Annotated in this window: 105 protein-coding genes and 2 rRNA genes (1 of these 107 cut by a window edge); 51 read left to right on the top strand and 56 right to left on the bottom strand. The window is 75.0% G+C overall.

Annotated elements, in window-relative coordinates; translation table 11 throughout:
* Together DQ241_RS18425 and rrf are read left to right on the top strand one after the other, a co-directional pair.
* Positions 1 to 244, top strand: a 23S ribosomal RNA gene (locus DQ241_RS18425); the annotation flags it as partial.
* 103 nt (positions 245 to 347) lie between these two features.
* A 5S ribosomal RNA gene (gene rrf / locus DQ241_RS18430) occupies positions 348 to 464 on the top strand.
* A gap of 273 nt (positions 465 to 737) precedes the next feature.
* Here the strand turns inward: rrf and DQ241_RS18435 are convergent.
* The 3 genes from DQ241_RS18435 to DQ241_RS18445 are packed head-to-tail and all read right to left on the bottom strand — an operon-like array spanning position 738 to position 2,700.
* Complete coding sequence (locus tag DQ241_RS18435; RefSeq protein WP_113831679.1) at positions 738 to 1,430, bottom strand: hypothetical protein; 693 nt, start codon at positions 1,428 to 1,430, stop codon at positions 738 to 740.
* On the bottom strand, positions 1,427 to 2,341 hold the full coding sequence (locus tag DQ241_RS18440) for an ATP-binding cassette domain-containing protein (protein WP_113831680.1): 915 nt from the start codon (positions 2,339 to 2,341) through the stop codon (positions 1,427 to 1,429). Before DQ241_RS18440 ends, DQ241_RS18435 begins: the two co-directional genes overlap by 4 nt.
* A complete protein-coding gene (locus DQ241_RS18445; RefSeq protein WP_113831681.1) occupies positions 2,338 to 2,700 on the bottom strand; it encodes a GntR family transcriptional regulator in 363 nt (120 codons plus the stop codon). The genes DQ241_RS18440 and DQ241_RS18445 overlap by 4 nt, the downstream gene beginning before the upstream one ends.
* A gap of 136 nt (positions 2,701 to 2,836) precedes the next feature.
* On the opposite strand from DQ241_RS18445, the gene DQ241_RS18450 reads away from it, so the two are divergent.
* The gene (locus tag DQ241_RS18450; protein ID WP_113831682.1) at positions 2,837 to 3,169 is read left to right on the top strand and encodes a DUF4333 domain-containing protein; all 333 of its coding nucleotides are present in this window, start codon (positions 2,837 to 2,839) and stop codon (positions 3,167 to 3,169) included.
* Positions 3,170 to 3,172: 3 nt separating this feature from the next.
* Here the strand turns inward: DQ241_RS18450 and egtE are convergent, their stop codons facing one another.
* Genes egtE through DQ241_RS18475 form a run of 5 tightly spaced genes read right to left on the bottom strand, consistent with a single transcriptional unit; the run spans position 3,173 to position 7,139 of the window.
* A complete protein-coding gene (gene egtE / locus DQ241_RS18455; protein WP_370444388.1) occupies positions 3,173 to 4,318 on the bottom strand; it encodes an ergothioneine biosynthesis PLP-dependent enzyme EgtE in 1,146 nt (381 codons plus the stop codon).
* A complete protein-coding gene (locus DQ241_RS18460) occupies positions 4,294 to 5,046 on the bottom strand; it encodes an anti-sigma factor (protein WP_113831683.1) in 753 nt (250 codons plus the stop codon). The genes egtE and DQ241_RS18460 overlap by 25 nt, the downstream gene beginning before the upstream one ends.
* Complete coding sequence (locus tag DQ241_RS18465; RefSeq protein ID WP_233492551.1) at positions 5,027 to 5,623, bottom strand: RNA polymerase sigma factor; 597 nt, start codon at positions 5,621 to 5,623, stop codon at positions 5,027 to 5,029. Before DQ241_RS18465 ends, DQ241_RS18460 begins: the two co-directional genes overlap by 20 nt.
* Positions 5,624 to 5,670: 47 nt before the next feature.
* Positions 5,671 to 6,306, bottom strand: a complete 636-nt coding sequence (locus DQ241_RS18470) for a class F sortase (RefSeq protein ID WP_113831685.1) — start codon at positions 6,304 to 6,306, stop codon at positions 5,671 to 5,673.
* Positions 6,307 to 6,320: 14 nt separating this feature from the next.
* Positions 6,321 to 7,139, bottom strand: coding sequence for a DUF4397 domain-containing protein (locus DQ241_RS18475; RefSeq protein ID WP_199584733.1), 819 nt, complete (start codon positions 7,137 to 7,139; stop codon positions 6,321 to 6,323).
* Between the two features lie 118 nt (positions 7,140 to 7,257).
* On the opposite strand from DQ241_RS18475, the gene DQ241_RS18480 reads away from it, so the two are divergent.
* Positions 7,258 to 7,725, top strand: a complete 468-nt coding sequence (locus tag DQ241_RS18480; RefSeq protein ID WP_113831686.1) for a DUF309 domain-containing protein — start codon at positions 7,258 to 7,260, stop codon at positions 7,723 to 7,725.
* A 40-nt stretch (positions 7,726 to 7,765) separates the two neighbouring features.
* A complete protein-coding gene (locus DQ241_RS18485; protein ID WP_158545974.1) occupies positions 7,766 to 8,206 on the top strand; it encodes an SRPBCC domain-containing protein in 441 nt (146 codons plus the stop codon).
* Between the two features lies 1 nt (position 8,207).
* On the opposite strand, the gene DQ241_RS18490 is transcribed toward DQ241_RS18485, so the two are convergent.
* Complete coding sequence (locus tag DQ241_RS18490) at positions 8,208 to 9,572, bottom strand: deoxyribodipyrimidine photo-lyase (RefSeq protein WP_113831688.1); 1,365 nt, start codon at positions 9,570 to 9,572, stop codon at positions 8,208 to 8,210.
* A gap of 136 nt (positions 9,573 to 9,708) precedes the next feature.
* Between DQ241_RS18490 and DQ241_RS18495 the strand changes: the two genes are divergently transcribed.
* Positions 9,709 to 10,563: an Fpg/Nei family DNA glycosylase gene (locus DQ241_RS18495; protein ID WP_113831689.1), complete on the top strand. Its 855-nt coding sequence runs from the start codon at positions 9,709 to 9,711 to the stop codon at positions 10,561 to 10,563.
* 9 nt (positions 10,564 to 10,572) lie between these two features.
* On the opposite strand, the gene DQ241_RS21320 is transcribed toward DQ241_RS18495, so the two are convergent.
* From DQ241_RS21320 to DQ241_RS18525, 6 genes are all read right to left on the bottom strand, one after another.
* Positions 10,573 to 12,129 carry a GAF domain-containing protein gene (locus DQ241_RS21320; protein ID WP_304555270.1) on the bottom strand — a complete coding sequence of 519 codons (1,557 nt, stop codon included), beginning with the start codon at positions 12,127 to 12,129 and terminating at the stop codon, positions 10,573 to 10,575.
* 159 nt (positions 12,130 to 12,288) lie between these two features.
* A complete protein-coding gene (locus DQ241_RS18505) occupies positions 12,289 to 13,500 on the bottom strand; it encodes an MBL fold metallo-hydrolase (protein WP_113831690.1) in 1,212 nt (403 codons plus the stop codon).
* 66 nt (positions 13,501 to 13,566) lie between these two features.
* The gene (locus DQ241_RS18510; RefSeq protein WP_113831691.1) at positions 13,567 to 16,035 is read right to left on the bottom strand and encodes an ABC transporter permease; all 2,469 of its coding nucleotides are present in this window, start codon (positions 16,033 to 16,035) and stop codon (positions 13,567 to 13,569) included.
* Between the two features lie 6 nt (positions 16,036 to 16,041).
* The gene (locus tag DQ241_RS18515; protein ID WP_113831794.1) at positions 16,042 to 16,800 is read right to left on the bottom strand and encodes an ABC transporter ATP-binding protein; all 759 of its coding nucleotides are present in this window, start codon (positions 16,798 to 16,800) and stop codon (positions 16,042 to 16,044) included.
* Positions 16,801 to 17,021: 221 nt separating this feature from the next.
* A complete protein-coding gene (locus tag DQ241_RS18520; protein ID WP_113831692.1) occupies positions 17,022 to 17,720 on the bottom strand; it encodes a response regulator transcription factor in 699 nt (232 codons plus the stop codon).
* On the bottom strand, positions 17,717 to 18,898 hold the full coding sequence (locus tag DQ241_RS18525) for a sensor histidine kinase (protein ID WP_113831693.1): 1,182 nt from the start codon (positions 18,896 to 18,898) through the stop codon (positions 17,717 to 17,719). The genes DQ241_RS18520 and DQ241_RS18525 overlap by 4 nt, the downstream gene beginning before the upstream one ends.
* A gap of 89 nt (positions 18,899 to 18,987) precedes the next feature.
* Between DQ241_RS18525 and DQ241_RS20695 the strand changes: the two genes are divergently transcribed.
* Positions 18,988 to 19,128, top strand: coding sequence for a hypothetical protein (locus DQ241_RS20695; protein ID WP_158545975.1), 141 nt, complete (start codon positions 18,988 to 18,990; stop codon positions 19,126 to 19,128).
* Positions 19,129 to 19,132: 4 nt separating this feature from the next.
* Here DQ241_RS20695 and DQ241_RS18530 read toward each other — a convergent pair whose 3' ends face one another.
* On the bottom strand, positions 19,133 to 20,443 hold the full coding sequence (locus tag DQ241_RS18530) for a Rieske 2Fe-2S domain-containing protein (protein ID WP_113831694.1): 1,311 nt from the start codon (positions 20,441 to 20,443) through the stop codon (positions 19,133 to 19,135).
* Positions 20,444 to 20,645: 202 nt separating this feature from the next.
* Here DQ241_RS18530 and DQ241_RS18535 point away from each other — a divergent pair, with 202 nt between their 5' ends.
* From DQ241_RS18535 to DQ241_RS18560, 6 genes are all read left to right on the top strand, one after another.
* Entirely contained in the window at positions 20,646 to 21,770 is a 1,125-nt protein-coding gene (locus tag DQ241_RS18535) for a sensor histidine kinase (RefSeq protein WP_113831695.1), read from the top strand.
* Positions 21,767 to 22,507 carry a LytTR family DNA-binding domain-containing protein gene (locus DQ241_RS18540; RefSeq protein ID WP_113831696.1) on the top strand — a complete coding sequence of 247 codons (741 nt, stop codon included), beginning with the start codon at positions 21,767 to 21,769 and terminating at the stop codon, positions 22,505 to 22,507. The genes DQ241_RS18535 and DQ241_RS18540 overlap by 4 nt, the downstream gene beginning before the upstream one ends.
* A gap of 3 nt (positions 22,508 to 22,510) precedes the next feature.
* Positions 22,511 to 22,885, top strand: a complete 375-nt coding sequence (locus DQ241_RS18545) for a hypothetical protein (RefSeq protein ID WP_113831697.1) — start codon at positions 22,511 to 22,513, stop codon at positions 22,883 to 22,885.
* 13 nt (positions 22,886 to 22,898) lie between these two features.
* On the top strand, positions 22,899 to 24,428 hold the full coding sequence (locus DQ241_RS18550) for a cation acetate symporter (protein WP_113831698.1): 1,530 nt from the start codon (positions 22,899 to 22,901) through the stop codon (positions 24,426 to 24,428).
* Positions 24,429 to 24,595: 167 nt separating this feature from the next.
* Positions 24,596 to 24,985, top strand: coding sequence for a DUF485 domain-containing protein (locus DQ241_RS18555; protein WP_113831699.1), 390 nt, complete (start codon positions 24,596 to 24,598; stop codon positions 24,983 to 24,985).
* Positions 24,978 to 26,618: a cation acetate symporter gene (locus DQ241_RS18560; protein WP_113831700.1), complete on the top strand. Its 1,641-nt coding sequence runs from the start codon at positions 24,978 to 24,980 to the stop codon at positions 26,616 to 26,618. The genes DQ241_RS18555 and DQ241_RS18560 overlap by 8 nt, the downstream gene beginning before the upstream one ends.
* A 225-nt stretch (positions 26,619 to 26,843) precedes the next feature.
* On the opposite strand, the gene DQ241_RS18565 is transcribed toward DQ241_RS18560, so the two are convergent.
* The 3 genes from DQ241_RS18565 to DQ241_RS18575 all read right to left on the bottom strand — a co-directional run bounded on the left by DQ241_RS18565 (position 26,844) and on the right by DQ241_RS18575 (position 28,853).
* On the bottom strand, positions 26,844 to 27,119 hold the full coding sequence (locus DQ241_RS18565; RefSeq protein WP_233492552.1) for a hypothetical protein: 276 nt from the start codon (positions 27,117 to 27,119) through the stop codon (positions 26,844 to 26,846).
* Positions 27,120 to 27,226: 107 nt separating this feature from the next.
* Positions 27,227 to 28,087, bottom strand: coding sequence for a manganese catalase family protein (locus tag DQ241_RS18570; RefSeq protein WP_113831701.1), 861 nt, complete (start codon positions 28,085 to 28,087; stop codon positions 27,227 to 27,229).
* Positions 28,088 to 28,190: 103 nt separating this feature from the next.
* Complete coding sequence (locus DQ241_RS18575; protein ID WP_113831702.1) at positions 28,191 to 28,853, bottom strand: sensor histidine kinase KdpD; 663 nt, start codon at positions 28,851 to 28,853, stop codon at positions 28,191 to 28,193.
* Positions 28,854 to 28,979: 126 nt separating this feature from the next.
* On the opposite strand from DQ241_RS18575, the gene DQ241_RS18580 reads away from it, so the two are divergent.
* The 3 genes from DQ241_RS18580 (at position 28,980) to DQ241_RS18590 (ending at position 32,134) form a co-directional block, all read left to right on the top strand.
* On the top strand, positions 28,980 to 29,693 hold the full coding sequence (locus DQ241_RS18580) for a response regulator transcription factor (RefSeq protein ID WP_233492553.1): 714 nt from the start codon (positions 28,980 to 28,982) through the stop codon (positions 29,691 to 29,693).
* 102 nt (positions 29,694 to 29,795) lie between these two features.
* A complete protein-coding gene (locus tag DQ241_RS18585; RefSeq protein ID WP_113831704.1) occupies positions 29,796 to 30,896 on the top strand; it encodes a saccharopine dehydrogenase NADP-binding domain-containing protein in 1,101 nt (366 codons plus the stop codon).
* On the top strand, positions 30,893 to 32,134 hold the full coding sequence (locus tag DQ241_RS18590) for a glutamate mutase L (RefSeq protein ID WP_113831705.1): 1,242 nt from the start codon (positions 30,893 to 30,895) through the stop codon (positions 32,132 to 32,134). Before DQ241_RS18585 ends, DQ241_RS18590 begins: the two co-directional genes overlap by 4 nt.
* Here DQ241_RS18590 and DQ241_RS18595 read toward each other — a convergent pair.
* Both DQ241_RS18595 and DQ241_RS18600 read right to left on the bottom strand, forming a co-directional pair.
* The gene (locus DQ241_RS18595) at positions 32,118 to 33,605 is read right to left on the bottom strand and encodes a PH domain-containing protein (protein WP_113831706.1); all 1,488 of its coding nucleotides are present in this window, start codon (positions 33,603 to 33,605) and stop codon (positions 32,118 to 32,120) included. The genes DQ241_RS18590 and DQ241_RS18595 overlap by 17 nt on opposite strands.
* Complete coding sequence (locus tag DQ241_RS18600) at positions 33,602 to 34,111, bottom strand: PH domain-containing protein (RefSeq protein ID WP_113831707.1); 510 nt, start codon at positions 34,109 to 34,111, stop codon at positions 33,602 to 33,604. The genes DQ241_RS18595 and DQ241_RS18600 overlap by 4 nt, the downstream gene beginning before the upstream one ends.
* Positions 34,112 to 34,170: 59 nt before the next feature.
* Here DQ241_RS18600 and DQ241_RS18605 point away from each other — a divergent pair, with 59 nt between their 5' ends.
* Positions 34,171 to 34,500 carry a rhodanese-like domain-containing protein gene (locus tag DQ241_RS18605; protein ID WP_233492554.1) on the top strand — a complete coding sequence of 110 codons (330 nt, stop codon included), beginning with the start codon at positions 34,171 to 34,173 and terminating at the stop codon, positions 34,498 to 34,500.
* 62 nt (positions 34,501 to 34,562) lie between these two features.
* On the opposite strand, the gene DQ241_RS18610 is transcribed toward DQ241_RS18605, so the two are convergent.
* Both DQ241_RS18610 and DQ241_RS18615 read right to left on the bottom strand, forming a co-directional pair.
* On the bottom strand, positions 34,563 to 36,179 hold the full coding sequence (locus tag DQ241_RS18610; protein WP_113831709.1) for a long-chain fatty acid--CoA ligase: 1,617 nt from the start codon (positions 36,177 to 36,179) through the stop codon (positions 34,563 to 34,565).
* Positions 36,180 to 36,221: 42 nt separating this feature from the next.
* The gene (locus DQ241_RS18615) at positions 36,222 to 37,433 is read right to left on the bottom strand and encodes a cytochrome P450 (protein ID WP_113831710.1); all 1,212 of its coding nucleotides are present in this window, start codon (positions 37,431 to 37,433) and stop codon (positions 36,222 to 36,224) included.
* Positions 37,434 to 37,472: 39 nt separating this feature from the next.
* On the opposite strand from DQ241_RS18615, the gene DQ241_RS18620 reads away from it, so the two are divergent.
* Both DQ241_RS18620 and DQ241_RS18625 read left to right on the top strand, forming a co-directional pair.
* Positions 37,473 to 38,405, top strand: a complete 933-nt coding sequence (locus tag DQ241_RS18620) for a DUF5926 family protein (RefSeq protein ID WP_113831711.1) — start codon at positions 37,473 to 37,475, stop codon at positions 38,403 to 38,405.
* 13 nt (positions 38,406 to 38,418) lie between these two features.
* Complete coding sequence (locus DQ241_RS18625) at positions 38,419 to 39,147, top strand: 3-keto-5-aminohexanoate cleavage protein (protein ID WP_113831712.1); 729 nt, start codon at positions 38,419 to 38,421, stop codon at positions 39,145 to 39,147.
* A gap of 56 nt (positions 39,148 to 39,203) precedes the next feature.
* Here the strand turns inward: DQ241_RS18625 and DQ241_RS18630 are convergent, their stop codons facing one another.
* The 3 genes from DQ241_RS18630 to DQ241_RS18640 are packed head-to-tail and all read right to left on the bottom strand — an operon-like array spanning position 39,204 to position 43,350.
* Entirely contained in the window at positions 39,204 to 40,646 is a 1,443-nt protein-coding gene (locus DQ241_RS18630) for a M20/M25/M40 family metallo-hydrolase (protein WP_199584735.1), read from the bottom strand.
* Complete coding sequence (locus DQ241_RS18635; RefSeq protein ID WP_113831713.1) at positions 40,643 to 42,127, bottom strand: MFS transporter; 1,485 nt, start codon at positions 42,125 to 42,127, stop codon at positions 40,643 to 40,645. Before DQ241_RS18635 ends, DQ241_RS18630 begins: the two co-directional genes overlap by 4 nt.
* A complete protein-coding gene (locus tag DQ241_RS18640) occupies positions 42,124 to 43,350 on the bottom strand; it encodes an arginine deiminase (RefSeq protein ID WP_113831714.1) in 1,227 nt (408 codons plus the stop codon). The genes DQ241_RS18635 and DQ241_RS18640 overlap by 4 nt, the downstream gene beginning before the upstream one ends.
* Positions 43,351 to 43,464: 114 nt before the next feature.
* Here DQ241_RS18640 and DQ241_RS18645 point away from each other — a divergent pair, with 114 nt between their 5' ends.
* Complete coding sequence (locus tag DQ241_RS18645; RefSeq protein WP_113831715.1) at positions 43,465 to 44,235, top strand: glucose 1-dehydrogenase; 771 nt, start codon at positions 43,465 to 43,467, stop codon at positions 44,233 to 44,235.
* A 75-nt stretch (positions 44,236 to 44,310) separates the two neighbouring features.
* Here the strand turns inward: DQ241_RS18645 and DQ241_RS18650 are convergent, their stop codons facing one another.
* On the bottom strand, positions 44,311 to 47,637 hold the full coding sequence (locus tag DQ241_RS18650) for a BTAD domain-containing putative transcriptional regulator (protein ID WP_158545976.1): 3,327 nt from the start codon (positions 47,635 to 47,637) through the stop codon (positions 44,311 to 44,313).
* A 189-nt stretch (positions 47,638 to 47,826) separates the two neighbouring features.
* Here DQ241_RS18650 and DQ241_RS18655 point away from each other — a divergent pair, with 189 nt between their 5' ends.
* Complete coding sequence (locus tag DQ241_RS18655) at positions 47,827 to 49,272, top strand: FAD-binding oxidoreductase (RefSeq protein WP_113831797.1); 1,446 nt, start codon at positions 47,827 to 47,829, stop codon at positions 49,270 to 49,272.
* A 54-nt stretch (positions 49,273 to 49,326) separates the two neighbouring features.
* Here the strand turns inward: DQ241_RS18655 and DQ241_RS18660 are convergent, their stop codons facing one another.
* Positions 49,327 to 50,997: an FAD-binding oxidoreductase gene (locus DQ241_RS18660; protein ID WP_113831717.1), complete on the bottom strand. Its 1,671-nt coding sequence runs from the start codon at positions 50,995 to 50,997 to the stop codon at positions 49,327 to 49,329.
* A 26-nt stretch (positions 50,998 to 51,023) separates the two neighbouring features.
* Between DQ241_RS18660 and DQ241_RS18665 the strand changes: the two genes are divergently transcribed.
* Complete coding sequence (locus DQ241_RS18665) at positions 51,024 to 52,544, top strand: glycerol-3-phosphate dehydrogenase/oxidase (RefSeq protein WP_233492555.1); 1,521 nt, start codon at positions 51,024 to 51,026, stop codon at positions 52,542 to 52,544.
* A 66-nt stretch (positions 52,545 to 52,610) separates the two neighbouring features.
* A complete protein-coding gene (locus tag DQ241_RS18670; protein WP_113831718.1) occupies positions 52,611 to 53,405 on the top strand; it encodes a methyltransferase domain-containing protein in 795 nt (264 codons plus the stop codon).
* Between the two features lie 87 nt (positions 53,406 to 53,492).
* Here the strand turns inward: DQ241_RS18670 and DQ241_RS18675 are convergent, their stop codons facing one another.
* Together DQ241_RS18675 and DQ241_RS20700 are read right to left on the bottom strand one after the other, a co-directional pair.
* Entirely contained in the window at positions 53,493 to 54,245 is a 753-nt protein-coding gene (locus DQ241_RS18675; RefSeq protein WP_113831719.1) for a MerR family transcriptional regulator, read from the bottom strand.
* A gap of 53 nt (positions 54,246 to 54,298) precedes the next feature.
* A complete protein-coding gene (locus DQ241_RS20700) occupies positions 54,299 to 54,688 on the bottom strand; it encodes a hypothetical protein (RefSeq protein ID WP_158545977.1) in 390 nt (129 codons plus the stop codon).
* 68 nt (positions 54,689 to 54,756) lie between these two features.
* Between DQ241_RS20700 and DQ241_RS18685 the strand changes: the two genes are divergently transcribed.
* Positions 54,757 to 55,314: a TetR/AcrR family transcriptional regulator gene (locus DQ241_RS18685; RefSeq protein WP_113831721.1), complete on the top strand. Its 558-nt coding sequence runs from the start codon at positions 54,757 to 54,759 to the stop codon at positions 55,312 to 55,314.
* A gap of 43 nt (positions 55,315 to 55,357) precedes the next feature.
* On the top strand, positions 55,358 to 56,026 hold the full coding sequence (locus DQ241_RS18690; protein WP_113831722.1) for a methyltransferase domain-containing protein: 669 nt from the start codon (positions 55,358 to 55,360) through the stop codon (positions 56,024 to 56,026).
* Position 56,027: 1 nt separating this feature from the next.
* Here the strand turns inward: DQ241_RS18690 and DQ241_RS18695 are convergent, their stop codons facing one another.
* The 3 genes from DQ241_RS18695 to DQ241_RS18705 form a co-directional block, all read right to left on the bottom strand.
* Complete coding sequence (locus DQ241_RS18695; RefSeq protein WP_113831723.1) at positions 56,028 to 56,474, bottom strand: YdeI/OmpD-associated family protein; 447 nt, start codon at positions 56,472 to 56,474, stop codon at positions 56,028 to 56,030.
* Between the two features lie 9 nt (positions 56,475 to 56,483).
* Positions 56,484 to 57,938: a sensor domain-containing diguanylate cyclase gene (locus DQ241_RS18700; RefSeq protein WP_113831724.1), complete on the bottom strand. Its 1,455-nt coding sequence runs from the start codon at positions 57,936 to 57,938 to the stop codon at positions 56,484 to 56,486.
* A 118-nt stretch (positions 57,939 to 58,056) separates the two neighbouring features.
* Entirely contained in the window at positions 58,057 to 58,653 is a 597-nt protein-coding gene (locus DQ241_RS18705; protein WP_113831725.1) for a TMEM165/GDT1 family protein, read from the bottom strand.
* A 314-nt stretch (positions 58,654 to 58,967) separates the two neighbouring features.
* Here DQ241_RS18705 and DQ241_RS18710 point away from each other — a divergent pair, with 314 nt between their 5' ends.
* On the top strand, positions 58,968 to 60,065 hold the full coding sequence (locus tag DQ241_RS18710) for an MFS transporter (RefSeq protein ID WP_113831726.1): 1,098 nt from the start codon (positions 58,968 to 58,970) through the stop codon (positions 60,063 to 60,065).
* Here DQ241_RS18710 and DQ241_RS18715 read toward each other — a convergent pair.
* On the bottom strand, positions 60,050 to 60,676 hold the full coding sequence (locus DQ241_RS18715; RefSeq protein ID WP_199584736.1) for a YitT family protein: 627 nt from the start codon (positions 60,674 to 60,676) through the stop codon (positions 60,050 to 60,052). The genes DQ241_RS18710 and DQ241_RS18715 overlap by 16 nt on opposite strands.
* Before the next feature lie 58 nt (positions 60,677 to 60,734).
* Between DQ241_RS18715 and DQ241_RS18720 the strand changes: the two genes are divergently transcribed.
* Complete coding sequence (locus tag DQ241_RS18720; RefSeq protein WP_199584739.1) at positions 60,735 to 62,174, top strand: PLP-dependent aminotransferase family protein; 1,440 nt, start codon at positions 60,735 to 60,737, stop codon at positions 62,172 to 62,174.
* Here DQ241_RS18720 and DQ241_RS18725 read toward each other — a convergent pair.
* Positions 62,157 to 63,020 carry an AraC family transcriptional regulator gene (locus tag DQ241_RS18725; protein ID WP_113831727.1) on the bottom strand — a complete coding sequence of 288 codons (864 nt, stop codon included), beginning with the start codon at positions 63,018 to 63,020 and terminating at the stop codon, positions 62,157 to 62,159. The genes DQ241_RS18720 and DQ241_RS18725 overlap by 18 nt on opposite strands.
* Positions 63,021 to 63,046: 26 nt before the next feature.
* On the opposite strand from DQ241_RS18725, the gene DQ241_RS18730 reads away from it, so the two are divergent.
* On the top strand, positions 63,047 to 63,520 hold the full coding sequence (locus DQ241_RS18730) for a glyoxalase/bleomycin resistance/extradiol dioxygenase family protein (RefSeq protein WP_113831728.1): 474 nt from the start codon (positions 63,047 to 63,049) through the stop codon (positions 63,518 to 63,520).
* On the opposite strand, the gene larC is transcribed toward DQ241_RS18730, so the two are convergent.
* From larC to DQ241_RS18745, 3 genes are all read right to left on the bottom strand, one after another.
* A complete protein-coding gene (gene larC / locus DQ241_RS18735) occupies positions 63,465 to 64,694 on the bottom strand; it encodes a nickel pincer cofactor biosynthesis protein LarC (RefSeq protein WP_113831729.1) in 1,230 nt (409 codons plus the stop codon). The genes DQ241_RS18730 and larC overlap by 56 nt on opposite strands.
* A gap of 73 nt (positions 64,695 to 64,767) precedes the next feature.
* Positions 64,768 to 67,446: a diguanylate cyclase domain-containing protein gene (locus DQ241_RS18740; RefSeq protein WP_233492556.1), complete on the bottom strand. Its 2,679-nt coding sequence runs from the start codon at positions 67,444 to 67,446 to the stop codon at positions 64,768 to 64,770.
* Between the two features lie 128 nt (positions 67,447 to 67,574).
* Complete coding sequence (locus DQ241_RS18745) at positions 67,575 to 69,242, bottom strand: diguanylate cyclase (RefSeq protein ID WP_233492557.1); 1,668 nt, start codon at positions 69,240 to 69,242, stop codon at positions 67,575 to 67,577.
* Positions 69,243 to 69,351: 109 nt separating this feature from the next.
* On the opposite strand from DQ241_RS18745, the gene pheA reads away from it, so the two are divergent.
* On the top strand, positions 69,352 to 70,299 hold the full coding sequence (gene pheA, locus DQ241_RS18750) for a prephenate dehydratase (RefSeq protein ID WP_113831731.1): 948 nt from the start codon (positions 69,352 to 69,354) through the stop codon (positions 70,297 to 70,299).
* Positions 70,300 to 70,371: 72 nt separating this feature from the next.
* Here pheA and DQ241_RS18755 read toward each other — a convergent pair whose 3' ends face one another.
* On the bottom strand, positions 70,372 to 71,256 hold the full coding sequence (locus DQ241_RS18755) for a ketopantoate reductase family protein (RefSeq protein ID WP_113831732.1): 885 nt from the start codon (positions 71,254 to 71,256) through the stop codon (positions 70,372 to 70,374).
* Between the two features lie 9 nt (positions 71,257 to 71,265).
* The gene (locus DQ241_RS18760; RefSeq protein ID WP_113831733.1) at positions 71,266 to 73,389 is read right to left on the bottom strand and encodes an MMPL family transporter; all 2,124 of its coding nucleotides are present in this window, start codon (positions 73,387 to 73,389) and stop codon (positions 71,266 to 71,268) included.
* 80 nt (positions 73,390 to 73,469) lie between these two features.
* On the opposite strand from DQ241_RS18760, the gene DQ241_RS18765 reads away from it, so the two are divergent.
* Complete coding sequence (locus DQ241_RS18765) at positions 73,470 to 73,940, top strand: MarR family winged helix-turn-helix transcriptional regulator (protein WP_233492559.1); 471 nt, start codon at positions 73,470 to 73,472, stop codon at positions 73,938 to 73,940.
* A gap of 16 nt (positions 73,941 to 73,956) precedes the next feature.
* On the opposite strand, the gene DQ241_RS18770 is transcribed toward DQ241_RS18765, so the two are convergent.
* From DQ241_RS18770 to DQ241_RS18780, 3 genes are read right to left on the bottom strand one after another with little or no spacing between them, the layout of a single operon-like run.
* Positions 73,957 to 74,292 (bottom strand): co-chaperone GroES, encoded by a 336-nt coding sequence (locus DQ241_RS18770; protein WP_233492560.1) that lies wholly within the window; start codon positions 74,290 to 74,292, stop codon positions 73,957 to 73,959.
* 55 nt (positions 74,293 to 74,347) lie between these two features.
* Entirely contained in the window at positions 74,348 to 74,695 is a 348-nt protein-coding gene (locus DQ241_RS18775) for a metallopeptidase family protein (protein ID WP_113831735.1), read from the bottom strand.
* Positions 74,692 to 76,119 (bottom strand): GuaB1 family IMP dehydrogenase-related protein, encoded by a 1,428-nt coding sequence (locus DQ241_RS18780; RefSeq protein WP_113831736.1) that lies wholly within the window; start codon positions 76,117 to 76,119, stop codon positions 74,692 to 74,694. The genes DQ241_RS18775 and DQ241_RS18780 overlap by 4 nt, the downstream gene beginning before the upstream one ends.
* A gap of 137 nt (positions 76,120 to 76,256) precedes the next feature.
* On the opposite strand from DQ241_RS18780, the gene serS reads away from it, so the two are divergent.
* From serS to DQ241_RS18800, 4 genes are all read left to right on the top strand, one after another.
* A complete protein-coding gene (gene serS / locus DQ241_RS18785; protein WP_113831802.1) occupies positions 76,257 to 77,561 on the top strand; it encodes a serine--tRNA ligase in 1,305 nt (434 codons plus the stop codon).
* On the top strand, positions 77,558 to 78,469 hold the full coding sequence (locus DQ241_RS18790) for an HAD family hydrolase (protein ID WP_113831737.1): 912 nt from the start codon (positions 77,558 to 77,560) through the stop codon (positions 78,467 to 78,469). The genes serS and DQ241_RS18790 overlap by 4 nt, the downstream gene beginning before the upstream one ends.
* Positions 78,462 to 79,265 (top strand): HAD family hydrolase, encoded by an 804-nt coding sequence (locus DQ241_RS18795; protein ID WP_113831738.1) that lies wholly within the window; start codon positions 78,462 to 78,464, stop codon positions 79,263 to 79,265. The genes DQ241_RS18790 and DQ241_RS18795 overlap by 8 nt, the downstream gene beginning before the upstream one ends.
* A 103-nt stretch (positions 79,266 to 79,368) precedes the next feature.
* Positions 79,369 to 81,012: a methyl-accepting chemotaxis protein gene (locus DQ241_RS18800; RefSeq protein WP_113831739.1), complete on the top strand. Its 1,644-nt coding sequence runs from the start codon at positions 79,369 to 79,371 to the stop codon at positions 81,010 to 81,012.
* Positions 81,013 to 81,070: 58 nt separating this feature from the next.
* Here DQ241_RS18800 and DQ241_RS18805 read toward each other — a convergent pair whose 3' ends face one another.
* On the bottom strand, positions 81,071 to 81,622 hold the full coding sequence (locus DQ241_RS18805) for a bacterial proteasome activator family protein (protein ID WP_113831740.1): 552 nt from the start codon (positions 81,620 to 81,622) through the stop codon (positions 81,071 to 81,073).
* A gap of 89 nt (positions 81,623 to 81,711) precedes the next feature.
* Here DQ241_RS18805 and DQ241_RS18810 point away from each other — a divergent pair, with 89 nt between their 5' ends.
* On the top strand, positions 81,712 to 82,947 hold the full coding sequence (locus DQ241_RS18810) for a cysteine desulfurase-like protein (protein ID WP_113831741.1): 1,236 nt from the start codon (positions 81,712 to 81,714) through the stop codon (positions 82,945 to 82,947).
* A 1-nt stretch (position 82,948) separates the two neighbouring features.
* On the opposite strand, the gene DQ241_RS18815 is transcribed toward DQ241_RS18810, so the two are convergent.
* Both DQ241_RS18815 and DQ241_RS18820 read right to left on the bottom strand, forming a co-directional pair.
* Entirely contained in the window at positions 82,949 to 83,935 is a 987-nt protein-coding gene (locus tag DQ241_RS18815) for an NAD(P)H-quinone oxidoreductase (protein WP_113831742.1), read from the bottom strand.
* Positions 83,936 to 83,944: 9 nt separating this feature from the next.
* A complete protein-coding gene (locus DQ241_RS18820) occupies positions 83,945 to 84,655 on the bottom strand; it encodes an NAD(P)-dependent oxidoreductase (RefSeq protein ID WP_113831743.1) in 711 nt (236 codons plus the stop codon).
* Positions 84,656 to 84,801: 146 nt separating this feature from the next.
* Between DQ241_RS18820 and DQ241_RS18825 the strand changes: the two genes are divergently transcribed.
* Positions 84,802 to 85,749, top strand: coding sequence for an AraC family transcriptional regulator (locus DQ241_RS18825; RefSeq protein ID WP_233492561.1), 948 nt, complete (start codon positions 84,802 to 84,804; stop codon positions 85,747 to 85,749).
* A gap of 60 nt (positions 85,750 to 85,809) precedes the next feature.
* Here DQ241_RS18825 and DQ241_RS18830 read toward each other — a convergent pair whose 3' ends face one another.
* The 4 genes from DQ241_RS18830 to folP all read right to left on the bottom strand — a co-directional run bounded on the left by DQ241_RS18830 (position 85,810) and on the right by folP (position 89,520).
* On the bottom strand, positions 85,810 to 87,408 hold the full coding sequence (locus tag DQ241_RS18830; protein ID WP_113831745.1) for a 4-coumarate--CoA ligase family protein: 1,599 nt from the start codon (positions 87,406 to 87,408) through the stop codon (positions 85,810 to 85,812).
* An 83-nt stretch (positions 87,409 to 87,491) separates the two neighbouring features.
* Positions 87,492 to 87,917 carry a PaaI family thioesterase gene (locus tag DQ241_RS18835; RefSeq protein WP_113831746.1) on the bottom strand — a complete coding sequence of 142 codons (426 nt, stop codon included), beginning with the start codon at positions 87,915 to 87,917 and terminating at the stop codon, positions 87,492 to 87,494.
* 121 nt (positions 87,918 to 88,038) lie between these two features.
* Positions 88,039 to 88,422 carry a VOC family protein gene (locus DQ241_RS18840; RefSeq protein ID WP_113831747.1) on the bottom strand — a complete coding sequence of 128 codons (384 nt, stop codon included), beginning with the start codon at positions 88,420 to 88,422 and terminating at the stop codon, positions 88,039 to 88,041.
* A 237-nt stretch (positions 88,423 to 88,659) separates the two neighbouring features.
* Positions 88,660 to 89,520: a dihydropteroate synthase gene (folP, locus tag DQ241_RS18845; RefSeq protein ID WP_113831748.1), complete on the bottom strand. Its 861-nt coding sequence runs from the start codon at positions 89,518 to 89,520 to the stop codon at positions 88,660 to 88,662.
* 71 nt (positions 89,521 to 89,591) lie between these two features.
* On the opposite strand from folP, the gene DQ241_RS18850 reads away from it, so the two are divergent.
* Positions 89,592 to 90,053 (top strand): MaoC family dehydratase, encoded by a 462-nt coding sequence (locus DQ241_RS18850; RefSeq protein ID WP_113831803.1) that lies wholly within the window; start codon positions 89,592 to 89,594, stop codon positions 90,051 to 90,053.
* Positions 90,054 to 90,136: 83 nt separating this feature from the next.
* Here DQ241_RS18850 and DQ241_RS18855 read toward each other — a convergent pair whose 3' ends face one another.
* A complete protein-coding gene (locus tag DQ241_RS18855) occupies positions 90,137 to 90,424 on the bottom strand; it encodes an HU family DNA-binding protein (RefSeq protein WP_113831749.1) in 288 nt (95 codons plus the stop codon).
* A 212-nt stretch (positions 90,425 to 90,636) separates the two neighbouring features.
* Between DQ241_RS18855 and DQ241_RS18860 the strand changes: the two genes are divergently transcribed.
* The gene (locus DQ241_RS18860) at positions 90,637 to 91,560 is read left to right on the top strand and encodes an aldo/keto reductase (protein ID WP_113831750.1); all 924 of its coding nucleotides are present in this window, start codon (positions 90,637 to 90,639) and stop codon (positions 91,558 to 91,560) included.
* 42 nt (positions 91,561 to 91,602) lie between these two features.
* On the opposite strand, the gene DQ241_RS18865 is transcribed toward DQ241_RS18860, so the two are convergent.
* The 3 genes from DQ241_RS18865 to DQ241_RS18875 form a co-directional block, all read right to left on the bottom strand.
* Positions 91,603 to 91,776 (bottom strand): DUF1059 domain-containing protein, encoded by a 174-nt coding sequence (locus DQ241_RS18865; RefSeq protein ID WP_113831751.1) that lies wholly within the window; start codon positions 91,774 to 91,776, stop codon positions 91,603 to 91,605.
* Positions 91,777 to 91,790: 14 nt separating this feature from the next.
* Positions 91,791 to 91,970, bottom strand: a complete 180-nt coding sequence (locus DQ241_RS18870; RefSeq protein WP_113831752.1) for a DUF1059 domain-containing protein — start codon at positions 91,968 to 91,970, stop codon at positions 91,791 to 91,793.
* 64 nt (positions 91,971 to 92,034) lie between these two features.
* The gene (locus DQ241_RS18875; protein ID WP_113831753.1) at positions 92,035 to 93,138 is read right to left on the bottom strand and encodes an EAL domain-containing protein; all 1,104 of its coding nucleotides are present in this window, start codon (positions 93,136 to 93,138) and stop codon (positions 92,035 to 92,037) included.
* Positions 93,139 to 93,303: 165 nt separating this feature from the next.
* On the opposite strand from DQ241_RS18875, the gene DQ241_RS18880 reads away from it, so the two are divergent.
* The gene (locus DQ241_RS18880) at positions 93,304 to 96,051 is read left to right on the top strand and encodes a SpoIIE family protein phosphatase (protein WP_113831754.1); all 2,748 of its coding nucleotides are present in this window, start codon (positions 93,304 to 93,306) and stop codon (positions 96,049 to 96,051) included.
* A 76-nt stretch (positions 96,052 to 96,127) separates the two neighbouring features.
* On the opposite strand, the gene DQ241_RS18885 is transcribed toward DQ241_RS18880, so the two are convergent.
* Both DQ241_RS18885 and DQ241_RS18890 read right to left on the bottom strand, forming a co-directional pair.
* Complete coding sequence (locus DQ241_RS18885) at positions 96,128 to 98,167, bottom strand: acyl-CoA dehydrogenase (protein ID WP_113831755.1); 2,040 nt, start codon at positions 98,165 to 98,167, stop codon at positions 96,128 to 96,130.
* Positions 98,164 to 98,880: a TetR family transcriptional regulator gene (locus tag DQ241_RS18890; RefSeq protein WP_199584741.1), complete on the bottom strand. Its 717-nt coding sequence runs from the start codon at positions 98,878 to 98,880 to the stop codon at positions 98,164 to 98,166. Before DQ241_RS18890 ends, DQ241_RS18885 begins: the two co-directional genes overlap by 4 nt.
* 60 nt (positions 98,881 to 98,940) lie before the next feature.
* Here DQ241_RS18890 and DQ241_RS18895 point away from each other — a divergent pair, with 60 nt between their 5' ends.
* The 12 genes from DQ241_RS18895 to DQ241_RS18950 form a co-directional block, all read left to right on the top strand.
* Positions 98,941 to 100,227, top strand: coding sequence for an acetyl-CoA C-acetyltransferase (locus tag DQ241_RS18895; protein WP_113831756.1), 1,287 nt, complete (start codon positions 98,941 to 98,943; stop codon positions 100,225 to 100,227).
* 82 nt (positions 100,228 to 100,309) lie between these two features.
* Positions 100,310 to 101,665, top strand: coding sequence for a 3-oxoacyl-ACP reductase (locus tag DQ241_RS18900; protein WP_113831757.1), 1,356 nt, complete (start codon positions 100,310 to 100,312; stop codon positions 101,663 to 101,665).
* Positions 101,665 to 102,519: a MaoC/PaaZ C-terminal domain-containing protein gene (locus DQ241_RS18905; protein ID WP_113831758.1), complete on the top strand. Its 855-nt coding sequence runs from the start codon at positions 101,665 to 101,667 to the stop codon at positions 102,517 to 102,519. The genes DQ241_RS18900 and DQ241_RS18905 overlap by 1 nt, the downstream gene beginning before the upstream one ends.
* Before the next feature lie 52 nt (positions 102,520 to 102,571).
* A complete protein-coding gene (locus DQ241_RS18910) occupies positions 102,572 to 103,786 on the top strand; it encodes an acyl-CoA dehydrogenase family protein (protein ID WP_113831759.1) in 1,215 nt (404 codons plus the stop codon).
* Positions 103,787 to 103,937: 151 nt separating this feature from the next.
* Positions 103,938 to 105,467, top strand: a complete 1,530-nt coding sequence (locus tag DQ241_RS18915) for an ABC transporter substrate-binding protein (protein ID WP_113831760.1) — start codon at positions 103,938 to 103,940, stop codon at positions 105,465 to 105,467.
* Positions 105,464 to 106,405, top strand: coding sequence for an ABC transporter permease (locus tag DQ241_RS18920; protein WP_113831805.1), 942 nt, complete (start codon positions 105,464 to 105,466; stop codon positions 106,403 to 106,405). The genes DQ241_RS18915 and DQ241_RS18920 overlap by 4 nt, the downstream gene beginning before the upstream one ends.
* 76 nt (positions 106,406 to 106,481) lie before the next feature.
* On the top strand, positions 106,482 to 107,423 hold the full coding sequence (locus DQ241_RS18925) for an ABC transporter permease (protein ID WP_199584743.1): 942 nt from the start codon (positions 106,482 to 106,484) through the stop codon (positions 107,421 to 107,423).
* On the top strand, positions 107,420 to 108,463 hold the full coding sequence (locus DQ241_RS18930; protein ID WP_113831761.1) for an ABC transporter ATP-binding protein: 1,044 nt from the start codon (positions 107,420 to 107,422) through the stop codon (positions 108,461 to 108,463). The genes DQ241_RS18925 and DQ241_RS18930 overlap by 4 nt, the downstream gene beginning before the upstream one ends.
* Positions 108,460 to 109,494, top strand: coding sequence for an ABC transporter ATP-binding protein (locus tag DQ241_RS18935; protein ID WP_113831762.1), 1,035 nt, complete (start codon positions 108,460 to 108,462; stop codon positions 109,492 to 109,494). Before DQ241_RS18930 ends, DQ241_RS18935 begins: the two co-directional genes overlap by 4 nt.
* 323 nt (positions 109,495 to 109,817) lie before the next feature.
* Complete coding sequence (locus DQ241_RS18940; protein WP_113831763.1) at positions 109,818 to 111,071, top strand: ABC transporter substrate-binding protein; 1,254 nt, start codon at positions 109,818 to 109,820, stop codon at positions 111,069 to 111,071.
* A 30-nt stretch (positions 111,072 to 111,101) separates the two neighbouring features.
* Entirely contained in the window at positions 111,102 to 111,986 is an 885-nt protein-coding gene (locus DQ241_RS18945; protein ID WP_113831764.1) for a branched-chain amino acid ABC transporter permease, read from the top strand.
* A 1-nt stretch (position 111,987) separates the two neighbouring features.
* On the top strand, positions 111,988 to 113,344 hold the 5' portion of the coding sequence (locus DQ241_RS18950) for an ATP-binding cassette domain-containing protein (protein ID WP_113831765.1). It continues 449 nt past the right edge of the window; 1,357 of the gene's 1,806 nt are visible here — the first part of the coding sequence; its start codon is at positions 111,988 to 111,990; its stop codon lies beyond the right edge, outside the window.

The following is a 113,344-nucleotide window of genomic DNA, read 5'->3' on the forward strand; positions in this document are numbered from 1 at the left end:
CGAGAGGACCGGGACGGACGAACCTCTGGTGTGCCAGTTGTACCGCCAGGTGCACTGCTGGTTAGCTACGTTCGGCAGGGATAACCGCTGAAAGCATCTAAGCGGGAAGCTCGCTTCAAGATGAGGTGTCTCACCGGGTCAACCGGGTAAGGCCCCCGCCCAGACCAGCGGGTTGATAGGCCGGAAGTGGAAGCACCGCAAGGTGTGGAGCTGACCGGTACTAACAGGCCGAGGGCTTGACCACACACACCCACATCACGGGTTCCTGCTGCAGGTCACTACGAAGATTTCGCGTCCACTGTGCGGTTCTGAACGCACGAACCGGCCCGGTTCGAAGTTCACAGAGTTACGGCGGCCATGGCGAGAGGGAAACGCCCGGTCACATTCCGAACCCGGAAGCTAAGCCTCTCAGCGCCGATGGTACTGCCCTGGAGACGGGGTGGGAGAGTAGGACGCCGCCGGACAACCATTCACACGCAGGGCCCCAGCCACCAGGCTGGGGCCCTGCGTGCATTCCCCCCCACGACCGGCCCAGCATCAGCTTTCGGTACCGAAAGCCGGGCCGGCTCCGGCCCACCCGTACCCAGAGCCGACCAGGACTCCGGCTTTCGGTACCGAAAGCTCCGGCCGGCTTCCGGCTTCCGGCTTCCGGCTTTCGGTACCGAAAGCTCGGTGGGGCGTCCGGGGACGACGGAGCCCCGTTCCGTCGTGACGGAACGGGGCTCGCTGTCGGGACCTCAGGGGACGACGCGGCGGATCCCCGGGTATGCCGCGAGCGCCGCAGCGACCGCCAGGACGAGGGGCAGCCCGATGGTCAGCGTGGCGGCGGACTGGTCGCCGAACCACTCGGCCACGCTCCCCCACGCCTCCAGCCAGGTGATCAGGATGGCCAGGCCGCCGAACAGCACCAGCGAGCCGATGATCAGGCCCCAGGTGCCGGCCTGCCCCCATCGCTGGTGGACGACGCCCATGCCGATCCCGACGAACATGAAGGCGAGCATGGGTGCCCCCGACGCGAACACCTGCAGCAGCGGGTTGTCGACGTCGAAGATGCCCGGCGCCCAGTAGCGCAGGCCGGCCCCCCAGCCGTCGGTCGCGTTCTCGATGCTCACCAGCGCCGAGAGGACGATGCCGTAGCCCAGCGCCTGCACGGCCGCCACCAGCGCGGTCCCCAGGTAGAAGGTCCGCCGGCTGAGGCTCACGCCCATCGCGAACGGGAGCAGCTGGGTCACCGCCTGGACGAAGACCACCAGCACCGTGATGTACAGGGCCAGCACACCGCCGCTGAAGCCCTCCTCCTCCCCCGCCGGCGTGAGGTGGAAGATCGCCACGTTGATCGCGAAGCTGATCGACACGACGAGCCAGGGGATCCCGAGGATCACCACCGGGTTCACCAGGTGCAGCCGTGCGGCCTGCAGGACGCGGGTCATCGCGAGACCTCCTCGAGGTCGGTCGGCGCGGCGGCGGCCGCCGCGGTGGTGTGCAGGCTCATCGCGACGACGAGCTGCTGGAGGTTGGTCGGCTCCCAGGAGAGGCCGGCGGCCGCGGCGTCGTCGCCGTCCGCGCCGCTCCGCAGCCGGACGACGGCGCGGCTGTGCCCGCCCAGGGTCTCGGTGTGCAGGAGCTCGTGACGGGCGGCGAAGGCGGAGACCTTCCCCGTCGGCCCGGTCACGGTCAGCGCCGACCCGCGCAGCGACTCGGCGTCGGCGTCCAGGAGCACCCGCCCGCGGTCGATGAGCAGCACCCGCTCGAGCAGCGGGGCGATCTCCTCGATGAGGTGCGTGGACAGGACGATCGCCCGCGGGTGCTCGGCGTAGTCGGCCAGCAGCCGGTCGTAGAACAGCTGCCGGGCGACGGCGTCCAGGCCGAGGTAGGGCTCGTCGAAGAGGGTCAGCGGCGCCCGGGAGGCCAGGCCGATGATGATGCCGACGGCGGAGTTCATGCCGCGCGACAGCTTCTTGACCGAGCGCTTAGCGGGGAGGTCGAAGTCGCGCAGCAGCGCGGCGGCGAGATCGGCGTCCCAGTTCTCGAAGACGGTCGCGGCGTAGCCCAGCGCGTCCTTCACCCGGAAGTGGTCCGGGTACTTCTGCCCCTCCTTGATGAAGCAGATCCGGCGCAGGACGTCGTCGTTCTCGGACGGACGGGCGGCGAACACCTCGATCCGGCCGCTGGTGGGCACCCGGTGGCCGGTGACGAGCTGCATCAGCGTCGTCTTGCCGGCGCCGTTGCGGCCCAGCAGACCGGTGATCGCGTCCTGCTCGAAGGCTGTCGAGACGCGGTCGAGGGCGGTGTGGTCGGAGAAGCGCATCGTGACGTCGGTGACGGTGGCGACGGCGCTCATCGCGGGTCCTCCCAGTGGTCGATCATGGCGGTGAGCTCGCGGGGGGAGATGCCGAGCTTCTGGGCCTCGGTCATCAGGGGGCGGACGTACTGGTCGGCGAACTCGCTGCGCCGGCGCTTCAGCAGCTGTTCGCGGGCGCCGGTGGCGACGAACATCCCGACTCCTCGTCTCTTGTAGAGGACCCCGTCCGCGACCAGCTGGTTGAGCCCCTTGGCGGCGGTGGCGGGGTTGATGCGGTGGAAGGCGGCCAGCTCGTTGGACGAGGGGGCCTGGCTCTCCTCGGCGAGGGAGCCGGCGACGATCGCGTTCTCGATCTCACCCGCGACCTGGCGGAAGATCGGCCCGGCGTCCTCGTTCACGCCGGTCCGCTCCCCGCGGGCACTCGGTCCCTGGGTTCATTACTCATGTAATGAACCATAGGACTACGTCGGCGCGGGGCGCAAGCTCCTGCGCGGTTAGGGTCGTCCGGCACCGTCCACCGCCAGAGGAGCACCCATGCGCCGCCGTCTCCGCCTGCGCGTCCTCGTCGCCTCGTCCGCGGCCCTGCCCGCCGTCCTGCTCGCCGGGTGCGCCTCCGGGGCGCTGTCGTCGGCCGAGGTGGCGTCGTCCGCCGAGGACGCCCTCGAGTCCGAGGTCGGCGTCCGGCCGGACGTGCGCTGCGAGGAAGGACTGGAGCGGGAGGAGGGCGCCTCCACCCGGTGCACGCTCACCGCCGAGGACGACGACGTGGAGTACGGCGTCACGGTGACCGTCACGGACACGGGGGAGGGGGCCCGCCTGCAGGTGGAGGTGGACGACGGGCCGATCGCCGACGGCTCCGAGGGCTGACGCTCAGAGAGCGGCGGCGAGCGCCTCGAGGTCCTCGACCGAGGCGTCCAGGTGCGGCGAGACGCGCAGCACCGGGCCGGTCATCTCCCCCGGCGCCCGCTCGGGGCCGATCGCGCTGGTCACGATGCCGTGCTCGGTGAGCAGCCGGCTGCGGGTGGCGACGACGTCCGCGCCGGCCGGCGGGCGCAGCGTGGTCGTCGCGGTCGGCTCGTCCGCCGGTTCCACCACCGTCCAGCCGGAGACGCCGTCGAGCAGAGCGCGCGTGGTCCGGCCCAGGGCCGCCAGCCGCTCCCGCACCCGGTCGGGACCGGCCGCGAGGTGGTCGCCGACCGACACGATCAACCCGATCCGGCCGGCGACGTGCGCCTCGCCGGACTCGAACGCCCGCATCGGTGGCACGCCCTCGGGCTCGGGCAGCACGGGGACCAGCTGGGCGGCGATCGCCGGCCGGGCCACGAGCAGCCCCACCCCGCGCGGTCCGGCCAGCCACTTGCGCGAGGTGCCGTAGACGACGTCGGCGCCGAGGTCGCAGTCGACGTGGCCCAGGGACTGCGCGGCGTCGAGCACCAGCGGCACCCCGGCGTCGCGGCACAGGGCGGCCACCTCGGCCGCGGGCTGGAGCACGCCCCGGTGGCTGGGCACGTGGGTGAGGTGGACGAACCGCGGGGGATCGGCGGCCAGCTGCCGGCCGAACGCGTCGACGTCGACCCGGCCGACGCCGTCCACCGGCATCGGCTCCGGGCGCAGCCCGTGCGCCCGCAGCTGGGCGATGTTCGGCGCGTACTCCCCCGGCAGGCAGGCCACGCGGGCGCCGACCGGCAGCCGCCAGCCGGACAGCAGCGCGACGAACGCCGCCTGCGCCGACTCGAGGAAGGCGACATCGGCCGCGGCCATGCCCACCAGGCCGCCGAGCACCGAGCGGCCCTGCTGGAGCAGGTCCTCGGCGGCCGCCTCGGCCACGTAGCCGCCGAGCTCCGCCTCGTGCCGGGCGTGGTGCGCCGCCGCCTCGAGGGCGCGGTTGCTCTGCCGGCTGGTCGCCGCGCTGTCGAGGTGCCGTCCAGCGGGGCGGGGGCGGGCCCTGCGCCAGGCGGCGCCGAGGTCCTCGTGCGGAAGTGCTGCGGTGCTCAGGTCTCCAGCTCCCCGCGGCAGACCGAGACCCCCGAGTGCTCGGGGTTGCCGTCCAGCGGCTCGACCGAGACGTCGACGAGCGGGAAGCGGCCCAGCTCGAGCCCGTCGGGGAGCTCGTAGGTGTTGCTGCCGGCCTGCGCGATGCCCAGCGGCACCATGCCGACGACGTCGCGGTCGATCAGCCACAGCTCGTAGTACGCGTCGTCGAGCTGCGGGGCGTCGAGCTCGAGCTGCACCACCCGGGAGCCGTCGTCCCGCCGCACGATCTCCGCGCGGCCGGAGGCGTCGTTGCCCGCCAGCGGGTCGAGCGCGATCGCGGTGACCTGCTCGCCGCCGTCGTCCTCCCGCTGGACGATCGCGACCGCGCCGGCGCCGATCACCGCTCCGACGGCGACGGCAGCGGCGGCGGCCAGCCACCCGCGGCGGCGGGAGCGGAACGGCAGCACCGTGCCGACCTCGGGCTCCGCGGGCGGGGGGACCGACGGCGCGGCGGCGGCCGGGGCGGCGTCCTGGTGCGGGACGGCGCTGACGCCGGTGGCCGCGGCGATCGCGTCCCACACCCGCGGCGGGGGCGGGACGGCGGCGCCGGGCGCGGCCAGCTGGGGAACGGCGAGGGCCTCGACCCCCCGCCGCAGGGATGCGACCTCGGCGCGGCAGGCGGCGCACTCCTCCAGGTGCGCGGCGTCGGCGTCCGGCAGGGGCTCGCGCAGCGCCGCGAGCGCGAGCTGCTCAGGCGTGCAGTGCTGCACCGTCCACCTCCAACCGGGTCCGCAGGCGCTCCAGTGTGCGCCGGATGTGGCTCTTGACCGTGCCCAGCGGCAGGCCGGTGCGTTCGGCGATCTGCGCGTGGGTGAGGTCCTCGAAGAACGCGAGCTCGATGATGCCGCGCTGCGGCTGGCCGAGGTGGTCCAGCTCGTCGAGCAGCAGCACCCGGTCGGTGGCGGCGGTGTCGACGCCGGCCGTCACCGGGCCGCCGGGCCGCGCCTGCGCCTCGGTGAGCGCGGCCTCGGCCTCGCGCCGCTGCTTGTCGCGGCGGGCCCAGGCGTCGGCGATCTTGTGCCGGCAGATGCCCACCAGCCAGGCGGGCAGCGGCGACTCGTCGGGGCGGAAGCGCGCCCGGCCGGTCCAGGCGGCGACGAACACCTGCTGGGTGACGTCCTCGGCGTCCGGGCCCGGGCCGAACGCGCGCACGGCCATCCCGTGCACCTGGCCGGCCCAGCGCTCGTACGCCCAGGCCAGCGCCTGCTCCTCGCCCGCGGCGAAGCGACGGCCGACCTCGGCGTCGTCCGGGTCGACGGCGCTGCGCGACGTCGGCACGGGATCCACGCGCACGACGCTACCGATCACCGGCCGCCGCAGGGCCACCGCCCCGCTCACGGGATCGGCTCCGCCACGACCACGACGTTGTCGCGGTAGCTGCGCAGCTCGGGCTGGAACGGGCCCCCGCAGGTGACCAGGGTGAGCCGGGGAGCGCCCTCGCGGGCGAAGATCCGGTCCACCGGGAGCACCTGCTTGGTGATGACCTCGCGGGAGACCACCCGCCAGCGCGTCACCGTGCCGGCGGCCTCGGTGACCACGACCTCGGCGCCGACCTCGGCGTCCGCGATCGGGGCCAGCGCGCCCAGCCCCTGCTCGGCGTCGTCGACGTGACCGGCCAGGACCGCCGAGCCGGCCGCCCCGGGGGTGGGGCCGAACCGGTACCAGCCGACGCGGGAGACATCCTCCGGGAGCTCCATCTGCCCGTCGGCGGCGACCCCGACGGCGTCGACGGGCGCGTCGATGCCGAGGGCCGGCACGGCGATCCGGGCCGGTGCCGGGGCGGGCTCGGCCGTCGGGGGGAGGGCCGAGCGGGTGGGGACGGGCGCCGCCCCGGCCGTCGGCGACGGCTCGGGGAGGGCCCGCTCCACGGGGACGCCCACCGCCGCCTCCGGCCGGGTGAGCACCCAGGCGGTCGGCGCGCCCACGGCCAGGGCGAGGCCCAGCACGGCGGAGGCGGCGGCGGTGCGCATCGGTGTCGCCCTGGTCAGCCGCGGGTGCGGGCCAGGCGGAGGGCGCCGGCACCCGCGACGGCCAGGCCGGCCACCGAGAGGGCCGCCACGACCGGCAGCGAGCTGTCGTCGTCGACCAGACCGGCCGAGCCGCCGGGGACACCCGACGGCGTCGAGTGCATGCCGCTGATGGTCTGGACGGCGAGCTGGTAGCCGGCGTCCCCGTTGCCCCAGGCGTAGACGATGGTCGAGGCGCCCTCGGCCAGGGTCAGGTCGGCCGGGCCGATCGCCACGGTGTCGGTGCCGGCGAGGACGACGTCGGCGCTGATCGTGCCGGCGGGCACGGTGAGCGTCGCCTCGTCGGGGTTCGTCAGGCCCTCGACGACCGGGGTGCCACCGGCGCGCACGTCCACGGCGGGGGCCGCTGCGGTGTGGCGGACGGTGACGCGGGCCTGGCCGGCGGGGACGGCCGAGGTGTCGTTGACGAACGGCGTCAGGACCGGGGAGCCGTCCTCCGTCAGGTGCGCGACCACGGTGGCGTTGGCCCCGGCCGGGACGGCGACGCCGTTCGCCGAGAGCAGCGGCGTGCCGGAGCCGTCGGCGGCGTCGGCCGGGAAGAGGGCCAGGTCGTAGGAGCCGGCGGGCAGCTCGAGCGGATCGGTGAGGGTGCCCGGCTGGAAGTCGTCGATCAGCCGCTCGCCGTTGGCGTAGACGTCCACCGGGGTGGCCGGGATGCCGTGCAGGACCGAGACCATGGCCGTGTCGGCCGCGGCCGCGGGGGTGGCGACGAGGACCAGACCGCCGACGACGGCGGCAGCGCCGGCGGCGCCGCCCAGGGTGCGCAGAGTGCTCACGGGGTGTTCCTTCCGAAGAGGAGTGGTGCCTGTCACCCCTTCTTCCGGGCGCCTCGGCGATCCGGATGCAGTTGAGAGCTGGACTTCCTGCGGTCACCCGGTCGTGGAGGATGGCGGCATGACTCCGCGCGACCGGGACGCCGAGGGCCGGGCCCGCAACGCGCGGCCGCGGGACGCGCTGGGCCGCCCCCTGCCGCACGACGCCGTGGGGGAGCCGAGGGCGCCGGAGGGGATCGTCCGCGAGCCGCTGGTCGCGCTGGCCGAGGCGCAGTCCCTGCTCGACGCCGGCCGCCCGTTCCACGCCCACGAGGTCCTCGAGGACGCCTGGAAGACCGCCGTCCCGGAGGAGCGGCAGCTGTGGCGCGGGCTGGCCCAGCTGGCCGTCGGCCTGACCCACGCGGCACGGGGCAACGCCCGCGGTGCGGCCACGCTGCTCGAGCGCGGCGCGGGCAACGTCGCCCCGTACGCGACGGCGCCGCCGCACGGCGTCGACGTCCCGGGGCTGACGGCGTGGGCCCGCGGGCTGGCGGCCGACGCCGCGGCCGGTCGCGGCCTCCGGCTCGATCCTCCGTCGCTGCGCGGCTGAGCACCTGGCACATCTCCCGGCACTGCAGGAGACTGCGCGGGTGCGGAGCTTCGAGGCCTCCACCCGCATCGACGCCGCCCCCGGCGCCGTGTGGGCCGCGCTGGTCGACGTCGGCGGCTGGCGCGACTGGGCGTCGGGTGTGGACCGGGTCGACGGCACCGTCGCGCTCGGCGAGCGGCTGACCATCTACGCGACGATGATCCGCAACCGTCCCTTCCCGGTCACCGTCACCGAGATCCGGCCGGCCGAGAGCATGCGCTGGCGCGGTGGGCTGCCGCTCGGGCTGGCCGTGATCGAGCGGGTCTACCGGCTGGACCCGCAGGACGACGGCGGCACGGTGCTGACCGTCCGGGAGGACCACACGGGCCCGCTCGCCCCGCTCTGGGACCGGACGACACCGGACCTCAACCCCTCGTTCCGGCAGTTCTGCGCCGGCATCAAGGCGCTCACCGAGGGGCGGCCGTCCCGCCGGCGCGGCTGACTCAGCGGCCGCGGACCCGCGCGTAGCGGTCGAGGGACACCTGGCGCTCGTGCGCGTGGTCCACGACCGGCTGCGGGTAGCCGGTGGGGATGCCGCCGGGCGCCGTCCACGGCTCGTGCACGTGCTCCGGGGCCAGGCCGCGCAGCTCCGGCACCCAGCGCTTCACGTAGGCCCCGTCGGGGTCGAACTTCCTGCCCTGCGTGACCGGGTTGAAGATCCGGTAGTAGGGGCTGGCGTCGGTGCCGGTGCCGGCGACCCACTGCCAGCCGTGGTTGTTGCTGGCCAGGTCACCGTCGACCAGGTGCCGCATGAAGTACCGGGCGCCCAGCGTCCACTCCTGGTGCAGGTCCTTGACCAGGAACGAGGCGACGATCATCCGCACCCGGTTGTGCACGTACGCCTCGCCGAGCAGCTGCCGCATGCCGGCGTCGACGATCGGGAAGCCGGTGCGCCCGGTCTCCCAGGCGCGGACCAGCTCCTCGGCGTGCGGGCCGTCGTCGTAACCCATGGTCTGCAGCTCCGGCTTCAGGTACTCGCGGGCCGACTCCGGGCGGTGCCACAGCACGTCGGCGTAGAACTCCCGCCAGGCCAGCTCGTCGCCGTACCGGCGCACCGACTCGGACTGCTCGGCCGCGGCGAGGTCGGCCAGCAGGGTGCGCGGGTGGACGCAGCCGTACTTCAGGTAGGCCGACATCCGGCTGGTGCCGTCCGCGCCCGGGGTGTTGCGCCCGTCGGCGTAGCCGAGCAGGCGTTCGTCGCGGAACCGCGCCCAGGCGCTGAGGGCGGCCCGCTCACCGGCGGGCGGCAGGGCGACGCCGTCCAGGTCCGGGCCGGGCGGAGGCGCGTCCGAGGCGACGCCGGTGCGCCACCGGACCTCGGCGCGGGGTGCCGGGGCGCGCCAGCCGTGCTCGCGCCAGGCCCGCGCGAAGGGGGAGAACACCTGGAACGGCGTCCCGTCCCGCTTGGTGACCCGTCCGGGCGTCACCGCGTACGGCGAGCCGGTGCGCACCAGCGGGACGTCGCCGAGGGCGCTCTCGACGGCGTCGTCGCGGCGGCGGCCGTACGGGCCGGCGTCGGAGCTGACGTGCACCGACGTCGCGCCGGTCTCGCGGGCCAGCTGCGGGAGCACCCGCGCCGGGTCCCCGGACCGCAGCACGAGCGCGCCGTCGAGGTCCGCGTCGAGCGCGGCGAGGCAGTCGAGCAGGAAGCGCCGCCGTGGCTCGCCGGACGGTCGCCACAGCCGGTCGTCGAGCACGAAGACCGGGACGACGTCGCCGTCCGGTCCCGCTGCGTCGCGGGCGGCGAGCAGGGCCGGGTGGTCGCCCAGCCGCAGGTCCCGGCGGAACCAGAGCAGCGCGGTGGGCACCGACCGACCGTAAGCACCTCGTGGTGGGTCTGCCTGTCCAGCTTTCGGTACCGAAAGCTGGAGTCGCGCAGCTCTCGGTACCGAAAGCACTCGATCGGGGACGACGCCGACCGGCGCGGGCGTGGATCATGGGCGGGTGCCCGAGTTGCCCGAGGTGGAGGCCCTGGCCGCGTTCCTGCGCGCGAACGCCGTCGGTCACGTGCTGGCGCGGGCCGACCTGGCCGCGGTCCAGGCGATCAAGACCTTCGACCCGCCGCTGAGCGCGCTGGGCGGCCTGGAGATCACCGGCGCCGGCCGGCACGGGAAGTTCCTCGACCTCGACGTCTCCGGCCTGCACCTCGTCGTCCACCTGGCGCGGGCCGGCTGGCTGCACTGGCGGGAGAACCTGCCGACCGCCCCGCCCAAGCCGGGCAAGGGGCCGCTCGCGCTGCGCGTGCACCTCGACGACGGCAACGGCTTCGACCTCACCGAGCAGGGCACCCGCAAGGGCCTGGCGGTCTACGTCGTCCGCTCGCCGTCCGAGGTGCCCGGCATCGCCCGGCTGGGCCCCGACGCGCTCGAGGTGGACCGCGAGACCTTCGCCCGGCTGATGGCCGGGCGCTCGGGCCAGCTCAAGGGCGCGCTCACCGACCAGACGCTGATCTCGGGGATCGGCAACGCCTACTCCGACGAGATCCTGCACGCCGCGCGGCTGTCGCCGTTCAAGATGGCCGACAAGCTCAACGACGACGAACTGGTCCGTCTCCACGACGCGGTGCGCGCCACCCTCACCGACGCCCTGCAGCGCCAGGTGGGGCAGCGCGCGGCCACCATGAAGGGCGAGAAGCGCTCCGGCCTGCAGGTGCACGCGCGCACCGGGCTGCCCTGCCCGGTGTGCGGTGACACGGTGCGCGAGGTCAGCTTCGCCGACACCTCGCTGCAGTACTGCCCGACCTGCCAGACCGGCGGCAAGCCGCTGGCCGACCGCCGGATGAGCAAGCTGCTCCGCTGACCGGGGCCGCTAGGCGAGGATCGCCTTGGTCACCGCGGACTGCTCGGTGAGCACCCCGCCGATCACGGTCTGCGTCTCGTTGATCTGCTCGACGGCGGAGCTGATCGCCGCCAGGGCGGCCACCACGCGGTCGACCTGCTCCTGGATCGCCGACACCTTGGCGTCGACGTCGGTGGTCGCGCGGGCGGTCTCGGCGGCGAGCTCCTTGACCTCGTTGGCGACGACGGCGAAGCCGCGCCCGGCCTCCCCGGCCCGTGCCGCCTCGATCGTGGCGTTGAGGGCCAGCAGGTTGGTCTGGTCGGCGATGCCGCGGATGGTCTTGACCACCTTGCCGATGTCGGCGCTGGAATCGCCCAGCCCGGCGACCTGGTCGTTGGCCTCCGCGGTGAGCCGCTTGCCCTCGCCGGCGACGGTGGTCGCGGACAGCACGTTGCGCTCCACCTCGGTGATGGACTCCAGCAGCTCCCGGCCGGCCCGCTCCAGCTTCTGGGCGGCGGCGAACCGCTCCATGCCCTGGCCGAGCAGGAAGGCGGTGTTGCGCAGCGCGTCCTCCCGGCCGGGGGAGAGCTCGAGGGTCTCGGTGGCGAAGAAGTCCATCGTCCCGACCACCTCGCCGCCGACGACGATCGGCAGGCAGACGCCGGACTTCACGCCGGCGCGCTGGGCGGCGGGGGCGCGGACGCAGTCGGTCACCTGGGCCAGGTCCTCGACGAACACCAGGTCACGGGCCCGCCACGCGCGGCCGGCCAGCCCGACGCCCTCCTGGAAGGAGGCCTTCATCGTGACGTCGCGGAACTCCTGGCCGGCGTTGCCCGACTCGAGCACGAAGTGCAGGGCGCGGTCCTCGTCGCGCACCCGCCAGTAGGAGCCGTAGGCCCAGCCGAAGCCCTCCCGGATGGTGTCCAGGCAGCCGGCCATCGCCGCGTCGGGGGTGTCCGCGGCCGAGACGGCGCGCAGCACCCGGTTGACGGCCTCCATGTCCTGGGCAGCCTCGGCCTGCCGCTCGGCGCCGAGGATGCGCTCGATGGTCTGCGAGACGAGCCGGCCCACCGCCCGCAGCGTGTCCAGCCGCTCCGCCGACGGGTGCAGGGTCTCCGTGGCGAAGAAGTCCATGGTGCCGGTGACCTGACCGTCTTCGAGCAGCGGGAAGCAGAGGCCGCTGCGGACCCCGACCCGCCGGGCGGCGGGAGCCCGCACGCAGTCGGTCACCTGCGCGAGGTCCTCGACGAACACCAGGTCGCGGGCCCGCCACGCGCGGCCGGCCAGGCCGACGCCCTCGCGGAAGGAGGCCGCCAGGGTGACCCGGCGGAACTCCTCGCCGGCGTCACCCGATTCCTGGACGAAGTGCAGGGCGCGGTCGGACGGGTCCACGCGCCAGTAGGAGGCGTAGGCCCAGCCGAAGCGCTCGCGCACCAGGTCGAGGGCGCTCGCGATCGCCTCCTTCGACGTCCGGGCGCGCGAGAGCGCCTCGACGACGGCGGTCACCGCCGCCACGTTGGCGCGCGCCTCGGCGACGGCGTCGACACCGGCTCCGGTCGGCGGCTGTCGGCGTCCGAACATGCTCATCTGCTCTCCTCGTTCGCGGTCTGCAAGGTCTCCATCGGCTCGCTGACCTGCGCAGAAGAGCGAGAATGGCGTGACTACACCCGATCTGGTTGCGCGCCACGCAGTACGACCGGGCGAATCAACTTCAAACTCTAAGATTCGTGATCTGCGTCACGTGGATCACCGCGAGCGCAGGGACAGCAGCCGCGTCACCGCGCGCGCCACCGTGGACGCGCCCAGCCCGGCGGACGACGTCGGCTGCGGGGCATCGGCAGCCGAGCCGACCGCCGTCCACCAGTCGCGCAGCGGCGGCGGGGCGAGCGCGTCGACCCGCTCCCCCGGCTGCGGGACGACGACGTCGACCCCGCGCTGCCCGGCGGCCGCCAGGAGCCGCTCGACCGGCTCCGCCCAGCGGTGGAAGGCCAGGTTGAACGTGGCCCAGTGGATGGGCAGCAGCAGCCGGCCGCCGAGGTCGCCGTGGGCGCGCACCGCCTCCTCGGGGTCCATGTGGATGGCGTGCCAGGCGTCGTTGTAGGCGCCGATCGGCAGCAGCGTCAGGTCGAACCCGCCCAGCCGGGCGCCGATGCCGGCGAACGCGGGGTGATAGCCGGTGTCGCCGCCGAAGAACACCCGGTGTCTCGGGCCGGCGACCGCCCACGACGCCCACAGCGTGGTGTCCCGGTAGAAGTAGCGCCCCGAGAAGTGCCGCGCCTCGGTGCAGGTGAGCGTCAGGCCGCCGACGCGGTGCTCGCCGTCCCAGTCCAGCTCGACGATCCGCTCCTCGGGCACGCCCCACTTGCGCAGGTGCTCACCGATCCCGATCGGCACGACGAAGGGCGCCGCCTGCGCCGTCAACAGCAGCTCGACGGTGGGCAGGTCGAGGTGGTCGTAGTGGTCGTGCGAGATGAGGACGGCGTCGACCGGAGGCAGGTCCTCGAGCGGCATCGGCGGCTCGTGCAGCCGCGTCGGGCCGAACACAGGGGACGGGGAGACGCGGTGGCCCCAGACCGGGTCGACCAGCACCCGGTGCCCGTCGACCTCCAGCAGCGCGCTGGCGTGCCCGAACCAGGTGACGGCGAGGTCGCCGGCCTCGGCCGGGATCTCGGAGGCCGCCAGCGGGATCGGGCCGCCCGGGAGGCCGACGTGCCGCTCCTCGTGCCACTGGCGCAGCAGCCCGTCGCGGGTGTTGGCCGGGGCGATCGCGGGCGTGGGGAGCGTGTTGTGGAACTTGCCGTCGGCGAAGCGGGACGAACCGGTCACCACGGGGCGGAGCCGCCGGCGGTGGGCGCCGAGCGCCCTGGGCAGCCCCCAGGCGGCGGCGGTCACCCAGCCGACCGGTCCGGAGAGGATGGCGGCGGTGACGGCGGCACGGCGGAGGACGCGGGACGGCACGGCTCCAGCATCCCAGCCGGAGCCGTGCCGTCCGAGGTTTCCCGTGGAACGTCACACCGCGGTGGGTCAGGCGGCCGCGATCGCGGCCACCGGGGCGGTGCGGGCGGCCCGGCGGGCCGGGAGCACCGAGGCGAGCAGCCCGGCCAGGGTGGCGACGACGACGATCGCGGCGACCTGCAGCCACGGGACGTCGAGCACGATGTCGCCCACCTCGCCGAGGACCGAGGCCGCGCCGGCCAGGCCGTAGGCGCCACCCACGACGACGCCGAGCACCGAGGCCACGCCGGCCACCAGCACCGCCTCCCAGGCCAGCAGCCCCCGCAGCTGACCCCGCGTGAGGCCGAGAGCCCGGAGCAGGCCGTTCTCCTGCCGCCGTTCCACCACCGACAGCGCCAGGGTGTTGCCCACGCCGATCAGCGCGATGACCACCGCGACGGCGAGCAGCCCGGTGACGACGAGCAGCAGGATGTCGAGCACCTCGTTGATCTCGTCGCGCATCGTGACGATCCCGGTGACCCGGGCCGTCTCGTCGGCCTCCGCGACCACGTCGGTCACCCGGTCGACCGCCGCCACCTGGGCGTCGGGGTCGGCGTCGTCCAGCATCACCCACACCTCCGCCAGGCCGGGCTCCGGCGCCAGCGTCCGCAGGTCGGCCGCGTCGACCATCAGCGGCTGGTTCTCACCGGTCACCTGCGCCACCAGGTCCAGCGACCGGCCGTCGGCGGTCAACGGAAAGGGATCGCCGTCCCGCACGGAGTAGTACTCCGCGGCCCACTCGGGCACCACCACCTGGCCGGGGCCGGGCAGGAGCACCTTGTCGGTGGAGCGCATGGCCGCGCCCGCCGTGCCGGCGTCGACGCCGTGCACGTAGACCGGTTCACCGTCGGGACCGGTCACGTCGGCAGCGAGCACCGGTGCGGTGCGCACCACCTGGTCGACGTCGCCCAGTGTCGCGGGCAGCGACGCGGGCAGGTCGTCGGAGAAGCCCTGGACCACGACGTCGGTGGGGAACTCCGCGTCGAGCCCCGCGGTCGCCGTCGCCCGGGTGGACGCGGCACCGACGACGAACGCGCTGGTCAGGGTCACCCCGATGAGCAGCGCGGTGGCCGTGGCTGCCGTGCGCCGCGGGTTGCGGGTCGCGTTGCCTGCCGCCAGCCGGGCCGGGACGCCGCCGATCCGCGCGACCAGCCCGCCGGCGGCCGCGACCACCGGGGGGACGGCACGCTGGGCGAGCAGCACGATGCCGAGGAAGCTCAGCACCCCGCCGGGCAGCCCCACGTAGACCGACTGCACGACCACGCCGAGGACCAGGAGCGCGGTGCCCGGCACGGCCATCAGCAGACCCAGGACCAGCCGCAGCAGCCCCGGACGCGAGCGCAGCGGGGCCGGGTCGACCGGGCGCAGCGCCGCCAGCGGGGCGACGCGGGTGGCCGCCCGCGCCGGGGCCAGCGCGGCGAGCACGGTGACCAGCGTGCCGACGAGCAGCCCGGCCAGCACCGTGTAGGCCGGCACGGTGAGACCGGCCAGCGGGATCGCGGAGTCGCTGCCCACCAGCGTCGAGATGAGCCCGGCCAGCCCGATGCCGGCGGCGACGCCCACGGCCGAGGACACGAACCCGGTGGCCAGCGCCTCGCCGAGCACGCTGCGCCGCACCTGCTTCGCGGTCGCGCCGACGCAGCGCAGCAGGGCCAGCTCACGGGTGCGCTGGGCGAGCAGCACGGCGAAGGTGTTGGCGATGACCAGCCCCGCCACCACAACGGCGACGGTCCCGAACACCAGCAGCACGCTGGTCAGGGCGGTGGAGTCGCCCGTGAGCATCGCGGCCTCGTGCTCGGCCTGCTCGACGCCGCTGCGCACGACGACGTCCGGACCCGTCACCGCGGCGGCGACGTCGGCCAGCACCTGGGCGTCGGAGCTGCCCGGTGCGGCGGCGATCCGCAGCTCGTAGAGGTCGGTGGCACCCCAGTCGCGGACCTGCTGCTCGGTGACGAACGCCCGGCCGTAGAGCCCGGCCTCGGGGTCGCCCTCCAGCCGGACGATGCCGGTGACGGTGGCCTGCGCCTCCGTCACCTCGCCCTCGGCGTCGTAGGTGGAGATGGTGAGGACGTCGCCGACCTCGGCGCGGGCGCGCTCGCTGACGGCCAGCTCGCCGGTGCGCTCGGGCAGCCGGCCGTCCGAGAGCTGCTGCCAGCGCAGCTCCGGGGCGTCGGCGACGGTCTCGACGGCGAGGTACTGCGACCCCGTGCGGCCGGGGACGTCGGCCTGCACCGACGTCTCCCAGGCGGCGGCGACGGCGCCGACGGAGGGGAGCGACTCGACGGCGTCGACGTCGCCGGTCAGCGGTTCCCCGGACGAGGAGACGACGGCGGCGGTGTCGACGTACCGCGCGCCGACGGCGTTCAGGACGGTGCTGCGGGAGGTCTCGTTGAGCACGAGCGTGGCCACCACGAAGCCGACCGCGATGACCACGGCCAGGGTGGAGGCGATCAGCCGCGCGGCGTGCGTGCGCAGCTGGGCGAGCAGGACGGTGCGCATCTCGGCTCAGGCCCCCAGTCCGCGCAGCGCGTCGAGCACCGTCTCGGCGGTGGGGTCGGTCAGCTCGCCGGCCAGCCGGCCGTCGGCCAGCAGCACCACGCGGTCGGCGTAGGAGGCGGCGACCGGGTCGTGGGTGACCATGACGACGGTCTGGCCGGTCTCCTTGACGCTGGAGCGCAGCAGACCCAGCACCTCGGCGCCGGAGCGGCTGTCGAGGTTGCCGGTGGGCTCGTCGGCGAAGACGACGTCGGGGCGGGCGAGCAGGGCGCGGGCGATGGCCACGCGCTGCTGCTGGCCGCCGGAGAGCTCGTGCGGTCGGTGCTCGAGACGCTCGCGCAGCCCCAGGCGGGCGATGACGGCGTCGAACCACGCCGGGTCGGGCCGCTGACCGGCCAGCTGCATGGGCAGCACGATGTTCTCGCGGGCGTCGAGCACCGGCAGCAGGTTGAACGCCTGGAACACGAAACCGATCCGGCGGCGGCGCAAGGTGGTGAGCTGGTCATCGCGCAGCCGGGTCAGCTCGGTGTCGCCCAGCCACACCTCGCCGCCGCTGGCGGTGTCCAGGCCGGCCAGGCAGTGCATGAGCGTGGACTTGCCGGAGCCGGACGGCCCCATGATCGCGGTGAACTCGCCCGCGGCGAACGCGACGTCGACGCCGGCCAGGGCGTGCACCGCCGTCTCGCCGCTGCCGTAGGTCTTGCGCAGCCCGGCGGCGCGGACGGCGGCGGACGCGACGGGCGCCGGCGGCTCGCCGGGGACAGTCATGACGGGGACGGACACTTCGGACCTCCGGTGCAGGGATTCGGCAACGGTGATCACGCTCCCGCCCGGGGCCGTCCTCCCGCGTCGGAGCGGCGGGCGATCTTGCAGCGGCCGCCCCTGCCCCCGCGGTCTGACCCCGTCGTCCTCCCGCGGTCGTACGCGCCTCCAGCTTTCGGTACCGAAAGCTGGAGGTCTCGCGCAGCTTTCGGTACCGAAAGCTGGGATCAGGCGTCGCGGAGGAGGTCGGCGGGCTGGACCAGGCCGGTGCGGTAGGCGAGGACGACGGCCTGCACGCGGTCGCGCGAGCCGGTCTTGGCCAGCACCCGGCCGACGTGCGTCTTGACCGTCGCCTCGCTGACCACGAAGTGCTGCGCGATCTCGGTGTTCGACGCCCCGAGCGCCATCTGCACCAGCACCTCCCGCTCGCGCGGGGTGAGCTCGCCCAGGGCGGCGTCGTCGCCACCGCCGGCGGACGCAGGTGCCGCACCGCGGAGCATCGGCGCGACGTGCTGCAGCAGCCGCCGGGTCGACGACGCAGCGATGACCGAGTCGCCGGCGTGCACGGTGCGCACCGCGGACAGCATCTCCTCGGGCGGGGCGTCCTTGAGCAGGAAGCCGCTGGCCCCGGCGCCGATGGCCGCGACCACGTACTCGTCCAGGTCGAACGTGGTGAGGACGACGACCCGCGGCGGCTGCGGCAGCGCGGAGACCTGGCGGGTGGCCTCGATGCCGTCGGTGCCGGGCATGCGGATGTCCATGAGGACGACGTCGGCCGCGGTGGACCGCAGCAGCGCGACGGCCGACGCGCCGTCGCCCGCCTCGCCCACCACCGTCAGGTCCGGCTGGGAGTCGATGACCATGCGGAACCCGGCGCGGACCATCTGCTGGTCGTCCACCAGGACGACCCGGATCGGTGCGCTCATCGGGTGCGACCGTAGGGCAGCGCCGCGTGCACGCCGAACCCGCCGCCGTGCCGCGGGCCCGCCTCGAGCCGGCCGCCGTGCAGCTGCGCCCGCTCCCGCATGCCGCGCACGCCCTGCCCGTTGCCGTCGGAGGTGACCATGGCCGACGACGCGCCGCGGCCGTCGTCGAGGACCGACAGCTCCAACGCGTCGGGGCGCCACTGCAGCCGCACCCACGCCCGGGAGGCGGGGCCGGCGTGCTTGAGCACGTTGGTGAGCGACTCCTGCACGATCCGGTAGGCGGCCAGCTGCGGTCCGGCGGGCATCGGCTGCGGCGCGCCCTCGACGATCAGGTCGACGTCCAGGCCGCTGCTGCGGACGTCCTCGACCAGGGCCGGGATGGCGGCGACGTCCGGCTGCGGCGCGTACTCCTCGCCACCGCCGTCGCGGAGCACGCCCAGCAGCGAGCGCATGTCGGTGAGCGCCTGCCGGCCGGTCGCGGCGATCGCCTCCAGGGCGTCGGTGGCCGCGGCCGGATCGGCCTTGCCGGCGTACCGGCCGCCGTCGGCCTGCGCGATGACCACCGACAGCGAGTGGGCGACGACGTCGTGCAGCTCCCGGGCGATGCGCGCCCGCTCGGTGCTGGCGGCCAGCCGCATCTCCTGGTCCCGCTCCAGCTCCAGCAGCTGGGCACGCTCCTCCAGCGCCGCCACCTGCTGCAACCGGGCGCGGCGCAGGTTGCCCAGCGACCAGGCGGCGACGACGGAGACGCCGATCGCCAGCGTCGTCGGGGCGACCGACGAGGCGATCCCGTAGTTCCAGTAGGTCACCGCGGCCAGCAGGGCGCCGACCAGCCCGGCCCCGAGCCCGGCCTGCGCCGCCCAGCGCGGCGCGTAGGCGGCCAGCGCGTAGACCATGATCAGCGCGGCCACGTTGGCGGCCAGGAAGTCCCGGACCAGGAGCAGCTCGAGCAGCCCGGCCGCCACGACCACGGCCGCGGCGGGGATCGGCGCCCTCCGGCGCCAGGCGATCGGGACGACCAGGAGCGTGCCCACGACGAACGCGGACACCTCGTCCTGCCAGTAGCTCTCGGCCGGCAGGACGACCGCGAAGAACCAGACCGCGACGGCGAACGCCCCGTCGACGGCGAACGGTTGCCCGCCCAGCCGTGCGGCCGAGCGGTCGAGAGGGCGGTCCACGCCGTCGACCCTAGGCAGCGCGAACGCGGAAATCGTCGTCCCCAGGAGGGAACCGCGCGTCCTACCGGGGTCTGAGGTAGGACGGGGGCATGACCGGACCGGAACCGGACGACGAGGGCGGCGACCCGGCCTGCTGGCTGCGCCGGGTCTGCCCGGAGTGCGGGCGGATCGCCGACGAGGACCCGCCGACCCGCTGCGCGCAGTGCGGGGCGGAGCTGCCCGGGGAGTGACCGCTCAGGCGGCCAGCCGGCGTTCTCCCGCGGCGATGAAGTCGCACAGCGCCTGGCGCAGCGCCAGCCCCCGCGCGTCGGCCGGCACGTGCACCTCGTCGCGCCGGTCCAGCGGCAGGCCGGGGAGCGCCAGCGCCTCCTGCGCGGCGATGTCCTCCTCGAGCACCCGCTGCTGCAGCGCCACCTGGTCGGTCACCGTCCGCGGGTCCGGCAGCGTGCGCCCGGGTCCGGCGGCGAGCATCAGGCACACGTAGATGCGGGTGGAGTCGGCGTCCTCGGGCTGCAGCAGGTACAGCAGCGTCGTCGTCGCCCCCGAGTCGAGGAACTCCTGGCGCAGCCGCAGCTGGAACGGCGCGCGGTAGGAGTAGGTGGTCCGCCGCCGCTGGCGCAGCGGCCGGGCACCGCTGACGACGTCCGGGTCGGCCGGGTTGTCCACCTCCTGCTCCTGGACGCTGCGGAAGCCGCCGGGCTCGACGGTGATCTCCGCCGGGCCGACGGCGGGGCGGTCGGCGGCGCCGATGGTCGTGGTGTGCACGAACGCGCTGTGCGTCGCGTCGAGGAACGTGTCGGCCAGCGGCCCGGCCGGGCCGGGGGAGCGCAGCGGCGGCAGCCAGCCGGTCACGAACGCGGGGTCGGCCGCCTCCGGGACCTCCAGCGGGACGTCGCGGGGCTCGGCGGGCGCCAGCCAGATCATGCCCAGCCGCTCGCGGACGGCGTACGCCGGCGGATCGACCTCCAGCCCCGTGTCCGTGCGCCGGAGCATCCACGTCCGGCCGAGCAGCCGCACCTGCAGCCAGCCGCCTGGGCGCAGCTCCCGGCTCAGCGCCACCGGGTGCCAGGCGTGCTCCAGCGAGGGGTCGAGGTTGCCGAACACCGGGCCGCGGGACGCGTCGGCCGGGGCGGGCTCGGGCTGCGGGGTGCCCGACGGGCGCGGCGGGGACGGCGTCGTCGTCCGGTCCGGGGCGAGCCAGACCCAGCCGTGCCGCTCCTCCACCGCCCACGGGACGGCGAGGTCCGCGCGCGGCGGCGGCACGCCGTCGGCCCCCAGGGACGGGATGTCGGTGCAGCGGCCCTCGCCGTCGAACCGCCAGCCGTGGAACGGGCACTCCAGCCGGCCGTCCGCGACCCTGCCCTCGGCGAGCGGCGCCAGGCGGTGCGGGCAGCGGGCGGGGAACGCGCTCACCTCACCGCCGCGGCGCATCCGGACGACCACCCAGGACCTGCCGCCGGCGGCCACCGGTACCGGCGCCGTCCCGACGTCGGCGGTCCGCGCCACCGGGAACCAGCCCGTCGCCCCCCACCCGGTCGTGCCCATGCCCGTAGTGCAGCAGCCGGCGATTACCCACCGGTTACGGCCGTGGGGCGGCCCGGGCAACGTTGCCGCACCCCCATCGCGGGAACGACCGCCGTGGCGGGTGGTGTGCGCCCGCTCATCCGATCTACCGTGCGCTGGCCCACTGCCCGGCGACGCCGGGCGCGGACCGCGGGGAGGAGGCTGGGGCACCGCCCCGACCGCCATGCGGAATCCACTGCGCTGGCTGCGCCCCGGCCACCTGGGGACCGAGGCGGAGCACGCCACGTTCCGGACCCTCCACTCCGCCTCGCTCACCGCCCCGGAGCTGCGCCAGGGGTTGACCAGCGACTCCGCGGAGCGCGCGATCCGACACCTGCGGGACCTGCTCGGGCTGCCGGCCGTCGCGCTCACCGACACCGTGGCGACCCTGGCCTGGGACGGCCGGTTCGCCCACCACGAGCAGGACGCGGCGGCGCTGGCGGCCGCCGTCCTGGAGTCCGGGAACACGGTGGTCCGCCCGCGCGAGGACTTCGCCTGCTCGGACGCCGGCTGTGGGCTGCGCCAGGTCGTGGTCAGCCCCCTGGTGGTGGAGGACCGCGTCGTCGGCACCCTGCAGGCGTTCACCTCGTCGGCGTCGGCCGGGCTGGTGCGGGCCGTCGCCGAGGTCGCGCGCTGGGTGTCGGGCAACCTGGAGCTGGCCGAGCTGGACGCGTCGCGCACCCGGCTCATGGAGGCCGAGGTCCGGGCGCTGCGGGCGCAGATCAGCCCGCACTTCATCTACAACTCGCTGACCGCCATCGCCTCGTTCGTGCGCACCGACCCGGCGCGGGCCCGCGAGCTGCTGCTCGAGTTCGCCGACTTCACCCGGTACTCCTTCAGCCGGCACGGCGAGTACACGACGCTGGCCGAGGAGCTGCGCTCCATCGAGCGGTACCTGGTGCTGGAGAAGGCGCGGTTCGGCGACCGGCTGCAGGTGACGCTCCGGGTGGCGCAGGAGGTGCTGCCCGTCGCCGTCCCGTTCCTCTGCCTGCAGCCGCTCGTGGAGAACGCGGTGCGGCACGGGCTGGAGAGCAAGCCGGGCACCGGCACGGTGACGATCATCGCCGCCGACCAGGGCGGTGAGTGCCTGATCTCGGTCGAGGACGACGGCGTCGGCGAGGACCCGGCGAAGGTGCGGCGGGCGCTGGCCGGCGACGTCTCCGTGGACTCCGTCGGGCTCGGCAACGTCGACGCGCGGCTGCGGACCGCGTTCGGCGACGACTACGGCCTGGTGGTCGAGACGGCGCCCGGAGCGGGTACGAAGGTCGTCGTGCGGGTCCCGAAGTTCGCCCCGGGGGTGCGCCCATGACCGACCGGCTGACGATCCTGGTCGTCGACGACGAGCGCCCGGCGCTCGAGGAGCTGCGCTGGCTGCTCGAGCGGGACGAGCGGATCGAGACGGTGCTCACCTGCGACTCGGCCACCGAGGCGCTGCGGCTGCTCCAGGAGCGGGGCGTCGACGCGGTCTTCCTCGACATCCGGATGCCGGGGCTCAGCGGCGTGGACCTGGCGCGGGTGCTCTCCCGCTTCAAGGCACCGCCCCCGGTGGTGTTCGTGACCGCCCACGACGACTCCGCCGTCGACGCCTTCGACCTGGGGGCGGTCGACTACGTGCTCAAGCCGGTCCGCGACGAGCGGCTGGCCGAGGCGGTCCGCCGGGTCGTGGGCGCACGGGCGGGGAGCCCGGCGTCGGTGGGCGACGGGATCGCCGTCGAGCTGGGCGGGGTGACCCGGTTCGTGCCGCGCTCCAGCGTCGGCTACGTCGAGGCCCAGGGCGACTACGCCCGGCTGCACACCCCGTCGGGCAGCCACCTGGTGCGGGTGCCGCTGACCACCCTGGAGGAGGCCTGGAAGGACGCCGGCTTCGTGCGCATCCACCGGTCGCTGCTGGTGGCGCTCCAGCACGTGGAGGAGGTCCGGATGGACGCCGGCCGGTGCACGGTGGTCGTCGGCGGTACCCACCTGGGCGTGAGCCGCCGGCACACCCGGGAGCTGCGCGACCTCCTCGTCCGGCGCGCGCGGCCGGGCACGCCCGGCAGGAGCTGACCGGTGTCGGAGAGCACGCCCCGCCGGGAGCGCGTCACCAGCCCCCGCACCAGCGCCGCGCGGGCCCAGCGGGTGCCGGCCGCCCGCGAGATCGACGCGCAGACGCTGCTGGGCGAGGTGTACATGTCCTCGCTGCTGCGCTCCCAGCTGCGGCTGGCGCTGCTCGCGCTGGCGACGCTGGCGGTGCTCGTCGGCGGGATCCCGCTGCTGTTCTGGCTGTTCCCCGACCTCACCGACGTCGAGGTGCTGGCCGTGCCGCTCCCCTGGTTCCTGCTGGCGTTCGCCGTCTACCCGTTCCTGTTCGGGATCGGGTGGCTGTACGTCCGCGCGGCCGAGCGCAACGAGCGCGACTTCACCGACGTGCTGGACCGCTCGTGACCCCGGGCCACCGGTGACGGCCACCGGCTACAGCCTCCTCGGCGTCACGGCGGTCGTCGTCGCGACCCTGGCGGTCGGCGCGTACGGCTGGCGGTTCTCCCGCACCACCAGCGACTTCTTCGTCGCCTCCCGCACGGTGCGGCCGGGGCTCAACGCGTCGGCGATCGGCGGCGAGTACCTCTCGGCGGCGTCCTTCCTCGGCGTCGCCGGCCTGGTGCTCGCCTTCGGCACGGAGATGCTCTGGTACCCGGTCGGCTGGACGGCGGGCTACCTCGTGCTGCTGGTCTTCGTGGCCGCGCCGCTGCGCCGCTCGGGCGCCTACACGCTGCCGGACTTCGCCGAGAGCCGGCTGGAGTCGCGCGGGGTGCGCCGGCTCTCGGCCCTGCTGGTCGTGGCGATCGGCTGGCTGTACCTCATGCCGCAGTTCCAGGGCGCCGGCCTCGCGCTGGCCGCCCCGACCGGCACCGGCACCTGGCTGGGCGGGGTGCTGGTCGCGACCGTGGTGGTCGTCAACGTGCTCTTCGGCGGAATGCGCAGCATCACCTTCGTGCAGGCCTTCCAGTACTGGCTGAAGCTGACGGCGCTGCTGTTCCCGCTGCTGTTCATGGCCGCGATCTGGCTCCGCGACGGCGCGGTGTCCCCGGCCTCGGTCGCCGTCGGGTCCGGGAACGCGGCGGGGGACTCGTGGACCTCGCCGCTCGCCGGCACCGACCACGAGCTCTACACGACCTACGCGATCATCGTGGCCACGTTCCTCGGCACGATGGGCCTCCCGCACGTGGTGGTGCGCTTCTACACCAACCCCGACGGGGCCGCGGCCCGGCGCACGACGCTGCTCGTGCTGGCCCTGCTCGGCCTCTTCTACCTGCTGCCGCCGGTGTACGGCGGCCTCGGCCGGCTCTACGCCCCGGATCTCGTCGCCGCCGGACGGGCCGAGTCGGTGGTGCTCGAGCTGCCGGCGCGCATGGTCGACGGCACGCTGGGCGACCTGCTGTCGGCGCTGACCACGGCGGGCGCGTTCGCGGCGTTCCTCTCCACGTCCTCCGGGCTGACCGTCGCCGTGGCGGGGGTGATCAGCCAGGACGTGATGGGCCGGCGCTTCGGCGGGGTCCGCGCCTTCCAGGCCGGCGCCGTCGTCGCCGTCCTGGTGCCGCTCGGGCTCGCGCTGCTGACCGAGGGCGTGGGCGTCGCCCAGGCGGTGGGGCTCGCCTTCGCCTTCGCCGCCTCCACGTTCTGCCCGCTGCTGGTGCTGGGCATCTGGTGGCGCCGACTCACCGACGCCGGCGCCATCGCCGGGATGGTCGTCGGCGGGGGGTGCGCGGGCGGGGCGGTGCTGGCCACCCTGCTCGGCGTGGGACCGGGCGGCTGGCCGGGAGCGCTGCTCGCCCAGCCCGCGGCGTGGACGGTCCCGCTGGCCTTCCTCACCATGGTCGGGGTCTCGCTGGCCACGCCGCGCCGGGTGCCGCGGCACGCCGCCCGGACCATGGTCCGGCTGCACACGCCCGAGGCGGTGCAGCTCGACCGCGGCAACCCGCCGCGGTGAGCCGGCCGGCCCGACCGCTCGTCGCGCCGGACCTGCCGTACACCGAATCCCGATCGCCGCTCGGCGCAGCGTCCGCCCGACGTCCGCCGCACGAGGACGCTGCCTCCTACCGTGACAGGGCTCACAATCCCGCATGTGACAACGCTGTCCCCGACCAGGAGGTCGCATTGGCCGAGCCCACCGAACGGCGTCTGCTGACGCCCGAGGAGTACCTGCAGGCGCAGAACTCCCCCGAGTTCGTCGAGCTGAAGCGCCGGTTCCGGCGGTTCGCCTTCCCGATGACGGTGGCGTTCCTCGTCTGGTACCTGCTCTTCGTCCTGCTGTCGACCTACGCCCCCGACTTCATGTCCACCGACGTGTTCGGGAACGTCAACATCGGCCTGCTGTTCGGGCTGCTGCAGTTCGTGTCGACCTTCGCGATCACCCACCTCTACGTGGCGCACGCGAACAAGAACACCGACCCCATCGCCGACGAGATGCGCCACCGGCTGGAGGCGCACGAGTTCGCCCGCCCCGAGGCCGGCACCACGACCACCGAGGGGGCCACCCGTGCGTGACCTGATCGCGGCCGACAGCACGATCGGCGAGCCCGCCGTCAACATCTCCATCTTCGGCGCCTTCGTGCTGGTGACGCTGTTCATCACCTTCCGCGCCAGCCGCAACAACAAGAGCGCGGCCGACTACTACGCCGCCGGCCGCAACATCAGCGGGCAGCAGAACGGCCTGGCGATCGCCGGCGACTACCTGTCGGCCGCCTCGTTCCTGGGCATCGCCGGCGCCATCGCCGTCTACGGCTACGACGGCTTCCTGTACTCGATCGGCTTCCTGGTGGCGTGGCTGGTCGCGCTGCTCCTGGTCGCCGAGCTCATGCGCAACACCGCCCGCTTCACCATGGCCGACGTCCTCGCCTTCCGGATGCAGCAGCGCCCGGTCCGCATGGCCGCCGCCATCTCCACCCTGGCGGTGTCGCTGTTCTACCTGCTGGCGCAGATGTCCGGCGCCGGTGGTCTGGTCACCCTGCTGCTGGGCGTGACCGGTGACGCGGCCCAGGCCATCGTCGTCACCATCGTCGGCGCGCTGATGATTTTCTATGTGCTGGTCGGCGGCATGCGCGGCACCACCTACGTGCAGATCATCAAGGCCACGCTGCTCATCCTCGGCGCGTTCGTGATGACGGTGTGGGTGCTCGGCAAGTACGGCTTCAACCTGTCGTCGCTGATCGGTGGCGCCCAGGACCTGGCCGTCGAGGGCCGCGACGTCGCCGCCCCCGGCGCGCAGTACGGCCTGACCGACACCACCAAGCTGGACTTCGTCTCGCTGGGTCTGGCCCTGGTGCTCGGGACGGCGGGCCTGCCGCACGTGCTCATGCGCTTCTACACGGTGCCCACGGCCAAGGACGCCCGCCGCTCGGTGGTGTGGGCCATCTGGCTGATCGGCATCTTCTACCTGTTCAGCCTGGTCATCGGCTACGGCGCCGGTGCGCTGGTCGGCCCGGCGGAGATCCTCGCCGCCCCGGGTGCGGTCAACGCCGCGGCCCCGCTGCTGGCCTTCGAGCTCGGCGGCACCGTGCTGCTGGGCATCATCGCCGGCGTCGCGTTCGCCACGATCCTCGCGGTGGTGGCGGGCCTGACGATCACCGCGTCGGCCTCCTTCGCGCACGACGTCTACGCGTCGGTGATCAAGAAGGGGCAGGTGTCGCCCAACGGCGAGGTGCGGGTCGCCCGGATCACCGCCGTCGTCATCGGTGCGATCTCGATCGGGCTGGGCATCCTGGCGCTGCAGGCCGGCCTGAACATCGCCTTCCTCGTGGCGCTGGCCTTCGCCGTCGCCGCCTCGGCGAACCTGCCGACGATCATCTACACGCTGTTCTGGAAGAACTTCACCACCCAGGGCGCGCTGTGGTCGATCTACGGCGGCCTGATCAGCTGCATCGGCCTGATCATCTTCTCGCCGGTGGTCTCGGGTGCTCCGGTCAACCCGACGACCGGGAAGAGCACCTCGCTCATCCAGGACGTCGACTTCTCCTGGTTCCCGCTCAACAACCCCGGCCTCGTCTCGATCCCGCTCGCGTTCTTCCTGGGCTGGCTCGGCACGAAGCTGTCCAAGGAGAAGCCGGACATCCTCAAGAACGCCGAGATGGAGGTCCGCGCCTTCACCGGCATCGGGGCGGAGAAGGCCGTCCAGCACTGAGAAGCAGCACGTCGCGTGGCGCGCGTCCCCGATGGGGGCGCGCGCCTCGCGCGTTTCCCGGCTCGGCGACCGCGGTGCTGTGGTCGGTACCGCGGTGCACCGCGGTACCCGCGGCCGTACCGCGGTCCTCGCGGGGTGTCGTCGCCCTCGCGGTGTGGCAGCGAGGCGCGCGGTCGACCGCGCGCCCGGGAACCCCACCGCGCGGCTGAGGACGGCGGGGCGGGGTCAGGCGGCAGCCGCGGGGGCCGGAGCGGTGGCCGGCTCCTGGCCGAGGACGGCGTCGACGGTCCCGGCGCTCTCCGCGACGGCGACCGCCACGGGTGCGGCCGCGGCGCCGGAGCGACGGGCGCGCACCGCCCAGCGGGCGGTGAGCCCGGCCAGGACGAGCAGGCCGGCGAGCGCGTGCTGCCCGGGGTCGGTCAGGGCCACCGCTATCGCCGCGGCGTAGACGACCGAGAGCAGCACCGCCGGGACGGGCAGGTGGGGCAGGTGCAGGTGCACGGCTGGACCTCCGGGGGAGTGCGTCCCGCCGGCCGGCGGTCGATCCGGGTCACGGACCGACCGCCGGCACGGCGACGGCGCGGTGGAACGGGGAGCGGGCCGGAGGCCTACTTGAGCATGTCCTTGGCCTTCTGGAGCATCGACTGACCCTCCATCTGCGGCGTCGGGAACAGGCGCGGGTCACCCGGGGGCAGGATCGGCGCGTCGGCGGTGGCCTCGATCGGGCGGGCCGAGTAGGTGCCGCGGCCGTCGTAGGACGGGCCGGACGCCCAGCGACCGGACGCGGCCTCGGGGCCGTCGGAGGCGTCGATGAACGTGTAGCCCAGGTCGCCGACCTCCTCCTCGAGCGGGAACGCCTCGGGCACCGGGACGCCCTCCAGGCCGTCCTCCTTGAGCTGCTCGAGCGCGTGCAGCCACTGCTGCTGGTGGTAGTGGTCGCGGGTGATGAGGAACCGGAGCATGTCCTTGACGCCCGGGTCGTCGGTCATGTTGTAGAGCCGGGCCACCTGCAGCCGGCCCTGCATCTCGGCGGTGGCGTTGTACATGAAGTCGGCGTAGAGGTTGCCGCTGGCGGTGACGTACGCGCCGGTCCAGGGGTTGCCCATGCTGTCCATGTAGGAGGCGCCGGCCCCGTTGACGATCGGGTGCTGCGGGTTGTGCTGGCCGTAGCCCGCGGCCGCCTCCTTGGTGCGGTCGGCGGCGTCCGGCTTGAGCGGGATGTGGTCGAGCAGCCGGTCGATCATCGTCACGATCATCTCGACGTGAGCCAGCTCCTCGGTGCCGATGGCCAGGAGCAGGTCCTTGTACTTGCCGGGCAGCCGGCAGTTCCAGCCCTGCAGCAGGTACTGGGTGGCGACGGTCATCTCGCCCCACTGACCGCCGAGGACCTCCTGCATCTTGCGGGCGAAGTCCGGGTCGGGACCGTCGGGCTTGGCCTCGTACTGCAGGGCGTGGGTGTGCGTGAACACGGGCTCTCCCTATGGCGTCGTCGCGCCCACCGCCGTTGCGGTGGCACCAGGGATCTGCCCGCCCCGGGTGGCCCGCCGGTGCCGTCCGCTGGCCCCCGGGGGCCTACTTGTCCGGGAGCTGCACGGTGAGCGTGAACGCGCCGCCGTCCTCGGACCAGGCGATCCGCCCGCCCAGCTCGCCGGTCTGCCGACGGACCGACCACAGCCCCAGGCCGGTGAGGTCCACCGGCGGCTGCGACCGCGAGAGGTGGTCCACCACCCGGCCGGCCGGCACCCCGGCCTGCGTGAGCGACAGGTCCACCCACCCCGGCCGCCGTCGCACGCGCAGCACCACCGCTCGACCGTCACCGTGCCGGTGCGCGTTCTCCAGCAGGTTGACCAGGATCCGGCCGACCCGGGCGTCGCCGACGGTGGCCTCGCCGGCGCCGTCCTCCACCGACACTGTCAGCTGCTGCCGCGGCAGACCGGAGGAGGCGACCGAGGCCTGCAGGACGTCGCGCAGCAGCCGCGCGCCCGGCCGCGGAGGGGCGCCGGCGCTCGCGTCGGCGGTGCGCAGCATCGAGGAGAGGTGCGCGGTCTGCGCCCGCGCCAGCTCCAGCAGCTCCCGGCCCTGCTCGGGCGCCTGCTGGATCGTCCCCAGCACCGCCTCGAGGGAGGCCAGCGGGCTGCGCATGTCGTGGCACAGCGCCCGCAGGACGGCGTCCTCCGCCGTGGGCGCCGGCTCGGGCGTCGTCCGGCGGGAAGCGGGCAGGTGCGCGCGGAGCACTCGTACGAGATCGTCGAGCAGTCCGCGGCGCGGTCGGAACACCGATGGGTCAGCAGCCAGGGTCACGGGCACCCCCTCAGGGAGACCGGTCAGCAACGCCGGTGGACGACGGCCGACAGGGGAGACGTGTCGGGGATCGACGGAGCGCTCGCTGCTGAACGCGGGAAGCCGGTGGACGTGGTGGTCGTGGACGACCACCCGCTGTTCACGCGGGGTCTGAGCCTGCTGCTGCCGGGGCTGAGCGGCGGCAGGGTGCGCGTGGTGGGGACGACGGACGACGCCTCGGCGGCGGCCGCCCTCGTGCGGCGGCACCACGCCGACGTGGCGATCGTCGACCTGCACATGCCGCCTCCGGGCGGGAGCAGGGCGATCGCCGCGATCCGGCGGGCCGATCCGATGGTGCGGGTGGTGGCGCTCTCCGGGCTGGCCGAGGCCGACGCGGCCATCGAGGCGCTGCGGGCGGGTGCGGCCGGCTTCCTGCCGAAGACGGCGGACCCCGAGCACCTGGTGCAGCCGCTGCTGTCGGTGCTCGACGGCTGGTCGGTGGTCCCCGAGGCGCTGCTGCGGCAACTGCTCGAGGAGGCCACGCCGACCGGCGAGCAGGGCGTCGCCGACCGGCTCACCGCCGACGAGCGGCGGCTGTGGCGGCTGATCGCCGAGGGGGTCAGCACCGTGGAGATCGCCACCACGCTGCACGTCTCCGAGCGGACGACGAAGCGGCTGGTCGCGCACCTGCTGCGCCGGCTGGACGTGTCCACCCGGGTCGAGGCCGCGACGCTGGCCGGCCGGGTGGGCCTCGGCAAGGACTCCGGCGCGCAGGCCGGCGGCGTCGCGGGGTGAGCGGCGCAGGCGGACATCGCGGGCCCAGCTACCCGCGCCCAAGATCGTCACTCCCCGGTTCCGGAAAGGTTCACCTGCCCGTCCGCGGCTAGGGTCGCCGGGGTGACCGCCCGCATCGTCCTGTTCGGCGCCACCGGGTACACCGGCGCGCGCACCGCCGAGGCCCTCGTCGCCGCCGGGGCGAGCCCCGTGCTCGCCGGCCGGAACCCCGCCAAGCTCACCGCGCTGGCCCAGCGGCTCGGAGGCGTCGAGACCGCCCAGGCCGACGTGACCGACCCCGCCTCGGTGCGCGGCCTGCTCTCCCGCGGCGACGTCCTGGTGACCACCGTGGGGCCGTTCCTCCAGCTGGGCCGGGCCGCGGTGGACGCCGCCGTCGACGCCGGGGCCGTCTACCTGGACTCCACCGGCGAACCGCCGTTCGTGCGCCGGGTGTTCGAGGAGGACGGGCGCCGCGCTGCGGAGACCGGGGCCGCGCTGATCCCCGCGTTCGGCCTCGACTACGTGCCGGGCAACCTGGCCGCCGCCATGGCGCTGGCCGAGGCGGGCGAGCAGGCGCACCGGGTGGACGTCGGCTACAGCATGTCCGGGGTCTCCGGGCAGGCCTTCTCCCGCGGCACGCTCGTCTCCCTGATGGGCGTGCTGCTCGAGCCGGGGTTCGCGTTCACCGGTGGCCGGCTGACCACCGAAGGCGCGGGGCGCCGGGTGTGGGAGTTCCAGGTCGACGGCCGGACCCGCCGCGGGCTGTCGGTCGGCGGCTCCGAGCACCTGACCCTGCCGGGCCTGGCGCCCACGTTGCGCGAGGTGGGGGTGCACCTCGACTGGTTCGGGCCGCTCACCGGCCCGGCGCACCTGCTCTCGCCGCTCATGGGCCTGGCCGCCCGCGTCCCGGGTGCCGCGGGCGGCGCCCAGCGGGTGGCCGACCTCGTGGGCAAGCGGGTCGGGGAAGCGCCGTCGGAGGCGACCGTGGCCCGGGCCCGCACGCACACCGTCGCCGAGGTGCGCGACCGCGCCGGCGAACTGGTCAGCCGGGTGCAGCTGGACGGACCGGAGGCGTACGGGCTGACCGCCTCGCTGCTCGCGTTCGGTGCGGGGCGGGCCGCCGCGGGCGGTGTGCGAGGCACCGGTGCGCTGGGTCCGGTGCAGGCCTTCGGGCTCGACGAGCTGACCGCGGGGGCGGCGACCGCTGGGCTCGTGCGGGGGTGAGCGACGCCGTCGTCTGCGTCGACATCGGGTCGACGTTCACCAAGGCGGCGCTCGTGCGGCTGCCCGACGGCCTGCTGCTGGCGACGGCGCAGGCGCCCACCGCGGACGACGTCGTCGACGGCGTGCTGAGCGCGACCGCGTCCTTCCCCGACGTGCCCGTGCTCGCCTGCTCCAGCGCCGGGGGCGGGCTGCGGCTGGCGGTCGTCGGCTACGAGCAGCTGATCAGCGCCGAGGCCGGGCACCGGGCCGCGCTGTCGGCCGGGGCCCGGGTCGTGCACATCGCGGCGGGCCGGCTGGACGACGCCGCCCTGCGCGCGCTGGCGGACGCGCGGCCGGACGTCGTCCTGCTGGTCGGCGGGACCGACGGCGGTGAGGCCTCGGTGCTGCGGCACAACGCCGCCGTGCTGGCTGCTGCGGAACGGTCCGTCCCGGTGGTGCTGGCCGGCAACGCCGCCGTCCGTGACGAGGTCACCGCCCTGCTCAGGAACGGCGGGCTGCCGGTCACCGCGACGGACAACGTGCTGCCCGACATCGGCCGGCTGGCACCCGAGCCCGCGCGGGCGGCGATCCGGGGCGTGTTCCTCGAGCACGTGATCGGCGGTGACCGGCTCTCCACCGACCCCCGGCTGCGGCAGTGGGTGCGCGCGGTGACGCCGGACGCCGTCCTGGAGGGCGTCACCGCGCTGGCGCGGGCCCGGGCCGACGCGGAGGCGCCCGGCGTCGTCGTCCTGGACGTCGGCGGCGCGACCACCGACGTCTACTGCGTGCCGGACCCGGACGCCGAGCAGGCGTCGCTGGGCCGGGAGGCCGTGGGTGTGCCCGCGCGGCGCCGCACGGTGGAGGGCGACCTCGGCGTGACGTGGAGCGCCGACGCGCTGCGGGCGGCGGCCGCCGCCGAGGGGCTGCCCGAACCGGGGGAGGGGGCGCTGGCGCTGGGCGAGGCCGCCGCGACCGTGGCGCTGCGCCGCCACCTGCGCGCCGAGGCGGCGTACGGGCCGGGCGGGGCGAGCGCGCGGTCGGCCGGGCTGGTGGTGCTGTCGGGCGGGGTGTTCCGGCACGCCGCGGCCGCGGATGTCGACGCGGTGGTGGCCCGGGTGGCCGCCGACAGCGGCGGTGCCGGGAGCGTGCTCGCCGGGACGCCGGTGGTCGTCGACCGCGCCTACGTGCTGGCGCCGGCCGGGCTGCTCGCCGCCGAGCACCCGGCCGCGGCGGCGGCGCTGGTCAGCTCGCTGCTCTGAACGTCGCGGCCCACGGTTCCGAGGCGGCCTCGGCGAACCCGGCGACGTCGCCGGCGGCCATGTCCACCGCCGCGTAGCCGCCGCGGCCGGCGCCGACGCAGGCGGTGACGGTGGCGACGCCGGCCCGCCGCTGGAACACCGACTGCCGCACCTGCCAGCCGACGACGGCGCGGCGCTCGAGCACCGCCTGCTCCCGCACCAGCCACCCGCTGCGGACGGCGAACGACCGCGGCCCGGTGGCGTGCCCGAGCGCGGCGTACCGCCCCAGCCCGAGCGGGACGCCCAGTGCGGTGAGGACGACGCCGACCACGAGCACCGGCCACCAGCCGAACGCCGCCGTGACGACGGCGCCGACGACGGTGACCCCGGCTCCTGCCGACACCGCGCGGACGAGCCGCCGACGGCGGGCCGCGGGCGGGTGCGGGACGAGCGGGCCGGGATCGGGGACGAGGCGCCGGGTGAGCGACCAGGCCTCGGCGCGCGGGCCGAGCGGCAGCAGCTGGCCACGGCGCTGGGCGTCGCCGAGGCCGGTGACCAGGGCGGTGACCCGGGCGGCCCGCACCAGGCGCATGCCGGCGCCCTCGGCCAGGGCGACGCCGCGGATGCGGTCCACCTCCAGCTCGGTGTGCAGCCGGGTGAGGAGCCCGCGGACGGCGATCAGCGAGCCTCCGCGGCGCACCAGCCGGAACCGCCAGTTGACCACCGCGGCGCCGACGACCGCGCCGGCCACGAGCAGCAGCAGCGCGACCAGCAGCGCGGCGGCGATCACCCGGGCGTCGTCGGTCCGCACGCCCACGAGGTCGGGGACGACGTCGCGCGGCAGCTCCTGGGCCAGGCGGAACAGGGCGCCCACACCGGCCAGGGGGACGGCGAGGTAGCCGCCGACCAGCGGCGCGTAGAGCAGCCAGCGGGAGTCGAAGCGGGCGAACTCCTCCTCGGCGGGCTCGGCGGGCTCGGCGGGCTCGGCGGGCTCGGCGGGCTCGGCGGGCGCGGCGTCGTCCGGCGCCGGGGCCCGCACCCGGGAGGTCAGCACCGCCCCGCGCAGCCGCTCGCCCTCGGCGCGCGGCAGCCCGTCGATCAGCAGCTCCTCGTCCTTGCCGGCCACCGCGCCGGCGGCGGCGTCCACCCGGAGCCGGACCAGGCCGAACACCCGGTGCAGCGGCGGGGCCTCGACCTCCACGCCGCGGATGCGGTCCTTCGGGACGGTCCGCTCGGAACGGGTGACCAGACCGCGGGTGACGACGACGGCGCCCGGCGCGTCCACGTAGCTGAAGCGCCACCACGACAGCACGGCGGTCCCGAGCGAGACGAGCGTGACGCCGACGACGGCGGTCACCAGCGTCCAGCGGCCACCGCCGATGCCGGTGGCGGCCGCGAGCGGGACGAGCGCGGGCGCCAGCGCGCGGGCCTGCTTGAAGGTGATGGTGTGCACCAGGACGATCCGCGGCGAGGTGCGCTGCGGCACGGTCACGTGGCGGCGTCGCGGACCCGCTCGGCGCGGGTGGCGAGGTCGTCGGCGACCCGCTGGGCCATCCCGTGCTCGAGGTGCCAGATGCGCACCGTGCCCTGGCTGGAGGCGGTGAGGACGGCGACCGTCGCGAGGCCGAACACCTGCTGGAGCAGGCCGCGGGTGACGTCGACGGTCTGGATCCGGCTGATCGGCACCAGCGTCCAGGTCTGGGTGGCCCAGCCGGTGCGGGTGTAGACGGCGTCCCCGGTGACCTCCCAGCGGTACACCCGGTGCTTGAACCAGGGGCGGACGCCGATCGCGACGGCGGCGTAGAGGACCGCGACGAGCGGGACCACCCAGCGCAGCACGGGGAACGGCCCGCCGTCGTCCGGGGCGAAGATCAGCAAGGCACCCACGCCGAGGCCGACGAACAGCACGTCGATGACGCTCTCGACCACCCACAGCCCGATGGCGGAGCGGGGCAGCGACCAGGCGGGCTCGCGCACGGGCGGCGGGGCGGTGGTCATCGGTGCCCATCCTGGCAGGGCGGGCCCGGTGGACCGACCGTGGAACGATGGAGGGCGTGATGCCGCAGCAGGTCCCGACCGTGCCCGCCTCCGAGCTGCCCGAGGACGCCGTCGTCCTCGACGTCCGCGAGGACGACGAGTGGGTGCACGGGCACATCGAGGGCGCCACGCACATCCCGATGGGCGACGTCCCGGCCAAGCTCGACGAGCTGCCCGAGGGTGACCCGCTCTACATCACCTGCCGCGGTGGTGGCCGCTCGGCGCGGGTGGCGGCGTGGCTCAACGCCAACGGCTTCGACGCGGTGAACGTCGGCGGTGGCATGGGCGAGTGGGAGGCCGCCGGCCGGCCCATGGTGAGCGAGACCGGCCAGCCCCCCTTCGTCCGCTGAGGCCCGGCTCTCGGTACAGAAAGCTGAGGTCGAACCGCAGCTTCCTGTACCGAAAGCTGTGACTAGCTCGGCAGGGAGTACTCGGCGAACTTCTCGCGCAGGGTCTTCTTCGAGAACTTGCCGACGCTGGTCTTGGGCACCTCGTCGATGAACTCGACGGCGTCCGGCAGCCACCACTTGGCCACCAGCGGCTTGAGGTGCTCGAGGATCTCGTCCTCCGTCGCCTCCTCGCCGGGCTTGAGGACGACGCAGGCCAGCGGCCGCTCGTCCCACTTCGGGTGCGGCACCCCGACCACGGCGGCCTCGGCGACCTTGGGGTGGCTCATGATCGCGTTCTCCAGGTCGACCGAGGAGATCCACTCGCCGCCGGACTTGATCAGGTCCTTGGTGCGGTCGGCGATGCGGATGGAGCCGTCGACGTCCATCGCGGCGACGTCGCCGGTCTTCATCCAGCCGTCGGCGGTGGAGAGCTCCACCCCGGCGTCCGGGTTGTAGTACTCCTTCGCGCACCACGGCCCGCGCACCTGCAGCTCGCCGGTGGCGGTGTCGTCCCACGGCTGCGCCTCGAGGGAGTCGGCGTCGACGATCCGCGCCTCGACGCCGAACAGCGGGATGCCGGCCCGCGCCCGGCGCTCGGCCTTGGTCGTGTCGTCGGCGTCCTCGAACCGGCGGGGGAGCACCCCGGACGACGCCACCGGCGAGGTCTCGGTCATGCCCCAGGCCTGCAGGATGGGCAGCCCGACCTGCTCGCGGTAGGCCTCGCTGAGCGCCTTGGGGACCGCGGAGCCGCCGCAGCCGATGTCGCGCAGCTTGTGCTCGCGGCCGGCCAGGTGGGGCAGCACGCCCTGCCAGATGGTGGGGACGCCGGCGGTGAAGGTGACGCCCTCGTCGACGATCAGGTTCGCCAGCGCCTCCGGCTGCATCATCGGGCCGGGGAAGACCAGCGCCGAGCCCGCGGCCGGGGCGGCCTGCGCGATGCCCCAGGCGTTGGCGTGGAACATCGGCACGACCGGCATGGCGACGTCGCGGACGCTCAGCCCGAACGCGTTCGGCGAGAGCACCGCCATCGTGTGCAGCACCGTCGAGCGGTGCGAGTAGACGACGCCCTTGGGGTTGCCCGTGGTGCCGCTCGTGTAGCACATCGAGGCGGCCAGGCCCTCGTCGCGGACGTCGAAGTCGACCGGCTCGGCCTGCGCCAGCAGCGTCTCGTAGTCGGAGATCCGCGGGTCGTCCGGGATCTCGGCGTCGCCGCCGTCCTCCATGACGACGACGTGCCTGACCGTCGTCATCGTGTCCACCAGCGGCCAGAACAGCGGGAACACCGAGCGGTCGACGAAGACGACCTCGTCCTCGGCGTGGTTGGCGATGTAGGTCAGCTGCTCGGGGAACAGCCGGATGTTGAGCGTGTGCAGCACCCGGCCGGTGCACGGCGCGGCGAAGTACAGCTCGAGGTGCCGCTGGCTGTTCCACCCGAAGGTGCCCACCCGGCCGTCGGCGCTGATGCCGAGGGTGTCGAGCACGCCGCCCAGCCGGCGGGTGCGCTGCGCCCAGTCGGCGTAGGTCGTGCGGGTGACGCCCTTCGGGGAGTTCGTCGCGATGGTCGCGTCGCCGAAGTGCTGCTCGACGTGCCGGAAGATCGTGTCGATGGTCAGGGGGCTGTCCTGCATCAGGCCGCGCATGGCCGGATAGTGCCAGTGACCGCGCTCACGATCTAGCCGGGGCTACCTGCCCAGGACGACGGGGAGATCGGCCAGGCCGCGGATCACGAACTCCGGACGGCGCTGCGGCTCGCCGCCCAGCTCGAACGTCGTCGTCCGGTCCAGCAGCGCGCCGAACGACGCCTGCAGCTCCACCCGGGCCAGCGGCGCCCCGATGCAGAAGTGGATCCCGGCGCCGAACGTGATGTGCGCGTTCTCCGTCCGCCCGACGTCGAGGGTGTCGGGGTCGGCGAACACCGCCGGGTCGCGGTTGGCCGCCCCGAGCAGGGCGGCGATCTTCTCGCCCTCCCGCACGGTGATGCCGCCGATCTCGACGTCCGTGGTCGCCGTGCGCTCGAACAGCTGCAGGGGCGAGTCGTAGCGGATGAGCTCCTCGATCGCCCCGGGCAGCAGCGAGCGGTCCGCGCGCAACCGGGCCAGCTGGTCGGGGTTGCGCAGCAGCGCCAGCGTCCCGTTGCCGCTCACGTTCACCGTCGCCTCGTGGCCGGCGTTGAGCAGCAGGATGCAGGTGGTGACCAGCTCGTCCTCGGTGAGCTTGTCGCCGTCGGCGTCGCGGACGCTCACCAGGTGGCTGACCAGGTCGTCGCCGAGGTCCTTGCGCCGCTGCGCGGCCAGCTCGCGCAGGTAGGCGACGAACTCCGCGGCCGCGCGCTCGGCGCCGTCCTCGATCTCCGTCGTCCGGCCGTACTCGTACATCTTCACGATCGCGTTGGACCACGGCCGGAGCAGGTGGCGGTCGGACTCCGGGACGCCCAGCAGCTCGGCGATCACCGCGACCGGCAGGTGCTCGGCCATGCCGGAGAGCAGGTCCACCGGCTGCGAACCGCCCGAGCGCTCGATCAGCTCGTCGACCAGCCGGCCGGCCAGGTCCTCCACCCACGGCCGCAGGCGCTCCACGTGCCCGCGGGCGAACGCGGAGCTGATCAGTCGGCGCAGCCGGGTGTGCTCCGGCGGCTCCATCTCCAGGATCGCGTTGCGGTGGATGAGGTTGAAGCTCCCGAACCGCTCGGCGGGGGCCTTGTCGCGCCAGATCCGACCCAGCCGGCGGTCGCGCAGGACCGCGTTGGACTCGGCGTGGGTGAACGCCAGCCACAGCCCCAGGCCCTCGTGCCACTGCACCGGTGCCTCGCGCCGCGCGGCGGCGAACGCCGGGTACGGGTCGGCGACGACGGCCGGGTCGGTGAGGTCCAGCGGTGCGGGGGCGGCCAGGGTCACGGCGACGAGCCTAGAACCGGGCCGAATAGGCTGACGGCCATGGCTTCCCGCAAGCGCTCGTCCGCCCCCGCCGCCGCGCCGGAGGGCATCAACCCGAAGGCGCCGTGCCCCTGCGGCTCCGGCCGCCGGTACAAGCACTGCCACGGTTCCGGCTACGCCCCGCCGGTCATCCGGTCGTTCGAGGGCCTGCCGGGGGAGCCGGACTGGGTCGCGCTGCGGGAGCTGGTGCCGGCGGCGACGGCGAAGCTGCGGACGACGGACGGCCGCGACGTCACCCTGGCCAGCGTGCTCCCGGGCGGCGCCCCCGCGCTGGTGCGGGCCAACGGCGAGATCGTGCTCGGCGTCCAGCTGCAGAGCTCCTCGGACGACGTCAGCCGCGACCTCGGCACCGCCCTGGCCGCCGCGCTGGAGGCGCCGGCGGGTGCGCCCGTGGACCCGGGGCCGATCGGCGGTGCCGGTTCGGCCGGCCCGCGCCTGCAGGAGCTGCTCGACCTCACCGCTCCCTTCGAGGTGGCGGTGCACGACGACTTCGGCTTCTGGCTGGAGGGCACCGAGCCGAACGCCGCCGCGCGCGCCGGCCTCCAGCAGGCCAACGAGGCGATCCTGCCGACCGTCCGGCTGGCCGGTCTCGAGGCGGCCTACTGGGTCCGCCCGGGCAACGAGCGCGCCCACCTGCGCTGGGTGCGACCGGAGCCGGAGGAGAAGCTGCTCGACGCGCTCGCCCGGCTGCGCGCCGCCGGCGACCCGATCCTGCTCGGCGAGGGCACCCGCTACGCCGGCGCCTTCCGCGCCCACGGCCTGGTCGTCCCGGTGTGGGACCTCCCGGCCGACACCCCCGCGGAGGAGTGGATCGGGCCGGCCACCGAGTGGCAGGGGCGCCTGGAGCAGGCGCTGGCCAGCACGGAGCCGCTGAACGCCGACGAGCGCCGCGCCCGCGCCGGCCTGCTGTCCCGGCAGATCACCATCCGCTGAGGCGGCGCGTCCCGTGGAGCTGCAGGCCTGCCTCAACGGGACGCGCACCCGCGCCGAGCACCCCGCCGTCCCGCTGACGCCGGACGAACTGGCTGCCGACGCGGCCGCGGCGGTGGCGGCCGGCGCCTCGGGGGTGCACCTGCACCCGCGGGACCCCTCGGGGTGCGAGTCGCTGGCCGCCGCGGACATCGGCGCCGCCGTCTCCGCCGTGCGGGCGGCGATCCCCGGCCACGCGGTCGGGGTGAGCACCGGGCTCTGGATCACCGGCGGGGACGTCGAGGCGCGCGCCCGGCTGGTGGCGGGCTGGGCGTCGCTGCCGCCGGCGCAGCGGCCGGACCTGGCGTCGGTGAACGCGAGCGAGCGAGGCTGGGCCCGGGTGTGGGGCGAGCTCCACGCGGCGGGCGTCGGCGTCGAGGCGGGCGTGTGGTCGACCGCGGACCTGGACGCGCTGCTGGCCGCCGGGCTGGAGCGGACGGCGACCCGCGTGCTGGTCGAGCTGATCGATCTGCCGCCGCAGCCGGCTTTGGTTCGGGCCGAGGAGATCCTCGACCGGCTGGCGGACGAGGTGCCGGAGCTCCCGGTCCTGCTGCACGGGGAGGGGCCGGCCACCTGGCCGGTGCTCGAGCTGGCCCGGCGGCGCGGGCTGCCGTCGCGGATCGGGCTGGAGGACGTGCTCACCGGCCCGGACGGCATCCCGGCCGCCGGGAACGCCGAGCTCGTGGCACTCGCGCTGGCGGGCTGACGGGCGGACCGGTCCGTCACGTCACGCGGACATCGCCCCGCAGCGTCAGCGCCCCGTCACAGGCTGCGGATGAGGTGCCGGAAGAAGCCCGCTCCGCGGTGCAGGGCCGCCACCGAGATCCGCTCGTCGGCGGCGTGCAGCGCGGCCAGCTCCTCGCGGGTCACGTCGAACGGCATGAACCGGTAGACGCTGTCGCAGACCTGGCTGAAGTGCCGGGCGTCGCTGGCCTGCACCATCAGGTAGGGCGCGACGGCGGCGTCCGGGTAGGCGGCCTTCGCCGCCGCGGCCACCAGGGCGTAGGCCGCGTTGTCGGCCCGCGAGACCGGCGACGGGTCGTTGCCCGAGACCACGTCCAGCCGGACGGCGGGGTCGTCGATCACCCGCCGCAGCCGGGCCACCGTCGACCCCACCGTCTCGCCGAGGGCGATCCGGATGTTCAGGTGCGCCCGCGCCGTCGTCGCCAGCACGTTCGCCGCCGGGCTGCCTTGGAGCCGGGTCACGGCCACCGTGGTCCGCACCAGGGCGTTGGCCTCCCGGCTGGCGCGGGACAGGACCGCGGCGAGCAGCGGGCGCAGCCGGCCGGCGTGCGCGAACACCGCGTGCAGCGGGCCCGACGCGTGCCGGCCCACCGCGTCGACCATGCCCAGCACGACGTCGTCGAGCCGGGCCGGGAAGGGGTTCGCCTCGATCGCCAGGATCGCCCGGGCCAGCCGCGCGGGCGCGCCGTTCCGCGTGGGAGAGGAGGCGTGCCCGCCCGGGTCGGTGGTGGTCAGCTCGACGTCGAGCAGCCCCTTCTCCGCCAGCCCCACCACGGCGACCTGCCCGGGCACCCCGGGGAACATGCCGCTCACCACGGCGCCGCCCTCGTCCAGCACCGCCCACGGCCGGATGCCGCGCCCGGTCAGCGCCGCCACGGCCAGCTGCGCCCCCACGCCGGCGATCTCCTCGTCGTTCCCGAACGAGAGCCACACGTCCCGGCGCGGCGTGAAACCGGCGGTCACCAGCGCCTCGACCGCCTCGAGGATCGCGACCAGCGAGCCCTTGTCGTCGATCGCGCCGCGGCCGTGCACCACCCCGTCCTCGACCAGGCCCGAGAACGGGTCGCGCGACCAGTCCTGCCCGGCCACCGGGACGACGTCGTAGTGCGCCATCAGCACCAGCGGGTCGTCGTCCGACGTGCCGCGCCAGCGGTAGAGCAGCGCGCCGTCGCCCAGCACCTCCCGTTCCAGCGCCTCGTGGGTGCCGGGGTAGAGCTCCGCGAGCCGGGCGCGGAACCGCGCGAAGGCGGCCGCGTCGACCTCCGCGGGGTTCCGCGAGGAGACCGTCGGGATCCGGATCAGCTCGGCCAGCCGGCCGGCCGCGGCGTCGGCGTCCAGACCGTCGAGGTCGACCGGGGGGACGTCCGGCTCGACCGGCCGGAACTCCGCGACCCGGCGCACGGCGCTGCGGGCCCCTGCCGCGGCGGCCGCGCACGCCGCCACCGCGAGGGCGCGCTTCACGACCGCTCCTGCTCGGCGAGCTCGGGGACGGTCGGGTCGGCGAACGCCAGCTTCGGCACCACGAGCAGCGCGACCGCCGCCAGCAGCGCCGTCGTCCCGCAGACGACCCAGACGGTGACGTAGCCCGACAGCGAGCCGGCCGTGCCCTCCGACCCGTCGACGAGGGTGGGCGCGCCCGACGCCAGCGCGATCGCGAACACCGCCGAGGCGAACGAGCCGCCGAGCACCTTGGTGGTGTTGGTCAGCCCGGTGGCCACGCCCGTGCGGCCCACCGGCGCGGCCGCGGCGGCGGCCGCCGGCAGCGCGGCCACGAGCGCGCCCGACCCGAGCCCGGCCAGCGAGATGCAGGCCAGCGTCTCGGCCAGGGCGTCGTGGAACGGGACGAGCAGCAGGTAGCCGACGCCGGTGAGCGTGGCCGCGCCGATCAGCGTGGTGCGCGGCGACGTGCGCCGGGTGATCCGGGCGAACTGGCCGGCGCCGACCAGCATCGAGACCACGTAGGCGCCGATGACGATCGAGACCTCGCTGGTCGAGAGCCCCAGCCCGTAGCCGTACTCGTCGGGGTCGGTGCGGGCGTAGGTGGACAGCGGTCCCTGCGCGCCGAGCACGCTGATCCCAAACAGCCCCGCGGTCAGCTGCACCGGCCACATCGAGGGGCTGCGCAGCACGCGGAAGTCGACCAGCGGGTCGTCGCGGCGCAGCTCGTAGGCGACGAACGGGACGAGCAGCAGCACCCCGAGCGCGGTCACCGCCCACGGCCACGCGGCGCCCTCGTTGAGCCGGACGAAGGAGAGGCCGCCGGTGATCACGAGCAGCACCAGGCTGAGCATCGTGGCGCCGGCCGCGTCGACCGTCCCGCCGGTGCGCCCCTCGCTCTCGGGCACGCGGAACGCCACGACCAGGCAGACGCCGACGACGAGCACGGCCGGCAGCACGAGCGCGATCCGGAAGGAGTCGGCGAAGGTCTGGCCGAGCTGCCCGCCGCCGATGGCCCCGACGATCGCGCCGGCCTGCAGCGCGGCGACGATCATCCCGGTGGCCCGCCGGGTCTGGGACGCCGCGCCGGGTGTGCGGCGGGAGCGGTCCCAGATGAGCGCGACCTGCAGCGGCAACCAGGCGACGTAGCAGCCCTGGACCGCCCACGCGGCGAGGAACAGCGGGAAGCTCGTCACCAGGCCGAGCGCCACCGTGGCGGCGGCGGTCACGGCGGCCGACCACAGCAGCACCCGGCGGTGCCCGTGCAGGTCGCCGAGCTTGGCCAGCACCGGGACGACGATCGCCGACAGCATCAGCTGGGCGGCCTCGAGCCAGTTGACGTCGGCGTCGTGGATGCCGAGGTGCCGGGCGACGTCGGTGAGCAGCGGGACGTAGTACCCCTGCAGCACGCCGCTGGTGAACTCGACGAAGACCAGCCAGCCGACCAGCCCACCGCCGAGCCCCGCGATGCGACCCACCGCGGGCGGCGCCGTCGCCCCGCTCACAGGGCGTCCCGGGCCACGGGGCACGACATGCACCGGGGGCCGCCTCGGCCGCTGCCCAGCTCGGAGCCGGCGATCCGCAGCACCTCGATGCCGGCCGCCTCCAGCGCCGCGTTGGTCACCGCGTTGCGCTCGTAGGCCACGGTCAGCCGCGGGGCCAGCGCCAGGGTGTTGTTGCCGTCGTCCCACTGCTCGCGCTCGGCGGTGACCGGGTCCAGGCCGGTGTCGATGACCCGCAGCCGGTCGATGCCCATGGCCGCGGCCGCCGCCTCGAGGAAGGGGCGCGGGCCGCTCACGGTCAGCTCCACGGGGTCGGCGTCGTCGGCCACGCCGTCGGGCGCGGTGACGGTCCAGGCCCGGAGCGAGTCGGCGACGGCGGGGTACATGACCATCGCGTCGACGTCGACCATCGTGGCGATGGTGTCCAGGTGCATCGTCGCCCGCTGCTGGGCGATCGGGACCACGAGCACCGTGTGCGCCAACCCGCGGGCGAACACCCGGCGGGCCAGCCGCTCCGCGCCGCCCGGCGTCGTCCGCTCGCCCACGCCCACGGCGACCACGCCGGGGGCCAGCAGCAGGACGTCGCCGCCCTCCAGGTGCTCCAGCTGGGCGGAGTACAGCTGCTCCACCCCGGCGAACCGCGGGTGGTGCGTGTAGACGGCGGCGGTGATCGTGCTCTCCCGGTGCCGGGCGGGCATCGCCAGCGAGGTCACCGCCACCTCGTCGCCGACCCACACGGAGGAGTCGCGGGTGAACAGCAGGTTGGGCAGCGGCGGGACGACGAAGTCCGACCGGTCCATCACCTCGTAGGCCAGCCCGCGCCCGCCGCGCAGCTCGTCGTGGGCCAGGCCCGCGATGAGGGTGGCGGCCAGCTCCTCGGGGTCCAGCCAGGCCAGGTGCCGGGTCGCCGTCCGCTGCAGCGTGGCGCCCAGGCGCGGGTCGTCGACGGCGGCGCCGATCAGCTCCGCGCGGGCCGACGGGAAGGCCAGGATCTCGGCCAGCAGCCGGTCCAGGTAGAGCACCTCGACGCCGCGGTCGGTGAGCGCCTGCGCGAAGGCGTCGTGCTCCTCCTGCGCGCGGGCCACCCACGGGACGCCGTCGAAGAGCAGCTGGTCGTTGTTGCGCGGCGTCAGCCGGCGCAGCTCGGGCCCGGGCCGGTGCAGCAGCACGGTGCGCAGGGTGCCGACCTCGCTGGTCGCCCCCATGGTGGCCGCGGACTCGATCATGGCCGCCAGGCTGGCACACCTCCCCGTGCGCTCGCCCGCGGAGCCGCCCCGGACGGGTGGCTAGTGTGCGTGCGGGGGCCGGCGGGGCAGCCGGGACCGATCCGGAGGTGCGGTGTGGACCTGTTCGACCTGACCGGCAAGGTGGCCGTGGTGACCGGGGGGACCCGCGGCATCGGCCTGATGATGGCCCGGGGCCTGCTCCAGGCCGGGGCCCGGGTCTACGTCAGCTCGCGCAAGGCCGAAGCCGGCGACGCCGCCGTCGCCGAGCTCTCGCCGTTCGGCACGGTCCGCTCGATCCCCGCCGACCTGTCCCGCGAGGAGGAGTGCACCCGGCTGGCCGCCGCCGTCGCCGACCGCGAGGACCAGGTGCACGTGCTGGTCAACAACGCGGGCGCCACGTGGGGGGCGCCGTCGATCGAGGAGTTCCCCTCCTCGGCGTGGGACAAGGTCGTCGACCTGAACCTCAAGTCGCCGTTCTTCCTCACCCGCGCCTTCCTGCCGCTGCTCGAGGCCGCGGGCGAGGACGGCGACCCGGCGCGCGTGGTCAACGTGGGCAGCATCGACGGGCTGCACGTCCCCCCGATGCACACCTACTCCTACTCGACGTCGAAGGCGGCGCTGCACCACCTCACCCGGGTGCTGGCCAAGGAGCTGGGCCCGCGCGGGATCACCGTCAACGCCGTCGCGCCGGGGCCGTTCGAGTCGAAGATGATGGCCGCCACGCTGGAGGCGTTCGGCGACGAGATCGCCGCCCGCTCGCCGCTGGGCCGGATCGGGCGTCCCGACGACATGGCCGGCGTCGTCGTCTACCTCGCCTCGCGAGCGGGCTCCTACGTGACCGGCGCGGTCATCCCCGTCGACGGCGGCATCGCCACCACCCGCTGACCCCCCGACCCAGCTTTCGGTACAGAAAGCTGCGCGGGGACCTCCAGCTGTCTGTACCGAAAGCTGGGTGTGGGGTCAGGCGGGGGCGGTCGCGGCGGGCGCGGTCGCGGCGGCCAGGCGCCGCAGGTGCGAGTCGGCCAGCGCCACCTGGTGCGGTGACCCGACCAGCACGCCCTGTTCCCGGGCCGCCGTCCACCAGCGGCGGGCGCCGTCGGGATCGCCGCGCCGCTCCGCGATCCGGCCGAGCAGCTCGTCGTAGGCGCCGAGCGTGAGCGACGGCGTCCCGAGCACCGCCTGCCGGCCGCGGTAGGGCAGCAACGACTCCGCGGCCGACGCCCAGTCCGGCTCGTCGCCCAGCCACAGCGACGACTCCGCCTGCAGGTAGACGGCGACGTCGCTGGCCCAGTCGCGCACCAGCGTCCGCCCCCAGCGTGCCCGCAGCCGCCGCGCCTCGGCCACGTCACCCGACTCGGCCGCCGCCAGCACCGCCATCTCCTGCAGCAGCGGGTTGCCCTCGTCGCCGGTGGCCACGAGCAGCGGCAGCGCGTCGGCTTCCCGGTGGTCGGCCCGGCGCAGGGTGAACTGGTGCGCCGCGTAGGCGTGCCGGGCGTGCGGGGTCACCTTGCGGAACAGCTCGTAGGCCTCCGTGGTGAGCTCCTCGGCCCGCGCCGCGTTGCCGCGCAGCCAGGCCAGCCCCCCGGCCTGCCACAGCACGTGCGGGCGCACCTCCGGCCCGCCGAGGGAGACCGCCAGCCGCCGGGCCTGGTCGTGGTCGGCCTCGAACCCGGCCAGGTCGCCCAGGTGCAGCCGGATCGCGGCCCGGTGCAGGTGCGCCATGAACTCGGTGCGCCGGGGGAGCCCGCGCCCGGCCAGCTGCAGCGACTCGTCGGTCGCGGCCAGCCGCAGCTCCGCCGCCCCCGGCCGCCCCCACACGGCCAGGCAGAAGTTGTTGAGCGTGCGCCCCAGCAGCTCCGGATCGCCGATCCGCCGGGCCATCTCGACCGCCCGGCGGGCCGCCTGCACGCCGCGGTCGTCGGGGCCGAAGGCCAGCTCGACGCCGAGGGTGCCGAGCAGCCGAGCGGTGGTCGGGTCGTCGGCGTCCTCGCGCTCGGCGAGCAGGTCCTCCAGGACGGCGACCATGTCGTCGTCCACCACCCCGTGCGGGCGCCAGTTCCACAGCGTGACGCTGCCCCACACGGCGGCCGCCTCGGCCAGGCACTCGCGGTCGTCCAGCTGGCGGGCCAGGCCGATCGCCTCGGCGACCACCTCGCGCGCCTCGGTGAGCTGCCCGCTGCGCAGCAGGTCGTTGCCGAGCGTGGTGAGCAGGTCGTGGCGGGCGCGCGCGGCGCCGTCCTCCTCCGGATCGATCAGCTCCAGGGCGCGCCGGGTGTGGGCGGCCGCCTCGCCGTGCGCCAGGCGCGCGCGGGCGGCCCGGGCCGCGGCGGTCGACCAGAGCCGCGCGGGCCCGGCACCCAGGACGGGCAGCGCCTCGACGGCGTGGTGCGCCAGCCGCTCGACCAGGGCGTCGTCGGTCGTCGTCGCCAGGCGGCGCTCCAGCGCCTCGCCGACCCGCGCGTGCAGCCGGGCCCGCCGCAGCGCGGGCAGGTCGCCGGCCAGCACCTCCTGCACGAGCGCGTGCGCGAACCGCCAGCTCCACGGCCGGGCTCCCTCCACGACCAGCCCGACGGCGACGGCGGAGTCCATGGCGGTCAGCGCGTCCTCGGCGGGCGTGCCGGCCGCCTCCAGCAGGTCCAGCGGCACCTCCCGCCCTGCGACCGCGGCCAGCTCCAGCACGTCGCGGGTGCCCTCCGGCAGCCGGCCCAGCCGGGTCCGCAGCACCTCGCCGACCGACGGCGGCACCGGCACGTGGTCCAGGTGCAGGTCGTGGGCGCCCACCATCCAGCGCGAGAGCTCGACGACGAAGAACGGGTTGCCGCCGGTGCGGTCGTGCACGGCCGCGGCCAGCGACCGGTCGCCGGGTGAGCCCAGCTGGGCGGCGAGCAGGGCGGCGACGTCGTCGGCGTCCAGCCCGCGCAGCCGCAGGCAGGTGGCCGCCGGTTCGCGGGCCAACCGGCCCAGGCAGTCGGCGACCGCCTCGGGCAGCTGCTCGCCGACGGTCCGCGCGGTGACCAGCAGCAGCACCGGTGCGCGGGGGAGGTGCCGGGCGAGCAGGCCCAGCAGCTGCACCGACGTCGTGTCCGCCCCCTGCAGGTCGTCGAGGACGACGAGCAGCGGCCGGGTCGCCGCGCCGGCCAGGCGGGAGCGCAGGTCCTGGAACAGCCGGAAGCGGGCTGCGTCCGCGTCGTCGCCGGCCGCCGGGGCCAGCTCGGGCTGGTCCAGCTGCTCGAGCACCTGCGTCCACGGCCAGAGCGCGGGCGCCCCGGCGTCGTCGGCGCAGCGGCTCCACGCCACCGCCCACCCGGAGACCCGGGCGCCGTCGGCGGCGGCCTCGGCCAGCCGGGTCTTGCCGATCCCGGCCTCGCCCTCGACCACGAGCACCGCCGGCCGCCCGCCCGCGACCTGCTCGGCCACCGCCCGCACCTGGTCGAGCTCCGCCTGCCGGCCGACCAGCGCGTCGGCGGACGGCGCGAGCGCGGGCGCCGGCGCGGACGGCAGGACCGGCCGGGGCACGCGCTCCAGCAGCCGCGGGTCCTGGCGCAGCACCGCCTGCTCCAGGTCGCGCAGCTCGGGTCCGGGGTCGATGCCGAGCTCGTCGCGCAGCAGCTCGGCGCAGCGGCGGCAGGCGTCCAGCGCCTCGGCCTGCCGGTCGGCCGCGTAGAGGGCGGTGACCAGCCGGGCCCACAGCCGCTCGCGCAGCGGGTGCTCGGCGACCAGCTGCTGCAGGTCGGCCACCGCCTGCTCGGGCCGGCCGACGGCGGTCAGCGCGTCGCACCGCCGCTCGCGGGCCCGAACCCGCAGCTCGGTGAGCCGCAGCCGGTCGCTGGTGGCGGCGGGGGAGTCGCCGAGCTCGGCCAGCGGTTCGCCGCGCCACAGCGCCAGGGCCTCGTCGAGCAGGGCGACGCCGCCGGCCGGGTCACCGGATCCCACAGCGGCGTCGCCGTCCTCCACCAACCGGGCGAAGCGCAGCAGGTCCAGCTCCTCGGGCCCGGCGTTCAGCAGGTACCCGGGCGGGCGGGTGAGCAGCACCGACGGCGCCTGCCGCGGACCGCGCTCGGGCTCCAGCACCCGGCGCAGGTGGGAGACGTAGGCCTGCAGCGTGCCGGTGACCGTCGGCGGCGGCTCGTCACCCCAGAGCGCGCCGATGATGCGGTCGACGCCCACGGCCCGCCCGGCGTCGGCCAGGAGCAGGGTCAGCAGCGCCCGGGGCTTGGCGCCGCCCACGTCGACGGGGCGGCCGTCGGGCCCGGTGACCTCGAGCGGCCCGAGGACGCGGTAGCGCACGCCGCGGGATGCTCCCAGCGCGGCGCCGTCGGCGGCACCCCTTCGTGCGCGCGGGACGGCTGCAAGTGGGCTCCAAGTATCCGGCAAGCGGGCCGCCCCACTCTTCCTCCCGTCCCCCCGACGCCGCGGCACGACCGCGGCGGACCCCACCCCGCGGCCGACCGCCGCGGCCGCGCAGAGGAACACCGCATGTCTCTCTCCGAGCTCCCCCGCGAGCCCGAGCCCGTCGCCCTGCTCGACCCGGCTGCGCTCGACGCGCTGGCGCCCTCGTTCCCCGCCGCCGACGTCGACCACCTCCGGGGCCTGGTCCACGGCCCGGTGTACGCCGCGGGCGACGACGGCCTGGCTGCCGAGGTGGCCACCTGGAACCTCGCGGTCCAGCACACGCCGGCGATCGCGGTGGGCGCGACCTGCGCCGCGGACGTCGCCGCCGCCGTCGGCTGGGCCGTCGAGCACGGCCTGGGCGTGGCCGTGCAGGCCACCGGCCACGGTCCGGTGCGCAACGCCGCCGGCTCGATGATGGTCACCACCCGCCGCATGCAGGGTGTGCACGTCGACCCGGTGCGGCGCACCGCCCGCGTCGAGGCGGGCGTGAAGTGGGAGCGCGTGCTGGAGGCCGCCGGGGAGTTCGGGCTGGCCGGGCTGTGCGGCTCGTCCTCGGACGTCGGCGTGGTCGGCTACACCCTCGGTGGCGGCGTGGGCTCGCTGGGCCGCCGGTACGGCTTCGCCGCCGACCACGTGCAGGCGATCGAGCTGGTCACCGCCGACGGCCGGATCCGCCAGGTGACGGCGAGCACCGAGCCGGAGCTGTTCTGGGCGCTGCGCGGCGGCAAGGGCAACTTCGGCATCGTCACCGCGCTCGAGATCGAGCTGGTCCCGGTCGCCGACCTCTACGCCGGCGGCATCTTCTTCGCCGGTTCCTCCATGGCCTCGGTGCTGCACACCTTCCGCAGCTGGGTGCGCACCGTCCCGGAGGAGGTGTCGACGTCGATCGCGATCCTGCGGCTCCCGGACGCGGAGTTCCTGCCGCCGCCGCTGCGCGGGCAGACCGCTGTCCACTTCCGGTACGCCTACTCCGGCCGCGACTTCGACGAGGGCGAGCGGCTGGTGGCGCCGATGAAGGCGGCCGGCGAGATCCTGCTCGGCTTCATCGGGCCGATCCGCAGCACCGAGATGGACTCCATCCACATGGACCCGACCGACCCGATGCCCGGCTGGGAGAAGGGGATGCTGCTCGCCTCGCTGACCGAGGAGGCGGTGGACACCCTGCTGCAGGTGGCCGGGCCGCAGGCGCAGGTCCCGCTGATCATGGTCGAGCTGCGGATGCTCGGCGGGCAGCTGGCGCGGCAGCCGGAGGTCCCCAACGCGGTGGCCGGGCGGGGCGGCGCCTTCTCGCTGCTGGTCCTGGGCCCGGGCGTGCCCGAGCTGGCCGAGGTCGTGCCCGCCGTGGGGAAGGGGCTGCTGGCCGCGATGCAGCCGTGGCGGGCCCCGGGCGTGCTCACCAACTTCCTCGGCGAGGTCTCCGGGCCCGAGGAGGTCGCGGCCGCCTACGGCCCCGGCATCGCCGAGCGGCTCCGCGAGGTGAAGTCCCAGGTCGACCCCGCCGGCGTCTTCTCCTTCGGCCACGCGATCTGAGCTCGCGCGCCGGCGTCGCGGACCCCTGCCCCCGGTCCGCGGCGCCGTCCCGCGTCAGTCGGGGAGCAGGACGCCGGGGTTGCAGATGCCCTTCGGGTCCAGCCGCTCCTTGACCGCGCGCAGCACCTCGACGCCCAGCGGCCCGACCTCGCGCTCCAGCCAGGGGCGGTGGTCGGCGCCGACGGCGTGGTGGTGGGTGAGCGTCCCTCCGGCGGCCAGCAGCGCGTCGGTGGCGGCTCGCTTGGCGGTCAGCCACTGCTGGATCGGCAGCGCGTCGTCCCGGTCGGCGAGCACCGTGAAGTACAGCGAGCCGCCGGTCGGGTAGCCGTGCGAGAGGTGGGTCATCACCAGCGGGCGGCGCCCGTCGCGGACCAGCGCGGTGCGCAGGGCGCGGCGCACCGCGTCGTACACCGTCGGCAGGGCCGCCCAGGTCGCCGCCGTCTCCAGCGTCTCGACCAGCAGGCCGTTGTCGAGCAGGCTGTCGCGCAGGTACGGCGCCCCGAACCGGTGCCGGCGCCACGACTCGCCCACCGCGCGGCCCAGCCGGATGGCCCCGCCGTCGCGGAGCAGCGACGCGGCCGCCCGCATCCGGGCGCGGACCAGCTCGGGCAGCCCCTCCCAGCCCAGCACCAGCAGGCAGCCCTCCCCGTGCCCCCGGGTGCGCAGGCTGCCGCGGAGCAGCTTCGCGCCGGTGCCGGAGGCCATGAGCAGGTTGGCGCGGGTCTCGTCGTGGTCGGAGAGCCGGACGACGTCGGGCAGCAGGTCGAGCCGGGCCAGCTGCTGCAGCGCGGCCAGCCCCGCCGCCCAGGTCCGGAAGGACCAGCCCTCGTACGACGACGTCGCCGGGCGTGGCCGCACCCGCAGGGTGAGCTCGGTGATGACGCCGAGCGTGCCCTCCGACCCCAGCGCCAGGCCCAGCAGGTCGGGACCGGCCGCGCTCGCCGGCGGGTGCCCCAGCTCGAGCACGCCGGACGGCGTGGCCAGCGTCATCCGGGCCACGAGCTCGTCGAAGCGACCGACGCCGGTGGAGGCCTGGCCGGCGCTGCGCGTCGCCGCGTACCCGCCCACGGTCGCGAACTCCCAGCTCTGCGGCAGGTGGCCGAAGGTGAGCCCCTGCCGGGCCAGCGCGTCCTCCAGCGCCGGGCCGCGCATCCCGGGGCCGACGGTGACCAGCGACGACGGCACGTCGACGTCCTGCACCGACGCCATCCGGGCCAGGTCGACGGCGACCGACGGCCGGTCGTCGGGGTCGGCACCGGCCAGCCCGCCGACGACGCTGGTGCCGCCGCCGAACGGGACGACCACGACGTCGTGGTCGCTGCACAGCGCGAGCAGGGCGGCGGTCTCCTCGGTCGTGCCGGGGAGGACGACGGCGTCCGGGGCGTCGGACGCGTCACCGCCCCGCCGGCGCAGCAGGTCCAGGTAGCTCTTGCCGCCGGCCCGGCGCAGCCGCGACTCCTCGTCGGTGCGGACGTTGTCCGCACCCAGCAGCTCGACCAGGGCCGCCCGTGCCGTCTCGGGCAGCCGGGAGGGCGCGATCCGGATGTCGCCGACCGGCACCGGCGGCGTGGCCCGCGGCGTCCAGCCCAGCTCCTTGGCCAGGTGGCGGCGGGCGGCCTTGGACAGCGCGCCGTCGAGGGACGCGCGGGCGGCGTCCGCGTCGTTCCCGGCTCCGGCGGGGGGCGGACCCCAGCCCTGGATCGTCAGTTCCGGCTGATCGGGCACGGCTACAGTCTGCCGGTGCCGATGCGGTGGAGATCACGGTGATCGCCTCCCTCTCCGCGCAGCGCCGGGCGCGCGACCTCGCCGAGCTGCCGGGCGCCGTCGTGGACGTGGTGGTCGTCGGGGGCGGGGTGACCGGGGCCGGGGTGGCCCTGGACGCGGCCGCCCGGGGTCTGTCGGTGGTGCTGCTCGAGCGCGCCGACCTCGCGGCGGGCACCAGCCGCTGGTCCTCCAAGCTGGTGCACGGCGGGCTGCGCTACCTGGCCCACGGCGAGATCGGCCTGGCGCGGGAGAGCGCCCGCGAGCGCGCCGTCCTCCTGGGGACGACGGCGCCGCACCTGGTCCGCCGGCTGCCGTTCCTGGTCCCCGACGCCGCCGGGCGGGACGTCACCGCCCTGGCCGCGGCGGGCGGACGGCTCGGCGACGCCGTGCGGTGGTCGGTGCCCGGTGGCCGCGGTTCGCTGCCCGCGACGCGGCGGGTGACCGCCGACGACGTCGGCCGGATGGTGCCGGCGGTGCGGCCCGGGCGCGGCGGCGTCGTCTTCTGGGACGGGCAGCTCAGCGACGACGCCCGGCTGGTGGTGGCGCTGGCCCGCACCGCCGCGGCGTACGGCGCCCGGGTGCTCCCCGGCGCGACCGCGCGGGCCGTCGACGGCGGCACCGTGCACGTCGAGCTCGACTCGGGCGAGGGCTTCGCGCTGCGGGCCGGCGCGGTGGTCAACGCCGCCGGTGTGTGGGCGCAGCGGCTGGCCCCGGGTGTGCGGCTGGTCCCCTCGCGGGGATCGCACCTCGTCGTCCCCGCCGACCGGCTCGGTTCGCCGTCGGCGGCGCTGACCGTGCCGTTGCCGGGCTCCCGCTCCCGGTACGTCTTCGCGCTGCCGCAGGACGGCGGGCTGGTGTACCTCGGGATCACCGACGAGCCGGTCGAGGGCGCCGTCCCGGACGACGACGCGCAGCCGTCCGACGCCGAGGTGCGGCAGCTGCTCGAGACGGTGAACCAGGTCCTGACCGAGCCCCTGACCAGGGGCGACGTCGTCGGCGCGTACGCGGGCTACCGGCCGCTGGTGCTGCCCGCGTCCGCTGGCGCCGGACCGGGGAACGCGACCGCGGACCTCTCGCGCAAGCACCTGCTGTCGTGGGACGGACCGGTCCTCACGGTGGTCGGCGGCAAGCTCACGACCTACCGGGCGATGGCCGAGGAGACGGTCGACGCCGTGGTCGCGCGGCTGGGCCGCGGGTCGGCGCGCTCGCTCACCGCGCGGCTCCCGCTGGTCGGCGCCGCGCCTCGCGTCGCGCTCGACCGGGTGACGGCGCCGCGGCGGCTGGTGGCGCGGTACGGCACCGAGGCGCCGATCGTGGAGGCGCTGGGGCCGGACCTCGTGCTGCCCGAGCGGCCGGAGACGGTGGGGGAGCTGCGGTTCGGCGTCCGCCACGAGGGCGCCCGCACGGTCGCCGACCTGCTCGACCGGCGGACGCGGATCGGGCTGGTGCCGGCCGACCGCGAACGCGCCGTGCGGGCGGCGGAGCAGGTGCTGGCCGCGGAGCTCTGATCCCATTGTCTCAGGCTGTGGGAACGCTGTTTCGCAGGATGGGACGGCAGGAGTAGGACTGCACCCGTGGACACGTACACCCACGGGCACGCCGAGCCCGTCCTGCAGTCGCACCGCTGGCGCACCGCCGACAACTCGGCCGGGTACCTGCTCCCGCACCTGCGGCCCGGGCTCGACCTGCTCGACGTCGGCTGCGGGCCGGGCACCATCACCGTCGACCTGGCCGCCCGGGTGGCGCCCGGTCGGGTGCTCGGCCTGGACGCCGCCGCCGATCCGCTGGACGAGGCGCGGGCGGCGGCCGCGAGCGCCGCGGTGGCCGTCGAGTTCGTCGTCGGGGACGTCTACGCCCTCGACCTGCCCGCCGGCTCCTTCGACGTCGTCCACGCCCACCAGGTGCTGCAGCACCTGACCGACCCGGTCGCCGCGCTGCGCGAGATGGCGCGGGTGTGCCGCCCCGGCGGGCTGATCGCGGTCCGCGACGTCGACTACGCGACCTTCACCTGGTTCCCCGCGGACCCGGGCCTGGACCGGTGGCTGGAGGTCTACTACGCGGTGGCCCGCGGGAACGATGCCGAGCCCGACGCCGGCCGTCGGCTGCTGGCGTGGGCGCACGCCGCCGGGCTGCGCGACGTCACGGCGACCGCCTCGGCCTGGTGCTACGCCTCACCGGCCGAGCGGGAGTGGTGGGGGAACTCGTGGGCCGGGCGGGCGACGGCGTCGTCCTTCGCCGGGCAGGCCGTGGCTGCCGGGATCGCGACGCGCGCCGAGCTGGAGCAGCTCGCCGATGCGTGGCGCCGGTGGCGGGACGCCGACGACGGCTGGCTGTCGATGACCCACGGCGAGCTGCTGATCCGGGTCTGACCGCCGCCGGCGGAGGCAGGGGTCCGACCCGACGGTGTGCGCCGACGCCCCGTCCCGCCGCCCGGAACGGGACGTCGGCGCACGTGCTCAGCTCTGGCGGGCGGCGTTGGCCTGGACGGCGGTGCTCACCCACTGCGCCAGCCCGGGCGCGACCCGCTCGTAGGTGGCGGTGAACCGCTCGTCCTCCACGTACATCCGGCCGAGGGCGGCGTGCATCTCCGGCGGGCAGTCGTAGAAGTTGGCGACGATCTGCTGCCGGTGCTCCTCGGCCAGGTCCATCGCCGGGCCCGCGTCCGGGGCGGTGCCGGCGCGCAGGGCCTCGGCCATGCGGCCCATCAGGTCCTCGCCCTCGGCCTTGATCCGCAGCCAGTCCTCCTTCGAGTACGCCGCGGTCCGCCGCTTCGACTGCGCGTAGGCGTCGGTGTCGCCCCAGCGCTCCTGGACCTCGGCCTCGTGCTGCTCCGGGTCGTGCTCGCCGAACACCTCGAACCGCTCCTCCGGGGTCAACGAGATCCCCATGGCACGTGCCTCCATCTCCTTCTCGACGGCCGCGACCATCGCCGACGTCCGCTCCAGCCGGTCCCGCAGCAGCCGGTGCTGCCGGCGCAGGTGTTCCGCGGGATCGGCGGACGCGTCGTCGAGCAGGGTCGCGACCTCCTCGAGGGGGAACCCGAGCTCGCGGTAGAGCAGCACCTGGTGCAGCCGGTCCAGATCGGCCGGCGAGTACTGCCGGTAGCCCGCCGACGTCCGCCCCGACGGCTGCAGCAGCCCGATCCGGTCGTAGTGGTGCAGCGTGCGCACCGTGACGCCGGCCAGCGCGGCGACCTCTCCCACGTTCATCCGCGTCCCTCCTCCTGACGGCGAGAAGGCAACAGCCTGACGTCGCGTCAGGGTCAAGCGTGCTCCGCCAGGCGGGCCAGCGCTCGGCTCACGGTGGGCGCGGCACCGGGCGTGCCGGGGAACGAGTCGTAGCCGAAGGTCACCAGCCGCTCGCGCCAGGAGCGCATCGCCGAGCGGTGCGGCTCCGCGCGCGCGAACGCGGCCACCGACGCCTCGTCGTCCCACCACGAGACCGTGGTGAACCGCCGCGCGAGCGGCTGCGCCCGCAGCCGCAGGGCCCGGGCGCCGGGGCTCGACGCCGTCTGCCTCCGGACGGCCAGGGAGGTGGCGAGGAAGGCCGGCACGTCGCGGAGCCGGCGCAGGTGCAGCCGGGTGACGACGACGACGCCCGGCCCCTCTCCGGTGCGGGCGGCGTTCCACGGCAGGTCGGGGATGACGGGCACGGCTCCTCCTCGGTCGCTTTACAGGTGTTAAGCGTAGGAGGATCCCTTAACACCTGTAAAGTGAGTGCGTGACCAAGACGCCCGCACCGCTGCGGAGCCGGCTGATCTCCGCCGCCGGGTCGCTCGTGGAGCGGGCCGGGTCGACCGATGCGGTGAGCCTGCGCGCGATCGCCCGGGAGGCGGGCGTCACCGCTCCGGCGGTGTACGGCCACTTCGCCGATCTGGAGGCGCTGCTCGACGCCGTCCTCGACCAGGGGTTCGCCGACCTCCGGGCCGGGATCGCGGCCGCGGTCGCCGGCAGCGCCGACCCGGTCGAGCGGCTGGTCGCCGGCTGCCACGCGTACGTGCGGTTCGGGCTGGCCGCGCCGGCCCGCTACCGGGCGATGTTCGGACCGCGCCGGCTGCCCAGCGGGCAGCGCGCCTTCGCCGTCCTCGTCGACGCGGTGGCTGCCTGCGCCGCCGCCGGGCGCTCGCGGAGCACCGACCCGCGGGAGGACGCCCGCCTGCTCTGGACGGCGCTGCACGGCGTCGTCGCGCTGCGGGCGGCGGGGGGCGACGCCGACTGGCCACCGCTGGAGGAGCAGGTCGACGTCCTGGTGGCGCGTCTGGCCCTCCTGGGCGGCTGACCGCGGGACGGGCCGGCCCCGTCGCCGTGGTTAGGGTCGAGCGGTGGACGACGCCGGAGCCCCTCTGCACGCCGCCGTCCTGGAGCTCACGGGGACCGGCCGGGGGACCGCCGTGCTGGACCTGGGGTGCGGGGCCGGCGGCTTCGCCCGGGCGGCGGCCGACCGCGGCGCCCGGGTGACCGGCGTCGACCTGGACGCCGGCGCCGTGGCCCTGGCCGCCGCGGCGGTGCCCGAGGGGACGTTCCTCGTCCGCTCGGCGCAGGACCCGCCGCGCGGCCCGTTCGACGTCGTGGCCGCGGTGCAGCTGCTCGAGCACGTCCGCGACCCGGTCGCCGTGCTGAGCCGGGCGGGGCGGGCCGGCGCGGTCGTGGCCGCCACGGTCTGGGGCCGCGAGGAGGAGTGCGACCTGCGGGTGCTCGACGAGGCCGCCGGGGCCCGTCCCCGCGCCGGGTCGACGCTGCGGGAACCGGCCGTCCTCCGGCGGGCGGCCGAGCGCGCCGGGCTGGTGGTCGAGCGCGTCGACGAGGTCGAGGTGCCCTTCACGTACGCCGACGAGGAGGAGCTGCTCACCCCGGCACTGGCCGCGACCCCGACCGGCGGGGCGGGCGCCGCGCGGCACGCGCTGCTCGAGCGGCTGCAGCCCTACCGCACCGGGGACGGCGGCTACCGCCTGGTCAACCTCTGCCGGGTGCTGGTCGCCCGCCGGGCCTGACTCACCGGGTCCTGCGCCCCGCGCGCAGCGACTCGACCGCCTTGGTGACGCGCGCCGCGCGGGTCTCGGGCTTCTTCGCCTCCTCGATCCAGCGCACCCACTCCTTGCGGTGCGACGGCGCCAGCCCCGAGAAGAAGGTCCGGACGTCGTCGTCCCAGGCGGCCGCGAGGTCGTCGGGCACCGCCGTCTCCCGCGGTGCGGTGTCCAGCTCGACGTCGACGTCCACCTCGTCGCCGGCGGTCACCCCGGCGGCCTCCCGGTGCTCCGCGGCCAGCGGCACCCACCAGGCGCCGCCCATGACCGCGACCGTGCTGCGGTAGCGGTATCCGCCGACGGTCACCGTGACCGGCGGGCGCTTCCCCGCGCCGAGGGCGGCCACGACCTCGTCGGGCACCTGGAGCCCCGTCGCCGTCTTCCCGCCCAGGACCACCGTCGTCCGGAACCGCATGCGCGGACCCTAGGGCAGGCGGGCGCTCCGGCGGGCGGCCTTGACCCGGTACATGGCGGTGTCGGCCGCGACCAGGGCGCTCTCGGCGGTGTCGGTGCCATCGCACAGCGCCACCCCGATGCTGATGCCGACCCCGTGCTCGCCGCCGTCGGCGCTGCGCAGCGGGTGCTCGAAGGACCGCGAGACGCGCTCGGCGACCTCCTGCGCCGTCCACTCGTCCCCGACCGTCGGGCAGAGGACGACGAACTCGTCACCGCCGATGCGGGCGACAGTGTCACCGGGCCGCACCGCGGCCTGCAGCCGGCGGCCCGCGTCGACCAGCACCTCGTCGCCGACCGCGTGCCCGTGCACGTCGTTGACCGGCTTGAAGCCGTCGAGGTCGCAGTAGAGGACGGCCATGCGCCGGCCGGTCCGCCCGGTCGCGACCAGCGACTGGCGGAGCCGGTCGAGCAGCAGCGTGCGGTTGGGCAGCCCGGTCAGCGCGTCCTGCAGCGCGGCCTCGCGCAGCGCGGACTCCAGCCGGCGCTGGGCCGTGACGTCCACCATCGCGACGACCGCTCCGAGCAGCTCGCCGTCCTCCCCGCGCACCTGCGAGCCGGAGGCCCGGACCAGGCGCAGCGGCTGGCCCGGCCCGGCGAACCCGACCTCGACGTCCTCGATCCGGCCCTCCTCGTAGACCCGCATGAGCGGGACCCGGTCGGCCGGCAGGGGTGCCCCGTCGACGTCGACCAGGGAGTAGGTGGCGGCGAGGTCGTCGGGGCGCACGGTCGGATCGGCGTCCATGCCGTGCCAGCGGCGGCTGGCCGCGTTGAACAGGTCCACCCGGCGCTCGGCGTCGCCGCCGACGACGGCGACCGGCAGCACCTCCAGCAGCGCCCGCACGAACGCCTCCGAGCGCGCCAGTTCCGCGTGGGTGCGGGCCATCTCCGCCCGGGCCAGCTGGCTGGTGGCGGCGACGTCGGCGAGCTGCCCGGCCTGCCGGCGGCTCTCGAAGAGCGCGAGGACGACGGCGGCGAGGTCGCCGAGGAGGGTGTGCTCCGCGGCTGTGAACGCGTGCGGCTCCTCGCCGAACACGCTCAGCGCGCCGAGCAGCTCGCCGTCGACGACGAGCGGGGCGCACGCGTAGGCGCGCAGCCGCCACCGGGTGCCGTCGACCCAGGGGTTGCCCGCGAGCTCCGGATCGGTGCGCAGGTCGTCGACCGAGCGCACCCCGGGCCCGCGGCGGAGCAGGGCGGCGCACACCGACTCGGTGCGCGGCGTGGCGGTCGCCCGGAACCCGTGCGCGGCGAGGGCGTGCTTGACCGGGGTGTCCAGGGTGTTCACCGCGGCCCACGGCTGCCCGGTCACCGCGGCGGCGGCGCGCACCAGGCCGTCGAGCTCCGCGTCGGCGCTCATCCCGGGCACGCCGAACTCGTGCACGAGCGCGGCCTGGCGCGTCGGCGCGGGTGCGGTCGTCCTGGGCATGGGTCCTCGTCGTCGTGCGGGTCGCTCGTTGCGGCCAGTCTGGTTCCGCAACGGCAGTTGCGGCCAGGCGGTTGAGCGACGCGCCCCCGTCGTCCCCCGGACGGGTGGCGGTGCGGGCTCAGCCGGTCAGCGCGCGGATCGTCTCGACGACGGCGAACGCGGCGAAGACCAGGAAGAGCCCGGCCGCGACCCGCCGGATCAGCGCGATGGGCAGCCGGTCGGCGAGCTTCTTGCCCAGGAAGACGGCCAGCCCGGAGACGACCAGCAGGGCGGCCCACGCGCCGACGAACACCGACAGCGGGTCGTCGTACCGGGCGGCCAGGCCGGCGGTGGCCAGCTGCGAGAGGTCGCCCCACTCGGCGGCGAAGAGGACGCCGAAGGAGATGGCGGCGACGCGGAAGAACGACGTCCCCTCCCGGTCGGGGGCGTCGTCGGCCTCCTCCGGTCCGGACGACGCGCTGCGCCACAGCAGGACGGCGCCGACGAGGAAGAGCACCGCCACCACGCCGCTGACCAGCGCGCCGGGCAGCAGCGACAGCAGCGACCCGGCGGTGACCGCGATCGCGACCTGGAGGCCGAACGCCGCCCCCACGCCGACGAACACCGGCCAGTGCGGGTAGCGGGTGGCCAGCACCAGGCTGGCGAACAGCGTCTTGTCCGGCAGCTCCACGGGGAGCACCAGGACGAACGCGGCCACGACGACCGACAGGACCACGGGGATTCCTACTTCCGCTCGGCGCCGCCGGGCGGGTGCGGGCAGCCTCCGACCGGCAGCAGGGCTGCTGCGATCGAAGGTCTCGCCCACCCGCGCGCGGCGCGGGCCCGCTGACCGGGCGGCCTGCGAGAGGCGCGCCAGCATGTCGACCAGCGGACGGGGGGCTACTCCCCTTCGGCAGCGAGGGTAGCCGACGGGCACCGGTAATCCGGGTGCGTGCGACGCAGGTCACCGCTACGGTCCGCGGCATGCGATGGCGTTGACCCCCGTCCCGGCCCCTGCCTGCCGCCGCCCGGCCCCTGGCCCGCCTGGCGGTGTGCTGGGCCGCGCTCTCCGAGCTGGTGCCGCTCTACCCGCTCTACGCGCTGCTGTTCCTCGACGCCGGCCTCTCCGAGGGGCAGGTCTCGGCGCTGTTCGCGATCTGGTCGGTCACCGCGCTGGCCGCCGAGGTGCCGGCCGGGGCGCTCGCCGACCGCTGGTCCCGCCGCGGCGCCCTGGCGCTCGGTGGGCTGCTGCAGGCGGTCGCGTTCGCCGTCTGGACCCTGGCGCCCGGTTTCACCGGCTTCGCGGCCGGCTTCGTGGTGTGGGGCGTCGGCGGCGCGCTGACGTCCGGGACCGCGGAGGCGGTGGTCCACGACGCGCTCGAGGCGGTCGGCGCCGAGGGCGAGTTCGGCCGGGTCAACGGCCGGATGACCGCCGCCGAGCTGCTGGTGCAGCTGCCCACCGCCCTCGCGGCGGGCGTGCTGTTCGCCGTCGGCGGCTACGCGTGGGTGGGCTGGGCGAGCGTCCTCGTGTGCCTGGCCGCGGCCCTGCTGGCGCTGCGCTTCCCCGAGCCGCCGCGCGACCACGGCGACGGGTTGCTGGCGGCCCTGCGGGAGGGTGCCGGTCAGGTGGCCCGCCGCGGACCGGTTCGCCTGGCCGTGCTCGCGGTGGCCCTGGTGGGCGGGCTGGACGCCATGGAGGAGTACTGGCCCGTGGTGGCCGCCGACCGCGGGATCGAGCCCGCCGTCGTCCCCGCCGCGGTGCTGGTCGTGGCGCTGGCCGGCGCCGGCGGAGCGCTGCTGGGCGGCCGTGCCGACGACCTGCCCGACGGGGCGCTGCCCGCCCTCCTGGGCGGCGCCGGGGGGCTGCTGCTGGCGGCGGCGTTCGTGCCGGGACCGGCCGCCCTCGCGCTCGTGGCCGTCGGCTACGCGCTGTACCTGGCGGTGCTCGTGGCCGCGGAGGCGCGGCTGCAGGAACGCATCGAGGGCGCCTGGCGGGCCACGGTGACCTCGATCGCCGGGCTCGGCATCGAGCTAGCGGCCCTGCCGGTGTTCGCCGCGTGGGCGCTCGGCGGCCTCCCGGCCGTCGCGGTGCTGGTCCTGGCCGTCGCCCCGGTGGTGGGGGTGGCGCTGCGCTACCCGGCGCGCTGAACCGGCTCGGCCGCCAGCCGGGGGAGCAGCACCTGCACGAGCGGCCCGATGGCCAGCGCGTACAGCACCGTGGCCAGGCCGAAGGTGCCGCCGAGCAGCCAGCCGGTGAGGACGACGACCACCTCGATGGCGGTGCGCACCAGCCGCACCGAGCCGCCGGTCCGCCGGACGAGGCCGGTCATCAGCCCGTCCCGGGGCCCGGGCCCGAACCGGACGCCGACGTAGGCGGCGGTGGCCACCGCGTTGAGCACGATCCCCGCGACGACGAAGGCGATGCGGACCGCGAGCGACGACGGCGGGTCCAGCACGGCGAGCGTGGCGTCGATCGCCAGCCCGATGACGACGACGTTGCTCACCGTGCCCAGGCCGGGGCGCTCCCGCAGCGGGATCCAGGCCAGCAGCACCAGCGCGCCGACGATCATCGACACCACGCCGATGGACAGCCCGACCTGCCCGGCGATGCCCTGGTGCAGCACGTCCCACGGCATCACGCCCAGGTCCGAGCGCACGAGCAGCGCCATGGAGAACCCGTAGAGGGCCAGGCCGGCGTAGAGCTGGACCAGGCGGCGGGGCAGGCGGCGGTCGGTGCGGACCACGGGCGTCTGGAGCACGAGCCCATCGTGCGGCAGGATTGGCCTGCGCACCACGGGCCAATCGGGAGGAAGTGGCGTGGGTACGACGTCGGCACGACGGCTGGGCGAGCTGGTCGGCGACCTCGGCGGCGAGCGGCCGCCCCGGTACGCGGCGCTCGCCGGCCGGGTGCGCCGGCTGGTCGCCGAGGGGCGGGTCCCGCTCGGCTCCCGGCTGCCCGCCGAGCGCGAGCTCGCCGCGGCGCTCGGGCTGAGCCGGGCGACGGTCACCGCCGCCTACGCCCGGCTGCGGGAGGACGGCTGGGCCGTGGCCCGGCAGGGCTCGGGCACCTTCGCCGCGCTCCCCGCCGGGCCCGACCGCGGCGGCTGGGTGCCCGCGCCGGCCGACGGCGACGTCCTGGACCTGGCCCATGCGGCGCCCCTGGGCTCTCCGCTGGTGCCCGTGGCGTTCGAGCGGGCGCTGGCCGAGCTGCCCCGCCACCTGCCCGGCCACGGCTACCACCCGGCCGGTCTGCCCGATCTGCGGGCGCGGATCGCCGAGCGGTACACCGCGCGCGGCCTGCCCACGACGGCGGAGGAGGTGCTCGTGACCGCCGGTTCCCTGCACGCGGTGTCGATCGCCTTCCAGCTCCTGCTGCGCCGGGGCTCCCGGCTGCTGGTCGAGCAGCCCACGTACCCCAACGCCCTGCAGGCCGGGCTGGCGGCGGGTGCGCGGGTGGTGCCCGCCGGGCTGGCACCGGAGGACCCGGCCGCCGGCCTCGCCGCCGCCGAGGAGGCGCTGGCCGCCGTCCGCCCGCCGGTCGCCTACCTGATGCCGGACTTCCAGAACCCGACCGGCGTGCTCCGCGGCGTGGCCGAGCGGGAGCGCCTGGCGGCGGCGCTCCGCAGGGCGGGCACGACGGCGGTCGTCGACGAGACCCTCGTCGACCTCGGGCTGGACGCCACGCCCCCGCCACCCCTGGCCGCGTTCGGGCCCGGCCACGTCTCCGTGGGAACGCTGAGCAAGAGCGCCTGGGGTGGGCTGCGGATCGGCTGGCTGCGTGCCGACGCGGCGCTGGTGCGCCGGCTGACCGCCGTCGCCGTCCGGACCACGCTGTCGCAGCCGGTGCTAGAGCAGCTGGCCGCCTGCGCCGTGCTCGACGAGCTCGACGTCTCCCTGGTCGGGCACCGCCGGGTGCTGCGGGAGCGGCGCGACGTCCTCGTCGACGAGCTCCGCCGGCGGCTGCCCGCCTGGTCGGTGCCGCTGCCCGCCGGGGGCCTGGTGCTGTGGTGCCGGCTGCCGTCGGCCCGCTCCCGGGCGCTGGTCGCGGCCGCCGAGCCGCTGGGCCTGCGGCTGGCCGCCGGGCCGCTGTTCGGCACCGGGCACGCGCTCGACGACCGGCTCCGGCTGCCCTGGTCCCAGCCGCCCGACGTGCTGCGGCGCGCCGTGGAGCTGCTGGTCGCGGCCGACGCGGCGGTCGGCGGCGGCGCCCCGGTGGCCGGCCCCGAGGAGTTCCGCGCGCTACCGGCCGGCGTCTGACCGCGCCGTTCGCGCCTGCTGGAGGTAGGCCGACGGCGTCGTCCCCACGACGGCGCGGAAGTCGCGGCTGAAGTGGGCCTGGTCGAACCAGCCCAGCGAGGCAGCCAGCCCGGCGAGGTCGTCGACCGCACCGGCGTCGATGAGGGCGGCGGCGTCCTGGAGCCGGTACCGGGCGAGCACCGCCTTCGGTGAGAGCCCGACGTAGCCGGCGAACAGCCGCTGGAGGGAGCGCACGCTCGTGCCGGCCAGGGCGGCGACCTGCTCCACCCGCACCAGCGAGCGGTCGTCGACCATCCGGTCCAGCAGCGCCTGCAGGTCGACGTAGGGAGCGGGCGGTCCGGGGGCGTGGGGGACCAGCGCGGCGTCCAGGATGGCGGCGCGGTCGGCGTCGTCGTCGACGGCGAGCACGTCGCGCAGCAGCGCCGCGGGGTCGACGCGCAGCTCGCGGCCCAGCGGAACCGCGGTGTCGCGGGCCGCCCGCACCCCGGTGAACGCCGTGTAGCCGCCGGGCCGGAACTTGACCGCCGTGGTGCGGCCGGTGCCGGTCAGGTCGATGGTGAACCGGCGGCTGACCACCCCGTGCACCAGGACCGCGGGCGGCCGGACACCGAACCGGGGCTGGGTGCCGTCCTCGACCGAGACGTTGACCGCCGGGTGGCTGAGCACCTCGGAGCGGAACGGCGGCTGCCCGGTGCGGTCCCAGCGCACCGACCAGTAGCGCTCCACGAACGGCTGCAGCGCGGGGGAGACGGCGGCGTCGCGGCGCAGCGCGGCCACCTGCTCGGTCTCGGCCGGGCGGAGGACGCCGCGCAGCGACCCCGCTGTCGCGTTCGTCCAAGACCCCACCGCGGCAGCCTAGGCAGGCTCGGGGCATGACCACCACGAACGGACGCCCCGAGGGCTACACGACGCTGACCCCGTTCCTCGTCTGCTCCCCGGCGGCCGAGGCGATCCGCTTCTACGAGGAGGTGTTCGGCGCCACCCTGGTCTCGCGCATGGACGGCCCCGACGGCTCGGTCGCGCACGCCGAGCTCGACCTCGGCCTGGGCCGGCTCCAGCTGGCCGACCCGAACGAGCAGTACGGCCTGGTGCCGCCGCGCGGGGACGGCGACACGGTGAGCGGCTCGACCTGCATCTACGTGCCCGACGTCGACGCCGTCTTCGAGAAGGCGGTGGCCCGGGGCGCGACGGTGCGCGAGAAGCCGGACACCTTCGTCACCGGCGACCGGTTCGCCTCGATCTACGACCCGTTCGGCCACCGCTGGGCGGTCATGACCCGGGTCGAGGACCTCAGTCCCACAGAGGTGGAGCGTCGGCTGGCCGAGTGGGGCGCCGCTCAGGGCTGACCGGGTAGGCGGCCTCCGCGGCGGCGGTCGCCGCCCGCAGCACCTCCTTGACCGGCAGGTCCAGCTCCCGGGCCAGCGCGGCGACGTCCTCGTACTCGACGCCGACGTTGACCACCTGCTCGGCGTGCACGGCGACCTTCACGCCCACGTCGCCGCCGAGCACCTCCACGGTGGCGTGCAGCCGCTCCAGGGCCACCTTGCCGACGTCGAGCACCCGCAGCCCGATCGTCGACGTCGTCGCGAAGACCACGGCCTGCACCGCGGGCACGGCCTCGGGGCGGCACAGCACCGACAGCGTGTGCGCCGGGCGGCCCTTCTTCATGAGGATCGGCGTGAGCCAGGCGTCGGACGCGCCCGCGGCCAGCAGCGCGTCGAGGACCCCCGGCCACAGCCGCGGGTCGAGGTCGTCGACGTTCGCCTCCAGCACGACCGGCCGGGCAGGCGTGGCGGCGGCGGGCTCGACCGGCTCGCCGAGGACCAGCCGGACGACGTTCGGGAGCTCCTCCGGGTCGCGGCCGCCCGCGCCGGTGCCCACGTGCTCCACCCGCATGGCCGGCAGCGGCCCCCAGCCGGTGACCCGCGCGGCCAGCAGCGCGGCCCCCGTCGGCGTGCACATCTCCGCGGGCACCGCGCCGGCGGTCACGGGGACGCCCGTCAGCAGCTCCAGCACGGCCGGGCCCGGGATCGGGACGACGCCGTGCGCACCGCGGGCCGAGCCGCTGCCCAGCGCCACCGGCGAGGCGGTGAGCGCGGAGAGCTCCAGGTGCTCCAGGCCGGCGACCACGCCGACGACGTCGGCCAGCGCGTCCAGCGCCCCCACCTCGTGGAAGTGCACCTCGGCGGCGGGCACGCGGTGCACCCGGCCTTCGGCGACCGCGAGCCGCTCGAACACCGCCAGGGCGCCGTCGCGCACGGCGTCGGGCAGATCGGCGTCGGCCAGCAGCTGCCGGACGTCGGCCCAGGTGCGGTGCCGGTCGGACCCCGGCGTGTGCACGTGCACCCGGGTGGCGCCCAGGCCGTGCCGGGTGACCTGCTCGGCGACCAGCCGGACCTGCTCGACGGGCAGCGCGGCGACCGCCTCGGCGAGCACGTCCAGCGGCACGCCGGCGTCGACCAGCGCGCCGAGCAGCATGTCGCCCGAGGCCCCGGCCGAGAGGTCGAGCCATCCGATCACGTCGTCGATCCAGCTCTCGGTACCGAGAGCTGGACGCGGTGTCCCCGCTTTCGGTACCGAAAGCTCACGGGGGTCATCCGCGCGCGATGCGGCGCGCCACCCGGGCGGCGAAGACGCCGGCCGAGTAGCCGTTGTCGATGTTGCTCACGGTCACGCCGGGCGTGGCCGAGGTGAGCATGGTCATCAGCGCGCCGAGGCCGCCGAGCGCACCCGGCTGCCCGCTCGAGGTGGGGACGGCGACCACCGGGACGTCGGTGAGCGCACCCACCATCGCGGCGACCGAGGCGTCCATCCCGGCGACGACGACGAGGCAGTCGGCCGCGTCCAGCTGCGCGCGGTCGGCGAGCAGGGTGCGCACCCGGCTGCCGGCGACGTCGTCGTGCCGCACCACCTCGGTGCCGCACACCCGCGCGACGAACGCGGCCTCGGCGGCGACCGGGGTGTCGGCGCCGCCCGCGCAGATGACGCTGACCCGGCCGGCCGCCTCGGGCAGCGGTCCGACGGCGGCGGCCATCGCGGCGGCGTCCATCGTCGTGTACGCGTCGTGCTCGCCGGCGACGGCGACCAGCGTCTCGGCGGCGGCCCGCAGCACGAGCACCGGGCGGTCGGGGTGCTCGCCGCGTGCCTCGCGGACCAGCGCGAGGACCTGCTCGGTGGTGCGTCCGGTCGCCCAGACCACCTCCGGCTCGACGGGAACGGCGCGCTCCACCGCCACCGGCACGGGCTCGGGCACGACCTCCGGCTCCGCGGGCGGGACGGGGCCGAGCAGCGGCTCGCCCGGGCGGTCGGTGCCCAGCGGCGGGTGCGGGCGGAGGAGGGCGTCGAAGCCGTCGTCCGAGGTGCGCTCGGCGGCCGGGGCGGGCTGCACGTCGGTCACGGTAACCGCGACGACGTCGGTCTCCGGGGTGTCGCCGACCGGCGCGTCCGGCGCCTCGGCGGCCGGGGTGCCGTCGGCCGTCGGCGGCGGGCCGAAGAGGACGTCGAGGGGGCTGGAGCCGGCGCGCTGCTGGGTCACACCCGACAGTCGCACGACCCGGTCCCGCCCGCTGCGCTTGGCGTCGTAGAGCACGCCGTCGGCGGCGGCGAACAGCGTCCGGCGGTCGTCGCCGCGGGCCGCCGAGGCGATGCCGACGCTGATGGTCACCGGCTCGTCCAGGCCCAGCGCCGACCAGTCGTGGACCGCCATCTTCTGGCGGGTGCGCTGCAGCGCCCGCTCCGCCTGCTCGGCGGTGGTGTCGGGCAGCAGGACGACGAACTCGTCCCCGGCCCAGCGGCACACCTCGTCGCTGTCGCGGACCCCGGCGATGAGCAGCTCGGCCACCGCGCGCAGCACGGCGTCGCCGCCCGGGTGCCCGATCGCGTCGTTGATCGACTTGAACCGGTCCACGTCGACGACGGCCAGCGCGGGGGCCCCGCCGGTCGACAGCAGCCCGTCCAGCCGCGCCTCGGCGTAACGCCGGTTCGGCAGGTGGGTGAGCGGGTCCTCGTAGGCCTGCCGGCGCAGCTGCCCGGCGGCGCGCTCGGTCTCCAGCAGGCTCTTGCGCCGGCCGAACAGCTCCACCCAGCGGGTGCGCCGCTCGTCGACCCGGTCCAGCTCGTCGGCCAGGTAGGCCTGCAGGTAGGGCAGCGCGCGCCCGGCGTCGTCCAGCTCGGCGTGCAGGGTGCACAGCTCGCGCAGCGAAGCGCGGCGCAGCCGCGGCAGCCCGTGCTCGGTGGCCACGTCGAGCGCCGCCACCAGGTGCTCGTCGGCGCCGGTCGCGTCGCCCTGCCGGCGCAGCGCCCGCCCGAGGGCGAGCTGCGCCGACGCGCGCTGGGAGCGGTCGTCGCGCTCGGCCGCGGTCCGGACGGCGGCGCGCAGCGGCCCGACGGCGCCGGCGTGCTCACCGAGCCCGACCAGCGCCCAGCCGTGCACGATCTGCGCCGCGACGACGCCGTCGGAGTCCGGCGGCAGGATCCGCAGCGCCTCCTCCGCCAGGTCGCGGGCCTCGGCGAAGTGCGGCAGCGACGCCTCGGGCAGGCCGTCGTCCAGCAGCCCCTCGCCCAGCTCGGCGCAGAGCTCGCCGAGGCAGGTGGCGGTGGCGGCGACCAGGACGGCGGGGTCGCCGTCCTCCGGGGAGAGGGTGCCGGGGTCGGCGGCCGCGGACCGCGCGGCCTCGTACGCGCGCCGCTGGTAGTCCAGCGCGAGCGGCATGAGCTCCAGGTCGGCGAGGACGGCGGCAAGCGTGCCGAGGGTCTCGACCAGCAGCCGGCTCGGCGGCAGCACCGGGTCGAGCAGGCTGGCGGCCTCGACCGCCTCGTCCATGGCGGCGTCGATGCGCCGGGAGAGCAGCTCGATGCGGGCGTGCCGGGCCAGGCCGGCGGCGCGCTGCAGCTCGTCGTCGGCGGCGTCGAAGGCGGCCTTCGCCGACCGCACGAGGGCGATGGCCAGGGCTGCGCGGGAGGCGGACTCCGAGCGGGGGTCGGCGTCCTCGCCGTTCCCCTCGATCAGCCCGGCGACGCCGGCGTGCAGGTCGAGGGCGGGCTGGGCCTCGCCGTCGACCGGGCCGCTGGTCACCGGGTCGCCGACCAGCGTGAAGCCGGCGACGCGCAGCCGGCGCACCAGCAGCTCGGCGCGCAGGGTGTCGGCCCAGGCGCGGCCCAGGTCGGGCGCGGCGGCCTCGGCGCCGGCCTCGTAGGGCGAGCGCTCCTGCTCGACGCCGGCCAGCAGCTCCTCGGCGTCGTCCAGCTGCCAGTTCGCCAGGGCAGCGGTCACCCGATGGTGCAGGGCTCCGGGTGGCACCAGCGCACTGTGCACGCCGCCCGCGCCGCTGTCGAGCACGCGTCCGGTGGCACGCCGACTCGTGCCCGTCGCGTCCCACGAGTCCCACCCGCGCGCCGCGCTCACGCGTTCTCCTCCTCCTCGGCCGGCGGTGCCCCGCCGGGCGCGCGCACCCGGTTGCGGCCGCCGCGCTTGGCCGAGAAGAGGTGCAGGTCGGCGGTGTCGAACAGCGCCCGCCAGCCGACCACGGGGCCGGGCTCGCCGTCGGTGACCGCCGGCGCCGAGGCCACGCCCACGCTCACCGTGACCGGCTCACCCAGCTGCAGGTCCGACCAGTCGGCCGCGGCCACCGCCGAGCGCAGCCGCTCCATGACGACGACGGCCTGCGCCTCGGTGGCCGTCGGGAGCACGACGAGGAACTCGTCGCCGGCCCACCGGTACACCTCGTCGCCGTTGCGGCTGTGCTCGCGGAGCAGGTCGGCGACCCGCTGCAGGACGACGTCGCCGTGCGAGTGCGAGGCCTCGTCGTTCACCGCCTTGAACCGGTCGACGTCGACGACCGCGAGCGCCAGCGGCTCCTCGCCGAGCTGCAGAGCACCCAGGCGGCGCTCGGCGCTGCGCCGGTTGCCCAGGCCGGTGAGCGGGTCCTCCAGCGCGTGCCGGCGCAGCAGCGCGGCCTGCCGCTCCGCCTCGCGCAGCCGGCTGCGCCGCACGAACATCTCCGCCCACAGCTCGCGGCCGCGGGCGTGGGCACGGCCGGTGTCGGCGCGGTAGGCCTCCAGCCAGTGCAGCGCCTCGGCGGGGCGGCCCAGGTCGGCGCTGTTCTGCCCCAGCTCCAGCAGGCACTGGCGGTAGCGGCGGCGGTCGCCGGCGGAGGCGAAGGCGCCCGCGGCGTCCACCATCAGCTGCACCGCCTCCTCGCCGCTGGCCTCGTCGCCGTCCCGCTGCGCGAGCCGGGCGAGCAGCCGGGCCAGCGCCAGGTCGGTGTAGCCGCGCAGCCAGAGCCCGCCCTCGGCCTGCACGTGCCGGCGCACCCGGCGCAGCGGCCCGAGCGCGGCGTCGAGGTCGTCGGCGCAGGTCAGCGCCCAGGCCTGGACGACGTCCAGCAGGTCGGCGTCGGCCGGCTCCGGCTCGGGGTCGACGTCGCGGGCGGCGGTGGCCGCGGCGATCGCCTCGCCGGCCAGCTCGCGGGCGCGCACGTCCTCGCCGCGGCGGCGCAGCGTCTGCGCCAGCTCCACGTGCCGCTGCGCGCTGAGCAGCAGCATCTGCCACCGGTCGCCGGCGTCGGGCAGCGTCGCGGCGACGGCGTGCCCGCGGGTGGCGTGCGCGACCGCCAGCTCCTCGAGGTCCAGGGCGGCCAGGGTCAGCGACAGCCACCGGTGCGCCTGCAGCAGTGCCCGGGGCTCCTCGCCGCCGCTGAACTGCTCGGTGAGCAGGCTGGCGTCGACCGCCATGAGCATCGCGGCGTCGACGTGGTCGGCGCTCACCTCGACGTGCGCCAGGTAGGCCAGCGCCAGCGCGGTACCGGGGGAGGAGTGGCACGTGTCCAGCGCCTCGCGGGCGGCCGTGACCGCCTCGGCCACGCCGTCCGGATCGGCGTCGGCCAGCCGGACCCGGGCGGTGAACGCGGCGTGCCAGGCGGCCCAGTACGGGTCGTCGGCCCCGGTCATCGCGCCGGCGGCGTCGTCGAAGAGGGCGGCGAAGGCTGCGTCGTCACGGTCGCTGGCGGCCAGGAGGCGCCACAGCGCGGCCCGCAGCTCGCCGGAGGCGGCGCGAACCGAGCGAGTCACGCATCCTCCAGTCACGGGTCGTCCGGCCCCGCGGCCGGCTGCCGGACAGCGAGGCAGCTTCCCCCGGGCCTGGGCTGGTGCCCGGGTCCGCCCGCACTACCCTCGTCGGATGCCCGGGATTCAGCCAGGTACGTCACCGACGAGGTTCGCCTATCTCGGGCCCGAGGGTACCTTCGCCGAAGCGGCGCTGAGCAGCGCCGTTGCCACGGGTGAGGGAACGCGGACCCCCCGGCCGGGTGTCCCCGCGGTCCTGGCCGCCGTCCGATCGGGCGAGGCCGACGCCGCCCTGGTGCCGCTGGAGAACTCCGTCGAGGGCTCGGTCCCGGCCACGATGGACGGGCTGGCCGACGGCGATCCGCTGGTGATCACCCGCGAGGTGTTCCTGCCGGTGGCCTTCGCCCTCGCCGTCCGGCCGGGCACCGAGCTGGGCGCGGTGCGCTCGGTGGCCAGCCACCCGCACGCGCTGGCGCAGACCGCGCGCCGGCTGGCCGAGCTGCTGCCGGGCACCACCCCGCTGCCGACCACCTCGACCGCGGCGGCCGCCGAGGCCGTCGCCGCCGGTGAGGTCGACGCCGCCGTCTGCGCGGCGATCGCCGCCGAGCGGTACGGCCTCGAGTGCCTCGAGCAGGACATCGCCGACACCCCCGGCGCGGTGACCCGGTTCGTCCTGGTCGCCCCGCCCGGGGAGCTGCCCGCACCCACCGGGAACGACAAGACGTCGCTGGTCGCCGTCGTCACCGACCGCACCGGTGCCCTGCTCGACGTGCTGCGCGAGTTCGCCGTCCGCGGCATCTCGCTGACCCGCATCGAGTCGCGGCCGCTGCGCGAGCGGCTGTGGGTCTACTCGTTCTCGCTGGACTGCGAGGGGCACGTGGCCGATGCCCGCGTGGGGGAGGCGCTGGCGGCGCTGCACCGCGTGTGCGAGGAGGTCCGCTTCCTCGGCTCGTACCCCCGGGCCGACGGGCGGGAGAACCGGGTGGTGCCGGCGGAGTCGGGTGACGCCTCCTTCGCGGAGGCGGAGGCCTGGCTGGCCCGGGTGCGCGCCGGGCGGCTCTGACCCTCCTCTTCCCGGTCGATCATCGCCGGATGGCTCGACTCGTCGGCGTGGCGCGCAGCCGTACGCCGATGATCAACCGCGGGACCGCAGCTCCGCCACCAGCGACCGCGTGACCGGTGCGTCCACGCCGTGCCGCTCGGCCGCCCGCAGCACCGCGCCGCCGATCGCCTCGAGCTCCGTGGGGTTGCCCTCGGCGGCGTCGCGCTCCATCGACGAGCGCATGCCGGCCGGCAGCCCGTCCAGCGCCGCCAGCGTGGCACCGGGGTCGGCGGGAGCGCCCTCGGCCCGGGCCACCGCGGCGACCTCGGCCACCACCGCGCGGAGCCGGTCGGCCTGCTGCTCGCGCACGGGGCCGATGGGGGTGCCGAGCGCCGTCGTCGTCAGGGCCAGCGGCGCGAGGAAGGCCAGCTTGCCCCACAGCAGCGCGGTCTCGTCGTCCCGGACCGCGACGTCGATGCCGGTCGGCCGCAGCGCGTCGGCGAGCACCTCCGCCCCCGGGCCGAGCTCCACGGCGGCCAGGGTGCCGTCGTGCCGCACCACCCCGGGCGACGGGCGGGACGCCGCGACCCGGATGGCGCCGGCGACGACGCGGGCGGCCGGGTAGCGCTCCCGCAGCACGGCCAGGTGCTCGACCCCGTTGAGGAACGGGACGACCAGCGCGCCGCCCAGCACGTCGGCGGGGACGCGGTCGAGGGCCTGCTCGAGGTGGGTCGCCTTCGGCGTCACCAGCAGGACGTCGACCGGCCCGGCCAGCCGCTCGGCGCCGCGGGCCGCGGCGGTGAGCTCCCCGAACCGGGCGCTGGTGAGCCGCAGCCCGTGCGCGTCGACGTGGGCCGCCGTGGCCGCGCGGGCCAGGCAGGTGACCGCGTGGCCCCGGCGGGCCAGCAGCACGGCGAGCAGCCCGCCGACGCCACCGGGCCCGAGGACGGCGATGCGCAGGGGATCCACGGCCGCCATCCTGCCCCGCTACACCCGCTCGAGCTCGCGCTCCTCCTCCGGGGCGGCCGGTCCCGTGGCCAGGGCGCTGGGCCACCAGACGCGGTCGCCGATCAGGTGCACCGCCGACGGGACGAGCAGCGTGCGGACGACGAAGGTGTCGAGCAGGACGCCGAAGCCGACCAGGAAGCCGAGCTGGATGAGGATGACCAGCGGCAGCACGGTGAGCGCGCCGAACGTGGCCGCGAGCACCAGCCCGGCGCTGGTGATCACCCCGCCGGTGACGGCGAGCGCGCGCAGGATGCCGTCCCTCGTCCCGTGCCGCATCGACTCCTCGCGGGCGCGGGTCATCAGGAAGATGTTGTAGTCGATCCCCAGGGCCACGAGGAACACGAAGCCGATCAGCAGCACCTGCGGATCGCTGCCCGGGAAGTCGAAGAGGTGGTCGAACGCCAGGGCCGCGACGCCGACCGTGGCAGCGGTGCTCAGCGCGACCGTCGCGACCAGCAGCAGCGGTGCCAGGACCGCCCGCAGCAGCAGCGCCAGCACGACCGTGATGACCAGCAGGACGAGGGGCACGATCACCGCGAGGTCGCGGGCGGCCGTCTCCTGGGTGTCGAGGTCCTGCGCCGACGAGCCGCCCACCAGCGCGTCGGGGTCCACCTCGCGCACCGTCGTCCGCAGCTCCGACACGGTGCTCTGCGCCGCCTCGCTGTCGGGCGCGACGTCGAGGGTCGCCTCCAGCCGCACGAGGCCGTCGACCTCGACCGGCTCGCCGCTGCCGGGTTGCCCGCCCTGCTGCCCGGTGAACGGCTGCACGTCGGCCACCCCCTCGACGCCGGCCGCCGCGTCAGCGACGTCCTGCCAGCCGTCGGCCGGCGTGATGATCACCGCCGGGCTGGCCGCGCCCGCCTCGAAGTGCCGGGCGATGGCTTCCTGGCCGGCGCCGGACTCCGAGCCGCCGCGGACCCCCTCCGACAGCGGGATCCCGTCGGAGTCGAAGGTGGGCAGGAACAGCGCGAGGACGACGAGCGCGCCCGCGCTGCCCAGCAGGTACCGGCCGGGACGGCGGCCGACCGAGGTGGCGATCCGCTCCCAGCCGCGGCCGTGGGCGTGCTCCTCGCCGTACCGCGGCCGGAACGGCCAGAACGCGGCCCGGCCGAACAGCACCAGCACCGCGGGCAGGAAGGTGAGCGCGGCGAGCATGGCGAACGCGATGCACACCGCGGAGATCGGGCCGAGGCCCCGGTTGGAGCCGAGGTCGGAGAAGAGCAGGCACAGGACGCCGAGGATCACGGTGCCGCCGGAGGCGAGGATCGGCTCCCAGGACTGCTTCAGCGCCACGCGCATCGCGGTGTACTTCGACTCCTCGCGGCGCAGCTCCTCGCGGTAGCGGGCGACCAGCAGCAGGCCGTAGTCGGTGGCCGCGCCGACGACGAGGATCGAGGCGATGCCCTGGCTCTGCCCGTTCACGTCGATCCAGCCCTGCTTCGCGAGGAAGTAGGCGACGGCGAGCGAGACGGTGAGCGCCAGCCCGGCGGTGCCGATGACCAGCAGCGGCAGCAGCGGGCTCCGGTAGACGACCAGCAGGATGAGCAGGACCACGCCGAATGCCGCGAGCAGCAGCAGCCCGTCGATGCCGGAGAAGCCCTCGGCGAAGTCGGAGAAGATCGCGCCGGGGCCGGTGACGTAGGCCGTCGTCCCCTCGATCCCGGGCAGGGCGCGCAGCTCGCCGACGACCTCGCCCAGGGTGTCGCCCAGGTCGGGGTCGAAGGGCAGCACCGCCTGGACCGCCTCGCCGTCCTCGGACGGGATGACCGGGGAGGGATCGCCCTTCAGCGCGTCGGCGTCCTCGGCGATGCCGACGGCGTCGTCGACGCGCTGCTGCGCCTCCTCCAGCACGGCCGGGGCCAGCGCGCCGTCCTCGCTCTCCCAGAGCAGGATCACCGGCAGCGTGCGCTCGGTCTGGAACGACCGCTGCAGCTCGGTGACCCGCGTCGACTCCGCGCTGTCCGGGAGGAAGGCGGCCGAGTCGTTCTCCGAGACCTCGCCCAGCTTGCCGCTGAACGAGCCCAGGGGTCCGGCGATCACCAGCCAGGCGACGGCGACGAGGGCCGGGACGAGCCAGCGGAGGACGGAGCGGCGACGAGGCATGATTTCCCTAGACGGTCGATTATCTCGATCGTCGAGATACTAGGCCGCGGGCGTCGTTCCCGCCGTCGGAAGGGGTGCCGGTGCCCGACGAGTCCGAGCGTCGCGAGCTCGTGCTGCTGCTGCGGCGGCTGTCCGTCGAGCTCGACGCCGTGAGCCAGCGGTTCGCCGAGGAGCACGGGCTCGGCCGCACCGACGTGCGGGCGCTGGTCGCGATCATGGACGCGGCGCGCCGCGGGGAGGCGCTCACGGCCGGCCGGCTCGGGGAGGCCGTCGAGCTCCGGTCGGCCTCGGTGACGGCGCTGGTCGACCGCCTGGAGCGCGTCGGTCACGTCCGGCGCGTGCGCGACCCGGAGGACCGGCGCCGGGTGTCGCTGCAGCTGTCGGACACCGCGCGGACGGCCGGGGCGGAGCACTTCGGCGGGCTGGCGCGCGACCTGATCGCGGCGCTCGAGGGCTACACCGACGAGGAGCTCGCCGTCGTCCACCGGTTCCTCGTGGACATGACCACGACGACGATGCGGCACGCCCGCGAGACGCCGCCGTCGTCGTGACGCGGTCCGCGGGGCGTCAGAGGTAGAGGCCGGTCGATTCCTCGATGCGCTCGGCGGCGACGGCGTGCACGTCGCGCTCGCGCAGGATGATCAGGTCCTCGCCGTGCACCTCGACCTCGTGCTGGTCCTCGGGGGAGAAGAGCACCTGGTCGCCGACCTTCACCTGCCGCACGCTCGGGCCGACGCCCTTGGCCTCGCCCCACACCAGCCGCTTGGCCACCTGGGCGGTCGCGGGGATGAGGATGCCGCCGCTGGAGCGCCGGTCGCCGTCCTCCTTGCGCAGCGCCACCAGGATGCGGTCGTGCAGCATCTTGATCGGCAGCTTGCCGCTGGCGGCGATGTCGTCGGGCACGTCCTCGAACGCTACTAGGCCCACGAGTTCGAGCTTTCGGTACCGAAAGCTGGAACTAGCCCCAGCCGAGCTCGTGGAGGCGCTCCTCCTCGATGCCGAAGTGGTGCGCGATCTCGTGCACCACGGTGATCGTGACCTCCTCGACGATCTCCTCCGCCGTCGCGCAGATCTCGCAGATCGCCTCGCGGTAGATCATGATCCGGTCCGGCAGGGCGCCGCCGTACTCCCAGCCGCGCTCGGTCAGCGCGTACCCCTCGTAGAGCCCCAGCAGGTCGGGCTCGTCCGGGTTCCGGTCCTCGACCAGGACGACGACGTTGTCCATCAGCGCCATGAGCTCGGCCGGCACCTCGTCGAGCGCGTCGGCGACCAGCGCCTCGAAGACCGGGAGGGGGAGCGGCTTCACCAGCTGGTCGGCTGCGGGCGGCCCTCCTCGTAGCCCGCCGCGCTCTGCACGCCCAGCACCGCGCGCTCGTGCAGCTCGTCGATGGTCCGCGCCCCCGCGTAGGTGGCCGACGAGCGGACCCCGGCGACGATCTGGTCGACGAGGTCCTCCACGCCCGGGCGCTGCGGGTCCAGGTACATCCGGGACGACGAGATGCCCTCCTCGAACAGCCCGGCCCGGGCCCGCTCGAACCCGCTCTGCGTCGCCGTCCGGGCCTTCACCGCGCGCGCGGACGCCATGCCGAACGACTCCTTGTAGAGCCGGCCGGAGCCGTCGTCGTGGATGTCGCCGGCGCTCTCGAAGGTGCCGGCGAACCAGGATCCGACCATCACGTTGGCCGCGCCGGCGGCCAGCGCCAGGGCGATGTCGCGCGGGTGGCGCACGCCGCCGTCGGCCCACACGTGCCTGCCCAGCCGGCGCGCCTCGGCGGCGCACTCCTCGACGGCGGAGAACTGCGGCCGGCCGACGCCGGTCATCATCCGGGTGGTGCACATGGCGCCGGGACCCACGCCGACCTTGACGACGTCGGCACCGGCCTCGACCAGGTCGCGGGTGCCCTGCGCCGTCACCACGTTGCCGGCCACCACCGGCACGGAGCCCGCCACCGCGCGCACCGCGCGGACCGCCTCGACGGCCTTCTCCTGGTGGCCGTGCGCGGTGTCGACGACCAGCACGTCGACCCCGGCGGCCAGCAAGGCACCGGCCTTGCCGGCGACGTCGCCGTTGATGCCGACCGCCGCCGAGGTGAGCAGGAAGCCGTCGGGTCCGGTCGCGGGCGTGTAGATCGCCGAGCGCAGCGCGCCCTTGCGGGTGATGACGCCGACCAGCCGGTCGCCCTCCACCACCGGCGCCGCGCTGACCCGCTCGCCCGAGAGGACGTCGAAGATCTTCGGCAGGTCGGTGCCGGCCGGGATGGTGAGGGGGTCGCCGGTCATGACCTCGGACAGCTGGGTGAAGCGGTCCACGCCCTGGCACTGGCCGTCGGTGACGACGCCGACCGGCGAGCCGTCCTCGACCACCACGACGATCCCGTGCGCCCGCTTGGTGAGCAGCGACAGCGCCTCGCCCACGGTCGAGGTCGGCGACAGGGTGATCGGGGTGTCGTAGACCGGGTGCCGCTGCTTGACCCAGGACACGACCTCGGCGACGACGTCGACCGGGATGTCCTGCGGCAGGACGGCGAGGCCGCCGCGCCGGGCCACCGTCTCGGCCATGCGCCGGCCGGAGATCGCCGTCATGTTGGCGACGACGATCGGGATGGTCGTGCCCACCCGGTCCGGCGTGGTCAGGTCGACCTCGAGCCGGGAGCCCACCGTCGAGTGGTTGGGCACCATGAAGACGTCGGCGTACGTGAGGTCGTGGGCGGGCCGCTGCAGGAAGCGCATGGGTCCAGTGTCCCTGAGGACCGCCCGTGCGTCCCCCACCCGCGCGAGATCTGCACACTCGGGGCTTCGCCGGCTCCGAAAGCCCCGAGTGTGCAGATCTCGCGGGGCCGGAGGTGGCCGCCACCTACGATCGGGGGGTGATCGACCTCCGACTCGTGCGCGAGAACCCCGACGTCGTCAAGGCCAGCCAGCGGGCCCGCGGGGCGAGCGAGGACCTCGTCGACGAGCTCCTCGAGGCCGACGCCGCGCGCCGCGAGGCGGTCAAGCGGGCCGACGACCTGCGCGCGGAGCAGAAGGCCGCCTCGCAGTCGGTGAAGAAGGCGACCCCCGAGGAGCGGCCCGCCGTCCTGGAGCGGGCCAAGGCGCTGGCCGCCGAGGTCAAGGAGGCGGAGGAGGCCCAGCGGGCCGCCGACGCCGCCCTGCGCGACGCCCACCTGAAGATCGCCAACGTGGTGCACGACGGCGTCCCGCCCGGCGGGGAGGACGACGCCGTGACGCTGCGCACCGTCGGCGAGGTGCCCACCTACGACTTCCCGGTGCGCGACCACATCGAGATCGGCGAGGCGCTCGGCGCGATCGACATGGAGCGCGGCGCCAAGGTCTCGGGCTCCCGGTTCTACTTCCTGACCGGCCCGGGCGCGCTGCTGGAGTTCGCCCTCGCCCAGCTGGCCATCAGCCGCGCCGTCGCCGCCGGCTTCACCCCCGTCATCGCCCCGGCGCTGGTCAAGCCCACCGCCATGGAGGGCACCGGCTTCCTCGGCGAGCACGACGAGGAGGTGTACCGGATCGAGCGCGACGACCTGTACCTCGTCGGCACCTCCGAGGTGGCGCTGGCCGGCATGCACGGCAACGAGGTGCTCGACCTGGCGAAGGGCCCCAAGCGCTACGCCGGCTGGTCGTCCTGCTTCCGCCGCGAGGCCGGGTCCTACGGCAAGGACACCCGCGGCATCATCCGCGTGCACTGGTTCGACAAGGTCGAGATGTTCAGCTTCTGCACACCCGAGGAGGCTGCCGCCGAGCACCTGCGGCTGCTGCAGTGGGAGGAGGAGTTCCTCCAGGCGCTGGAGCTGCCCTACCGGGTGGTCGACATCGCCGCGGGTGACCTGGGCACCAGCGCCGCGCGCAAGTACGACATCGAGGCCTGGTTCCCGACGCAGGGCACCTACCGGGAGCTCACCAGCACGTCGGACTGCACCACCTTCCAGGCCCGGAGGCTGAACATCCGCTACCGCGACGCGGACGGGAAGAACCAGACCGCCGCCACGCTCAACGGCACGCTGTGCGCGATCGCGCGCACCATCGCCTGCCTGCTCGAGGTGCACCAGCGCGCCGACGGCTCGGTCCACGTGCCGGTCGCGCTGCGCCCGTGGCTGGGCGGCGTCGAGGTGCTGACCCCGGGCATGACGCTGGCTGCTCCGGTGCCGCCGGTGCCCACCGCATGACCGGACGCCCGCCGAAGGCGCTCAAGGCCTACGGCGTCCTCACCGGCGCGGACAGCGTCGTCGAGCTCGGCGACCTCGGCCCGTGGCGGCCCAAGCTGGTGGCCAGCGACCTCGACGGCACGCTGCTCGACAGCAACGGCGTGGTCAGCCCGCGCACCCGCGCCGCGCTGGAGGCCTGCTGGGACGCCGGCATCCCGGTCGTCGGCGTCACCGGGCGCGGCCCCCGGCTGCTCGACAGCGTGCGCGAGGCCCTCGACGGCCGCGGGATCGCGGTCCTGTCGCAGGGCGGGTTCGTCGTCGACCTGGACCGCGACGAGGTCCTCCGCGCCGTCGCCCTGCCGCGCGAGCAGGCCGAGCGGGTGATCCGGCAGATCGAGCACGTCGCCGGCGACCTGGTCCTCGCGGTCGAGGACGCCGCCGAGCAGGGCGAGGTGCACGCCCGGCTGCGGGTGCAGCACGGCTTCGAGTGGCCCTACCCGGAGCCGGCGCACCTGCTGCCGCGTGGCGAGGTGCTGCCCGAGGGCGCCGTCCTCAAGGCGTTCCTGCGGTCGGGGACCCTGGGCCAGGACGAGCTGCTGGCCCGCGCCCGCGAGGTGGTCGACCCCGCCGACGCCGAGCTGACCCACGCCGGCCTCGGCTTCATCGAGGTGCTGCCGCCGGGCATCACCAAGGCCAGCGGGCTGCAGATGGCGCTGGACCGGTACGGCGTCGGCTTCGGCGACGTCCTGGTGTTCGGCGACATGCCCAACGACCTGCCGATGCTCGGCGCGGTCAAGGACGCCGGTGGCCGGGCGGTCGCCGTCGCCAACGCCCACCCTGCGGTGCGGGCGCTGGCGCCCGAGGTCACCAGCGGCCACGACGCCGACGGCGTGGCGCGCTACCTGGAGGCCGTGCTCGCCGATGTCTGACTTCACCCCGCGGCTGATCGCCAGCGACATGGACGGCACCCTGCTGCGCAGCGACGAGAGCGTCAGTGACGCAACGGTCGCCGAGCTGGAGCGCTGGCGCGACCAGGGGGTGCCGATCGTCCTGGCCACCGGCCGGCCGCCGCGCTGGATGCACGGCGTCCGGGAGGTGCTGCGCTTCGGGACGGCGGTCTGCTGCAACGGCGCGGTGCTGCTGGACCTGGAGCCGATGGAGATCATCGACGAGGCGCCGCTCGAGCCGGATGCGCTGCAGGTGATCACCGCCGAGCTGCGCGCCCGCCGGCCCAGCATCTGGTTCGCCGTCGAGTACGGCTGGGAGTTCCGCCACGAGCCGGTGTACCGGCCGCGCTGGGACGTCGACGCGCCCGGCGTCGAGGTGGCGACGCTCGAGGAGATGACCGCCGCCCCGGTGGCCAAGCTGCTGGCCCGGCACGAGTCGATGACCCGCGACGCCTTCGTCGAGCTGGTGCACGAGGTGATCGGCGAGCGCGCCACGGTCACCAACTCCTCCTCCGACGCGCTCGCCGAGATCTCGGCCCCGGGCGTCACCAAGGCCACCGGGCTGGCGAAGGTGGCCGCGCGGCACGGCGTCGGGCCGGAGGACGTCGTCGTCTTCGGGGACATGCCCAACGACATCGCCGCCTTCGAGTGGGTGCGTGACGGTGGTGGGCGGGCGGTCGCCATGGCGCATGCGCACCCCGATCTCCTGGCCGTCGCCACCGACGTCACCGGCGGCAACGACGACGACGGCGTCGCCGCGTTCCTCGCCTCGCTCTGACCCCGGCTGCCGGCTCGCCCGGTCGGCTCAACATCGGCGTCCCGCTGCCGAAAGCGGCTGTGAAGCACTGGCGGTGTACCCGGTACAGGAAGAGCAGGCAGCGATGGAGCACGTGCACGACTACGAGGCCCCCGACGAGGGCCGTCCGCAGGACGCGGGCAAGCAGTCCGGCTCCCGCCTGGGCCTGCGCAGCCGGATGCTCGGCGCGATCCTGGTGGTCGCGCTGACCACGGTCGGCGTGGGTGCCTTCGGCATCCAGCGGATGTCGGTGCTGAGCGAGCAGGCGCAGGACGTCTACGACGACGGTGCCGTGCCGCTCGACGCCCTGCGCTCGCTGCAGTCCGACTGGTGGGAGTTCTCCACGAACACCGCCCGCGCCGCCATCCCGAGCCTGCCGCCGGAGGCCATCGCCCGCGCCAAGGCCGACTCGGCCGACGTCATGACCCGCATGACCGAGCACATGGCCACGGTCGCGGAGCTGCCGCTGGGCGACGGCGCCCGGGCCGCGTACGGCGAGTACGCCGCGGCCGTCGAGGCCTACCTCGGCCTGCTCGGCCAGCTGCAGAGCGCCGGCCTGACGGCGAACCCGGCTGCCGTGATGCAGATCGTGGGCCAGATGAACGAGCAGGAAGCGGTCATCTCCGAGGCCATCGCGGCCGCGACGGTGGCGGCCGCGGCCGACGCCCAGGCGACCGCCGCCGAGGCCAAGGACGCCTACACCGACGGCCGCACGCTGACCCTGCTGATCATGGCGGTGGGCCTGGTCGTCTCGGTCGTCCTGGCCATGCTGGTCGCCCGCGGCGTGACCCGCCCCGTCCAGCGGATCCGCGAGGTCCTCGGCCAGGTGGCCGCCGGTGACATGACCGTCCGCGCCGGCCGCACCGGTGGTGCCGAGCTCGGCGAGATGGCGGAGTCGCTGGACGAGACGCTCGACGCGATCGGCGGCGTCCTGACCCTGGTGAACGACTCCGCGACCCGCCTGGCCGCGGCGTCCTCGCAGCTGAACTCCGCCGCCGAGGGCATGCGCCAGAACGCGCAGACCGCGGCCGGCCAGGCCGACGAGGTCGTGACCTCCGCCGGTGCGGTCGCCTCCAGCGTCGACACCGTCGCCACGGGCTCCTCGCAGATGGAGTCCGCGATCCGCGAGATCTCGCAGAACGCCAGCGAGGCCAGCCGCGTGGCCAGCCAGGCCGTCACCATCGCCGAGGACACCACCCGCACCGTCGGCAAGCTGGGCGACTCGTCGGCGGAGATCGCCACGGTCATCAAGCTGATCAACGGGATCGCCGAGCAGACCAACCTGCTCGCGCTCAACGCCACCATCGAGGCCGCGCGCGCCGGGGAGGCCGGCAAGGGCTTCGCCGTCGTGGCCAGCGAGGTCAAGGAGCTCGCGCAGGAGACCGCCCGGGCGACCGAGGACATCTCGCAGCGGGTGGAGGCCATCCAGGGCGACACCGCCGGTGCGGTCGAGGCGATCAGCCGGATCTCCGCGGTGATCGGCGAGATCAACGACTTCCAGGCCACGATCGCCGCGGCCGTGGAGGAGCAGACCGCCACCACGAACGAGATGAACCGCAACGTGGCGGAGGCGGCCAGCGGCTCGCAGGGCATCGCCGCGGCGATCACCGGCCTGGCCGCCGGCACCGCCGAGACCAACCAGCGGGTCGAGGACGCCCAGCGCGCCGCGGCCGACCTGGCGCGGATGAGCGGCGAGCTGCAGGACGCGGTGGCCCGCTTCACCGTCTAGCAGCGGCGGCACGACGACGGCGCCGTCCCCGGGATCCGGGGACGGCGCCGTCGCTGCGTCACAGGTACTGGCCGCCGCCGGGGCGGAAGTCCGGCTGGGCCGCGGGCTGGCCGCCGGGGAGCGCCCGGCGGCGCATCTCCTCCAGCTGGGCGCGGGCGGCCATCTGCTGCGCGAACAGCGCCGTCTGGATGCCGTGGAAGACCCCCTCCAGCCAGCCGACCAGCTGGGCCTGGGCGATCCGCAGCTCGGCGTCCGACGGCGTCGAGTCCTCGCTGAACGGCAGGGTGATCCGCTCCAGCTCCTCGCGCAGCTCCGGGGCCAGGCCCTGCTCGAGCTCGCGGATCGACGAGGCGTGGATGTCGCGCAGCCGCTGCCGCGAGGCGTCGTCCAGGGGCGCGGCCCGCACCTCCTCCAGCAGCTGCTTGATCATCGTGCCGATCCGCATGACCTTGGCCGGCTGCTCCACCATCTCCCCGACCTGCAGGGCGGCGTCGTGCCCGTCGTCGCCGACGTCGGCCGCGGGCATCGGGACGGCGCCCACCGGACGCCCGTCGGGCCCCACGACGACGACCTGCTGCGGGCGCTCGCTGCCGTTTCCGGGTGCTGTCATGCCTCCCATCCTGCCCCGGGCCGCCGCCGCCCGAACGCCAGGCCCGGTGGTCCGGCAGGGCTCCGGCCACGGGAACTAGGGTGCGCAGCATGGAGGCCCGGCTCGACGTCGCACGGGTCCGCGGTCTCTTCCCGGCGCTGGCCGACGGCTACGTGCACGTCGAGGGCCCGGCCGGTTCGCTGGTGCCCGAGAACGTCGCGCACGCCGTGGGCTCCGCGATGCGGATGCCGGTGGCCGAGCGGGGCGGCGTCTTCCCGGCCTCGGGGCGGGCGGAGGCCCTCGTCGCCGGCACCCGGGCGGCGATCGCCGATCTGACCGGCGGGGTGCCGTCCGGCGTCGTCCTCGGCGCCAGCATGACGGCGCTGACCTACCTGGTGGCCCGCACGCTGGCCAAGGGCTGGCGTCCGGGCGACGAGATCGTGGTCAGCCGGCTCGACCACGACGCCAACATCCGGCCGTGGGTGCAGGCCGCCCAGGAGCGCGGCGTCACCGTGCGCTGGGCCGAGGTGGACATCGAGACCGGCGACCTCCCGGCCTGGCAGTACGACTCGCTGCTCGGCCCCCGGACGAAGCTGGTCGCGCTCACCGCGGCGAGCAGCGCGATCGGCACCTGCCCCGACGTGGCGGCCATCGCGCACCGGGCGCACGCCGCCGGGGCCCTGGTCTACGTGGACGCCTGCCACGCGGCCCCGCACCTGTACCTGGACCGCACCGCGCTGGGAGCGGACTTCCTCGTGGTCTCGGCGGCCAAGTGGGGCGGCCCGCACGTCGGCGCCGTCGTCGCCGATCCGAGGCTGCTGGACTCGCTGCGCCCCGACCGGCTCCTCACCACCTCCGAGCGGGTGCCCGACCGGTTCGAGGGCGGCGCCGCCCCCGTCGAGCTGTACGCCGGGGTGGCGGCGTCGGTCGACCACCTGGCGGGCCTGTGCGGCGAGTCCCCGGGGACCCGGCGCGAGCGGCTGCGGGCGTCGCTGAGGGCGGTGGCGCGGTACGAGGCCGAGCTGTTCGAGTGGCTGGACCAGGCGCTGCGGGCCATGCGCCACGTGCAGGTGCTGGGGCGGCCCGAGCGGCGCACCCCCACGGTCGCCTTCGCCGTCGAGGGGCTGCGCCCGCGGCAGGTCGCGGCCGACCTCGCCCGCCAGGGCATCTGCGTGTGGGACGGCGACGCCGGTGCCCGCGAGCTCTTCGACGCCTTCGGCGCCACCGAGGAGGGCGGCGCCGTCCGGCTGGGCCTGCTGCACTACAACACCGCCGACGAGGTCGGGCGGGTCATCGACGCCGTGGCCGCCCTGCGCGCCCACCCCGGGGCCTACGGACGGCGCTGACCTAGTCGGCCGGGAGCAGCAGGACCTTGCCGATGTGCTCGCTGGCCTCCACGACGCGGTGCGCCTCCGCCGCGCGGGACATGGGCAGCCGCCGGTCGACGACCGGCCGCACGAGGCCGCGCTCGACGTCGGGCCACACGTCGTGCCGGACGGCGGCGACGATCGCGTCCTTGCCGCCGGGACCCGTCGCCGGGCGCGAGCGCAGCGCGGTGGCGTGCACCGAGCCGCGCTTGCCCAGGAGCTTGCCCAGGTCCAGCTCGCCCCTGGTGCCGCCCTGCAGGCCGATGACGACCAGCCGGCCGCCCGTGGCCAGGACGTCGACGTTGCGGCCCAGGTACTTGGCGCCCATGTTGTCCAGCACGACGTCCGCGCCGCCGGCCTCGGCCCGCACCCGCGCCACGAAGTCCTCGTCGCGGTAGTTGACCAGGATCTCGGCGCCCAGCTCGCGGCAGAACGCGAGCTTCTCCGCCGTGCCGGCGGTGGTGGCGACCCGCGCGCCGGCCCGCACGGCGAGCTGGATCGCCATCGTCCCGATGCCGCTGGAGCCGCCGTGCACGAGGAACGTCTCGCCCCGCTGCAGCCCGGCCAGCAGGAAGACGTTCGACCAGACGGTGCAGACCACCTCGGGCAGCGCCGCCGCGGTGGCCAGCTCGACGCCGGACGGCTTGGGCAGCAGCTGCACCGCGGGGACGGCGACCCGTTCGGCGTATCCCCCGCCGGCCAGCAGCGCGCACACCTCGTCGCCGACCGACCAGCCGGTCACGCCCTCGCCGACCTCGCTGATCACCCCGCTGCACTCCAGCCCGGGGATCTCGCTGGCGCCCTTCGGCGGCGGGTAGAAGCCCTGCCGCTGCATCAGGTCGGCGCGGTTGACCGCGGTGGCGACGACGTCGACGACCACCTCGCCCGGCCCGCAGACCGGGTCGGGCACCTCGGTCCAGGTCAGGACGTCGGGACCGCCGGGCTCGCTGATCGTGACCGCACGCATGCCCCGACCCTAGAAGGACCCGGTGGCGCCCACCCCTCGCCCGCCCGACGTGGCCCCCTGGACGGGGCCGGCGCCGCCGGAGACCGAGACGGTGCGCCCGACGTCGTCCGCGCTCGTGGCGAGCCCGGCCAGCACGCTGCCCACCGCGCGGCGGGAGACCTTCATCCCCTGCAGCGAACCGTCCACCGACGTCGCGGCCGGCTCCTCGCCGTCGGTGAGGTAGACCGGCTGCACGAGCGTCCACCGCAGCCCGCTGTCCCGCACCACCCGCTCCTGCACGTCGTGGTCGGCGATCTGCGGCTTGAGCAGCAGGGCGAAGACCAGCCGCGAGGACAGCGGCAGCAGGTCCCGGGTCTCGCCCACGCCGTACGACGACTGCACGACCAGCCGGTCCACCCCGTGCTCGCGCATGGCCGCCACCACGGCGGCGGTGCCGCGCGACCGCACGTCCAGCGGTGTCCCGGCGGGGCCGCGCAGCCGCACCCGCAGCGGGCTCTCGGCGATGCCCAGCGCGACGACGACGGCGTCCTGGCCGCGCACCGCCGCGGAGACGTCCCCGGCCACGGTCGCGTCGCCGTCCACCGCCCGGACCCCCGGCGTTCCCCCGAGCACCGCGCTCGCCCGCCGGGCCAGCACCGTCACCCGGTGCCCGCCCGCCAGCAGGGCGTCGACCGCCGCCCGTCCCGAGCCACTCGTTCCTCCCACGACCAGCACGTCCACGACCCGCTCCTCTCCCGGGCCGGCTCTCGGCCCCGGATCCACCCTGCGGCGGACGGGCGGCGACCGGAACGCCCGCCCGTCCCGATCCCATGACCGTTCGTCCACGGCGGCTGGACTCCGGCGCGGGGGGCGGGCACGGTGGCGCCGTGGTCAGCTCACCCGTCGCGCCGTGGTCGCCCGCCGATCCGCTGGGCGAGGTGCTGGGTGGCCTCCGGATGCGCGGGACCTTCTACTGCCGGGCCGAGGGCAGCGCCCCGTGGGGGGTGGAGATGCCGGCGCTGGCCGGCTGCATGAGCTTCCACGTCGTCGTCGAGGGCGGCTGCCTGCTGGAGGTCGACGGCGACTTGCACGCGCTGGGCGCGGGGGACCTGGCGCTGGTGCCCCACGGCCGGGGGCACGTGCTGCGCAGCGAGGCGGGCGCGCCGGTGGCCGGGCGGGCCGACCTGCTGCCGCAGGAGTACCTGGGGGAGCACTACTCGGTGCTGCGGGTGGACGGCGGTGGCGCCCCGTCGCGGCTGGTGTGCGGCGTCGTGGAGCCCGAGCGGCCGGGCCCGGCCCACCTGCTCGACCTGCTGCCGCCCGCGCTGCTCGTGCGGGCGGGCGACCGGGCCGGCGGCTGGCTCGGCGTCCTGCTGGGCATGATCGCCGACGAGGTCCGGCAGGACCGGCCCGGCGCGGAGTCGGTGGTGACCCGGCTGGCCGACGTCGTGGTGATCCAGGCGATCCGCGGCTGGCTGGAGGCGGGGAGCACCGGGCCGGGCTGGCTGCGCGCGCTCCGCGATCCGCAGGTGGGCGGGGCGGTGGCCGCGGTGCACCGGTCCCCGGGGACGCCCTGGACCCTGGACCTCCTGGCCCGCGAGGCGCGGATGTCGCGGTCGGCGTTCGCGGCGCGGTTCACCGAGCTCGCCGGTGAACCGGCGCTGCGCTACGTGACCCGGTGGCGCATGCACCTGGCCACCGTCGAGCTCGCGCGCGGTGCCCGGGTGGGGGAGCTGGCGCGGCGGCTGGGCTACGAGTCGGAGGCCGCGTTCTCCCGCGCCTACAAGCGCGTGACCGGCGTGCCACCGGTCACCGTCCGCCCGCGACCCGGCTGACGGCCCCGGACGCGCGACGGCGCCGCGCCCCGTGGGGGACGCGGCGCCGTCGTCACCACCTCAGGCGCGGGCCTTGAGGTCCTTGCGCAGGATCTTGCCGGCCGCCGACTTGGGCACCGCGTCGATGAACTCGACCATGCGGATCTTCTTGTGCGGGGCGACCTTCTCGGCCATGAAGTCCATGACGGACTCCTCGGAGAGCTCCGAGCCCATGGCCCGCACGACGAAGGCCTTGGGCAGCTCCTCGCCGCTCTCCTTGTCCGGGACGCCGATGACCGCGGCGTCGGCGATCTCCGGGTGGCTGATCAGCACGGCCTCCAGCTCGGCCGGCGCGACCTGGTAGCCCTTGTACTTGATCAGCTCCTTGACCCGGTCGACGACCGTGTAGCAGCCGTTCTCGTCGACCACCGCGACGTCGCCGGTGCGCAGCCAGCCCTCGCCGTCCAGGGTGTTGCGGGTGGCGTCCTCGTTGTTCAGGTAGCCCTTCATGACCTGAGGGCCGCGGATCCACAGCTCCCCGCGCTCGCCGGCGGCGGCGTCCTCGCCGGTGCCCGGGTCCACCAGCCGGCACTCGGTGTTGGGCACCGCGAAGCCGACCGAGCCCTTCGGGACGTCACCGGAGAAGCCCGGCGGCTCGGCGCCCTCGTCCGGCGTGGTGTGCGAGACCGGGGACAGCTCGGTCATGCCGTAGCCCTGGGCCACGCTGACGCCGCTGCCGGCGCCCTTGCGCAGCCGGTCCTGGGCGGCCAGCGCCAGCTGCTCGTCCAGCGGGGCGGCGCCGGAGAGGATCGAGGTCAGCGACGACAGGTCGTACTGGTCGACCAGCGGGTGCTTGGCCAGCGCCAGCAGGATGGGCGGGGCGACGAACGCCCGGGTGATCTTGTGGTCCTGGATCGTGCGCAGGAAGTCCTCGAGGTCGAACCGGGGCAGGGTGACGACGGCGCCGCCCCAGGCCAGCCCCTGGTTCATCAGCACGGTCAGCCCGTAGATGTGGAAGAACGGGAGGACGGCGATGATCCGCTCCTCCTCGCCCAGGCGGATCAGCGGCCGGCACTGGCTGACGTTGGCCACCAGGTTGCGGTGGGTCAGCATGACGCCCTTGGGCAGGCCCGTGGTGCCGCTGGAGTACGGCAGCGTGACCAGGTCGTTGGCCGGGTCGATGTCCACCTGCACGCTCGGGGCGTCGGCGCCCAGCAGGTCGAACAGGTTCGCGTGGCCCTCGGCGCCGTCGAGGACGATCACCTCGTCGACCGGCGACTTCTCCACGGCCGCCTGGGCGCGGTCCATGAACAGCGAGATGGTGATGAGCACCTTCGCGCCGGAGTCCTTGAGCTGGAAGGCGATCTCGTCGGGCGTGTAGAGCGAGTTGATCGGGCTCATCACGCAGCCGGCGGCGGCGATGCCGTGGAACACCACCGGGAACCACGGGGTGTTCGGGCAGAAGACGGCGACGACGTCGCCCTTGCGCAGCCCGCGGGCGTGCAGGTTGGCGGCCACCCGGTCCACGTACTGGGCCAGCTGGCCGTGGGTGATGACGTCGCCCTTGAGGCCGTCGATCAGCGCCGGGGCGTCGGGCCGGTCCTTGCCGGCCGCCAGGACGAACTCCGGGACGGAGAGGTTCGGGATCTCGACGTCGGGATAGGGGCTGGCCAGCGCCACGGGGGTCCTCCTCGGAACGGTTGTGGCGCCAGTCTCACACCTGCGGTGGCCCCGCTCACAAGGGGGTTACCCGCGGGTTCGGCTCAGCGCGGCCACAGCACCGACTGGGTGCAGCGGAACAGCGCGATCGTCCTCCCGCTGCCGGCGTCGCTCACGACGGCGTCCCAGACCTGCGTCGTCCGCCCGGCGTGCGCGTTCGTGGCCGTGCAGGCGATCCGGCCCTCGCGCGCGGTGCCCAGGTGGTTGCTCTTCAGCTCGATGGTGGTGAAGCCCGACGACCCCTCGGGCAGCAGCGCCCGCGTGGGCAGCCCGCAGCTGGTGTCGGCCAGCGTGACGACGGTGCCCGCGTGCAGGTAGCCGTTGGGGGCGAGCAGCTCGGGGCGGACGTCGAGGTGGCTGGTCAGCCGGCCCGGCTCGTGGCTGTCGACGACGATGCCGAGCAGGCCCGGGAAGGTGCCCGGCAGGAGGGCGTTGAGCTCGTCGGCGGTCAGGAACCCGGTGGCGGACATGCCCGGAACCTAGCGAGCCGGCCTCGGTGTCGATCAGGTCACCTGATCACAACGGGTCCTGGCTCACGGTCGACGGTGAGCCAGGACCCAGAACGATCAGGTCTCCTGATCACCAGGGAGCTCAGCGGGCGGACTCCCAGAGGCCGACGACGTTGCCCTCGGGGTCCCGGACGTAGTCCGAGAAGCCCATGTCGCCGACGGGCAGCTTGCCCTGCAGGGTCGCGCCGCCGAGCTCGCCGATCCGCTCCAGCGCCACGTCGATGCTCTCGACGTCGACGACCACGATCGGGCCCGGCGCCGGGCTGTCGCCGCGCTGCAGCATCCCGCCGTCGATGAAGCCGGGCTCGGTGGGCCCCTCCTCGCCGGTGGGCCCGGTGGTGACCAGCGTGTAGCCGCCCATCTCGGGCATCTGGACGATGTCCCAGTCGAAGGCTTCCTTGTAGAAGCTCCGCGCCCGGTCGCCGTCGTCGTAGGGGATCTCGAAGTGCACGACGCGTCCGCTCATGCCGTCACCTCCAGGGTCGGTTCCGCTCGGGACGGCGCGACGCTAGCGCCGTCGTCCGGGCGCTGACAGGTCTTCCGACGTCGTCCTCCTTCCCCTCCGGGCCTCGCCGATCCCGACGTCGCCGCGCGCCCTCGACCTCGCGGTGCGGCAGCGAGGCGCGCCGTCGACCGCGCGCTCCACCACCGCACCGCGCACCTCGGGCCGGCGGTTGTGGGGCGAGCTCTCGGTCCCGAGAGCTCAGGCGAGGCCGCGGACGGTGCGGACCGGCGGGCGGGTGCCCCGGATCGAGGCGACCATGTCGAGGGTCTGCCGGGTCGGGGCGACGTCGTGCGCGCGGAAGACCCGGGCGCCCAGCCAGGCGCTCACCGCCGTGCTGGCCAGCGTGCCGGTGAGCCGCTGCTCCACCGGGACGGCGAGCGTCTCGCCCACGAAGTCCTTGTTCGACAGCGCCACGAGCACCGGCCAGCCGGTCGCCACCAGCTCGTCGAGCCGCCGGGTGGCCTCCAGCGAGTGGCGGGTGTTCTTGCCGAAGTCGTGGCCGGGGTCGACCAGCACGCGGTCGCGGTCCACGCCCGCCGCGACCGCGGCCTCGGCCAGCGCCGTCGTCCGCCTGACGATGTCGGCGACGACGTCGTCGTACTGCACCCGGTGCGGCCGGGTGCGCGGCGGCAGCCCGCCGGCGTGCGTGCAGACGATCCCCGCGCCGGCCTCGGCGGCGACGGCGGCGAGCTCGGGGTCGACGCCACCCCAGGCGTCGTTGACGACGTCGGCGCCGGCGGCCAGCGCCTCCCGGGCCACGGAGGCCCGCCAGGTGTCGATCGAGATGGGCAGCGCCGGGTGCGCGGCGCGGATCGCGGCGACCAGGTCGACGGTGCGGCGCACCTCCTCGGCGGGCGACACCTCCTCGCCCGGCGCAGCCTTCACACCGCCGACGTCGACCATGTCCGCGCCCTCGGCCACGACGCGGTCCACCCGCGCGAGGGCGGCGTCCATGGCGTAGGTCGCCCCGCGGTCGTAGAACGAGTCGGGTGTCCGGTTCACGATCGCCATCAGCACGAAGTCGCCGTCTGGCACGTCCAGCGCACCGATGCGGAGCAACCCGTTCCCTCCTCGACGACGCGGGTGTGGTGGAGTCAGCCAACCAGACCGAGACGAAGGGGACAGGGCAGATGGCGCAGACCACCGTCGACGGCGTCGAGGGCGTGCAGGGGCTCGTCGGGCAGCACCTCGGCCACAGCGACTGGGTCGAGGTGACCCAGGAACGGGTGAACCTCTTCGCCGAGGCGACCGGCGACCACCAGTGGATCCACGTGGACCCGGAGCGGGCGAAGAAGGAGAGCCCGTTCGGCGGTCCGATCGCGCACGGCTACCTGACGCTGTCGCTGCTGCCCTCGCTGGTGCCGCAGATCGTGGAGATCTCCGGGTTCCGGATGGGTGTCAACTACGGCACCGAGAAGGTGCGCTTCCCCTCACCGGTGCCCGTGGGGGCGCGGATCCGCGCCGGCGCCACGATGGAGGCCGCGACCCCCTTCGAGGGTGGCATCCAGATGAGCCTCGGGGTGACGGTCGAGATCGAGGGCGGCGCCAAGCCGGCGATGGTCGCGACCGTCGTCTACCGCCGCTACCTCTGACGCCGCGCACGCACGAGATCGGCGACCCCGCCCGCTCGTGAGCGGGGAGGATCGCCGATCTCGGCGTGCGCGTGCGGTACCGGTCAGGCGACCGGGACGCTGCTCGCGGCCTTCTTGAGGTTCGAGCCGGCGGTCACCTTGACGGTGTTGGCAGCGGCGATCTCGATCGTCTCGCCGGTCTGCGGGTTGCGGCCGGTGCGAGCGGAGCGCTGGGTGCGCTCGACGGTCAGGAGGCCGGAGACGGCGACCTTCTCGCCACGGGTGATGGCGTCGACCAGCTCGTCCTGGAGGCCGGCGAGGACCGAGTCGACGGTCGAGGCCGGGACGTCGGCGCGCTTGGCGATGGCGGAGACCAGTTCGGCCTTGTTCATGAGCTTCCTTCCGTAGAGGTGGCTGGTGCCTGGGTTCGGCACCCGGCCCGGGGGCCCGCTCCGTCGGAGGCCGGGCCCCGGGCACGGTGCCATGAGGGCCCCGGGATCCGCCAGTGGGGGCGGTTTCCAGGGCTTTCCGGCGACTCCAGGGTCACATCCGCCCCACCAGGTCCGATCAGGCGGGTCCCCTCCGGCCCACCTAGCGTGGGGGGATGCCGCAGCTCCCCGGGACCGATCTGACCGTCAGCGACCTCTGCCTGGGCGGCAACGTCTTCGGCTGGACGGCGGACGAGGCGACGTCCTTCGCCGTGCTGGACCGCTACCTCGACGCCACCCCGAGCACCGTCGCGCCGTTCGTCGACACCGCCGAGATGTACGGCGACGGCGTCTCCGAGCAGATCCTGGGCGCCTGGATGGCCGAGCGCGGGGTGCGCGACCGCGTCGTCGTCGCCACCAAGGCCTCACCGGGGCGCAAGGAGCACCCGCTGGCGGCCGGGGAGATCCGCGCGGCCGCCGAGCGCTCGCTGCGCAACCTGCGCACCGACCGGATCGACCTCTACTACGCGCACTACGACGACGCGACGACGCCGCTGGAGGAGACCCTCACGGCGTTCGACGAGCTGGTGCAGGCGGGCAAGGTGCGCTACGCCGCGGCCTCGAACTACTCGGCGGCGCGGCTGGCCGAGGCCCGGGAGACCGCGGACCGGCTGGGCGTGCGCGGGTACGCGGCGCTGCAGACGCACTACAACCTGGTGGAGCGGCCGGGCTACGAGGACGGGCTACGCGACGTCGTGGCCGCCCAGGGGATCGGCACGCTGCCCTACTTCGCGCTGGCCAAGGGTTTCCTCACCGGCAAGTACCGCGCGGGGGAGCAGGTCGACTCGCCACGGGCCCAGGGCGCGGGGGCCTACGTGGGGGAGCGCGGCGACCGGGTGCTCGCCGCGCTGGCCGACGTCGCGGCCGAACAGGGCGTGCCGGTGCCGGCGGTGGCGCTGCGCTGGCTGGCCGAGCAGCCGACGGTGGTCGCGCCCATCGCCTCCGGCCGCTCGGTGGAGCAGCTCGCCGACCTCTTGCCCATGCAGGACCTCGTGCTCACCGACGAGCAGTTGCGTTCCCTGACGAAGGCCAGCAGCTAGCGGAGGACCCCCTGGCCCCGGAGCGGGCAGGGGGTCCCTCCGTCAGACGGTCCGGATCGCCGGGAGGACGAGCGGGTCCGAGTCGGTGCCCGGCTCGGGCATCCCGTGCGCCTCGACGGCGTGGCGCCGCGTCTGCGCAAGGATCCCCGCGTCGTCCGGGGCGGTGAACGTGGACTCGCAGCCGGGGATGATGTCGCCGCAGGCGAAGTGCTTCACGTCGGCTCCTCGGCTCAGACCGTGACCATGGCCGCGCGGAAGCGGTCCATGAGCTCGGGGGTGATCTGGTCGGCGGTGATCCCGTGCTCGCTGGCCGCGTGCGGGGCGGCCTGGGCGAAGATGCCGTCCTCGTCGGCGGCGGAGAACACGGCGTCGCAGCCGGGGATGATGTCGCCGCAGGCGAAGCGCTTCATGGGGACTCCTTGTCGGTGGTGCGGACGTGCGACCGGCCTGCCGGGCGGCGGCCGGGGGTCGGGGTCAGCGGCTCGGGCGAGCCGTGGCGAGGTCCTCGATGCGGAGCAGCCCGAGGACGTGACCGGTGGGGTCGGTGCAGACCACGGGCTCGAAGCGGTGCGGCGGAGGCCGGGTGAGCGCCCGCTGCAGCGTCTCCTGGACGTCGGTGGAGGGGTGCACCCGCAGCGAGACCGGCGCCGTGTAGGCCTCCCCGGTGCGCGGGTCGGCCAGCAGCAGGGCCGACGGCTCGCCGTGCGGACCGACCAGGACGGCGGGGGTGACGCCGGCGCCGGCGCCGTCGAGCTCGTCGGCGGAGACCTGGTGCACCGGGCGGACCAGGCTGGCCACGCTCTCGGTGAGGCGGGCCCGCGCCACCTGCGCGCGCACCAGGTCGACCACCTCGGGCGCGAGCGGGGCGAACGCGGGGGCGGGGCGGCCCAGGAGCCAGCCCTGGACCAGGGGGACGCCGAGCCGGGCGAAGGCGGCCAGCTCGGCGGGGGTCTCGACGCCCTCGGCGAGGAGCCAGGCGTCGATCCGGCCGGCGAACTCGCCGACCATCTCGGCCAGGGCCATGCGCACGGGGTCGGCGTCGACGTCGGCGACCAGCGCGCGGTCGAGCTTCACCATCTGCGGGCGGACGACGGCCATCTGCTGGAGCCCGGAGTAGCCGCTCCCGGCGTCGTCCAGCGCGATGAGGGCGCCGCGCTCGCGCAGCCGGTCGGTCTGCCGGCGCAGGGTCGCCAGGTCGTCGACCGGCGTGTGCTCGGTGAGCTCGACGACGACGCGGTGCAGATCGGGCCGCACCGCGAGGGCCTCCTGCACCGGCGGCGTGCCGAGCAGGTGCGGGCTCACGTTCACGGTCAGGAAGGTGTTGGCCGGCAGCTGCGGCACGTACGCCAGGGCCTTGTGGATGGCCAGCGCCTCGAGCTCGGCGGCGATCCCGCTCTGCGCGGCGGCGGCGAACCAGACGTCCGGTCCGGCAGCCCCCGGGAAGCGGGCCAGGGCCTCGTAGCCCACCACGCTGGCCGCGGCCAGGTCGACGATCGGCTGGAACACCAGCGTCAGGTCGTCGGGGTCGGCGAGCAGCGGACGGCAGTCCGGCAGGCCGGCCGTGCGTGTGCCGAACATGCCCTCCTCATCGGTCGCGGGGCGCCGCTGCTTGAACCGGGGTGGCGGCGGTCACCCGGGGGAGGGAGCAACCCGTCGTTCCACCGCAGGGGCCGCGCGCCGTGACAGCATGGGCGGGCAGCGCTCCGACCGGTCCGCTGCCCATGGCGGGCGGAGGGGGAGCGCATGCCGTCGTCGTCCGCTCCCGAGCAGGACACCGCCCGGCCGGCCGCGGCCGGCGACGTGCTGGCCGACCCGATGCGGGTCGCGACGGCCCGCCGGCTGCTCTCCGAGGTGTCCGGCCACGCCGCCTACGACCGCCTCTCCGGGCTGGCGGCGCGCCTGGTGGGTGCGGGGCACGCCAAGATCACCCTCTTCACCGACGAGGACGTCGTCGTCGGTGGCCACGGGCTGCCCCCGGGCGTGGTCGGCGGCCCGGCGCTGCTGACCGGCGCCCTCTCCGCGATGGTGGTGAGCAGCGGCGCGCCCCTGGCCGTCGCCGACGCCCGCGCCGACGAGCGGGTTGGCGGCCTGCCCGCCGTCACGTCGGGGCAGGTCGGTTCCTACCTCGGGTCGCCGCTGATCACCGCGTCGGGGCACGTCGTCGGGGTGCTGGCGCTGTACGACGCCCACCCGCGGGCGTGGACCGACGACGAGGCCGAGCTGCTGCGGCAGCTGGCGGCCCCGGTCGTGGCCGAGCTGGAGCTGGCGGCCGCGAACGCCGACGTGACGTGGTCGGAGCGGCGGCTCGGCGTCGCCTTGGAGGCCAGCTCGGTGGGCATCTGGGAGGTGGACCTGCGGCGCGGCTTCATCGACTGGGACGAGCGCAGCGCGGCCATCTTCGGGTTCGACCGGGCCACCCGCGTGCCGATGGACCGGTTGTTCGCCGAGCACGTGCACCCCGACGACCAGGCAGCCGCCCAGCGGATCATGGAGCAGGCGATCGAGGCGCGGGCCGAGTACTCGCTCGAGATCCGCGTCGTCCGCCGCGACGGCCCGACCCGCTGGATCGTCTGCCGCGGGCGGGTGCTGACCGATCCCGCGGGGGAACCGGAACGGATCCTCGGCACCGTCCTCGACGTGACCGACGCGCGGAGCGAGGCCGACACCCGGCTGGCCGCGGTCCAGCGGGCCGCGGCGATCGCGGAGGTGGCCGCGCAGGTCGCCGGCGCCACCGCGATCAGCGAGCTGGCCGACATCACGCTGCGCGGCGCCGAGGTGCTCGGCGCCGAATCGGGCGGGATCGCGGTCCTCGACCCGGACGGCACCGGAGCGCGGCTCTACCTGGGTGGCCGGCTGATCGACGCGGTCCGCGCCGGGACCCAGGAGGAGCTGACCGGCACCGGGCTGCCCCTGGAGCTCGACGACGAGCTGCCCACCCAGTACACCGCCCGGACCGGGGAGCGGGTGCTGCTGCCCAGCGCCGCGGAGGGCGCGGCCCGCTTCCCCGCCATGGCGCAGGTGACCGAGGTGCTCCACGTGCACGCGCTGGCCTCGCTGCCGCTCGTGGTCGAGGGCCGGTTGCTGGGCAGCTTCGCCGTCTACTGGACCACCGACCACGCGTTCGACGACGAGGACCTGCGCCTGCTCGACGGCCTCGCCGCGCAGATCGCGCTGAGCGTCTCCCGGTTGCAGGCCGACGCGGCGCGCGCGACCGCCGTCACGGCGATGACCGAGGCCAACCAGCGCCTGGCGCTGCTGGCCGAGGCGGGCCGGGTGCTGTCCAGCACGCTGGACATCGACGAGCAGCTGCAGCGGCTGGCCCGCCTGGTCGTCCCGCGGCTCGGCGACTGGTGCTGGATCGTCACCACCGACGACCACGGCCGCCTGCAGGAGTCGGCCAGCTCGCACCGCGACCCCGCCCGCCGCGACGAGGTGGCCGCCTACGTCCGCCGGATGCTGCACGCGGTGACCGACGACGGCGCACCGCGGCTGGTCTACCGGACGGGGCAGCCGCTCGTGATCCCCGAGCTCAGCCCCGAGCGCATGGCGATGTCGCTGGCCGACGAGGACGCGCGCGCCGCGCTGCTCGCCCTGGCCCCCGCTGCGGCGGCCGCGGTGCCGCTGACCTCCCGGGGGCAGACGGTCGGCGTCCTCTGCCTGCTGAACGAGGCCGTGCGCGGCGCGCACTCGGCGGCCGACGTCGACACGGCCGTCGAGATCGGCCGCCGGGCCGGGATGGCGCTGCACCACTCGCGGCTCTACGGCCAGCAGCGGGAGCTCGCGGACGCCCTGCAGCGCAGCATGCTGACCGAGCCACCGGACAGCGAGCACGGCCGGATCGTGGTGCGGTACGTGCCGGCCGCCGAGGGCGCGGAGATCGGCGGGGACTGGTACGACGCCTTCCTGCAGGCCGGCGGTGCCACGGTGCTGGCGATCGGCGACGTCGTCGGGCACGACACCCGGGCCGCGGCGGCCATGGGTCAGGTGCGCGGGCTGCTGCGCGGGATCAGCTACTCCGGCGGCGGCACGCCCGCCGAGGTGCTCGGCGAGGTGGACCGGGCGCTGAGCGGGCTGTCGCTGCGCACGATGGCGACCGCGCTGGTGGCGCGGCTGGAGCCCCAGGGGGACGGCGAGCCGCTGCTGCTGCGCTGGGCCAGCGCCGGGCACCCGCCGCCAGTGCTGGTCGACGCCGACGGCTCGGTGCGGCTGCTCGGTGGGGAGACGGCCGACCTGCTGCTCGGCGTCGCCCCCGGCTGCCACCGGCAGGACCACACCGTGCCGCTCGCCCCGGGCTCGACCGTGCTGCTCTACACCGACGGGCTGGTCGAGCGGCGGGACCGCGACATCGACGCCGGCACCGACCAGCTCCTTGCCGTGCTCCGCGCCTGCGCGGACCTGCCGCTGGACGAGCTCTGCGACCAGGTGCTGGAGCACATGTTCCTGCCCGACGCCGAGGACGACGTCGCCGTCCTCGCCCTCCGGCTGAACTGACCCGACACCTGCGTGATCATCGTCGGACGGCCGGCCCCGGCGGCGTGCCGGGCAGCCACCCGACGATGATCGACCGCTACTGACCCGGGGGGACGTCCAGGTCCGTCGCCGTCCCCTCGGGGGTCTGCTCCCGCAGCTCGGCGTCGCGGGCGGCCATCGTCTCCTGGCGGTCGGGCTCCTCGCGCAGGATCGCGGCGGCCTTCCACGCGTCCGGGATGGCGAAGGCCTCGACCAGCGTGCAGATGTGCGGCCGCAGCTCCCGGAGCAGGCTGTTCACCGTGCCGGTGAGCGTCTTGCCGCGCGCGGGCGTGAGCTGGCCGTGCTCCATGAACCAGGCGCGGTCGGCCTCGAGCGTGGAGAGCGCGTACAGGTCGCACACCGTGTCGAGCAGCGCCTTCGTGTCCGGGTCGGGGGCCCGGTCGACGCCGGCGACGAACGCCTCGAGCACGATCCGCTCGATGTGCGCCCGGGCCGCGGCCAGCACGTGGTCCTGGACGTCGTTGAACATGTCGAACGGGGCCATGCCCTCGGTGGTCGAGTTCTTGCGCAGCCGCCGCATCGCGCCCTCGAGCGTGTGCTTCTCGCGGAACTCGAACATCTTCAGCTGCCAGCCGCGGTCGAGCAGCGGCACCTCGTCGTCGCGACCGGGGACGGCGTCGACGAGCCGGGCGATCAGCCCGCGGGCCGCCGTCCGCTCCAGCACGGTCTCGCGGACCATGTCGGCGATGAAGCCGACCTTCCCCCAGCCCTCCAGCGAGCCGAAGGTGTCGCGGTAGCCGGTGAGCAGGCCCTTGGCCACCAGCTGCAGCAGGACGGTGTTGTCGCCCTCGAAGGTGGTGAAGACGTCGGTGTCGGCCTTGAGGTGCGGGAGCCGGTTCTCCTGCAGGTAGCCGGCACCGCCGCACGCCTCGCGGCACATCTGGATGGTGGCGGTGGCGTGCGCGGTCTGCGCCACCTTCAGCCCGGCGGCCCGCGACTCGAGCTCGCGCTGGGCCGCCTCGTCGATCTCCTGGCCGTGCACGTGCACCGCCGTCTGCACGTCGTGCATGGTCTCGACCAGCTCGCCCTGGGCGAAGTGCAGCGCGTAGGTGCGGGCCAGCGCCGGCAGCAGCTTGCGCTGGTGCACCAGGTAGTCGTTGATGACGATCTCGCGGTCCTCGCCGGGGGCGGCGAACTGCCGGCGCACCTGGCCGTAGTTGACCGCGATGTCCAGCGCCAGCTTGGTGGCCGACGACGCCGAGCCGCCGACGCTGACCCGGCCGCGGACCAGGGTGCCCAGCATGGTGAAGAAGCGGCGGGTCTCGTTCTCGATGCCGGAGGTGTAGCTGCCGTCCTCGGCGACCTGCCCGTAGCGGTCCAGCAGCATGTCGCGCGGGACGCTGACGTGGTCGAAGGTCAGCCGGCCGTTGTCGACGCCGAGCAGGCCGGCCTTCGGGCCGTCGTCCTCGATCGTGACGCCGGGCAGCGGGTTGCCCTGCTCGTCGCGGATCGGCACCAGCCAGGCGTGCACGCCGTGGTTCTGCCCCTGGGTGACCAGCTGGGCGAACACCACGGCCATGCGGCCGTCCTTGGCGGCGTTGCCGATGTAGTCCTTGCGGGCGGCCTGGTGCGGGGTGTGCAGGTCGAAGCACTGCGTCGCGGGGTCGTAGGTGCAGGTGGTGCGCAGCTGCTGGACGTCGGACCCGTGGCCGGTCTCGGTCATCGCGAAGCAGCCGGGCAGGTCGAAGCTCATGACGTCGCGCAGGTACCGCTCGTGGTGCCGGCGGGTGCCCAGCAGCTCCAGCGCGCCCCCGAACAGACCCCACTGGACGCCGGCCTTCACCATGAGCGACAGGTCGGCGAAGGCGAGCATCTCGATGGAGGTGACCGACGCGCCGGAGTCCGCCTCGCCCCCGTACTCCTCGGGGAAGCCGAAGCCCACCCGGCCGGAGGCGGCCAGCTTCGCCGCGGCGCGGGTGACCCGCTCGCGCGCCTCGGCCATCGACTCCCCGTAGACGGGCAGGAAGTCGGCGTCGCCGAGGTTCTCGCGGGCGTCGCGGCGGATGTGCGCCCAGCGGCCGTCGAGGACGTCGCGGATCCGGTCGGGGTCGACCGTCGGGGGCAGGCTGGTGGTCACAGGTCCTCCTCGGTGCGAGCTTCGGTGGGGCGAACATCGGTGGTCACGACGCCGGACAGCCCGGTCCAGGCGAGGTCGGTGAGGTGGGCGGCGAGCTCGGAGCGGAGCATGGGGCGCTCCGCGCGCAGCCACCAGTCGGCGGCCGCGCGCACCATGCCGATGACACCGTGCCCCCAGGGCTGGGCGGCGGCGGGATCGCGGCCGGCGGCCGCCAGCGCCTCGGCCATGAGGGCAGCGGCCCGGTCGCCGACAAGCTCGGAGAGGCCGGCGATCGGGTCGGCGTCCGCCGGCCGGTCGGCGGGGACGGCGGAGACGACGAACCGGTAGAGCGCGGGGTCGGCCTCGATGAAGGCGAGGTAGGCCTCGATCGCGGCGGCGGTCATCGCCCGGGGGTGCTGGCTGCTGGCCATCGCCTCGCGCAGCTGGGTGAGCAGCTGCTCGGCCACCCGGCCGCAGACGGCGAGGTGCAGGTCGGAGCGGTCGGCGAAGTGGCGGTAGACCACCGTCTTGCTGGTCCGGGCCTCGGCGGCGATGTCGTCCATGCCGACCCCGGTGCCGTGCTTGCCGACGGCGGCCATGGCGGCGTCGACCAGCTGCCGACGTCGCTCCTTCCGGTGGTCGTCCCACCTCGAGTCGCGGCGATCACGTGTGGGCGCGATCTTGTCGGGCAATGCACCGCCCTGCGACGAGCGTCTCACCACCTCGGCTTTCATGTGAACGACGGTACCGCGTACTCTGAGTACCGGCCACTCCACCCGACCCCGGAGGTCCCGATGGCAACCCCGACCCGCAAGGCCGCGATCGTCGGCGGTAACCGGATCCCGTTCGCGCGCTCGAACACCGCCTACGCCCAGGCGTCCAACCAGGACATGCTGACCGCGACCCTGGACGGGCTGGTCGCCCGCTTCGGGCTGCAGGGCGAGTCGGTGGGCGAGGTCGTCGCCGGCGCCGTCCTCAAGCACGCCCGCGACTTCAACCTGACCCGGGAGTCGGTGCTGGGCTCCCAGCTGTCGCCCACGACCCCGGCCTACGACATCCAGCAGGCCTGCGGCACCGGCCTGGAGGCGGCGATCCTCGTCGCCAACAAGATCGCCCTGGGGCAGATCGAGGCCGGTATCGCCGGCGGCGTCGACACCACGTCCGACGCCCCGCTCGCGGTCGGCGACGACCTGCGGCGCACCCTGATCTCGCTGAACAACGCCAAGACCGTGGCCGACCGGCTCAAGGCCCTGGCGCGGATCCGCCCCGGTCAGCTGGTGCCGGAGATCCCGCGCAACGCCGAGCCCCGCACCGGACTGGCGATGGGCGACCACGCCGCGATCACCGCCAAGGAGTGGCAGATCGGCCGCGAGGAGCAGGACGAGCTCGCGGTCCTCTCCCACCAGAACATGGCCGCCGCCTACGACCGCGGCTTCTTCGACGACCTGGTCACCCCCTACCTGGGCCTGACCCGCGACAACAACCTGCGCCCGGACTCCAGCGTCGAGAAGCTGGCGACGCTGAAGCCGGTCTTCGGCACGGGCGACCCCGACGCCACCATGACCGCGGCCAACTCCACCCCGCTGACCGACGGGGCGTCGGCGGTGCTGCTGGCGTCGGACGAGTGGGCCGAGGCCAAGGGGCTGCCGGTGCTCGCCCACCTGGTCGACGCGCAGACTGCCGCCGTCGACTACGTGCACGGCGGCGAGGGGCTGCTCATGGCCCCCGTCTACGCCGTCCCGGTCATGCTCGCCCGCAACGGCCTGACCCTGCAGGACTTCGACTTCTACGAGATCCACGAGGCGTTCGCCTCGACGGTGCTCGCCACGATGAAGGCCTGGGAGGACCCGGCGTACTGCAAGGGCAAGCTGGGCCTGGACGCCCCGCTGGGCTCGATCGACCGGTCGAAGCTCAACGTCAACGGCTCGTCGCTGGCCGCCGGGCACCCGTTCGCCGCGACCGGCGGCCGGATCGTCGCCCAGCTGGCGAAGCAGCTGCACGAGGCGGGCCCGGGCAAGCGCGGCCTGATCTCCATCTGCGCCGCCGGCGGCCAGGGCGTCGTCGCCATCCTCGAGTCCTGACCCACCCCGCCAGCTTTCGGTACAGAAAGCTGCGGATCCCCGCTCAGCTTTCGGTACCGAAAGCTGGGAGAAGGAGAGAGTTGTGAGCGACTGGTACACGAACTTCGTCAACTCCGGTGTCGGCACGACGATCAGCAAGCAGCTCGGCCTGCCCCGGCCCGCGGTGCTGCGCCGCTACGAGCCGGGCGAGCCGCTGCTGCCCGGGCCGGTGGTCGTCGGCACGGCCGGCGGAGGCCGGCTGCGCGACACCGTCACCGCCGTCCTCCGGGACGCCGGCGTGACCGTGCTGTCCCCGGTCGCCGCCGACGGCAGCACCGACGGCGAGAAGCTGGGCGCGGTCGTCCTCGACGCCACCGGCCTGAGCGGCCCCGGCGACCTCGCCGCCGCGCACGACTTCCTCGCCCCGGCGATCAGGCGGCTGCGCGCCAGCGGCCGGGTGGTCGTCCTCGCCGACCCGCCGGCACAGGCGGAGACCCCGGCGCAGGCGGCGGCCCGCCAGGCCGTCGACGGGCTCACCCGCTCGATCGGCAAGGAGCTGCTGAACGGGTCGACGGCGAACGCGATCTACGTGCCCGAGGGCGCCGAGGCGTCCCTGGCGAGCCCGCTCACCTTCTTCCTCTCCGGCCGCTCGGCCTACGTCGACGGGCAGGGCGTCACCCTCGCCGCGGCGGACGTGCCGGCGTCCGGTGACCCGGAGAAGCCGCTGGCCGGCAAGGTCGCCGTCGTCACCGGCGCGGCTCGCGGCATCGGCGCCTCCATCGCACAGGTCGTGGCGCGCGACGGCGCGCACGTCGTCGCCGTCGACATCCCGGCGGCGGGGGACAGCCTGGCGAAGGTCGCCAACGAGATCGGCGGGACGGCGCTGCAGCTCGACATCACCGCCCCCGACGCACCGCAGCGGCTCGTCGAGCACCTGCGCGAGCGGCACGGCGGGGTCGACATCGTGGTGCACAACGCCGGGATCACCCGCGACAAGCTGCTGGTCAACATGGACGCCGCCCGCTGGAACTCGGTCATGGCGGTGAACCTGCAGGCCCAGCTGGACATCACCCAGGCGCTGCTCGACGACGGCGACGTCCTGAAGCCCGGCGCCCGCGTCGTCTCCGTCTCCTCGCAGTCCGGCATCGCCGGCAACCGCGGGCAGACCAACTACGCGGCGTCCAAGGCCGGCGTCATCGGCATGGTGCGCGCCTGGGCGCCGCGGTTCGCCGAGCGCGGCGCCACCATCAACGCGGTCGCGCCGGGCTTCATCGTCACCGAGATGACGGCGAAGATGCCCTTCGGCAGGCGCGAGATCGGCTCCCGGATCAACTCCCTGTCCCAGGGTGGGCTGCCGGTCGACGTCGCCGAGACCATCGCCTGGCTCGCGCAGCCGGGCAGCGCCGGGGTCAACGGCCAGGTCGTGCGGGTGTGCGGCCAGTCGATGCTGGGCGCCTGATGGCCACGACGACGCTGGACGCGGCGCCGAACCTGGGCGCGCTCTACGCCAAGGCCACCGTCACCGCCTGGGGGCGCGGCGGCGCGCTGCCCGACGACCGCGTGGCGCGCACCGGGGTGGAGGTCGACCGCGCGCACCTCGCCGAGTACGCGCGGGTGTGCCGGCTGCCGTTCGGCGACGTGCTGCCGGCCACCTACCCGCACATGCTCGCCTTCCCGCTGCAGATGGTGCTCATGAGCGACCGCGCGTTCCCGCTCGCGCTGCCGGGGCTGGTGCACGTGCGCAACCGGATCGAGCAGCTGGCGCCGGTGCCGGTGGCCGCGCGGCTGGACCTCGAGGTCTGGGCCGAGCGCTTCGCCACCCACCGCAGCGGCGCCACCGTCGACCTGTGCGCGTCGGTGTCCACCGGGGGCGCGGAGGTGTGGCGGTCGCGCTCCACCTACCTGGCCCGTGGCGCCTCGGCACCGGCCGGCGCCGAGGCCGCCGACGTCGACGTGCACGTCGGTGCGCTGGACCGGGCCGTGGCCACCTGGCGGGTCCCGGACGACGCCGGACGGCGCTACGCCAAGGTCTCCGGTGACGTGAACCCGATCCACCTCTCCGGGCTCACCGCGAAGGCGTTCGGCTTCAAGCGGGCGATCGCGCACGGCATGTGGGTGAAGGCCCGCGCGCTGGGCGCGGTCGCCAACCGGCTGCCCGAGGCGTTCGCCTACGACGTCCAGTTCAAGAAGCCGCTGTTCCTGCCCTCGACGGTCACCCTCTCGACGGCGCAGGTCGACGGCGGCTGGGACCTCGCCGTCCGCAACGCGAAGAGCGGCAGCGACCACCTGCTGGGGACGATCCGCCCGCAGTGACGTCCGGTACTTCTGATCGCGCGAGGGACCGTTCACGGGGAGGAGTCCGCGCATGGCCGTGTCGTTCGAACTGACCGAGGACCAGGTCGAGCTGCAGGGGTGGGTGCACCGGTTCGCGGCCGACGTCGTCCGCCCGGCCGCGGCCGAGTACGACGAGCGCGAGGACTTCCCGTGGGAGGTGCTGCAGGAGGCCGCGAAGATCGGTCTCTACTCGCTGGACTTCTTCGCCACCCAGTGGTTCGACGAGTCCGGCCTCGGCGTCCCGATCACCATGGAGGAGCTCTTCTGGGGTGACGCCGGGATCGGGCTGGCGATCGTCGGCACCACCCTCGCGGCGGCGAGCGTGACGGCGAACGGCACCGACGAGCAGGTCGGCACGTGGGTGCCGCAGATGTTCGGGACCGTCGACGAGCCCGGGGTCGCGGCCTTCTGCTCCTCGGAGCCGGACGCCGGCTCGGACGTCGGGGCCATGCGCACCCGCGCGGTCTACGACGAGAAGACCGACGAGTGGGTGCTGACCGGCACCAAGACCTGGGCGACCAACGGCGGCATCGCCGACGTCCACGTCGTCACCGCGGTCGTCGACCCGGAGCTGCGCACCCGCGGGCACGCGAGCTTCGTCGTCCCGCCGGGCACGCCGGGCATCGCGCAGGGGCAGAAGTTCCTCAAGCACGGCATCCGCGCCTCGCACACCGCCGAGGTCGTGCTCGACGGCTGCCGCGTCCCGGGGAACTGCCTGCTCGGCGGCCGCGACAGGCTGGAGGAGCGGCTGGCCCGCGCGCGGGAGGGGCTGCGGAGCGGGCGCACCCAGCCGTCGATGGCCACCTTCGAGCGCACCCGGCCTGGCGTCGGCGCCCAGGCGGTGGGCGTTGCGCGGGCCGCCTACGAGTACGCCCTGGACTACGCGAAGCAGCGGGTCCAGTTCGGCCGCCCGATCATCGAGAACCAGGCGATCGCCTTCATGCTCGCCGACATGAAGACCGCGATCGACGCCGCGCGGCTGCTGGTGTGGCGGGCGGCGTGGATGGCCCGCACCGGCCAGCAGTTCACCTCGGCCGAGGGGTCGATGAGCAAGCTCGTCGCCGGGGAGACCGCGGTGCGGGTGACCGAGCAGGCGATGCAGATCCTCGGCGGTAACGGCTACACCCGCGACTACCCCGTCGAGCGGATGGCCCGCGACGCCAAGATCTACACGATCTTCGAGGGCACCTCGGAGATCCAGCGCCTGGTCATCGCCCGGGCGATCTCCGGGGTCCAGATCCGCTGATCCGACGTCCCGGTGGGCTGACCACCGGCGGGACCCGCTGTGTTGCGATGCGGCAACGATCGGTTCCGAGGGCGACTTCGGGTCGCGGACCAGCGGCGACGGGTCCAGGGTCGAGGTCGGACGACGAACCTCGGAGCACCTGGAGGCCCCCGTGCGCGCCACTCGCACCCTCGCCCTCGCCGCCACCGGCGCCCTCGCCCTGAGCGCGTGCGGTGGAGGTGATTCGGTCGACACCGGGAACGGCGGCGGCGGCGGTGGCGGGGCCGGCACGCTGATCGCCGCGGTCAGCGCGCAGCCCGACCAGTTCGACCCGCACGTGACGACGGCCTACCCGAGCTTCCAGGTCCTGGAGAACGTGTACGACACCCTCGTCGTGCCGAACGCGGAGGACCTCACCTTCGAGCCGAGCCTGGCCGAGTCGTGGGAGACCAGCGAGGACGGTCTCACCTGGACGTTCGCGCTCCGCGACGACGTCACCTTCCACGACGGCAGCGAGTTCGACTCCGCCGACGTCGTCTACTCCTACAACCGGATCATCGACGAGGAGCTCAGCAACTCGTTCCGGTTCCAGAACGTCGAGTCGGTCGAGGCCGACGGCCCGCAGACCGTCGTCATCCGGCTCACCCAGCCGACGCCGAACCTGCTGGAGCGGATCGGGTCGTTCAAGGGGATGGCGATCCTCCCGGAGAACGCCGCCGAGGAGCTGGACCTCACGACCGAGGCCAACGGCACCGGGCCCTTCCGGCTGGAGAGCTCCGACGCCAGCAGCACCGAGCTGACCGCCTTCGAGGACTACTGGGGCGGGGCGCCCAGCATCGACGGCGTCGAGTTCCGCTACATCACCGAGCCGGCGGCGGCGCTCACCGCGCTGCAGAACGGCGAGGTGCAGTGGACCGACAACGTCCCGCCGCAGCAGATCGAGTCGCTGGCCGACGACGACTCCGTCGAGCTGCAGACCACCCCGAGCGTCGACTACTGGTACATGGCCATGAACTTCGGCCGCCCGCCGTTCGACAACCGCGACGTCCGCCGGGCGATCTCCTTCGCCATCGACCGGGAGGCCGTGGCCGAGGCGGCGTGGTTCGGGGCGGCCCAGCCCAACCAGACGGCGATCCCGGAGGACAGCTTCTTCCACAGCGACTACGCCCCGTTCGAGCCCGACCCCGACCAGGCGCGCCAGCTGCTCGAGCAGGCCGGCGTCCAGACGCCGCTGACCATGGGCCTGATGGTCACCGACGAGTTCCCGGAGACGGTCACCGCGGCGCAGGTGATCGCCAGCCAGCTGGAGCCGATCGGCATCGACGTGAACATCGAGACGCTGGACTTCGCCACCTGGCTGGACCGCCAGGGCCAGGGCGACTTCGACGCCTTCTACCTCGGCTGGCTGGGCAACCTCGACCCCGCGGCGTACTACCAGGAGCAGCACCAGACCGACGGCCCGAACAACTACCAGGGCTACAGCAACCCGGAGGTCGACCAGCTGCTGCAGCAGGGCTCGACCGAGACCGACGAGGACGCCCGCAAGGAGATCTACGACCAGGCCGCGCGGATCATCGTCGACGACGTCTCCTACCTGTACCTCTACAACCCCGACGTCGTGCAGGCCTGGGCACCGGACCTGCAGGGCTACCAGCTGCGGGCGGACAAGGCGATCAACTTCGAGAACGTGGAGCTGCCCTGACCGGCTACCTCCTCCGCCGGGTCGGCCAGGCGCTGGTCGTCCTGGTGGGGGTGAGCGTCATCGTGTTCGCCCTGGTGCAGCTCGTACCGGGCGACCCGATCCGGCTCGCCCTCGGCACCCGGTTCGACCAGGAGACCTACGACGCGCTCCTGGAGCGGTCGGGCCTGGACCAGCCCCTGGTGCAGCAGTACTTCAACTGGGCGGGGCGGGCGCTCACCGGTGACCTCGGGGTGAGCTTCCGCAGCGGCGAGACGGTCACCTCGCTGATCGCCGAGCGGCTGCCCGCGACGCTCACGCTCGCCTTCGCCTCCATCGTGGTCGCGCTGGCGATCGCCATCCCGCTGGGCACCGTCTCGGCGCTGCGGCCCCGGTCGCTGGTCGACCGGTTCGCCACCGTGATCAGCCAGTTCGGCATCTCCGTGCCGGACTTCTGGATGGCCATCGTGCTCATCCTGGTGTTCGCCGGCACGCTCGGCTGGCTGCCCTCCGGCGGCTACGTCCCGCTCAGCGAGGACCCGCTCGGCTGGCTGCAGCGGCTGATCCTGCCCGCGCTGGTCACCGGCACGGTCTCGGGCTCGGTGATCACCCGGTTCGTGCGCTCCAGCGTGCTGGAGGCGCTGGGCTCCGACCACGTCCGGACGGCGCAGGCGAAGGGGCTGCGCACCCGCCAGGTGTTCGGCTGGCACGTGCTGCGCAACGCCCTGCTCCCGCTGGTCACGGTCACCGGCGTGCAGCTGGCCTACCTGCTGTCCGGCGTCGTCGTGGTGGAGATCGTGTTCTCCTGGCCCGGGCTGGGGCAGCTGGCGCTCCAGGCGGTGCAGGCCCGCGACTACCCGGTGCTCCAGGGGGCGATCCTGCTGTTCGCCGTGGTCTTCCTGGTCATCAACCTGGTCGTGGACGTCCTCTACACGGCCATCGACCCCCGGATCCGCCGATGACACCCAGCCGAGTCCTGCTGCCGATGACCCACAGCCGAGTCCTGCTGCCGATGACACCCAGCCGGGTCCTGCTGCCATGACCGGTCAGCCGCTGCCCGAGCCGGCCGCGTCGCCGACCGCGACCGATGCCGGCGTCCCGTCCACCTCCCGCCCACCGCGACCGCGGTGGCGGGAGACGCTGGGCCTGCTCCTGCGCAACCCGACGGCGGCCGGGTCGGCGCTGGTGCTGCTCGGCATCGTGCTCATGGCGATCTTCGACGAGTCGATCGCTCCCAGCGGGGCCAACCAGATCTCCGTCGAGGACCGGCTGCAGGCGCCCAGCTGGGAGCACCCGTTCGGCACCGACGACCTCGGCCGCGACATCCTCAGCCGCGTCATCCTCGGCGCCGGCGTGTCGCTGCGGGTGGGCTTCCTCGCCGTGGGAATCGCCCTGCTGATCGGCACGGTCATCGGCCTGCTCGCCGGCTACTACGGCCGGTGGGTCGACGACGTCCTCATGCGGTTCATGGACATGCTGTTCGCCTTCCCGGCGGTGCTGCTGGCCATCGCGATCCTCGCCGTCCGCGGGCCGGGGTCGGGCAACACCGCGCTGGCCATCGGCATCGTCTACGTCCCGATCTTCGCCCGGGTGACCCGGGCCAGCGTGCTGGGCGTGCGGGAAGAGGTCTACGTGCGGGCGTCGCGGTCGGTGGGTGCCTCGGACCTCCGGCTGCTCACCCGGCACGTGCTGCCCAACGCCGCGCCGCCGATCATCGTGCAGACCTCGATCAGCCTGGCGTTCGCCGTGCTGGCCGAGGCGGCGCTGTCCTTCCTCGGGCTGGGCACCCAGCCGCCGAACCCGTCGTGGGGGCTGATGCTCGCCGAGGGCCGCGGCTACATCGACCTGGCCTGGTGGCTGGCCTTCTTCCCCGGGATGGCGATCTTCCTGACCGTGCTCTGCTTCAACCTGCTCGGTGACGGGCTGCGCGACGTGCTGGACCCGCGGCAGCGGACGCTGATGGCCGGAGGTGGCCGGTGAGCGCGCCGACACCGGTGCTGGAGGTCGAGGACCTCCGGGTGCGGCTGCGCACGCCGCGCGGCCCGGCCGACGTCGTCAACGGGCTGTCCTACAGCGTCGGGCCGGGGGAGACGGTCGCCGTCGTCGGGGAGTCCGGCAGCGGCAAGAGCGTCTCGGTGCTCGCGCTGCTCGGGCTGCTGCCGCGGGGCGTGGCGACGGTGACGGGACGCGCCCTGCTGCAGGGCGAGGACCTGCTCACCATGCCGCCCGAGCGGTTGCGGCAGGTGCGCGGACCCGGTGCCGGCATGGTCTTCCAGGACCCGATGACCTCGCTCAACCCGGTGCTCACCATCGGTCGGCAGCTCGTCGAGGGGCTGCGCGCGCACAGCGACATGGACAAGGCCGCCGCCCGCCGGCGCGCCGCCGAGCTGCTCGGCGAGGTCGGCCTGCCCGACCCGGACGGCGCGCTGGACCGCTACCCGCACGAGCTGTCGGGCGGCATGCGGCAGCGGGTGATCATCGCGATCGCGCTGTCGAACTCACCGGCGCTGCTCATCGCCGACGAGGCGACGACGGCCCTCGACGTCACCGTGCAGGCGCAGATCATCGACCTGGTCGAGAAGCTGCAGGCCGACCACGGCACCGGCGTCATCTGGATCACCCACGACCTCGGCGTCGTCGCGGGCATCGCCGACCGGGTGCTGGTCATGTACGGCGGGCGCTGCGTGGAGGACGGCACGGTGGACGACGTCCTCGAGCACCCGGCCCACCCGTACACCCGCGGACTGCTGGGAGCGCTGCCCGATCTGGCGCAGCCGGCCGTCGACGGCGTCGTCCCCGACCTGGCCACGGTGCCCGGCACCCCGCCGGCGCCGACCGACCTGCCGCCGGGCTGCGTGTTCTGGCCGCGCTGCCCGGTGCGCGGCGACGCCCGCTGCGAGACCGAGCAGCCGCCGCTGGTCCAGATCGGCCCGTCGTCGGGTGCGCTGCCGCACCGGGCGGCGACCTGGTGCACGGAGACCTCGGCTCTCGGTACCGAAAGCTCGGGGGAGGCCCGATGAGCGACGACGTCCTGGTCTCCGCCCGCGGGCTGGAGGTGCACTTCCCGATCGGCCGCGGTGGGCTGCGGCGCAAGCCGGCCGGCCTGCTGCGCGCCGTGGACGGCGTGGACCTCGACGTGCTGCGCGGCGAGACGCTCGGCCTGGTCGGGGAGTCCGGCTGCGGGAAGTCCACGCTCGGCAACGCGCTGCTGCGGCTGGTGCCCTCCACCGGCGGCAGCATCACCTTCGACGGCACCGACATCACCGGCCTGGAGGGGCGCGGGCTCAAGGAGCTGCGCCGCCGCGCCGGGATGGTGTTCCAGGACCCGTTCGCCTCCCTCGACCCGCGGCGCACCGTCGCCCAGACCGTCGCCGAGCCGCTGGAGGTGCACGGCCTGCGGAAGGGGCGGGACAAGGCGGCCCGGGTGGCCGAGCTGCTCGAGCTGGTCGGGCTGGACCCCGCCGTCGCCGGCCGGTACCCGCACGAGTTCTCCGGCGGGCAGCGGCAGCGGGTGGGCATCGCCCGCGCCCTGGCCGGGGAGCCGGACTTCCTGGTCTGCGACGAGGCCATCGCCTCCCTCGACGTGAGCGTGCAGGCGCAGGTCCTGAACCTGCTGCGCCGGCTGCAGCGCCGGCTCGGCCTGACGCTGCTGTTCATCTCCCACGACCTGTCCGCCGTCCGGCACATCTCCGACCGGATCGCGGTCATGTACCTGGGGCGGATCGTGGAGATCGGGCCGGCGTCCGCGGTGGGCAGCGATCCGCAGATGCCCTACACGCAGGCGCTGCTCTCCGCGGTGCCGCTGCCGCACCCGGCACTGGAGCGGCAGCGGGAGCGCATCGTGCTGCGCGGCGACGTCCCCTCTCCGGCCGCCGTCCCCAGCGGTTGCCGGTTCCGCACCCGCTGCCCGTACGTGTTCGAGCCGTGCGACGACGTCGACCCCGCGCTGCAGCCGGCGGGTGCGCCCGGTCAGCAGGCCGCCTGCCACCTGCACGGCGTCGTCGGCACCCCGGCCACAGCGGACGCCGAAGGCCTCACCGCCCACCCCTGACGCCTGTCCCCGGGTTGATCATCGCCAGACGGTCGGCCGGCACGCCGGTGGGGCGGGCCAGCTGGCGATGATCAACCGGGGAAGAGGGCCCGGCGTGTACCGCTCCTGCGCACGAAAAGTGGCATGTCGACTCGGCGTCCGGAAGCGTGCCGTCACTGACTCGTAAAGATGGCAAGGATATTAATCCTTGACACGGGCTCGTGACCTCCGCCACTGTCTCCCTGGCTGGCCCGACGGTGCGCAACCGGACGGCCCGACAGCTCCAGCAAGTGGTCCGGGAGGCGTGCGCCCCCGGTGGCAACGGTGCCCAGGAAGAGGAACCCATGACTACGACCCGAACCCTCCGTCGCCGCTCGGTGGCGGGCGTCCTGTCCGTCGCGCTCCTGGGCGCCATGGCGGCCTGCGGATCGGACCCGACGTCGTCGGGCGGCGGCTCGGCCGCCGCCGAGGAGGGCCCGATCAAGGTCGGGGTCCCGCTGGGGCTGACCGGCGCGGCGGCCGCCACCGGGTCGTGGGCCCGCATGGGTGTCGAGCTGGCCGCCGAGGAGATCAACGCCGACGGCGGCATCGACGGCCGCGAGGTCGAGCTGGTCCTCGCCGACACCGAGCTCAACCCGACGAAGGCCGTGACCGCGGTGAACCGGCTGGTCAGCCAGGAGGACGTCGACCTGGTCATCGGGCCGCTCACCAGCGACGAGTCCCTCGCGACGCTGCCGATCCTCACCCAGGCCGGCATCCCCAACATCAACGGTTCCGGGAGCGCGATCACCCCGGAGGTGGCCCCGCTGGGCTTCGCCCTGCTGCCCAACGCCGAGGCCCAGGGCGAGCGCATGGTCGAGGTCGCGGTCGAGGAGTACGGCGCCGAGCGGGTGGCGATCGTGCACTACAACGGCACCCAGGGGAAGGTCGCCGCGGAGGCCATGGTCGGCGCCCTCGAGGAGCGCGGCATGGAGCCCGCGACCGTCCAGGAGTTCAGCGCGCAGTCGACCGACCTCACGCCGCAGCTGCTGGAGATCCAGAAGAGCGACGCCGACGTCATCCTCAGCTTCAACCAGACCGGTGCCGACACTGGCCGGCTGATCCTCGGCCTGCGCCAGCTCAACTCCGACGTCCCGGTCGTGGGCAGCTACGGCTCCACGTTCGCCACCCAGACCAAGGACGTGGCCGGTCCCGACGCCTACAGCAACTTCAAGGCCGTCACCTGGGGTGCCTTCTCCGCCTGCGACGCGGACTCCGTCCGCCCCGAGGTCACCGACTTCGTGACCGAGGCCGAGGGCATGTTCGGCGACGACCCGGCCTGGGAGTCCGTGGCCCTGGACTACATGGCCATCTGGCGCGACGCGCTGCACCTCCTGGCCGCCGCGGTCGAGGAGACCGGCTCCACCGACGGCGAGACCGTCACCGAGTGGCTGGAGACCGAGGCCGTGGACGACGAGGAGTCCCTGGGCCTCGTGCACGAGGGCTTCGCCATGAGCGACGACAACCACTTCCTCATGGACACCAGCTCGCTGGCGCTGGTCGACCCGGGCACCGACCAGGGCGAGGGCATCTTCACCCGCCTCGACTGCCAGGGCTGAGACCTCCGGCGCCCGTAGGGGAGGGGAGTCATGGACGAACTGCTGATCATCCTCGTTCGAGGACTCGGTGCCGGGGCGATCTACTCGCTGATCGCCATCAGCCTGAATGTCATCTACAACGCGACGGGCGTGCTCAACTTCGCCCAGGGGCAGCTGCTCGTGGTCGCCGGGGTGTTCACCTACCTGTGGCTCCCCGAGGGCGCCGCGGCCGGTGGTCCGTCCTGGCTCCTGACGCTGCTGGTCGTCACCGTGGTGGTGGCGCTGATCGCCGCGCTGCAGGGCTGGCTGACCCTGCTCCCGATGCGGTCACCGTCGGACCAGCACTCGTGGATCATCACCACGATCGCGGCCTCGATCGTGCTCGGCGCGATCATGGTCCTGACCATCGGCCCCCGGGTGCTGACGCTGGAGAACCTCTTCGGCCAGTTCCCGCTCGGCGGCTCCCGGGTGCCCTTCGTCTACCTGGTGGTCATCGCGCTGGCCCTGGTGGTCTACCTGTTCCTCCGCTGCTTCCAGCGGAGGTACCTGGTCGGCCTTGCGCTGAACGCGCTCTCGCAGGACCTGGAGGCGGCGAAGGCCGGTGGCATCCGGACCATGCCGCTGCAGGTGCTCGCCTTCGCCATCGCCGGCGCGATCATGGGGCTCACCGGCTTCATCGGCGGCCACGCGATCGGCATCGTCGAGAGCCAGGCCCTCCACTACGTGATCTTCGGCTTCATCGTCGCGGTGGTGGGCGGGCTCGGGAACAACACCGGCGCGCTCCTGGCCGGCCCCGCCTTCGGCCTGCTCCTGATGTTCGTCTCGTACCAGGCCGGAGGCGCCGCCGAGGTCCCGCTGGCGCTCGCCGTCATCGTCGTCGTCCTCATGCTCCGCCCCGAGGGCATCTTCGGCCGTCCGCACGCAAGGAGGGTCTGAGATGTCGAACCCCGTGCTCACGTCGGCGGAGGTCACCGCCCCCGCCGGAAGGCGGAACCTGCTCCGGCCCGACATCCGCCGGGAGGTGGCCCTCGGCATCGGCATCGTCGTCCTGGCGGTGGCCGTGCCGATCGTCGCGGGGAACGCGTACTGGCTGCAGGCGATCCTGCTCGCCGCCGTGTACGTGGTCGCCGCGTCCGGGCTGAACATCCTGCGGGCCCAGGCCGAGCAGCTCTCCTTCGGGCAGGGCGCCGTCATGGGCGTCGCGGCCTACATCACCGCGCTGGCCGCCACGGCGTGGGAGCACCCCCTCCCCGTCGCGGTCCTCCTCGGCTTCCTCGCCGGGATGGCGGCCGGCATGCTCCTCGCCCTGCCCTCCCTGCGCGTCCAGGGCTACTACCTGGGCTTCGTGACCATGGCCGGCGCCCTGGCGCTGCCGGAGATCTTCTTCCTCTTCGAGGAGCAGACCCGGGCGGTCACCGGGGTGAACGTCGCCACCTCCGCGATCCGGGACGTCGCGTTCTGGCGGACCGAGTGGCTGACCCTGGTGATCCTGCTCTGCGCCGTCGCGGCGCTGGTCGTGGCGGGGCTCATCAAGTCCTCCCGCTTCGGCCGCCAGCTCAAGGTCGCCGGCACCAGCCCGGAGGCGGCCATGACGCTCGGCCTGCGCCCGGGCCGGCTGCGGCTGCAGGCCTTCGCCATCGCGTCGCTCATGGCCTCGGTCGCCGGCGTGCTGTACGTGCTGCTCATCCAGTACGTGGCGCCCGGGTCGTTCACGCTGGCGCTGTCGATCATGCTCTACTTCGTCGTCGTCATCGGCGGCGCGGGCACGATCGTCGGCCCCATCCTGGGCGTGGGCGTCCTCTACCTCGTCCCGGACGTGGCGCTGGCCAGCCTGGTCGACTACCGGCTGCTCATCTACGGGATCACGGCCTTCGTGATCATGTTCCTCATGCCGGACGGCATCGCCGGCGGTCTGCGCCGGGCGATCCACCGGCTGCGGGGACGGACGGCGCCGGCCGCGACGATCTCGCTGCGCGAGGTGCTCGCCCAGGCGCCGGAGGCCGGCGACGGGGCGACGGCGGCGGCCCGCACCGGTGGGCCCCTGCTCCGCGCGGAGGGGCTGGCCGCCCGCTTCGGCGAGGTGCAGGCCCTCGACGGGGTCGACCTCGAGATCGGCCGGGGTGAGATCCACGCCATCGTCGGGCCGAACGGCTCCGGCAAGACCACGTTGCTGAACGCCCTCTCCGGGCTGGTCGCCGTCGACAGCGGCACGGTGCACTTCGACGGCGAGGACGTCTCGTCGACCGGCGCCAGCGGCCGGGCCCGGCTGGGGCTGGCGCGCACGTTCCAGACCC

The sequence above is a fragment of the Blastococcus sp. TF02A-30 genome, from assembly GCF_003319185.1.
GTDB lineage: Bacteria > Actinomycetota > Actinomycetes > Mycobacteriales > Geodermatophilaceae > Blastococcus.

Coding starts and splice junctions, on each gene's coding strand:
- DQ241_RS18850 (WP_113831803.1), top strand. CDS start 89,592: ATGGCGCAGACCACCGTCGACGGCGTCGAGGGCGTGCAGGGGCTCGTC.
- DQ241_RS21320 (WP_304555270.1), bottom strand. CDS start 12,129: ATGAGCATGTTCGGACGCCGACAGCCGCCGACCGGAGCCGGTGTCGAC.
- DQ241_RS18535 (WP_113831695.1), top strand. CDS start 20,646: ATGCGGAATCCACTGCGCTGGCTGCGCCCCGGCCACCTGGGGACCGAG.
- DQ241_RS18530 (WP_113831694.1), bottom strand. CDS start 20,443: ATGGGCACGACCGGGTGGGGGGCGACGGGCTGGTTCCCGGTGGCGCGG.
- DQ241_RS18700 (WP_113831724.1), bottom strand. CDS start 57,938: ATGCCCAGGACGACCGCACCCGCGCCGACGCGCCAGGCCGCGCTCGTG.
- DQ241_RS18510 (WP_113831691.1), bottom strand. CDS start 16,035: ATGCGCACCGTCCTGCTCGCCCAGCTGCGCACGCACGCCGCGCGGCTG.
- DQ241_RS18835 (WP_113831746.1), bottom strand. CDS start 87,917: ATGTCCGCCACCGGGTTCCTGACCGCCGACGAGCTCAACGCCCTCCTG.
- DQ241_RS18435 (WP_113831679.1), bottom strand. CDS start 1,430: ATGACCCGCGTCCTGCAGGCCGCACGGCTGCACCTGGTGAACCCGGTG.
- DQ241_RS18755 (WP_113831732.1), bottom strand. CDS start 71,256: ATGGCGGCCGTGGATCCCCTGCGCATCGCCGTCCTCGGGCCCGGTGGC.
- DQ241_RS18515 (WP_113831794.1), bottom strand. CDS start 16,800: ATGACTGTCCCCGGCGAGCCGCCGGCGCCCGTCGCGTCCGCCGCCGTC.
- DQ241_RS18875 (WP_113831753.1), bottom strand. CDS start 93,138: ATGTTCGGCACACGCACGGCCGGCCTGCCGGACTGCCGTCCGCTGCTC.
- DQ241_RS18815 (WP_113831742.1), bottom strand. CDS start 83,935: ATGCGTGCGGTCACGATCAGCGAGCCCGGCGGTCCCGACGTCCTGACC.
- DQ241_RS18790 (WP_113831737.1), top strand. CDS start 77,558: ATGACCGGACGCCCGCCGAAGGCGCTCAAGGCCTACGGCGTCCTCACC.
- DQ241_RS18470 (WP_113831685.1), bottom strand. CDS start 6,306: ATGCGCACCGCCGCCGCCTCCGCCGTGCTGGGCCTCGCCCTGGCCGTG.
- DQ241_RS18695 (WP_113831723.1), bottom strand. CDS start 56,474: ATGCGGTTCCGGACGACGGTGGTCCTGGGCGGGAAGACGGCGACGGGG.
- DQ241_RS18945 (WP_113831764.1), top strand. CDS start 111,102: ATGGACGAACTGCTGATCATCCTCGTTCGAGGACTCGGTGCCGGGGCG.
- DQ241_RS18610 (WP_113831709.1), bottom strand. CDS start 36,179: ATGCGCGGCCTGATGCAGGACAGCCCCCTGACCATCGACACGATCTTC.
- DQ241_RS18810 (WP_113831741.1), top strand. CDS start 81,712: ATGGAGGCCCGGCTCGACGTCGCACGGGTCCGCGGTCTCTTCCCGGCG.
- DQ241_RS18880 (WP_113831754.1), top strand. CDS start 93,304: ATGCCGTCGTCGTCCGCTCCCGAGCAGGACACCGCCCGGCCGGCCGCG.
- DQ241_RS18620 (WP_113831711.1), top strand. CDS start 37,473: ATGGCTTCCCGCAAGCGCTCGTCCGCCCCCGCCGCCGCGCCGGAGGGC.
- DQ241_RS18795 (WP_113831738.1), top strand. CDS start 78,462: ATGTCTGACTTCACCCCGCGGCTGATCGCCAGCGACATGGACGGCACC.
- DQ241_RS18605 (WP_233492554.1), top strand. CDS start 34,171: ATGCCGCAGCAGGTCCCGACCGTGCCCGCCTCCGAGCTGCCCGAGGAC.
- DQ241_RS18450 (WP_113831682.1), top strand. CDS start 2,837: ATGCGCCGCCGTCTCCGCCTGCGCGTCCTCGTCGCCTCGTCCGCGGCC.
- DQ241_RS18895 (WP_113831756.1), top strand. CDS start 98,941: ATGGCAACCCCGACCCGCAAGGCCGCGATCGTCGGCGGTAACCGGATC.
- DQ241_RS18760 (WP_113831733.1), bottom strand. CDS start 73,389: ATGCCTCGTCGCCGCTCCGTCCTCCGCTGGCTCGTCCCGGCCCTCGTC.
- DQ241_RS18675 (WP_113831719.1), bottom strand. CDS start 54,245: ATGAACGTGGGAGAGGTCGCCGCGCTGGCCGGCGTCACGGTGCGCACG.
- DQ241_RS18480 (WP_113831686.1), top strand. CDS start 7,258: ATGACTCCGCGCGACCGGGACGCCGAGGGCCGGGCCCGCAACGCGCGG.
- DQ241_RS18440 (WP_113831680.1), bottom strand. CDS start 2,341: ATGAGCGCCGTCGCCACCGTCACCGACGTCACGATGCGCTTCTCCGAC.
- DQ241_RS18870 (WP_113831752.1), bottom strand. CDS start 91,970: ATGAAGCGCTTCGCCTGCGGCGACATCATCCCCGGCTGCGACGCCGTG.
- DQ241_RS18840 (WP_113831747.1), bottom strand. CDS start 88,422: ATGAGCGGACGCGTCGTGCACTTCGAGATCCCCTACGACGACGGCGAC.
- DQ241_RS20695 (WP_158545975.1), top strand. CDS start 18,988: ATGACCGGACCGGAACCGGACGACGAGGGCGGCGACCCGGCCTGCTGG.
- DQ241_RS18905 (WP_113831758.1), top strand. CDS start 101,665: ATGGCCACGACGACGCTGGACGCGGCGCCGAACCTGGGCGCGCTCTAC.
- DQ241_RS18890 (WP_199584741.1), bottom strand. CDS start 98,880: ATGAAAGCCGAGGTGGTGAGACGCTCGTCGCAGGGCGGTGCATTGCCC.
- DQ241_RS18800 (WP_113831739.1), top strand. CDS start 79,369: ATGGAGCACGTGCACGACTACGAGGCCCCCGACGAGGGCCGTCCGCAG.
- DQ241_RS18600 (WP_113831707.1), bottom strand. CDS start 34,111: ATGACCACCGCCCCGCCGCCCGTGCGCGAGCCCGCCTGGTCGCTGCCC.
- DQ241_RS18935 (WP_113831762.1), top strand. CDS start 108,460: ATGAGCGACGACGTCCTGGTCTCCGCCCGCGGGCTGGAGGTGCACTTC.
- DQ241_RS18925 (WP_199584743.1), top strand. CDS start 106,482: ATGACCGGTCAGCCGCTGCCCGAGCCGGCCGCGTCGCCGACCGCGACC.
- DQ241_RS18910 (WP_113831759.1), top strand. CDS start 102,572: ATGGCCGTGTCGTTCGAACTGACCGAGGACCAGGTCGAGCTGCAGGGG.
- DQ241_RS18640 (WP_113831714.1), bottom strand. CDS start 43,350: ATGATCGAGTCCGCGGCCACCATGGGGGCGACCAGCGAGGTCGGCACC.
- DQ241_RS18730 (WP_113831728.1), top strand. CDS start 63,047: ATGACCACCACGAACGGACGCCCCGAGGGCTACACGACGCTGACCCCG.
- pheA (WP_113831731.1), top strand. CDS start 69,352: ATGCCCGGGATTCAGCCAGGTACGTCACCGACGAGGTTCGCCTATCTC.
- DQ241_RS18855 (WP_113831749.1), bottom strand. CDS start 90,424: ATGAACAAGGCCGAACTGGTCTCCGCCATCGCCAAGCGCGCCGACGTC.
- DQ241_RS18805 (WP_113831740.1), bottom strand. CDS start 81,622: ATGACAGCACCCGGAAACGGCAGCGAGCGCCCGCAGCAGGTCGTCGTC.
- DQ241_RS18655 (WP_113831797.1), top strand. CDS start 47,827: ATGTCTCTCTCCGAGCTCCCCCGCGAGCCCGAGCCCGTCGCCCTGCTC.
- DQ241_RS18860 (WP_113831750.1), top strand. CDS start 90,637: ATGCCGCAGCTCCCCGGGACCGATCTGACCGTCAGCGACCTCTGCCTG.
- DQ241_RS18780 (WP_113831736.1), bottom strand. CDS start 76,119: ATGCGCTTCCTGCAGCGGCCCGCCCACGACCTCACGTACGCCGACGTC.
- DQ241_RS18540 (WP_113831696.1), top strand. CDS start 21,767: ATGACCGACCGGCTGACGATCCTGGTCGTCGACGACGAGCGCCCGGCG.
- DQ241_RS18940 (WP_113831763.1), top strand. CDS start 109,818: ATGACTACGACCCGAACCCTCCGTCGCCGCTCGGTGGCGGGCGTCCTG.
- DQ241_RS18520 (WP_113831692.1), bottom strand. CDS start 17,720: ATGAGCGCACCGATCCGGGTCGTCCTGGTGGACGACCAGCAGATGGTC.